Origin of the sequence: Georgenia sp. M64 (assembly GCF_038049925.1) — a bacterium.
Lineage (GTDB): Bacteria > Actinomycetota > Actinomycetes > Actinomycetales > Actinomycetaceae > Georgenia.
Map to the genome: position 1 here is coordinate 3561351 of NZ_CP145809.1, position 115343 is coordinate 3676693.

The 115343-nt window shown below is 70.6% G+C and carries 92 protein-coding genes (2 of these 92 cut by a window edge); 48 read left to right on the forward strand and 44 right to left on the reverse strand.

Features of this window, described 5'->3' with window-relative positions:
* Together AAEM63_RS15850 and AAEM63_RS15855 are read left to right on the forward strand one after the other, a co-directional pair.
* A protein-coding gene (locus AAEM63_RS15850) for a DUF4127 family protein (protein ID WP_341359194.1) crosses the window boundary here: on the forward strand, nucleotides 1–1914 show its 3' portion. The gene continues 510 nt to the left of window position 1, outside the view; 1914 of the gene's 2424 nt are visible here — the last part of the coding sequence; its start codon lies beyond the left edge, outside the window; its stop codon occupies nucleotides 1912–1914.
* A 166-nt stretch (nucleotides 1915–2080) separates the two neighbouring features.
* Nucleotides 2081–3985, forward strand: coding sequence for a S8 family serine peptidase (locus AAEM63_RS15855; protein ID WP_341359195.1), 1905 nt, complete (start codon nucleotides 2081–2083; stop codon nucleotides 3983–3985).
* Nucleotides 3986–4058: 73 nt separating this feature from the next.
* Here AAEM63_RS15855 and AAEM63_RS15860 read toward each other — a convergent pair whose 3' ends face one another.
* The 3 genes from AAEM63_RS15860 to AAEM63_RS15870 are packed head-to-tail and all read right to left on the reverse strand — an operon-like array spanning nucleotide 4059 to nucleotide 7842.
* Nucleotides 4059–5342: an AGE family epimerase/isomerase gene (locus AAEM63_RS15860; protein WP_341361395.1), complete on the reverse strand. Its 1284-nt coding sequence runs from the start codon at nucleotides 5340–5342 to the stop codon at nucleotides 4059–4061.
* The gene (locus tag AAEM63_RS15865; RefSeq protein ID WP_341361396.1) at nucleotides 5339–6175 is read right to left on the reverse strand and encodes an enoyl-CoA hydratase-related protein; all 837 of its coding nucleotides are present in this window, start codon (nucleotides 6173–6175) and stop codon (nucleotides 5339–5341) included. The genes AAEM63_RS15860 and AAEM63_RS15865 overlap by 4 nt, the downstream gene beginning before the upstream one ends.
* Nucleotides 6176–6222: 47 nt before the next feature.
* The gene (locus tag AAEM63_RS15870) at nucleotides 6223–7842 is read right to left on the reverse strand and encodes a CoA-transferase (RefSeq protein WP_341359196.1); all 1620 of its coding nucleotides are present in this window, start codon (nucleotides 7840–7842) and stop codon (nucleotides 6223–6225) included.
* A 347-nt stretch (nucleotides 7843–8189) separates the two neighbouring features.
* Here AAEM63_RS15870 and AAEM63_RS15875 point away from each other — a divergent pair, with 347 nt between their 5' ends.
* The 3 genes from AAEM63_RS15875 to AAEM63_RS15885 are packed head-to-tail and all read left to right on the forward strand — an operon-like array spanning nucleotide 8190 to nucleotide 11070.
* A complete protein-coding gene (locus tag AAEM63_RS15875) occupies nucleotides 8190–9248 on the forward strand; it encodes a TRAP transporter substrate-binding protein (RefSeq protein WP_341359197.1) in 1059 nt (352 codons plus the stop codon).
* Nucleotides 9245–9793: a TRAP transporter small permease gene (locus tag AAEM63_RS15880; protein ID WP_341359198.1), complete on the forward strand. Its 549-nt coding sequence runs from the start codon at nucleotides 9245–9247 to the stop codon at nucleotides 9791–9793. The genes AAEM63_RS15875 and AAEM63_RS15880 overlap by 4 nt, the downstream gene beginning before the upstream one ends.
* Nucleotides 9793–11070: a TRAP transporter large permease gene (locus tag AAEM63_RS15885; protein ID WP_341359199.1), complete on the forward strand. Its 1278-nt coding sequence runs from the start codon at nucleotides 9793–9795 to the stop codon at nucleotides 11068–11070. The genes AAEM63_RS15880 and AAEM63_RS15885 overlap by 1 nt, the downstream gene beginning before the upstream one ends.
* A 67-nt stretch (nucleotides 11071–11137) precedes the next feature.
* On the opposite strand, the gene AAEM63_RS15890 is transcribed toward AAEM63_RS15885, so the two are convergent.
* Nucleotides 11138–12154 (reverse strand): LacI family DNA-binding transcriptional regulator, encoded by a 1017-nt coding sequence (locus tag AAEM63_RS15890; RefSeq protein ID WP_341359200.1) that lies wholly within the window; start codon nucleotides 12152–12154, stop codon nucleotides 11138–11140.
* 98 nt (nucleotides 12155–12252) lie between these two features.
* On the opposite strand from AAEM63_RS15890, the gene AAEM63_RS15895 reads away from it, so the two are divergent.
* Genes AAEM63_RS15895 through AAEM63_RS15915 form a run of 5 tightly spaced genes read left to right on the forward strand, consistent with a single transcriptional unit; the run spans nucleotide 12253 to nucleotide 16825 of the window.
* Nucleotides 12253–13461 (forward strand): CoA transferase, encoded by a 1209-nt coding sequence (locus AAEM63_RS15895; protein WP_341359201.1) that lies wholly within the window; start codon nucleotides 12253–12255, stop codon nucleotides 13459–13461.
* Entirely contained in the window at nucleotides 13458–13958 is a 501-nt protein-coding gene (locus AAEM63_RS15900) for a MaoC/PaaZ C-terminal domain-containing protein (protein WP_341359202.1), read from the forward strand. The genes AAEM63_RS15895 and AAEM63_RS15900 overlap by 4 nt, the downstream gene beginning before the upstream one ends.
* Nucleotides 13959–13971: 13 nt before the next feature.
* Nucleotides 13972–15120: an acyl-CoA dehydrogenase family protein gene (locus AAEM63_RS15905; RefSeq protein ID WP_341359203.1), complete on the forward strand. Its 1149-nt coding sequence runs from the start codon at nucleotides 13972–13974 to the stop codon at nucleotides 15118–15120.
* Nucleotides 15117–15884, forward strand: coding sequence for an SDR family oxidoreductase (locus tag AAEM63_RS15910; RefSeq protein WP_341359204.1), 768 nt, complete (start codon nucleotides 15117–15119; stop codon nucleotides 15882–15884). Before AAEM63_RS15905 ends, AAEM63_RS15910 begins: the two co-directional genes overlap by 4 nt.
* Complete coding sequence (locus AAEM63_RS15915) at nucleotides 15881–16825, forward strand: phosphoglycerate dehydrogenase (protein ID WP_341359205.1); 945 nt, start codon at nucleotides 15881–15883, stop codon at nucleotides 16823–16825. The genes AAEM63_RS15910 and AAEM63_RS15915 overlap by 4 nt, the downstream gene beginning before the upstream one ends.
* 207 nt (nucleotides 16826–17032) lie before the next feature.
* On the opposite strand, the gene AAEM63_RS15920 is transcribed toward AAEM63_RS15915, so the two are convergent.
* From AAEM63_RS15920 to AAEM63_RS15940, 5 genes are all read right to left on the reverse strand, one after another.
* Nucleotides 17033–17569: a hypothetical protein gene (locus AAEM63_RS15920; protein ID WP_341359206.1), complete on the reverse strand. Its 537-nt coding sequence runs from the start codon at nucleotides 17567–17569 to the stop codon at nucleotides 17033–17035.
* Between the two features lie 426 nt (nucleotides 17570–17995).
* The gene (locus AAEM63_RS15925; RefSeq protein WP_341359207.1) at nucleotides 17996–19396 is read right to left on the reverse strand and encodes an MFS transporter; all 1401 of its coding nucleotides are present in this window, start codon (nucleotides 19394–19396) and stop codon (nucleotides 17996–17998) included.
* The gene (locus tag AAEM63_RS15930; protein ID WP_341359208.1) at nucleotides 19393–19815 is read right to left on the reverse strand and encodes a MarR family transcriptional regulator; all 423 of its coding nucleotides are present in this window, start codon (nucleotides 19813–19815) and stop codon (nucleotides 19393–19395) included. The genes AAEM63_RS15925 and AAEM63_RS15930 overlap by 4 nt, the downstream gene beginning before the upstream one ends.
* Nucleotides 19816–19874: 59 nt before the next feature.
* Nucleotides 19875–20033, reverse strand: coding sequence for a hypothetical protein (locus AAEM63_RS15935; RefSeq protein ID WP_341359209.1), 159 nt, complete (start codon nucleotides 20031–20033; stop codon nucleotides 19875–19877).
* A complete protein-coding gene (locus tag AAEM63_RS15940) occupies nucleotides 20033–20719 on the reverse strand; it encodes a class E sortase (protein ID WP_341359210.1) in 687 nt (228 codons plus the stop codon). Before AAEM63_RS15940 ends, AAEM63_RS15935 begins: the two co-directional genes overlap by 1 nt.
* Before the next feature lie 388 nt (nucleotides 20720–21107).
* On the opposite strand from AAEM63_RS15940, the gene manA reads away from it, so the two are divergent.
* From manA to AAEM63_RS15955, 3 genes are all read left to right on the forward strand, one after another.
* Nucleotides 21108–22319 carry a mannose-6-phosphate isomerase, class I gene (manA, locus tag AAEM63_RS15945; RefSeq protein WP_341359211.1) on the forward strand — a complete coding sequence of 404 codons (1212 nt, stop codon included), beginning with the start codon at nucleotides 21108–21110 and terminating at the stop codon, nucleotides 22317–22319.
* Between the two features lie 286 nt (nucleotides 22320–22605).
* Nucleotides 22606–24426 (forward strand): nucleoside-diphosphate sugar epimerase/dehydratase, encoded by a 1821-nt coding sequence (locus tag AAEM63_RS15950; RefSeq protein WP_341359212.1) that lies wholly within the window; start codon nucleotides 22606–22608, stop codon nucleotides 24424–24426.
* 59 nt (nucleotides 24427–24485) lie between these two features.
* The gene (locus AAEM63_RS15955; protein ID WP_341359213.1) at nucleotides 24486–25940 is read left to right on the forward strand and encodes a polysaccharide biosynthesis tyrosine autokinase; all 1455 of its coding nucleotides are present in this window, start codon (nucleotides 24486–24488) and stop codon (nucleotides 25938–25940) included.
* Nucleotides 25941–26028: 88 nt separating this feature from the next.
* Here AAEM63_RS15955 and AAEM63_RS15960 read toward each other — a convergent pair whose 3' ends face one another.
* On the reverse strand, nucleotides 26029–26550 hold the full coding sequence (locus AAEM63_RS15960) for an LPXTG cell wall anchor domain-containing protein (protein ID WP_341359214.1): 522 nt from the start codon (nucleotides 26548–26550) through the stop codon (nucleotides 26029–26031).
* A 67-nt stretch (nucleotides 26551–26617) separates the two neighbouring features.
* Entirely contained in the window at nucleotides 26618–28216 is a 1599-nt protein-coding gene (locus tag AAEM63_RS15965) for a DUF4012 domain-containing protein (protein ID WP_341359215.1), read from the reverse strand.
* Nucleotides 28217–28841: 625 nt separating this feature from the next.
* Between AAEM63_RS15965 and AAEM63_RS15970 the strand changes: the two genes are divergently transcribed.
* From AAEM63_RS15970 to AAEM63_RS16010, 9 genes are all read left to right on the forward strand, one after another.
* Complete coding sequence (locus tag AAEM63_RS15970; RefSeq protein ID WP_341359216.1) at nucleotides 28842–29894, forward strand: hypothetical protein; 1053 nt, start codon at nucleotides 28842–28844, stop codon at nucleotides 29892–29894.
* Nucleotides 29895–31986: 2092 nt separating this feature from the next.
* A complete protein-coding gene (locus tag AAEM63_RS15975) occupies nucleotides 31987–33282 on the forward strand; it encodes a nucleotide sugar dehydrogenase (protein ID WP_341359217.1) in 1296 nt (431 codons plus the stop codon).
* A complete protein-coding gene (locus AAEM63_RS15980) occupies nucleotides 33279–33887 on the forward strand; it encodes an acyltransferase (protein WP_341359218.1) in 609 nt (202 codons plus the stop codon). Before AAEM63_RS15975 ends, AAEM63_RS15980 begins: the two co-directional genes overlap by 4 nt.
* Entirely contained in the window at nucleotides 33887–35002 is a 1116-nt protein-coding gene (locus AAEM63_RS15985; protein WP_341359219.1) for a DegT/DnrJ/EryC1/StrS family aminotransferase, read from the forward strand. The genes AAEM63_RS15980 and AAEM63_RS15985 overlap by 1 nt, the downstream gene beginning before the upstream one ends.
* A 1-nt stretch (nucleotide 35003) precedes the next feature.
* Nucleotides 35004–36053 carry a Gfo/Idh/MocA family oxidoreductase gene (locus tag AAEM63_RS15990; RefSeq protein ID WP_341359220.1) on the forward strand — a complete coding sequence of 350 codons (1050 nt, stop codon included), beginning with the start codon at nucleotides 35004–35006 and terminating at the stop codon, nucleotides 36051–36053.
* A 34-nt stretch (nucleotides 36054–36087) separates the two neighbouring features.
* Nucleotides 36088–37266 (forward strand): glycosyltransferase, encoded by a 1179-nt coding sequence (locus AAEM63_RS15995; RefSeq protein WP_341359221.1) that lies wholly within the window; start codon nucleotides 36088–36090, stop codon nucleotides 37264–37266.
* Between the two features lie 37 nt (nucleotides 37267–37303).
* Complete coding sequence (locus tag AAEM63_RS16000) at nucleotides 37304–38596, forward strand: glycosyltransferase (RefSeq protein ID WP_341359222.1); 1293 nt, start codon at nucleotides 37304–37306, stop codon at nucleotides 38594–38596.
* Between the two features lie 1348 nt (nucleotides 38597–39944).
* Nucleotides 39945–41144: an O-antigen ligase family protein gene (locus AAEM63_RS16005; protein ID WP_341359223.1), complete on the forward strand. Its 1200-nt coding sequence runs from the start codon at nucleotides 39945–39947 to the stop codon at nucleotides 41142–41144.
* A gap of 62 nt (nucleotides 41145–41206) precedes the next feature.
* Nucleotides 41207–42289 (forward strand): glycosyltransferase family 4 protein, encoded by a 1083-nt coding sequence (locus AAEM63_RS16010; protein ID WP_341359224.1) that lies wholly within the window; start codon nucleotides 41207–41209, stop codon nucleotides 42287–42289.
* 512 nt (nucleotides 42290–42801) lie between these two features.
* On the opposite strand, the gene AAEM63_RS16015 is transcribed toward AAEM63_RS16010, so the two are convergent.
* A complete protein-coding gene (locus tag AAEM63_RS16015) occupies nucleotides 42802–44205 on the reverse strand; it encodes an IS1380 family transposase (protein WP_123916759.1) in 1404 nt (467 codons plus the stop codon).
* A gap of 123 nt (nucleotides 44206–44328) precedes the next feature.
* Entirely contained in the window at nucleotides 44329–45966 is a 1638-nt protein-coding gene (locus tag AAEM63_RS16020) for an IS1634 family transposase (protein ID WP_341359225.1), read from the reverse strand.
* 660 nt (nucleotides 45967–46626) lie between these two features.
* Here AAEM63_RS16020 and AAEM63_RS16025 point away from each other — a divergent pair.
* Nucleotides 46627–48065, forward strand: a protein-coding gene (locus AAEM63_RS16025) for an IS3 family transposase (protein WP_341361397.1) whose coding sequence is annotated in 2 segments (ribosomal slippage) — nucleotides 46627–46984 and nucleotides 46984–48065 — 1440 coding nt in all. Because the reading frame shifts where the segments join, the coding sequence is not laid out codon by codon here.
* Between the two features lie 515 nt (nucleotides 48066–48580).
* Here the strand turns inward: AAEM63_RS16025 and AAEM63_RS16030 are convergent.
* Entirely contained in the window at nucleotides 48581–48943 is a 363-nt protein-coding gene (locus AAEM63_RS16030; RefSeq protein WP_341359226.1) for a hypothetical protein, read from the reverse strand.
* A 1055-nt stretch (nucleotides 48944–49998) separates the two neighbouring features.
* On the opposite strand from AAEM63_RS16030, the gene AAEM63_RS16035 reads away from it, so the two are divergent.
* Nucleotides 49999–51213 (forward strand): IS110 family transposase, encoded by a 1215-nt coding sequence (locus tag AAEM63_RS16035; RefSeq protein ID WP_341359227.1) that lies wholly within the window; start codon nucleotides 49999–50001, stop codon nucleotides 51211–51213.
* A gap of 227 nt (nucleotides 51214–51440) precedes the next feature.
* On the forward strand, nucleotides 51441–52517 hold the full coding sequence (gene wecB / locus AAEM63_RS16040) for a UDP-N-acetylglucosamine 2-epimerase (non-hydrolyzing) (protein ID WP_341359228.1): 1077 nt from the start codon (nucleotides 51441–51443) through the stop codon (nucleotides 52515–52517).
* 673 nt (nucleotides 52518–53190) lie between these two features.
* Here wecB and AAEM63_RS16045 read toward each other — a convergent pair.
* Nucleotides 53191–54444 (reverse strand): IS110 family transposase, encoded by a 1254-nt coding sequence (locus AAEM63_RS16045; protein WP_341359229.1) that lies wholly within the window; start codon nucleotides 54442–54444, stop codon nucleotides 53191–53193.
* A 328-nt stretch (nucleotides 54445–54772) separates the two neighbouring features.
* A complete protein-coding gene (locus tag AAEM63_RS16050) occupies nucleotides 54773–56239 on the reverse strand; it encodes an NCS2 family permease (protein ID WP_341359230.1) in 1467 nt (488 codons plus the stop codon).
* A gap of 170 nt (nucleotides 56240–56409) precedes the next feature.
* On the opposite strand from AAEM63_RS16050, the gene AAEM63_RS16055 reads away from it, so the two are divergent.
* From AAEM63_RS16055 to AAEM63_RS16065, 3 genes are all read left to right on the forward strand, one after another.
* A complete protein-coding gene (locus AAEM63_RS16055; RefSeq protein WP_341359231.1) occupies nucleotides 56410–57351 on the forward strand; it encodes an NAD(P)-dependent oxidoreductase in 942 nt (313 codons plus the stop codon).
* Nucleotides 57352–57624: 273 nt separating this feature from the next.
* A complete protein-coding gene (locus AAEM63_RS16060) occupies nucleotides 57625–59049 on the forward strand; it encodes a cell wall-binding repeat-containing protein (RefSeq protein WP_341359232.1) in 1425 nt (474 codons plus the stop codon).
* On the forward strand, nucleotides 59049–60503 hold the full coding sequence (locus tag AAEM63_RS16065; RefSeq protein WP_341359233.1) for a cell wall-binding repeat-containing protein: 1455 nt from the start codon (nucleotides 59049–59051) through the stop codon (nucleotides 60501–60503). Before AAEM63_RS16060 ends, AAEM63_RS16065 begins: the two co-directional genes overlap by 1 nt.
* 392 nt (nucleotides 60504–60895) lie before the next feature.
* Here the strand turns inward: AAEM63_RS16065 and AAEM63_RS16070 are convergent, their stop codons facing one another.
* Nucleotides 60896–61900, reverse strand: coding sequence for a LacI family DNA-binding transcriptional regulator (locus AAEM63_RS16070; protein WP_341359234.1), 1005 nt, complete (start codon nucleotides 61898–61900; stop codon nucleotides 60896–60898).
* A gap of 121 nt (nucleotides 61901–62021) precedes the next feature.
* Between AAEM63_RS16070 and AAEM63_RS16075 the strand changes: the two genes are divergently transcribed.
* The 5 genes from AAEM63_RS16075 (at nucleotide 62022) to AAEM63_RS16095 (ending at nucleotide 66685) form a co-directional block, all read left to right on the forward strand.
* Nucleotides 62022–63080 carry a substrate-binding domain-containing protein gene (locus tag AAEM63_RS16075; protein WP_341359235.1) on the forward strand — a complete coding sequence of 353 codons (1059 nt, stop codon included), beginning with the start codon at nucleotides 62022–62024 and terminating at the stop codon, nucleotides 63078–63080.
* 191 nt (nucleotides 63081–63271) lie between these two features.
* Nucleotides 63272–64288, forward strand: a complete 1017-nt coding sequence (locus AAEM63_RS16080) for an ABC transporter permease (RefSeq protein WP_341359236.1) — start codon at nucleotides 63272–63274, stop codon at nucleotides 64286–64288.
* Nucleotides 64285–65175, forward strand: coding sequence for an ATP-binding cassette domain-containing protein (locus tag AAEM63_RS16085; protein WP_341359237.1), 891 nt, complete (start codon nucleotides 64285–64287; stop codon nucleotides 65173–65175). Before AAEM63_RS16080 ends, AAEM63_RS16085 begins: the two co-directional genes overlap by 4 nt.
* Nucleotides 65172–66056 carry a PfkB family carbohydrate kinase gene (locus AAEM63_RS16090; protein WP_341359238.1) on the forward strand — a complete coding sequence of 295 codons (885 nt, stop codon included), beginning with the start codon at nucleotides 65172–65174 and terminating at the stop codon, nucleotides 66054–66056. The genes AAEM63_RS16085 and AAEM63_RS16090 overlap by 4 nt, the downstream gene beginning before the upstream one ends.
* Nucleotides 66053–66685: a nucleoside/nucleotide kinase family protein gene (locus AAEM63_RS16095; RefSeq protein WP_341359239.1), complete on the forward strand. Its 633-nt coding sequence runs from the start codon at nucleotides 66053–66055 to the stop codon at nucleotides 66683–66685. The genes AAEM63_RS16090 and AAEM63_RS16095 overlap by 4 nt, the downstream gene beginning before the upstream one ends.
* Nucleotides 66686–66718: 33 nt before the next feature.
* On the opposite strand, the gene AAEM63_RS16100 is transcribed toward AAEM63_RS16095, so the two are convergent.
* The 7 genes from AAEM63_RS16100 to AAEM63_RS16130 form a co-directional block, all read right to left on the reverse strand.
* A complete protein-coding gene (locus tag AAEM63_RS16100) occupies nucleotides 66719–67225 on the reverse strand; it encodes a hypothetical protein (protein ID WP_341359240.1) in 507 nt (168 codons plus the stop codon).
* 114 nt (nucleotides 67226–67339) lie between these two features.
* Nucleotides 67340–67855: a CAP domain-containing protein gene (locus tag AAEM63_RS16105; protein ID WP_341359241.1), complete on the reverse strand. Its 516-nt coding sequence runs from the start codon at nucleotides 67853–67855 to the stop codon at nucleotides 67340–67342.
* A gap of 26 nt (nucleotides 67856–67881) precedes the next feature.
* Nucleotides 67882–69060 carry a hypothetical protein gene (locus AAEM63_RS16110; RefSeq protein ID WP_341359242.1) on the reverse strand — a complete coding sequence of 393 codons (1179 nt, stop codon included), beginning with the start codon at nucleotides 69058–69060 and terminating at the stop codon, nucleotides 67882–67884.
* Complete coding sequence (locus AAEM63_RS16115) at nucleotides 69057–70541, reverse strand: hypothetical protein (RefSeq protein ID WP_341359243.1); 1485 nt, start codon at nucleotides 70539–70541, stop codon at nucleotides 69057–69059. The genes AAEM63_RS16110 and AAEM63_RS16115 overlap by 4 nt, the downstream gene beginning before the upstream one ends.
* Before the next feature lie 447 nt (nucleotides 70542–70988).
* On the reverse strand, nucleotides 70989–72059 hold the full coding sequence (locus tag AAEM63_RS16120) for an alcohol dehydrogenase catalytic domain-containing protein (RefSeq protein WP_341359244.1): 1071 nt from the start codon (nucleotides 72057–72059) through the stop codon (nucleotides 70989–70991).
* Between the two features lie 125 nt (nucleotides 72060–72184).
* A complete protein-coding gene (locus AAEM63_RS16125) occupies nucleotides 72185–73030 on the reverse strand; it encodes a fumarylacetoacetate hydrolase family protein (protein WP_341359245.1) in 846 nt (281 codons plus the stop codon).
* Between the two features lie 41 nt (nucleotides 73031–73071).
* On the reverse strand, nucleotides 73072–73983 hold the full coding sequence (locus AAEM63_RS16130) for an amidohydrolase family protein (protein ID WP_341359246.1): 912 nt from the start codon (nucleotides 73981–73983) through the stop codon (nucleotides 73072–73074).
* A 64-nt stretch (nucleotides 73984–74047) separates the two neighbouring features.
* On the opposite strand from AAEM63_RS16130, the gene AAEM63_RS16135 reads away from it, so the two are divergent.
* From AAEM63_RS16135 to AAEM63_RS16150, 4 genes are read left to right on the forward strand one after another with little or no spacing between them, the layout of a single operon-like run.
* The gene (locus AAEM63_RS16135) at nucleotides 74048–74833 is read left to right on the forward strand and encodes an IclR family transcriptional regulator (protein ID WP_341359247.1); all 786 of its coding nucleotides are present in this window, start codon (nucleotides 74048–74050) and stop codon (nucleotides 74831–74833) included.
* The gene (locus tag AAEM63_RS16140; RefSeq protein WP_341359248.1) at nucleotides 74830–77352 is read left to right on the forward strand and encodes a hypothetical protein; all 2523 of its coding nucleotides are present in this window, start codon (nucleotides 74830–74832) and stop codon (nucleotides 77350–77352) included. The genes AAEM63_RS16135 and AAEM63_RS16140 overlap by 4 nt, the downstream gene beginning before the upstream one ends.
* Nucleotides 77349–78446: an enolase C-terminal domain-like protein gene (locus AAEM63_RS16145; protein WP_341359249.1), complete on the forward strand. Its 1098-nt coding sequence runs from the start codon at nucleotides 77349–77351 to the stop codon at nucleotides 78444–78446. Before AAEM63_RS16140 ends, AAEM63_RS16145 begins: the two co-directional genes overlap by 4 nt.
* Nucleotides 78443–79489, forward strand: coding sequence for a Gfo/Idh/MocA family oxidoreductase (locus AAEM63_RS16150; protein ID WP_341359250.1), 1047 nt, complete (start codon nucleotides 78443–78445; stop codon nucleotides 79487–79489). The genes AAEM63_RS16145 and AAEM63_RS16150 overlap by 4 nt, the downstream gene beginning before the upstream one ends.
* Before the next feature lie 61 nt (nucleotides 79490–79550).
* Here the strand turns inward: AAEM63_RS16150 and AAEM63_RS16155 are convergent, their stop codons facing one another.
* Nucleotides 79551–82151, reverse strand: coding sequence for a glycoside hydrolase family 2 protein (locus AAEM63_RS16155; RefSeq protein ID WP_341359251.1), 2601 nt, complete (start codon nucleotides 82149–82151; stop codon nucleotides 79551–79553).
* A 165-nt stretch (nucleotides 82152–82316) separates the two neighbouring features.
* Here AAEM63_RS16155 and AAEM63_RS16160 point away from each other — a divergent pair, with 165 nt between their 5' ends.
* From AAEM63_RS16160 to AAEM63_RS16180, 5 genes are all read left to right on the forward strand, one after another.
* On the forward strand, nucleotides 82317–83384 hold the full coding sequence (locus AAEM63_RS16160; protein WP_341359252.1) for a LacI family DNA-binding transcriptional regulator: 1068 nt from the start codon (nucleotides 82317–82319) through the stop codon (nucleotides 83382–83384).
* A 131-nt stretch (nucleotides 83385–83515) separates the two neighbouring features.
* Nucleotides 83516–84832, forward strand: a complete 1317-nt coding sequence (locus AAEM63_RS16165; RefSeq protein ID WP_123914711.1) for an ABC transporter substrate-binding protein — start codon at nucleotides 83516–83518, stop codon at nucleotides 84830–84832.
* Nucleotides 84829–85773, forward strand: coding sequence for a sugar ABC transporter permease (locus tag AAEM63_RS16170; RefSeq protein WP_341359253.1), 945 nt, complete (start codon nucleotides 84829–84831; stop codon nucleotides 85771–85773). Before AAEM63_RS16165 ends, AAEM63_RS16170 begins: the two co-directional genes overlap by 4 nt.
* Nucleotides 85770–86660: a carbohydrate ABC transporter permease gene (locus AAEM63_RS16175; RefSeq protein WP_341359254.1), complete on the forward strand. Its 891-nt coding sequence runs from the start codon at nucleotides 85770–85772 to the stop codon at nucleotides 86658–86660. Before AAEM63_RS16170 ends, AAEM63_RS16175 begins: the two co-directional genes overlap by 4 nt.
* Nucleotides 86660–87769, forward strand: coding sequence for an SGNH/GDSL hydrolase family protein (locus AAEM63_RS16180; RefSeq protein ID WP_341359255.1), 1110 nt, complete (start codon nucleotides 86660–86662; stop codon nucleotides 87767–87769). The genes AAEM63_RS16175 and AAEM63_RS16180 overlap by 1 nt, the downstream gene beginning before the upstream one ends.
* Nucleotides 87770–87877: 108 nt before the next feature.
* On the opposite strand, the gene AAEM63_RS16185 is transcribed toward AAEM63_RS16180, so the two are convergent.
* Nucleotides 87878–90475: a cellulase family glycosylhydrolase gene (locus AAEM63_RS16185; RefSeq protein ID WP_341359256.1), complete on the reverse strand. Its 2598-nt coding sequence runs from the start codon at nucleotides 90473–90475 to the stop codon at nucleotides 87878–87880.
* 619 nt (nucleotides 90476–91094) lie between these two features.
* Here AAEM63_RS16185 and AAEM63_RS16190 point away from each other — a divergent pair.
* On the forward strand, nucleotides 91095–91715 hold the full coding sequence (locus tag AAEM63_RS16190; RefSeq protein WP_341359257.1) for a substrate-binding domain-containing protein: 621 nt from the start codon (nucleotides 91095–91097) through the stop codon (nucleotides 91713–91715).
* Between the two features lie 86 nt (nucleotides 91716–91801).
* Here AAEM63_RS16190 and AAEM63_RS16195 read toward each other — a convergent pair whose 3' ends face one another.
* The 3 genes from AAEM63_RS16195 to AAEM63_RS16205 all read right to left on the reverse strand — a co-directional run bounded on the left by AAEM63_RS16195 (nucleotide 91802) and on the right by AAEM63_RS16205 (nucleotide 94118).
* Nucleotides 91802–92878, reverse strand: coding sequence for a hypothetical protein (locus tag AAEM63_RS16195; protein WP_341359258.1), 1077 nt, complete (start codon nucleotides 92876–92878; stop codon nucleotides 91802–91804).
* 522 nt (nucleotides 92879–93400) lie between these two features.
* On the reverse strand, nucleotides 93401–93808 hold the full coding sequence (locus tag AAEM63_RS16200; RefSeq protein ID WP_341359259.1) for a ClpX C4-type zinc finger protein: 408 nt from the start codon (nucleotides 93806–93808) through the stop codon (nucleotides 93401–93403).
* Nucleotides 93809–93857: 49 nt separating this feature from the next.
* Nucleotides 93858–94118: a hypothetical protein gene (locus AAEM63_RS16205; RefSeq protein ID WP_341359260.1), complete on the reverse strand. Its 261-nt coding sequence runs from the start codon at nucleotides 94116–94118 to the stop codon at nucleotides 93858–93860.
* A 185-nt stretch (nucleotides 94119–94303) separates the two neighbouring features.
* Between AAEM63_RS16205 and AAEM63_RS16210 the strand changes: the two genes are divergently transcribed.
* Complete coding sequence (locus AAEM63_RS16210; protein ID WP_341359261.1) at nucleotides 94304–94918, forward strand: dihydrofolate reductase family protein; 615 nt, start codon at nucleotides 94304–94306, stop codon at nucleotides 94916–94918.
* A gap of 34 nt (nucleotides 94919–94952) precedes the next feature.
* Entirely contained in the window at nucleotides 94953–95723 is a 771-nt protein-coding gene (locus tag AAEM63_RS16215) for an LLM class F420-dependent oxidoreductase (protein ID WP_341359262.1), read from the forward strand.
* A gap of 362 nt (nucleotides 95724–96085) precedes the next feature.
* Here the strand turns inward: AAEM63_RS16215 and AAEM63_RS16220 are convergent, their stop codons facing one another.
* The 6 genes from AAEM63_RS16220 to AAEM63_RS16245 all read right to left on the reverse strand — a co-directional run bounded on the left by AAEM63_RS16220 (nucleotide 96086) and on the right by AAEM63_RS16245 (nucleotide 101785).
* Nucleotides 96086–97093, reverse strand: a complete 1008-nt coding sequence (locus AAEM63_RS16220; protein ID WP_341359263.1) for an EamA family transporter — start codon at nucleotides 97091–97093, stop codon at nucleotides 96086–96088.
* Complete coding sequence (locus AAEM63_RS16225) at nucleotides 97090–97743, reverse strand: NAD(P)H-dependent oxidoreductase subunit E (RefSeq protein ID WP_341359264.1); 654 nt, start codon at nucleotides 97741–97743, stop codon at nucleotides 97090–97092. The genes AAEM63_RS16220 and AAEM63_RS16225 overlap by 4 nt, the downstream gene beginning before the upstream one ends.
* A complete protein-coding gene (locus AAEM63_RS16230; protein ID WP_341359265.1) occupies nucleotides 97737–99659 on the reverse strand; it encodes a [FeFe] hydrogenase, group A in 1923 nt (640 codons plus the stop codon). Before AAEM63_RS16230 ends, AAEM63_RS16225 begins: the two co-directional genes overlap by 7 nt.
* Nucleotides 99660–99669: 10 nt before the next feature.
* Complete coding sequence (locus tag AAEM63_RS16235) at nucleotides 99670–100893, reverse strand: NADH-ubiquinone oxidoreductase-F iron-sulfur binding region domain-containing protein (protein WP_341359266.1); 1224 nt, start codon at nucleotides 100891–100893, stop codon at nucleotides 99670–99672.
* Nucleotides 100894–101051: 158 nt separating this feature from the next.
* Nucleotides 101052–101393 carry a helix-turn-helix domain-containing protein gene (locus tag AAEM63_RS16240; protein ID WP_123920142.1) on the reverse strand — a complete coding sequence of 114 codons (342 nt, stop codon included), beginning with the start codon at nucleotides 101391–101393 and terminating at the stop codon, nucleotides 101052–101054.
* Nucleotides 101394–101398: 5 nt separating this feature from the next.
* A complete protein-coding gene (locus tag AAEM63_RS16245) occupies nucleotides 101399–101785 on the reverse strand; it encodes a hypothetical protein (RefSeq protein ID WP_123914729.1) in 387 nt (128 codons plus the stop codon).
* Nucleotides 101786–102186: 401 nt separating this feature from the next.
* On the opposite strand from AAEM63_RS16245, the gene AAEM63_RS16250 reads away from it, so the two are divergent.
* Nucleotides 102187–103287, forward strand: coding sequence for an IS110 family transposase (locus tag AAEM63_RS16250; RefSeq protein ID WP_246006125.1), 1101 nt, complete (start codon nucleotides 102187–102189; stop codon nucleotides 103285–103287).
* A 305-nt stretch (nucleotides 103288–103592) separates the two neighbouring features.
* Here the strand turns inward: AAEM63_RS16250 and AAEM63_RS16255 are convergent, their stop codons facing one another.
* Nucleotides 103593–104600, reverse strand: coding sequence for a LacI family DNA-binding transcriptional regulator (locus tag AAEM63_RS16255; RefSeq protein WP_123914731.1), 1008 nt, complete (start codon nucleotides 104598–104600; stop codon nucleotides 103593–103595).
* A 100-nt stretch (nucleotides 104601–104700) separates the two neighbouring features.
* Here AAEM63_RS16255 and AAEM63_RS16260 point away from each other — a divergent pair, with 100 nt between their 5' ends.
* Nucleotides 104701–106266, forward strand: coding sequence for an altronate dehydratase family protein (locus AAEM63_RS16260; protein ID WP_341359267.1), 1566 nt, complete (start codon nucleotides 104701–104703; stop codon nucleotides 106264–106266).
* Between the two features lie 70 nt (nucleotides 106267–106336).
* On the opposite strand, the gene AAEM63_RS16265 is transcribed toward AAEM63_RS16260, so the two are convergent.
* From AAEM63_RS16265 to AAEM63_RS16280, 4 genes are all read right to left on the reverse strand, one after another.
* Nucleotides 106337–106762, reverse strand: coding sequence for a protein-tyrosine phosphatase family protein (locus AAEM63_RS16265; RefSeq protein WP_341359268.1), 426 nt, complete (start codon nucleotides 106760–106762; stop codon nucleotides 106337–106339).
* A gap of 37 nt (nucleotides 106763–106799) precedes the next feature.
* Nucleotides 106800–107177: a GNAT family N-acetyltransferase gene (locus tag AAEM63_RS16270; RefSeq protein WP_341359269.1), complete on the reverse strand. Its 378-nt coding sequence runs from the start codon at nucleotides 107175–107177 to the stop codon at nucleotides 106800–106802.
* 155 nt (nucleotides 107178–107332) lie between these two features.
* On the reverse strand, nucleotides 107333–107602 hold the full coding sequence (locus AAEM63_RS16275; RefSeq protein ID WP_341359270.1) for a DUF1778 domain-containing protein: 270 nt from the start codon (nucleotides 107600–107602) through the stop codon (nucleotides 107333–107335).
* Between the two features lie 111 nt (nucleotides 107603–107713).
* On the reverse strand, nucleotides 107714–109306 hold the full coding sequence (locus AAEM63_RS16280; protein WP_341359271.1) for a mannitol dehydrogenase family protein: 1593 nt from the start codon (nucleotides 109304–109306) through the stop codon (nucleotides 107714–107716).
* A gap of 157 nt (nucleotides 109307–109463) precedes the next feature.
* On the opposite strand from AAEM63_RS16280, the gene uxaC reads away from it, so the two are divergent.
* Complete coding sequence (gene uxaC, locus AAEM63_RS16285; protein WP_341359272.1) at nucleotides 109464–110891, forward strand: glucuronate isomerase; 1428 nt, start codon at nucleotides 109464–109466, stop codon at nucleotides 110889–110891.
* An 84-nt stretch (nucleotides 110892–110975) separates the two neighbouring features.
* Here the strand turns inward: uxaC and AAEM63_RS16290 are convergent, their stop codons facing one another.
* The 4 genes from AAEM63_RS16290 to AAEM63_RS16305 form a co-directional block, all read right to left on the reverse strand.
* Complete coding sequence (locus AAEM63_RS16290; protein ID WP_341359273.1) at nucleotides 110976–112178, reverse strand: acetylesterase; 1203 nt, start codon at nucleotides 112176–112178, stop codon at nucleotides 110976–110978.
* A gap of 130 nt (nucleotides 112179–112308) precedes the next feature.
* Nucleotides 112309–113409 carry a pectinesterase family protein gene (locus AAEM63_RS16295; protein ID WP_341359274.1) on the reverse strand — a complete coding sequence of 367 codons (1101 nt, stop codon included), beginning with the start codon at nucleotides 113407–113409 and terminating at the stop codon, nucleotides 112309–112311.
* The gene (locus AAEM63_RS16300; protein ID WP_341359275.1) at nucleotides 113406–114800 is read right to left on the reverse strand and encodes a pectate lyase; all 1395 of its coding nucleotides are present in this window, start codon (nucleotides 114798–114800) and stop codon (nucleotides 113406–113408) included. Before AAEM63_RS16300 ends, AAEM63_RS16295 begins: the two co-directional genes overlap by 4 nt.
* A 260-nt stretch (nucleotides 114801–115060) precedes the next feature.
* Nucleotides 115061–115343 carry the end of an AEC family transporter gene (locus tag AAEM63_RS16305; RefSeq protein ID WP_341359276.1) on the reverse strand. 785 nt of this gene lie beyond the right edge of the window, so the window shows 283 of its 1068 coding nt (coding positions 786–1068); its start codon lies beyond the right edge, outside the window — the gene reads right to left on this strand; it ends in the stop codon at nucleotides 115061–115063.

Here is a 115343-nt window from a genome sequence, read left to right on the forward strand (position 1 = left end):
TGGGCCGAGCTCATGGACCAGGTGGAGAACCTCGGCCGCGAGGACCTCCGCGCCGCCTACGAGGAGGTCGCCGCCGAGATCCCGCAGGAGATCAAGGACGACTACCTCTGCGCCCGGGCCCGCAACCACGAGGTCAACCAGGACATGGTCCGGGCGGCGGCCGCCGGCACGATCGACTTCCTCGTGCTCGGCCAGGACGACGCCAGCGAGTTCGGCCCGCACCGCGCGGAGAAGGAGGCGCTCGCCGCGCTCGTCGCCGAGCTCGGCGTGGGCGACCGCGTGAAGATCTACCCCGGCGCCGACGTCCTCGGCGCGCTCCTCACCGCCAAGCACGTGGTCGAGCGTCTCGGCGTCTCCCCCACCGTCGACGTTCAGTGGTCCCGCACCGCTGGCGACGAATGGGTGGCGCCCTACCAGGACATCCCCTACGGCGAGCTGGTGGACGAGTACATCACCACCCTCGGCGCCCAGCGCTCCGACGCGTCCGACGCCGACGTCCTCCTCATGGCGAACACCTCCGGCGCCGGGTCGCTCGAGCCGTTCGTCGACGGCGTCCACGAGGCCGTGGCCCGGGGCCGGCTCGTCGCCGTCGGGGACGACGCCGTCGCCGGTGTCGTCGACCCCGAGCTGCGAAACCTCCTCGCCCCGCGCATCGACCTGGCCGAGCTCGGCGGCTGGTCGGGCTGGAACGTGGGCATCTCCCTGTCGCAGTCCGTGGTGCGCGCCGCGCTGCTCGAGGCGAGCCGGCAGGCACCGCTGCTCGCCGGCGACGCCGACACCAACGGCGCGCCCGTGCTCGCCGCCCGCGAGGCGCTGCTCACCCGGGCGGCCGCGGCCCACCAGCGCCTGCTGTTCGAGGAGCTCGTCCACACCGACCTCTACCGCAACCACGTGCGCACGGACGTGCGGGACCTCGCCGTCGCCGCGGGCGACGACCCGCAGTACATGACGACGTCGTTCGAGAGTGCCAACGCCCTCGCTGTCGAGCGCACCGAGCCCCTGGCGCGGGAGCTCTTCGCCGAGGAGTTCGCCGGGGTGCCGATGCGCCTGGGCAGCGACGGCCGCACCGAGCACACCGCCGTCGTGGCCTCGCTCGACGCCCTGGGCCTGCACCTGGGCTGGCCGCGCTACCAGGAGCTCGACGTCTTCCCCGAGATCACCCTCGAGGACCGTGCACCGGCCGCACCGGTCTCGGTGGCCCTGCTCCCCTGGTCCACCGAGATCCGCCCGGAGGCGGCGGTCGAGCTCGGCCTCGCCGCGGTGCTGCGCAACGACACCGCCGCCCCCGCGGAGGTGACCGTCGCTGTCAGCGCCCCGCAGGGGTGGACCGCGCCGGCGCCGGCGACGCTCACCCTCGACGCCTTCGAGGTGGCCGACGTCGACCTCGCGGTGACGACGGCGCCGCTCGCCCCCGAGGCACCCGCGACCGTCGAGGTCGTGGTCACCGCCGCCGACGGCACGAGCGTCACCGCCGCGACGACGGTCGTGGCCGTGTGGCGCAACGTCGCCCTCGCGAGCTCGGGCGGCTCGGTCGAGGCGTCGGGGTGGTGGAACCAGTACGCCCCCGAGCGGGTCATCGACGGCAACACCGCCTCCGTCGCCAGCCGGTGGATCACCGACCCCGCCCCCGCGCACTGGCTCGAGGTCACCTTCGCCCGGCCCGAGCCCGTGGACTCGGTGGGCCTGTACCAGTACAACGGATACCTGCTGAACGACTACACGATCTCGGCCCTGGTGGACGGCGAGTGGCAGGTGGTCAGCACCGTCGTCGGCAACACCGAGGTCGCCCCGCTGCACACCTTCGGCGCCGTCGAGACCACCGCCCTGCGCCTGGACATCACCGGGACCCGCGACAGCCGGGTGCGCCTGTACGAGGTGGAGGTGACCTGCCGGACCAGCACGCTCTGCGACTGACGGAGCCGGCCGGCCCCCCTGATCAGGGCCTTCCCCACCCGCGCCCGGTGCGCCGCCTGTGCGGCGCACCGGGCGCTCTCGTACCGACACGCCGCGGCGGCGGTCCAGCACCTACCGAACCGGCGCGTGATCCGCGAGGATGTGGGCGAGCCCTTTGGAGATGCCCATGAGCCTGCGCGCCGCCCGCGGGACCCGAGCCGCCGCCACCACGGCCGCGCTCCTCACCACGATCGCCGTCGCGCCGGCCGGCAGTGCCGCCGCGGCCCCGGTGACGACGGCGTACATCGTCACCCTCGACGAGGGCACGGACGCTCGCGGGATCGCCCGGGCCATGCAGGTCGTTCCCGAGCACGTCTACACCGAGGTGCTCGACGGTTTCGCCGCCGACCTCACCGCCGGGCAGGTGCGGGCGCTGCGGGAGAACTCGCACGTCACCGGCGTCGAGGTCGACCACGTCGCCCGGGCCGTCGAGCCCGAGTCCACGGCACCGGCCGGGACCACCACGACCGCAGCCACCGCAGCCGCCGTGCAGCCGCTGCCCGCCTCGGGCGAGCTGTGGGGCCTGGACCGCATCGACCAGCTCGCCCTGCCTCTGGACAACACCTACGGGTACGACGAGACCGGCGACGGCGTGACCGTCTACGTCATCGACACCGGCATCGACACCGCCCACTGGGACCTCGGCGGCCGGGCCACCAACGTCTACGACGCGTTCGGCGGCACCGGCCAGGACGAGAACGGCCACGGCACCCAGGTGGCCGGCATCATCGGCGGCGAGCTCTTCGGGGTGGCCAAGGAGGTCACGCTCGCCGGCGTGCGGGTGCTCGACGCGAACGGCGACGGCGCCTACTCGGGCGTCATCGCCGCGCTCGACGTCGTCGCGCAGACCTCCGCCCGCCCGGCCGTCGCCAACCTCTCCCTCGTCGGCCCCTACAGCCTCGCCCTCAACCAGGCCGTCAGCCGCCTGTCGGACTCCGGTGTCGCCGTCGTCGTCGCCGCCGGGAACACGAGCGTCGACGTGGCCGGCCTCAGCCCGGCGTCCGCCCCGGCGGCGATCACCGTCGCGGCCACAGACCGCTACGACCGCCGGGCCTCGTACAGCAACTACGGCAGCGCCATCGACCTGTACGCCCCGGGCACCGGCATCGCCTCGGCCACGCTCGACGGCAACGCGGTGATCGCCAGCGGGACCTCGATGGCCGCCCCGCACGTCGCCGGCGTCGCCGCGCTGTACAAGGGCCGCTTCGGCGACGTCCCCTCCGCCGAACTCGCCGCGCAGCTCACGGCCTCGGCGACGGCGGGGGCGGTCCAGGTCAGCGACTCGCTCATCAGCCAGGTCACCCCGAACCGGCTGCTCACCACGTTCGCCGTCACCCCACCGACCGAGCCGACCAGCGGGTTCTTCCTCTCCGACACCCTCGACGGCACCGTCCACACCACCTTCGAGTACGGCACGGCCACGGACATCGACGTCTACACGGGCGACTGGGACGGCGACGACGTCGACACCCCCGCCTACCGGCGCGGCAACACCTTCTACCTGCGCAACGCCAACACCGCGGGCGACCCGGACCAGGCCGTGGCCTACGGCCGCGTCGGCGACATCGTCTACGTCGGCGACTGGGACGGCAACGGCACCGACACCTTCGCCGTGCGCCGCGGCAACACCTTCTACATCTCCAACACCTTCGCGGGCGGGGCCGCCGACGTCGTGGTCCGCTACGGCCGCGTGGCCGACGAGGTCCTCGTCGGGGACTGGGACGGCAACGGCACCGACACCCCGTCGGTGCGCCGCGGGAACACGTTCTACCTCAAGAACGACTTCACCGGCGGGGCCGCGGACGTCGTCCTGCGGTACGGCCGCACCACCGACGTCGTCCACGCCGGCGACTGGGACGGCGACGGCCGGGACACCCTCGCGGTCCAGCGCGACAACGAGTACTTCATCAAGAACGACCTCACCGGCGGCATCGCGGAGGTCACCTTCCGCCTCGGCCTCGCCTCCGACACCACGCTCGTGGGCGACTTCGACGGCGACGGCCGGGACACGGTCGGCTACCACCGCCCCTGACCGGACCCGGCCGCACGGGAGCGGCCCGCTCCCCCTGCGTGCAGGCCACTCCCGTGTGCTCGACGGCCGTGCGTCAGCCCGCGAGCGCCCCGGCCAGTGACGCCCGGAGCGGTAGGCCCGGCAGCAGCATCGCCTGCGTCGCGTGGTAGATGTCGGCCTTGCCCGGGCGGATGGTGGCGGCCGGCTGGTTCGCCGGGTCGAGCTCGTGGTGCCACGACCCGCCGACCCGGTCGACGAACGCAGCCTGGGCGTACTCCCACCACGCACGGTAGTGCTCGGCGTAGCGGTCCTCGCCAGTGGCGTGCCACAGCGCGGCGGCGGCACCGAGCGCCTCGCACACCACCCAGTGCAGCCGCTGCCGAATGACGGGCACCCCGGACCAGTCGGTCGTGTAGACGAAGCCAGGGGCGCCGTCCACCGACCAGCCGTCGGCGACCGCGCGGTCGAACAGCGCCCGGGCGGCGCCCACCAGGTCCGCGCCGGCCGCACCCTCGACAGCGGCCGGGCCGGTCCCGACCGACGCCGCACCGCCGGCCGCACGCACCCCCGCGTCCACCTGCAGCAGGAGCCGGCTCCACTCGAACCCGTGCCCGACCGTGGCCCCGTAGGGCTTGAACGGGTCGGTCAGGTGCTCGCGGTTGTGCTCGAGCAGCGGCCGGAAGCCGGCGTCGAAGTGCTCCGGCAGGCGCCACCCGTGCGCCGCGGCCACGGCCACGACCCGCTCGCTGATCCGCCGCGCCCGCTCGAGCCAGACCGTCTGGCCCGTCGCGTCGTAGGCGGCGAGGAACGCCTCGACCGAGTGCATGTTCGCGTTGGCGCCGCGGTAGTCGCTCAACCGCGAGAAGGAGGCGTCCCACTCCTCGACGACGACGCCGAGCTCCTCGTCCCAGAACCGCTCCTCGACGACGGCGAGCGCCTCGTCCAGGAGCTCGGCCGCCCCGGGCTGGCCGGCCACCAGCGCGCTGGAGGCTGCGAGGACGACGAACGCGTGCGGGTAGGACCACTTCCGGTCGTCGACGACGACACTGCCGGTGGCGGGCCCGCCGGCCTCGACGGCGGTGAACCAGCCGCCGTGCGCGTCGTCATGGAACACCGTTCGCAGCGAGCGCACCCCGTGGTCGACGAGCTCGGCCGCGCCGGGCACCCCGAGCAGGTGCCCGAGGGCGTACGTGTGCGTCATCCGCCCGGTGACGTAGAGGAAGGCGGGCATGCCGGGCGTCGGCCGGCCGGCCACGTCGAGCCAGCCGAACCCCCCGCCGGGCAGGGCGGCGGCCCGCCCGAACTCCAGCAGGCGGCGGGCCTCGGCGGCGAGGTCGTGGAGGGGGAACGCGTCCGCGGAGTCGGTGATCGTCCTCAGCTCCCCGTGAACGTCGGGTCGCGGCGCTCGGTGAACGCGGAGACGCCCTCGGTGAAGTCCGCGGTCCCACCACTGGCCGCGCCGGCGAGCCCCTCGAGCGCCATCGCGGCACCGGCGGAGCCGGCGTCGACGGCCTGCTTGGCCATCTGCACCGCCACCGGGGAGCGCGAGGCGATCTCCTCGGCCAGCTCGCCCGCCGCGGCGAGCACCGACGCCCGCGGCGCGAGCGACGTCGCGATCCCCCAGCTCGCGCAGCGGGCCGCGTCCACCGGCCGCCCGGTGAGGATGAGCTCCTTGGCCCGCGCGGGCCCGACGAGCTCGCGCAGCCGCCACGTCCCGCCCCAGCCGGGCACGGTGCCCAGGCCCACCTCGGTCAGCCCGACCGTGGCGTCGTCGGCCACGACCCGCAGGTCGCAGGCGAGGGCGAGCTCGAGCCCGCCGCCGTAGGCGTTGCCGTCGACGGCGGCGATCGTGGGCTGGCGCAGCGCGGCGAGCCGGTCGAACACCTGGTGGCCGCGCCGGGTCCAGGTCCGCCACATGTCGGTGGCGCCGAGCCTCATGAAGTGCTTGATGTCCGCGCCCGCGCAGAACACGCGGTCCCCGGCGGAGGCGAGGACGACGACGCGCACGGCTGGGTCCGCGTCGATGCGGGCGAGCACCTGCTCGAGGTCGTCGAGCATCGCCATGGTCAGGGCGTTGAGCTTGGCGGGCCGGTCGAGCATGACGGTCGCGACCGGACCGTGGCCGATGACGACGACGCGACCGTCCGCCGCGCCCCGGCCGTGCGCGGCGCCCGTCGCACCCGCGGCGCTCACGTCGCCCGTGGCGCTCACGTCACCCGTGGCGCTCCCGTCACCCGGACCATCCGCACCGGGCCGGCTCACCGGGTCACCTCGACCTCGAGCTCGGGCCGGGGCCGTGCGGCCCGGAGGTCGAAGCCGTGGGCGTCCTCGACGAAGAGGTCGGCGTCCATGAGGCGCAGGTCCTCGGCCACCAGCAGCGGGATGGCCGCCCGGTCGAGGACGTCGCGCTGCAGGTCCACCCCGGGCGCGATCTCGACGACGGTGAGCCCCTCGTCCCGCAGCTCCAGCACCGCCCGTTCGGTCACGTAGACCACCCGCTGGTCACGTGCCCGCCCGGCCCGGCCGGAGAAGGACACCTGCGCCACCTCGGGGACGAACTTCGGCACCGGGCCGTCGGTCACGATCTCCAGCCGCCCGTCCCCGACCCGCAGCTCGCGTCCACGCCCGGCGGTGAAGTAGCCGGAGAAGACGATGACCGGCGCGTGGGCCGTGATGTCGGCGAACCCGCCGATGCCCGCGGTGACGTGCGAGTGCGCCGGCAGGTGGGAGACGTTGACGTCCCCGGCGGCGGAGACCTCGAGGAAGGACAGCAGGGAGACGTCGATCCCGCCGCCCGCGAGGAGGGTGAACTGGTCGGCGCTCTGCATGATCGCGTGCGGGTTCAGCGCGGAGCCGAACGCGAAGTCGGTGAGCGGGAAGCCGCCCACGGGTCCTTGCTCGAGCACCCACGTCATCTCGTCCTGGTGCTGGGCCTCGAGCACGACGCGCGGCACACCGGCGGACAGACCGAAGCCGAGGTTGACGATGTCGTCGCGGTGCAGCTCGCGGGCGGCGCGCCGGGCGATGACCTTCTCCGGCCCCCAGGCGAGCGGCTCGATCTCCTCGAGCGAGCGCATCTCCTCCCCCGACAGTGCGGGGTCGTACTGCGTGTGGGTCGTCTGCATCTGGTCGGGCACCACGACGACGACGTCGACGAGGATGCCGGGCACGTGCACCCGCGCCGGCGGGAGCTTCTCCGCGACCTGCCGCTCGACCTGGGCGATGACGAGGCCGCCGTTGTTGTGGGCGGCGTAGGCCTGGTCGAGGGCACCGAGGCGGCTGGCCTCGTGCTCGTAGCTGAGGTTGCCCAGCGGGTCGGCGGTGGTGGCGCGGATGATCGCCACGTCCACGGGCAGCGCCGGGTAGAACAGCCACTCGGCCCCGGCCACCCGCTCCACCGAGACGAACTCCGGGGTGGCGGCGTTCATGCGCGCCCCGCCCAGCGCCGGGTCGGCGTAGGTGCCCCGGCCGACGTCGGTGAGCACGCCGGGCTGGCGGGCGGCGGCGGCGCGGTGCATCTGGAACATCACGCCCGAGGGGATGTTGTAGGCCTCGACCTCCCCGGACTCGATGAGCCGGCGCACCAGCGGCGGGTCGAACCTCGACGGCCCAGAGGGCAGGCTCCCGGCGAAGAGGCGGCGCAGCATCCCCGGGCGGGCGATGTGGTCCACACCCTTGATGCCGTACATGTCGCCGGCAGCGATCGGGTGCAGCGAGGTGAGCGCCCGCGGCGACCCGGTGGCGGCGAAGCGGTCGCCGAGCGCCTGGAGCACCCGGTCCGGGCAGCCGAGCCCCGAGGACGAGGAGACCGTGACGGTGGCCCCGTCGCGGACGAGGGCGGCGGCCTGGTCCGGGTCGAGGACGAGGGGGGTGCGCATGGGTGCTCCTGAGCTGGACGGCGATGTCTGCGAGGACTGTAGATCGATCCACCAGCGGACGCAAGCCCCCCACCCTTCGTCCGACCCAGGCCCGCCGGACGCGCTGACGTCCGCGCGGTTCCGCCAATTCTGTGCCGCGCGGCGCTCCGACATGGCCCCCAGCGAGCCCACCCGCCCGCGCCACCCGGACGAGACCGAACCGTGACCTCAGCGACAGTTGACGCATCTCAGGTGCCGCATTAGCGTGACCGATCTACCATGAGTGTGGGCCTCTCGGCCCATGCGTCACGAGGCCTCGACCGAGGCCGCACCCGATTCCGTCGACGACGACCGAAGGGCCAGACACCATGCGCAGCACCATCCTCACCACCCGCCGGGCACGAGCCGGAGCCGCCGTGGCCGGCCTCTCCCTCGCCCTGCCGCTGGCCGCCTGCGGCGGCACCTCGGGCGAGGCCGAGGGTGACGGCTCCGCCGCCCCCGCGGGCGACGGCGAGACCTACACCCTCATCGCCGGGCACCAGCTCGCCGCCGACACCCCGTTCGACGAGGGCCTGGACGAGTTCGCCAGCCTGGTCGAGGAGAAGACCGAGGGCCAGGTGACCGTCGAGGTCCACCCCAACGCCGAGCTCGGCACCGAGACCGACATGTTCCAGGCCATGCAGAACGGCACCATGGACGTCGCGATCGTCGCCCCCGGCTCGATCGCCGAGTTCGTCCCGCAGGTCTCGATCCTGTCGATGCCGTTCCTCGTCACCAGCCGCGAGCAGCGCGACGAGATCATCGAGGGCCCCATCGCCGAGGAGCTCGCCGCCACGATCGAGGAGACGTCGGGCATCGTCCCGATGAGCTACTTCGGCGGTGGCGTCCGCCAGATGTTCTTCACCGAGCCGGCCGAGTCCCTCGACGACATCCAGGGCCGCCTCTTCCGCGTCCAGCCCTCCGAGGTGCTCACCGACGCGTTCGGTGCCGTCGGGCTCGAGCCCACGGTGGTGGCCTACAACGAGCTCTACAACGCCCTGCAGACCGGCGTCGTCGAGGGCGCGGAGAACGAGTCCGTCTACATCGACAGCCAGAAGTTCTACGAGCCGGCGCCGCACATCCTCCAGACCAACCACGAGGTCACGATCCGCCCGCTCATCATCGGGTCCCAGACGCTCGAGCGGCTGCCCGAGGACCTGCGCGAGGCGGTCCTCGAGGCCGGCGAGGAGGCCGGCGCCTTCGAGCGTGAGCTCGAGGCGCAGGTCGACGACGAGAAGCTCGCCGCCCTCGGCGAGATGGAGGGCGTGACCATCACCGAGGTCGACACCTCCGGCGTCGAGGAGCAGGTCCGCCCGGTGTGGGAGCAGTACGCCGCCGAGTGGGGCGCCGAGGACATGCTCGAGCAGATCCTCGAGCTGCGGCAGTGACGACCGTCGCCGACCGCCTCTACCGGCTCACCCTGGGGGCGGTCACCCTCCTCCTCGGCGTCCTCACCGTCGTCGTCTCCTACCAGGTGATGGGCCGGTACGTGCCGTTCATCCCCCGGGCGCTGTGGACCGAGGAGATCGCGCGGCTCTGCCTGGAGTGGCTCGTCTTCCTCGGCGCAGCGCTGGCGGTACGGCGCAACGAGCACTTCATCATCGACGTCGTGCCGGCCCGGTACGAGGCGCGGGTCGCGCGGCCGCTGCAGGTCGTCATCCTCGCCTTCCTCACAATCGCGGCCGTGGCGATCTTCCTCGGCGGGCTGGCGTTCGCCGAGACCGGGGCGACCCGGACGTCGACGACGTCGGGGATCCAGCTCGTGTGGGCATTCTCCGCGGTGCCGGTCGCGGCCGCGGTGACGCTCGTCTTCATCGCCGAGCTGGCCCTGCGGACCTTCCGGGGCGAGTCGGTGGCGGCGTTCGGCGACCGGCTCGTGGACGAGACCGCCTCCACCTCGGGCGTCCGCGGCGTGGAAGGGGCTGGTGAGTGATGGCAACCGTCGCGATCTCGCTGCTCGTCCTCTTCGCCGCGATCGCCCTCCTGCGTGTCCCGATCGCCTACGCGCTGATCCTGGCGTGCCTGCCGTTCTTCCTCTCCAACGACCGGCTCAGCAACGAGCTGCTCGTGCAGCGGATGTACGGCGGGGTGGACTCCTTCATCCTGCTGGCGGTGCCGTTCTTCGTCCTGGCCGGGGCGATCATGAACGCGGCCAAGGTCACCGACCGGCTCCTCGCGCTCGCCCACGCCCTCGTCGGCTGGGTGCGCGGCGGCCTCGGCATGGTCAACGTGGCCACGTCGATGGGTTTCGGCGGCGTCTCGGGCTCCTCGACGGCGGATGTGGCCGGCCTCGGCTCGATCCTCATCCCGCAGATGGTGCGGCGCGGCTACAGCTCGGGCTACGCCGTCGGCATCACCGCCGCCTCCGCGGTGATCGGCACGATCATCCCGCCGAGCATCCAGATGGTCGTGTGGGGGTCGCTGACCAACACCTCCATCGGCGCGATGTTCCTCGGCGGCGTCATCCCCGGCATCCTCATCGGCGGCGGGATGATGCTGGTCGCCTACATCGAGGCGCGGCGCAACAACTACCCGGCTGAGCCACGGCTGCCGTTCTCGCAGGTGCTCAAGGCCTTCCGCGACTCGGTGCTCGCCCTGGGCATGATCGTCATCGTCCTGGGCGGGATCGTCGGCGGGTTCGTCACCGCCACCGAGGCCTCCGTGCTGGCGGTCCTCTACGCGCTGTTCCTCGGGCTCGTGGTGTACCGGACGATCTCCCTGCGGGACCTGCCGCGGATCTTCCGGGAGAGCGCGCTGCTCACGGCGCTGCCGCTGTTCGCCCTGGCGGCGGCCGCGGTCTTCGCCTACCTGCTGGCGTTCTACCGGATCCCGTTCCTCTTCGAGGACGTCCTCGCCGGGGTGCCCGGCTGGGCGATCCTGTGGGTGGTCGGGCTGATCTTCCTGGTGCTGGGCACGTTCCTCGACGCGCTGCCCGCGATGGCGATCATGATCCCGGTGCTCGCCCCGGCGGTCACCGCCGCCGGCGTCGACCCGGTGCAGTACGGCGTCGTCGCGGTCATGATGCTGGCCTTCGGGCTCATCACGCCGCCGTACGGGCTGTGCCTGCTGCTGGCGTCGAAGATCGGCCGCATCCCGGTCATGCGCGCCGTGGGGCCGATGCTGCCGTTCGCGGCGGTCATCGTCTTCACGATCGTCCTGGCGATCCTCGTGCCGGGCGTCGTGCTCTGGCTCCCGGGCCTGGCCGGCTGACCTCTCGACGACGAAGCCCCGCTGCCGAACGACGGCGGCGGGGCTTCGTTGCTCCAGGCGGGACCCGTCAGCGGCGCGGGCGCCAGGACAGCGTCGACGCGCGCAGCCGCAGCTCCGGCTCGACGAGGCGCACCTGCGCCGGCCCGGGCGCACCGATCTGCTCCATGAGCAGCGCCGCCGCCTGCGCCCCCACGGCCACCGGGCGGGTGGCCACCGAGGTCAGCGACGGGGTGAGCCAGCCGGACATGACGATGTCGTCGAAGCTGGCCACGGCCACGTCCTTGCCCGGCACGAGCCCGCGCCGGTACATCTCGGCGTACATGCCCATGGTGACGACGTCGGAGAACCCGACGACGGCGTCGGCGAGCCGGCCGTGGTCGAACACCTGCGCCATGGCCCACTCGCCGGCGTCGGAGTAGTTCGTCGCGGTGGCGGTGCGCTCCCCCGCGTCGAGCTCGACCCCCTCACCGAGCCCGCGCCGCAGCCCATCGATGCGCTCGAGGCGGGCGGAGGAGTGGGCGGGCCCGCCCACCAGCTGCACCGAACGCACCCCGATCTCCCGCAGGTGACGCCCCAGGGCGGCGCCCGCGGCGACGTTGTCCGGCCCCACGTAGTGGTGGTCGTCGCCGAAGTGGCGCATGACGAGCACCAGCGGGGTCTCCGACCGTGCGGTATAGCGATCTACCTTTGCGGGGTCGGAGTCCTGGGCGGGGTGGAGGAGGATGCCGTCCACGTGCCGCTCCACCATCGTGGCCAGCAGCTCGGCCTCACGGGTGGCCTCGTCGTGGCTGTGCCCCACGAGGACGGTGTAGCCGCCGTCGTGGAGGTCGGACTCGAGCGCCATGACCAGCTCGGAGACGAAGGGGTTGCGGATCTCGGTGACGATGATGCCCAGGGTCATCGACCGGGTGCCGCGCAGGCCGGCGGCCCGGCGGTCGTAGACGTAGCCGAGCTCCTCCATCGCCTCGCGCACCCGGGCGCTGGTCGCGGCGGAGATCCGCCCGCTGCCGCGCACCACGAGCGAGGCGGTCGCCCGGGAGACCCCGGCGCGCACGGAGACGTCGTTGAGCGTGACCCGCCCCATTGCTGCTCCTTCCGACCGCTCGATGCTACACTCCGTTAGATCGATCTACCAAGGTCGTACGGACCGGACCACCACGCGACGACGCGGCAGGAGCCCCGATGCCACCCACCTTCCTCGAGCAGGACCGCCTGCCCCTCGCGGGCGTGAAGGTCCTCGACCTCGCGCACCTCATGCAGGGCCCGTGGGCCGCGGAGATGCTCGCGGACCTCGGCGCCGACGTCGTCAAGATCGAGCACGTCCACGGCGGCGAGCGCGGCCGCGCCTCCGGCGCCGTCACCGCCGGCGGGCACAGCGCGATGTTCCTGGCGATGAACCGCAACAAGCGCTCCATCGCCCTGGACCTCAAGCGTCCCGAGGGCCTCGACGTCGCGCTCGACCTCGTGGCCCAGGCGGACGTCCTCATCCAGAACTTCCGTCCCGGCACGATGGAGCGCCTCGGCCTCGGCTGGGAGGACGTGCACCGGTTCAACCCGGCGCTGGTGTACTGCTCGGCGTCGGGCTACGGCCCTCGGGCGGGCGCGCGGCCCGGGCAGGACCTCCTGGCCCAGGCCCGCTCGGGCGGGATGTGGCTCGCCGGCACGGCGGACTCCCCGCCCGCCCCGGCAGGGCAGTTCATCGCCGACGTCCACAGTGCCTCCATGCTCGCCCTCGGCGCCCTGGCCGCCCTCCACGAGCGCTCGCGCACCGGCCGCGGCCGCCTGGTGGAGGTCGACCTCGTCGGGGCGATGCTGCACCAGATGACCCAGGAGATCGTCGCCGACGACCTCGCCCCGGGAGCCCGCCGCGGGCCCGTCCCCTCGAGCCCCTACATGGAGGGCCCGTACGGGGTCTACCGCACCGCCGACGGCCACCTCGCCCTGTCCATCTGCCCGGTGCCCGAGCTGGCCCGGGCGCTCGGCCGGCCGGCACTCGCCGAGGCCTTCCCGACGGCGGAGGACGCCGCCGCCCGCCGCGACGACCTCGACGTCGCCGTCGCTGCCGTCCTCGCCGAGCGCACCACCGCCGAGCTCCTCGACCTGTTCGAGAGCCAGGGCATCTGGTGCGCGCCGGTCAACGACCTCGCCGCCATGCGCCGCGACCCGGTGGTCGGCTGGGAGGACCGGCACGTCCGGGTCGCCCACCCCGAGGCCGGCGAGATCCTCCAGGTGCTCAACCCGCTCTCCCTCGACGGCGCCCGGCTGCCCGTGCGCGCCGCCGCCCCGCTGCTGGGCGAGCACACGGACGAGATCCTCACCGGTCTGGACCGCACCCCCGAGGAGGTGGCCCGGCTGCGGGCCGAGCGCGTCGTGGCGGGGGTGGCGCGGTGAGCGAGCAGCCCGAGACCGCGGTGAGCGGGCAGCGCGAGGCCCCGGCGAGCGGGCAGCCTGAGCCCCCGGTGACCGGCACCCCGCAGCCCGGGCGCCTGCCGGCGCTCGGGGCCACCGCCGCGTTCCGCAAGACCGTCACCGAGGCCGACGTCGTCCTCTTCGCCGGGATCACCGGTGACTTCGCCCCGCAGCACGTCGACGCCGACTACATGTCCCGCCACCCGATCGGCGAGCGGGTCGCCCACGGGATCCTCACGCTCGGGATCGCCTCGACGGCGGCGTCGGCGCTGTGCGCGCAGGAGCGGATCGTGGCCGTCTCCGCCGGGTACGACCGGCTGCGGTTCCTGCACCCGGTCCTGCTCGGCGACACGGTCGAGAGCCGCTACGAGGTGGTCGAGGTCGACACCGAGCGGCGTCGGGCCCACGCCCGGGTCGAGGTCCGCAACCAGCGCGGCGAGATGTGCCTGGCCGCCACCCACCTCCTGTACTGCTACTGAAGGAGCTCCACCGATGATCGACCAGCTCGACACGTTCGTCACCGACGTCCTCCGCCCCCGCGCCGCCACGATCGACGAGACCGCCGAGTTCCCGCAGGACGTCATCAGCGCCGCCGCGGAGATCGGCCTGCAGCGGGTGCTCATCGGCGACGACGGCCGGCTCGACCCGTCCCGCGCCCCGCTCGTCCACGAGATCTCCGAGCGTCTGGCGATGTACTCGATGGCCTCGGCGGTGGCGATCGCCAACGCCCACCTCACCACCTACCTGCTGCTCAAGTACGCCCCGGCCGAGCTCATCGAGAGGTGGGTCGAGCCGACCCTCGCCGGGCAGGTGTTCGGTGCGTTCGCCATCACCGAGGCGCACGCCGGGACCGACGTGCGCGGGATGGGCACGGTGGCCCGCCGGGACGGCGACGACTACGTCCTCACCGGGGAGAAGTGCTGGGTGGGGTACGCCCCGAACTGCTCCTACGCGATCGTCCTGGCCAAGGAGGGGACCGGCGAGCGCGACGCCCCCATGGTCGCCCTCGTCGTCGACACCGCCTCGGCCGGCGTCACCCGCGCGGCCGGCCCGGCGTTCGACGGCCTGCGGGGGATGTCCAACGGCTCCCTCGCCTTCGACGGCGTGCGGGTGCCGGCGTGGTCGCGCCTGTCCTCCGACGGCTTCGGCGGGATGATGGACGGGCTCAACCTCGCCCGCATCGACGCCGCCTCCTACGCCTGCGGGCTCCTGCGCGGGGCACTGGTCGCCTCGACCGAGCGGGCCGCGAGCCGCACGGCGTTCGGCCGCCCGCTGGGTGACCTCCAGGCCATCCAGGCCAAGATCGGCCGGATGGCCACCGACTACCAGGCCGCCCGGGCGCTGACCACCCGCGCCGCGGCGTCCTTCGCGGCCGGCGACGGCGGGGACCAGGACGCCATCTCCATGGCCAAACTGTTCGCATCCGAGGCCGCCCGCCGCAACACCGACGAGGCCGTGCAGATCCACGGCGCCGAGGGCGTGGTGCGCTCGTCGTGGGTGAACCGGCTCAACCGCGACGCCAAGGTCACCCAGATCTTCGACGGCACGTCCGAGATCCACGAGACCATGCTCGGCCGGCGCGCGGTGCGGCTCACCGCCGCCGGCGGCGACCTCACCGCGTTCCTGGGACGCGACCAGTGAGCGCCTCGAGCGCGGCCACGGGCGCCGCCCTCGCCGGGAAGGTCGTCCTCGTCACTGGCGCCACCGGGGGCATCGGCTCGGCCACGGCCCACGCGGCCGCCACGGCCGGCGCCCGGGTGGCCGTGCACCACCTGCGCGACGCCGAGCGCGCCGACGCCCTCGCCGCCGCCCTGCCGGGCGCGGGGCACGTCGTCGTCGAGGCCGACGTCACCGACCCCGGCGACGTCGAGGCGATGGTCGGCGCCGTCGTCGACCGGGCGGGGGCCCTGGACGTCCTGGTCAACAACGCCGGGATCATGGAGGACCAGCCGTTCCTCACCATGGACCTGACGGACTGGCGGCGCACGACGTCGGTGGACCTCGACGGGGTCTTCCTGTGCTGCCGCCACGCCGGCGCCCGCATGTGGGAGGGCGACGGCGGCGTCATCGTCAACGTCGCGTCCCAGCTCGCGTTCAAGGGGGCGGCCGGGTACGCCCCCTACGTGGCCGCCAAGGCCGGCGTGGTGGGGCTGACCCGCTCGCTGGCCCGCGAGCTCGGCCCGCGGGTGCGGGTCTGCGCGATCGCGCCGGGGCCGGTCGACTCCCCCATGACCGCGCCGTACCAGGACATGGCGTGGATCGCCGAGCGGACCGCGCCGCTGGTCGCCGGGCGCCTCGCCGACCCCGCGGAGGTGGCGGCCGCGATCGTGTTCCTCGCCTCCGACGCCGCGTCGCTCATGCACGGGCAGACCCTGCACGCCAACGGCGGCGGGGTGCTCGCGTGACAAAGGTGCTCCTGCCGACGGCGATCCCGCTCGATCCGGAGCTGCCCGACGGCGTCGTCGCCGTTCCGTACGACCCGGCCGAGCCGGTGCCCATCGAGCACCGCGATGCCGAGGGCGTGGTCATCTGGGGCAACCCCCGACCGCGCCTGCGGGAGATGGCGACGGACCTGCCGCGGCTGCGGTGGGTGCAGTCCCTCGCCGCCGGGCCGGACGCGGCCCTCTCGGCCGGCTTCGCCGACGACGTCGTCCTGTGCGGCGGGGCCGGCCTGCACGACGCCCCGGTCACCGAGCACGCGCTCGCCCTGGTCCTCGCGCTCGTGCGGCGGCTGCCCGCCGCCGCGCAGGCGCAGCACGAGCACCGCTGGGCCCGCGAGCTCGGCGGTCGCCAGCCGCTCCACCCCGGCCGGCCGGTCACCACGCTCATCGGGGCCCGGGTGGTGCTGTGGGGGTTCGGCAGCATCGCCCAGCGCCTCGCCGGGGTCCTCACGTCCCTCGGCGCCGAGGTCCGCGGGGTCGCGCGCAGCGCGGGCACGCGGGCGGGCTACCCGGTTGCGGACGTCGATGACGTCGAGAACGTGCTCGCCGGCGTGGACATCCTCGTCCTGCTCCTGCCCGGTCTGCCGGAGAACGAGAAGATCCTCGACGCGCGGCTCCTGTGCGCGCTGCCCGCCGGGGCGTACGTCGTCAACGTCGGGCGCGGCAGCACCGTGGACGAGGACGCCCTGCGCGAGTCGCTCGCGTGCGGCTGGCTCGCCGGCGCCGCCCTCGACGTCACAGCCACAGAGCCGCTCCCGGCCGACTCACCGCTCTGGGACGCGCCCAACGTCGTCATCACCCCGCACGCGGCCGGCGGCCGGCCGGTGGGGGCGGACGAGCTCGTCGCCGCGAACCTGCGGGCACTGGTCGACGGCGGGCCCGTGCGTAACGTCATCGACCGCTGATCTGCAGGCGAGTAGCTGGATTTTTCTGCCACCTACTCAATCACTCGGTGAGCCATTGTCGGGGAATGCCGAGTCCGCGTCTCGCGGGCGGACCCGGTCCAGCCTGACTGGCTGAGGTTAGTTCATCCCGGCATCGGACCTCACCCACCTAACTACCAACTTTAAGGCGCTGGTCAAGCTGCCGAACTTGAGTCGAGACTGCGGCTTCTATAGTGGCACAATCTCGAGGCTATCTCCGTATACGAAACTGCCGTCCTTTATGTGGCGACGAAGAGGAAAAATAACCTCATATTCACTCACATACCCGGATGTGCCATCACGCGCGTAGATGCGCACAATGAGGGAGTTTTCTTGGTCGTTTGCCCAAAGGGTGTCGAGGTCGTCATGGAAGCGGATCCGGCGCGCATGTCGAGCCTCCGTGTCTCCCTTGCGCTTTCCCGGGAGAACAGAGCCTGGCGTGGAGTGCAATCGTAAGGGCTTCAGGACACGCACCTGCCCCTCGGGCACCTTTCTGGGGTGGTCTAGGTACGCCAGGGCCTGGAAGTCAACGGCGGCGCGTTTGCTCATATTGACTACCTTGATTCGGAAACTGTTTCCCCCGCTATCTCGTGGCGTACGGGCTATCTCGGTAGAAATAATCAGTTTCGGCCGAATTCTCTTCATGGCACCAAGGAAGACAACTGAGGCAACGAGGCTCGCCATCGACCCCAGACCGAGCGAGAGTAGGACGTCAGAACCGGTCATGTCCGCAACTGTAGGGGCTTGAGCAGCGGAACTTGTGGGTATCGCCATGCGAAGTGGAGCGGAGTGGCGTATGGTGCGTCCACAGGCATCGCGGAGAAGAAGGAGTCTCGATGTTCTACTTCGATGAGGAAGAGGAGTAGCCATTTGGCGGCTGCCTCTATCTAGGACAACGAGTATGGGCCAGGTCGACAGTTGACTGTCGACCTGGCCCATACTCGTCACTCAAGGCGCCCAGATCCCTCCGCGCGGAGCGTAGCTCAACACGTCAACGCTGTAGACCAGTCGACCTCGCACAGTCGGACCGACTGGTGCACTGAACTCTCAGCCCCCTGCTCGTGCCTCAAGCGTGGAAGGTACCGCCGACCAAGTAAGTAGTGACGGAGGTGGCCACTTATCGGCAGTGGGCGGGAAGGCCCGAAGTCGCCTCTACGCCGACGAGCTCCGCTGCTGCGCGTCCGTCGCCCCGAGCGCGTCCCGCACCTCGGCGCGCCCGCGCCGCTCGGCGGCCCGGTCCTGCGCCGCCGCCGCGCGCACGGCGGCGTCCCGCTCGACCTCGAGCACGTGCCGCTCCCCCGGTCCGACCATGGAGAAGTGCGGGTGCTCGCTACGCGAGTAGTGCACCTCCACGTCCCACGTCTTCCGCGCCCACAGCGCCGCAATCACCGCCACGACGAGCGCGGCGATCGCACCCACTCCCACGGACCAGCGCGGCCCCCAGGTGTCGGCGATCCACCCCACCAGCGGCGAGCCGATGGGCGTGGTGCCCATGAAGACCATCATGTACAGGCTCATCACACGCCCGCGCATGGCGGGCTCGGTGGACATCTGCACGGTGGCGTTGGCGGCGGTCATCATCGTCAGTGAGCTCAGGCCCACCAGGGCGCTCGCCGCCGCGTAGAGCTCGAACGTGGGCGCGAGGGCCTGCATGCCTGAGGCCACCCCGAACCCGAACGCCGCGATGATGACCAGCCGCACGCGCGGGCGCTTGCGGCGGGCGGCCAGCAGCGCCCCAGCGAGCGAGCCGATCGCCAGAACCGAGCCGAGCACGCCGTACTCCTCGGCGCCCCGGCCGAAGACCTCGGTGGCCATGACCGCGGAGGTGAGCTGGAAGTTCAGGCCGAGCGAACCCACGATCCCGACCACGAACAGGATGACCATGATGTCGCTGCGCCCGCGCACGTACGCCAGGCCGTCGCGCACCCGGCCCTTGCCGCGGGGCGAGTGCGGCAGCTCGTGCAGCTCACCCACCCGCATGAGCCCGAGCGCCAGGATGGTCGCGGCGAAGGTGACCGCGTTGATGACGAACACCCACCCGGTGCCCACCGCGGCGATGAGGAACCCGGCGACCGCCGGCCCGATGAGCCGGGCGATGTTGAACGAGGTGGAGTTCAGCCCGACGGCGTTGGGCAGGGAGTCGGCCGGGACCATCTCCGAGACGAAGGTCTGCCGCGCGGGTCCGTCGAACGAGGTCACGGTGCCCAGGAGAAATGCGAAGACGTAGACGTGCCACAGCTCGGCGGCGCCGGCGAGCACGAGCGCCCCCAGGGCGCCGGCGAGGACGCCTTGCAGGGCCTGGGTGGTCATGAGCAGCTTGCGCAGCGGCAGCCGGTCGGCCAGCACGCCCGCGTAGGGGCTGAAGATCAGCACCGGCAGGAACTGCAGGCCGGTGACGACACCGACGGCGAACCCGTCGTTGTCCGTCAGGACCGTCAGCACCAGCCAGCTCTGGGCGACGCGCTGCATCCAGGTGCCGACGTTGGCCACGAGCGCCCCGGCGAACCACAGCCGGTAGTTGAAGTACCGCAGCGAGTAGAAGGTGCGCGTCATCCCTCGGTCATCCTCCTCAGGATCTCGGCGGCCCGGCCCACGGTGTCCCGCTCGTCCGTGCTCAGCCCGGCGAGGGCCTGGTTGAGCCAGGCGTTGCGGCGCCGCTTGGTCTCGGCGACCACCTCGCGGCCGGCGTCGGTGATCGTCACGACGACGCCGCGCCCGTCCGTCGGGTGCTTGGTGCGGGCGACGAGCCCGGCCTCCTCGAGCGCGGCGACGGTGCGCGTCATCGACGGCGCCTGGACACGCTCGCGCTCGGCGAGCTCGCCCGGGCTCAGCGGCCCGACGTGGACGAGCGCGGCCAGGACGGCGTACTGGGACTCGGTGCACGAGGAGACGAGCTCGCGGCGCAGGCGGCGGGAGAGTCGCAGGGTGGCGACGCGCAGGTTGGTGGCGAGGTCGGGCGCAGGAGAAGTCATCGGTCCTTAGCCTAGGTCATTACCTCTGCTAAGTAAACCGCAAGACGGCGTGAGGCCGGCTACTCCCCCACCGTCGTGTCGAGCAGGTCGAACGTCTCCGCCGCCCACGGGAAGCCCCACGTGAACAACGCGTAGACGACGGCGGCCGCGAGGACCAGCGCCTCGACCGCTTTGAGCCAGCGCGGCCCGGGCAGGATCCGCCAGATGGTCGCGTACATCAGCTCGTCTCCAGCTCGGCCGGCTTGCCCTCGGACCGCGGGATCCACCCGGTCAGCTCGGCGTGGGTGATCCACCGCTCGCGGGTGCTCCACAGCGGGTGGCAGGTGGTGAAGGTCAGGAGCCGCTGCGTGGGCTCGGCGGCGGGGTCGCCCGGAACGGGGGCGATGACGTCCACCTGCTGCGGCAGCACGATGTAGTCCTCCCGCACCTCGTAGATGAGCCAGGCCTCGGCGGTCTCGACGATCACCGGGTCGCCCTCGACGAGCTGGTCGACGTTGTGGAACGCGGCGCCGTAGCTCTGTCGGTGGGCGGCGAGGGCGAAGTTGCCGACGTCGCCCGGCATGGCGGTGTCGGGGTAGTGGCCGGCGGCGCCGGTGTTGAGGACGTCCATGCCCACGCCCTGGGTGATGGGCACCCGGTAGTCGGCGCCCCACCGCGGCACGTGGAGGGTCGCGAAGCCCTCACCTTCCCCGACCGGCGCCACGGCCGGGGGCGCGTCGGTACGCGGCTCGGCAGGGGCCTCGACAGACGGCGTCTCGAAGCTCCGCTCGATCTGCTCGACGGCGGCGGCCTGGTCGTCGCTGACCGCGACGTCGGTCCACCACACCTGCCAGACGACGAAGAGGCCCAGCAGGAGCCCGGCGGTCAGCAGCAGCTCCCCGACGAAGCCGATCAGGGCGGCCACGGGGCCTCGCCTGCGCGCAGGACGGGCGCGACGCTCCCGGCGAGGCGGCGCCTCAACTGCTGTCATACGAAGAGAAGGTAGATGAGCACCGCGGTCGCAACCACCATCACCCCGAGAGCCACGTACTCCACCCGCCGCCAGAAGCGCATTCTCTCGTTGTACGACCGTCGCCTGTTCGCCATGCCCGTATCCTCCCAGGTTGCGGAGGCAATTCTCCACCTCGCCCGTCCCAAAGGAATTCATCGTGCCCGAACCGTGATTTCGCTTCCCCTATTCGGGGGAGGACCTTAGGTACGACCTCCGGCGATCCGGCGCCGATAGCATGACGGCAGCCGCGTCGGTCCCACGAGGGTCGGCGCGATGCCGGAGACACAGGTGGGCGGGGACCATGCAGCGACTGACCGGGATCGAGCGGAACTACGCGTGGGGGTCCTTCGAGGCGATCCAGCGGCTCCTGGGCAAGTCCCCCACGGACCGCCGGGTGGCCGAGCTGTGGTTCGGCGCCCACCCGGACGCCCCGGCCCTTCTCGCCGACGCCGAGGACGGCAGCGCACCGCGCGACCTCCGCTCGCTCATCGAGGCGGACCCCGAGGGATGCCTCGGCGAGGATGTCGTCTCCCGGTTCGGCCCCCGGCTGCCCTATTTGCTCAAGCTCATCGCCCCAGCCAAGCCGCTCTCCCTCCAGGTGCACCCCAGCCTTGAGCGCGCCCAGGAGAAGTTCGCCGAGGAGAACGCCACGGGGATCGCGATGGACGACCCCCGGCGCAACTACCGGGATCCCAACCACAAGCCCGAGATGGTCTTCGCGCTCAACACGTTCGAGGCCGTGTGCGGGTTCCGGGCGCCGCGCCGCGCCACCGAGCTCCTCGCCGACCTCGACGCCCCGCTCGCCCGCCGCCTCCGCGACCTCCTGCACGCCGAGCCGACGGCTGTCGGCGTGCGGTGGGCGTTCACGTCGTTGCTCGACCCCAACACCCGGCCGACGCCGGGCGAGGTTCAGGAACTGGTCGCCGCCTGCGCCGCCCGCCTCGACCGTGGCTCCCCGTCACCGCGCGCTGACTCCACCGTCGTGCATCTCGCCAAGGACTTTCCCAGCGACCCCGGGGTCGTTGCCACGCTCCTCCTCAACCCGGTCACTCTGCAGCCCGGCGACTCCCTGTTCATCCCTGCCGGCGGGGTCCACGCCTACCTGCACGGGCTGGGCGTGGAGATCATGGCCTCGTCCGACAACGTCCTCCGGGCGGGCCTCACCGAGAAGCACATCGACGTCGACGAGTTGCTCGATTGCGTCGACTATGTGGCCGCTCCCCCGATCCGCCCGGCGCCGGAGATCTTCCACGGGGCGACTCGGGTCTACTACGCACCCGTGGACGACTTCGAGCTCTCGGTGACGGATCTGGCCGACGAGAACGGAGAGCCGCACCACCCCCTGCCGGGGCGCGGACCCCGGATCCTGCTGTGCCTGGACGGCGAGATCGAGATCTCGTCGACCTCGGGCACCATCCCGCTACGCCGCGGCGAGGCAATCTTCGTGCGGGCCGACGAGGGACGACTCACCGGCCATGGTCGCGGACGGATCATCCAGGCGGACGTCCCGTAACTCTGCGCCGCACGAACCGCGTTCGTGGTGATGTCCCGATATTGCCTGCGCGAGTACGTGCGAACAGGTCGCGAAGCGCTGCCGAACAAATAGGCAGGACGCATCCCCACTTCTTGTGATGTGTGGCAAATCCCTCGGACCGAATACTGACCCGCGGTTCCGTAAACGAGCGGGCGGCCCCTAGAATCAGGGCTGGTTCGATCTGGCCGGGGGGCCGCACAACCGCACGGATTCGCGGTACCGAGGGAGCACGTTCGCAATGCCATCCATAGTCGCGCTTCGGCGAATGACGATGATCCTCTGGGACGCGCTGGCATGGATCGGTGCAGTCATCCTGGTTGTCGGCTCGAGGTATGACTTCGCCCTCTCGGATGCCCAGTGGGACAGACTCGCCATCTACACGGCCAGTGCGATCGTCCTCCAGGTCGGCGTTGGCACCCTCCTCAAGCTCTACCGCGGCAGGTACCGCGTGGGCAGCTTCGAGGAGCCGGTCGCTCTCGCGGCATCGACGCTGCTCGTTGCCGGCGCCCTGGGGCTCATTTTCTACCTCTTCGGGTACGGCGACTTCCCGGTTGGGATCGCGATTCTCGTGCCGCCGGTGGCCGCCATGCTCATGGGCGCCGCGCGGTGGCTCTACCGGGCGTGGGGCCTTCGTTCGCGCCCCGTGTCGCCGAACGCGGAACCGGTCCTGGTCTACGGCGCCGGCGACGCCGGCAACCAGCTGCTGCGTCTGCTCAACCGGGACGGGAACTCGCCCTACCGCGCAGTCGGTCTCATCGACGACGATCCGGCCAAGCGCAACCTCACCCTGCACGGCGTGCCGGTGCTCGGGAGCCGGTCAAAGCTGCTGGAGACCGCGAGCAAGACCGACGTCTCCACCGTGATCATGGCCATCTCGGACGCGAGTCCTGAGCTGATCAGTGAGGTGTCGGATCTCGTCGAAGGCTCTGGCCGAAAGTTCCTGCTGCTGCCGCCAGTGGGCGAGATGATCGGCAGGCAGGTCAGTCTGACCGACGTGCGAGAGGTCGAGATCACCGACATTCTCGGCCGCCGCCAGGTCGAGACCGACCTGACGGCTATCGCCGACTACGTCACCAGTAAGCGCGTGCTGATCACCGGCGCCGGCGGGTCGATCGGCTCCGAGCTAGCCCGTCAGGTGCACAAGTTCGGGCCGTCCGAGCTCATCCTCCTCGACCGTGACGAGTCTGCCCTGCACGCCGTCCAGCTCTCGATCTACGGCAAGGGTCTGCTCGACACCCCGGACATGGTGCTCTCCGACATCCGTGACAAGGACGCGCTCCGCGAGATCTTCGAATTCCACAAGCCCGAGGTGATCTTCCACGCCGCCGCACTCAAGCACCTGCCAATGCTCGAGCAGTACCCGCTCGAGGGCTGGAAGACCAACGTCCTCGGCACGCTGAACGTCCTCGACCTCGCCGCCGAGTACGGCGTCGGCCAGTTCGTGAATATCTCCACGGACAAGGCCGCGAACCCCACCAACGTCCTCGGCCGGACCAAGCGCGTCGCCGAGGAGCTCACCTCCTGGTACGGCCTCCACGCCGACGGCACCTACCTCTCGGTCCGCTTCGGCAACGTCCTCGGCTCCCGCGGCTCGATGCTGCACACCTTCCAGCGCCAGATCCACGACGGCGGCCCCCTAACGGTGACTCACCCGGACATCACCCGGTACTTCATGACGATCCCCGAGGCCTGCGAGCTGGTGATCCAGGCGGGAGCCATCGGCGACGACGGTGAGGTCCTGGTGCTCGACATGGGCGAGCCGGTCAAGATTCTCGACGTCGCCAAGCGGCTCATCACCCACGCCGCCAAGGACGTCGAGATCGTCTTCACGGGCCTTCGGCCCAACGAGAAGCTTCACGAGGAGCTCTTCGGCACCGACGAGGTGGGCGAACGTCGCGAGCACGACCTCATCACCCACGTGTCTGTGCCGCCCCTCGCACCGAGCGAGCTCGACCCCACCTCCCTGGGCCGACTGCCTGGCCGCCGTGTCCGGCCGAGCTGGCACAGCATCCGGGTCGCAGCCACCGAGGACGTCGACCCCGACCAGTACGAGAGCGCAACATCCAGGCGGTTCGGCACGCACTGAGCAGCCCAGCGCGCATATGGGAGACTCATCTCCGGCATGAAGCAAATGGGGGACAGGCTGTGGAACTGAACGAGTACATCGCGATTCTTCGCAAGCGATGGCTGAGCGTCGCGCTCATTGCCCTCGCAACGCTATCGGCGACCGCTGCTGTCACGCTCGTCATGACGCCGACGTACAGTGCCTCGAACCGTTTGTTCTTCGCGGTCGAGGCTGGCGACACCGTCTCGGATCTGGCCCAGGGATCGACGTTCACCGAGCGGCAGATGACGTCGTACGCCCAGGTCGCAGAGTCGCCGCTGGTCCTCGGGCCGGTGATCGACGAGCTCGACCTGGATACCAACACCGACGCGCTCCGCGCCGCCCTCAGCGTCACTGTCCCGCCGGAAACGGTCATCCTCGAGATCACCGCCACGGACGAAAACCCAGAGCGTGCCGCTGACGTCGCAAACGCGGTGGCGGAGGAGCTCTCCGTTGCGGTCGGGGGGCTCGCCCCCGACCGCCCGGACGGCAGCGAGGCCGTTCGAGCTACCGTCACCACTCCGGCCACCGCACCGTCGCAGCCTTCCTCTCCCGACGTCACTCGAAATCTCGCCCTGGGGCTGGTGCTCGGACTCATGCTTGGCGTCGGCGCGGCGCTGCTGCGGGAGATGCTCGACACCAAGGTCCGCGATGAAAAAGACATCAACGCCCTGACGGACACGGCGGTGATCGGCACCATCGGCTTCGAGACCGAGGGCGACAAGTACCCCGTCTTCGTCCACGACGATCCGCAGGGTCAGCGTTCGGAGGCGATCCGCCGCCTGCGCACCAACCTCCAGTTCGTCGACCTCACGGACCGTCCCCGGTCGATCGTCGTCACGTCCTCAGTCCCGGGTGAGGGAAAGACGACGACCGCGATCAACCTCGCCCTCGCACTCGCTGACGCCGGTGCACGTGTGATCCTCGTTGACGCAGACCTGCGCCGCCCCTCCATCGGCGAGTACATGGGTCTGGAGAGCCGCGTAGGCCTCACCACCGTGCTCATCGGCCGGGCGGAGCTCGCGGACGTCGCCACGCCGTGGCGCAACACGACGCTCGACGTCGTGCCGTCCGGTCAGGTTCCCCCAAACCCCAGCGAGCTGCTCGGGAGCCGGGCCATGGCCGCCCTGCTCGATCAGCTCACCGGCTCCTACGACACGGTGGTCATCGACAGTCCGCCGCTGCTGCCCGTCACAGACGCAGCCGTGCTGACGAAGCTGGCGGGTGCCGCCCTCGTCGTGGCCGGCGCCGACCGGATCCAGAAGGCGCAGCTCCGCGAGTCCCTGGGCAACCTCGAGACGGTCGACGGTCGTGTGATCGGCATTGTTCTCAACAAGGTGGAGCAGAAGGGCCGGGACCGCTATTACTACACCTACGACTCGTACGCCACTGACGACGCGCCGTCGAACGGCACGCGCCACGCGATCCGGCGCCAGGATGCGGCTCCGCGGGCAACCTGGCCCGGAAAGCCGCTGACCCAGAGCCAGCGGCCCTAGGCATTTCGGCCGCACCAGCCGTAGAGACACGAAGGCCCTTACGAGACATCGTCTCGTAAGGGCCTTCGTTATCGAGGCCGCTGGCCTGTCAGGCGCGAACCTGACGGCGCGCGAAAGCAAGGACGCCGGCACCGGCCGCGAGCAGGATTGCGGAGCCGATCACCAGCGGGGTGCTCGAGCTTCCCGTGTCGGGCAGCGTTCCACCGACGGCGGGCTCGTCGCCGGGTGTGGCGTCGTCGTCGGTCGGGTCGCCGACGACCACCTCAGACTCGAGGACCACGTCACCGGCCGCATTCACGCCAGTCAGTTCGTAGACGGCCTCCTCGCGCAGGGTGACCTCGAAGACGGAGACGCCGTTAACGGTAGCCTTCTCGAGCGACTGCGAACCGGCGATCTCGATGGCGGAGTCGGGAACGTTCGCCGAAGCGATGGTGAGGCCGAACAGGGCGTTCTCGTTAGGTCCCTCGAGCGTGACATCGAAGGGCACGCCCTGGGCCACCGAGCCCGGTACGTCGGCGTCGTAGTCGTCACCGGTGTAGGCCATCGCGGCCGTCGGTGCAAGAAGGATGGCCGCGGTTGCGGCGGTGGTGCTCAGAGCGCGTCGGTACATCGAAGTTCCCCCAGGGTTTGCTGCATGTGGACGGTGGTGTCCCCGAAACAGTATCAACTCAACCGGGCTAAGAAGAAGTCCGCGCAACGAATTGATCGACATCTGGACCTGGGGTGATGCGGGCCATGGGTTCGCCGAACTGCCGAGGACCTGACTCGAGGGTGAATTCGAGGTCAATTGACTCACCAGGCTTCAACGTGACCACGTTGGTCCCAACCATGAGGCCATCGTGGATGTGAGTGCGGAACCGGCTGTCCGGATCTGTTGATGTCGCGGACAGAATTCGCCCGTTGGTCGGGGCGTAGACCGAGATCTCCGAACGAATCGTGCCGACCGGCACCACATCTCCTCCGCCGGTCAGCGACGGTGGCAGTGACTCCACCTCCGCGGGGACCTGGGACGAAACGGTCACCGTCACCGTCAGGATCTGCGAGCCGTCCGCCCGCATCTCAACTGCTGCGACTTCGGCGTGTACCCCCTGGTAGTAGGCGATCTTCGCACCGCTGGTGTCGTGGACGTAGATCCCGACCAAAGGGGAGTTACCGACCTGACCTCGGAGCTCGCCGCTTAGCACTGTCCCCTCGAGCATTTCCTGCTCCTCGTGGACTGAGGACCACACCATCAATCTGCCTTCATCCGCCATCTCATCAAGGGCAGCGATCGCTGCGGTTGGATCGACGGGTCGCAAGACCAGCGCATCGAACACGGACGTAGCCGCCGAGGCGAAGAACGCGTCTTGGGCGGACGGATCGCTGACCTGCTTATAGACCTGGTTCAGCAGCAGTTGGGAGGCGTTGTCTGCCGTGAGTTGCTCCCCGGTTGGTAGCACTACCGAGCCGGTTGCGCGGAGCAGCATGCTAAGCGCCACTGGATCCACGGCAATGACACCGTCGACTTCAAAGCCCGTACTTGCGCGCCAGAACTCGCGTGCCAGCTGCGCCGCACGCGGGAAGTCAGGGGTCGACGTGACGTTGCCAGGAAAACGACCGATCTGCGTGCCGAACAGACCGCGCTCCGCACGGGTCAACTCCAGCACCGGCACAGGAGCGCTACCGACCTCCACCGCCGATCGTGACTCCACGAACGTGATCGCCCCGTCGTCGGCTCGCAGGTGGACATAGGAACCGGGAAGCCCACCCAACGCCCGCGGCTCGGAGTTGTTCTGAACGAGGAGAAGGTAGTCACGTGGCCCCTCGCCGCCCAACATGGGCGGAAGAAGCCGAACGGCACGGGAGCCCGTCGCCGTTAGCGCCGCTAGATCGTTGACCTGGGCCGTCAACCCGTCGACCGCAAGACCCAATTGTGGGAGCAGCGGTTCAGTATCGATGGCTCCGAGGGCAGCCTCCGCGGCCTGAGCGCTGCGATCTGCCGACACGACCCTGGCTGCGGAGTCCGAAATCGGGTCTAGGTCCACGCGCCCGCCAACAGGAGCCAGTCCTGCGGGATCAAGAACCCCTGCAACGTCGACGAGAGCACCCAAGGCGTTGACCGCCAGGTCGTCCACCACCACTGTCAAGATTTGCACCGTCCGCACGTCGTCACCGATCCACGGCAGTTCACCCGCCAGATCCCAGTGTGGGCCTTGCGTTGCGCGCCGCGCCGCCTGCGTGTCGTTCGTCAGCAGACTGACGGTCCGGAGGGCGACTTCGTCGTCCCCTGCAAGCACCTGCTCCTTGAGAGCCTGCACCGCGACCGCGCCATCTCGCAGACCACGATATGCGGCGACCGCATCCCACGCGAGAACGACCGAGAAGATCCCGACGACGACGCTGGCCCCCGTCAGGATGCCGGTGAGTCCAGCACTCCAGGGCGACGGATGACGATCTCGCAGCCGGGCAGGGCGGGCGTAGGCGGTTCGCCGCCCCTCCCTACCCCGAGAGGGCCCCATCAAAGGTGGTCACCGCAGGCGACTAGATGGCGCGGAACCTGCGCTTCGAGGACAGCGGGAGCCTTCATTTGAGACACACGAAGATCCTAAACGGCCCCGCCGGTCACAACCGTCTCCGGGTCGACCATCGGCTCATGTCGCGACCCGCACTCGTGAGGGACCTCCTCCGCGCCGCTTGCGGCCATACATGCTGCACCGGCTATATGTGGCCCGTTCAACAGGCCGCCCCCCTGCCGTGCTAGACCTGCATTTCGTTATGCTGTCGTCAGCAACTCCATCGGCGCCTCACTGTCTGACTGTGCCGAAATCGCCGCACGAAAACCTGGGGGCTCCCTGTGTCAATAGACGTGCCACTGCGTTCGGCGGTGGGCCTGGGCGACCCGGGATACGGGCGGCGGGCGAGGTGACGGTGCTGATCATCGGCGCTGCAAGCCTCCTGGCGACGGCGGCCACGGCGCCCCTCGTGCGCGCTCTCATGCTGAGGCGAGGCATCATCGACGTGCCGAACCAACGATCCTCCCACGACCGACCCACCCCCCGTGGAGGCGGTGTCGCGTGCGCAGCCGGCATATTCTCCGGTTCCAGCCTGGCGGTCTGGTCCGGGATGAGCGTTCCAATCCCTGCCGTTGCCGCGGCGTTGCTTCTTGCAGCTCTGGGGCTCCTTGACGACAGGTTTCAACTCGCGGCCATGCCCCGACTGGCCACACAGGTCATAACCGGCGCACTCTTCGGAGCCACGATCGGAGGCATCGATTGGGTCATCGGCGGCGCGATTTTAATGCCTCTGCTCGTGAACGTCGTCAACTTCATGGACGGCATCAACGGCATCACCGCCCTGACATTGCTTGCCTGGGGAAGCGCAACTGCTATCGGCGGCAGCGTCGTTGGCGTGGAGCCGCTCTCTATCCTTGGTGCAATGACGGCCGGCGCCGCGCTTGGATTCCTCCCCTTCAATGCTCCTCAGGCTCGCATTTTCTTGGGGGACGTCGGCAGCTACCTGTTTGGCGCCCTTGCTGCTACGGGAGTCATGCTCGGCACAGCGGCCGACGTCCCGCTCACATACTTGGTAGCACCGCTTCTGATTTATGTGCTCGATGTGACGGTTACGCTAGGCCGTCGAGCGATTCGCGGCCGCAGATTGCTGGACGCTCACCGAGAGCACACTTATCAACGCCTTGTCGCATTGTATGATTTCCCCCACATTACCGTAGCAATATCCGTCGCACTACTCTCGCTAACCGTGACCGCGGGATGGGCGAGCGGTAGCGCCCCGGTAGCGGTCCTAGCCACTGCAGTCGCGATTTCCATCTATTTCCTCCCTACTATCGGATGCTTCAGGACCGGATTGACGCACTGCGCGCGAAAAGCCCGGCACCTCCACGCGGCGCCAACGCAAAACGGCGAAAATTCAGTCAAGGCGCAAACAAGGGACCGGGGCAAGAATTGTGGAAACTGAGCCAGCTTGGCAGCACTCGGACGTCACGCGGCTGCGGCTGGGAATTCTTGGCGCAAGTGGCTTCTTGGGACAGGCCATCGTAGACTTCGCCCGTAGTCGTGGTGCCGTAGTAACAGAGATCAGCGCTCCGCGGCTCACTTTCCATGGCCCCAGGCGACCGGATCTTCCAGCAATCGACCGCTTCACTCCAATCATCTCCGCGCTGGCAAGTAAGCTTGCGGGCCTCGATGCTGTAATAAACGCGGCCGGCATCTCAGACGCCGGATCAGATGATAGCGACGAACTATATGGCGCCAATAGCCTCCTTCCATTAGCGCTCGCTCACGCGTGCGCGCAGGCGGCAGTTCCTCGTTTCATCCACCTAAGTTCATCGGCAGTGCAAGGACGGGGCATTCTCGACGAGTCGAACTCCAGGTTCTCCTTTTCTCCATACTCGCACAGCAAGGCCCTAGGAGAACTTTGGCTCGAAAAGACTTCGAACATTGAGACGGTCTGTTTGCGCCCCACATCTGTGCACGGCCATGGTCGCGCCGTGACGCGTAGCGTAGTTCGCCTGGCCGCATCTCGTACCTCGTCGATAGCCGGAGGCGATGAACGTGCCACACCGCAGACCCGCGTCGAGACCGTCGCCGCAGCAGCAGTCTTCATCGCGGGCTATCGGGGCACGCCCCCCAAAATCGCACTCACACCCGATGAAGGGCTCACGACGGCCTATTTTCTAGAACTGATCGGCGGAAGGAAACCCACACGAATCCCGCACCTAATCGCGAGCGGCACACTTTCGATTGCCCGGGCACTAGGCGGTCGGAGCCCAAGACTTTCGTCAACCGTACGTCGCCTCGAGATGCTCTGGTTTGGCCAGCGTCGCGTGCCAGGGTGGCTTAGCCAATTCAGTGGGCTGGTTGGACCGATTGAAGGTTGGCAGCAACTGCGAGTCAACAGAACCTCGCGGGACCGCCCTCGTGTTCTATTCGGAGTCACGACCGGCCTATCTGTGCGGGGATTTTTTACTGGCCAGCACGCATTCCTATCGGAATGTGGCTGGGACGTGTTCCTTACATGTTCACGTGACGGAGATCCAGGCGAGTTTAGCCGTCAGGAAGGTGCGGAGTACCTCGAACTAACCGCTTCACGTAATCCCAATCCAGTTGGTGACGCACGGACTCTTGTCCAACTGATCAAACACATCCGGCGCGTCAAGCCAGACGTTGCGGTCTGGGGGACGCCAAAGGTAGGCATGCTCGGTGCCATCGCATCCACGGTCACACGTACACCCTCGATATACGTTGTACATGGTCTCCGACTTGAAACAGCCCGCAAAGGCCTACCCCAAGCGACACTCCGATTCGCAGAACGTCTCGCGTGCAGCCGTGCAACTACCGTGGTGGCAGTTGGAAACCAACTTCGAGAGCGACTGATTGACCTCGAGATAGCCCCAGCACAAAAGATCTCCGTACTTCAAAATGGCTCAGCCAACGGAATCCAGACAGACGCGGCGAAGGTCTTGCGGCACACAGACAAGGGTTTCGGCGTCGTGGGTTACGTTGGCCGCGTTACGCCGGACAAGGGCCTTTGGGATCTCCTCCATGCGTGGCCGCAGGTCAGGTGTCGACATCCATTGGCACAACTCTGGGTCATTGGTGCGACGGAGAGTGACGCCGAGTCAATTCGCCTTGCCGTAGCCCTAGAGTCGGAAGACGGCATCTCGCTGCTAGGTCACAACACTTCAATGAACGAGCTGTACGGGGAGCTTGACATTCTAGTACTACCGAGTCATCGCGAAGGGTTGCCAAATGTTGTCCTTGAGGCTGCGGTTGCTGGTGTTCCCGCAATCGCGACAGATGCGACTGGAGCGGGCGAGTCGATTATTTCAGGGCGAACGGGGTTGATCGTGGGCATGCGCAGACCGCGCGAGTTGGCTAACGCGATTGACTCACTACTTTCCGATACGGAGTTGCGCCTCAGAATGGGAACAAAGGCCCGAGAATACGTGCTTAACACATACGCCCAGAAACCCCTGTGGTCCTCTTGGGAACGGCTAATTCGATCGACCGGCGAGGTCGGAAATCTTAGTAGTAAGGGGATTTGACCGATGCGTGTGGCTGTGGTTGCTCTCGGAAAGATTGGTCTTCCACTGGCGGTGCAGTTTGCCGAGGCCGGGCACGAGGTGATCGGGGTGGACGTGCAGGAGGCGGTGGTGGACCTGGTTAACGCGGGCGTCGAGCCGTTCCCGGGGGAGAAACACCTGCAGGAAAAGCTTTCGGTGCTCGTCGACGCGGGGCGGCTGCGCGCGACCGCGAAGTACGGTGATGCCATCCCAAGCGCGGACGCAGTGGTTGTTGTGGTGCCGCTCTTCGTGAACGACGAGACGTGGGTGCCGGACTTTACGTGGATGGACGCCGCGACGCGGTCGCTGGCCGAGCACCTCACCGCAGGGACTTTGGTCTCGTACGAAACGACCCTGCCGGTTGGGACCACCCGGACCAGGTGGAAGCCACTGATCGAGGAGATCTCCGGCCTGAATGAGGGAGAAGACTTCCACCTGGTCTTCTCCCCGGAGCGGGTGCTTACCGGGCGCGTGTTCGCTGACCTGCGCCGCTATCCCAAGCTTGTGGGTGGACTGTCCGAGGAGGGCACCGCGCGGGCGGTGGAGTTCTACGAGGCCGTCCTGTCCTTCGATCAGCGTGCAGACCTGGCCCGGCCGAACGGGGTGTGGGACATGGGCACCGCGGAGGCGGCAGAGATGGCGAAGCTCGCCGAGACTACTTACCGGGACGTCAACATCGGGCTGGCGAACCAGTTCGCGCTATTCGCTGACAAGGTCGGAATCGACGTGTATAGAGTAATCGAGGCGTGCAACTCCCAGCCATATTCCCACATCCACCGTCCCGGGATCGCGGTGGGCGGGCACTGCATCCCGGTCTACCCGCGCCTGTACCTGTCCACCGACCCTGACGCGTCGATCGTGCGCACGGCCCGCCAGTCCAACGCGGGCATGCCCGCCCACGTGGTCGCCCGGGCAGCGGAGGTCCTGGGGGACCTCACCGGGCTGCGAGCCCTTGTTCTCGGCGCCTCCTACCGCGGCAGGGTCAAGGAGACGGCGTTCTCCGGTGTCTTCGCCACCGTCGACGCTCTGCGGTCACGCGGGGCAGTCGTGACGGTGCACGACCCGATGTACTCCGACGACGAGCTCGCCGCCCACGGATGGGAGCCTTACCACCTCGGCGAGAACGTCGACCTGGCCATCGTCCAGGCCGACCACCCCGAGTACGCCGCCCTGACCCCCGCCGACCTGCCCGGTGTCCGGCTGCTCTTCGACGGCCGCGGCGTCACCGATGCCGCCCGGTGGATCGGGACCCCGCGCCTAGTCATCGGCGGCGGGCAATGAGTGACGCTGAAGCGACTCGGATCGTGGAGAGCGCGGACGTCTCGTCCAAAGCAGTGATCGGAGCGGGGTCGTCGGTGTGGCACCTGGCTCAGGTGCGTGAGGACGCCGTGCTCGGGGAAGGCTGCGTCGTCGGGCGCGGCGCCTACATCGGAACTGGCGTACGGATGGGCAAGAACTGCAAGGTCCAGAATTACGCACTCGTATACGAGCCGGCCGAGCTCGCCGACGGGGTCTTCATCGGTCCAGCGGTGATTCTGACGAATGACACCTTTCCTCGGGCCGTGAACCCGGACGGGTCGTTGAAGTCGGCCCATGACTGGGAGCCAGTCGGGGTAGCGGTGGGCGAAGGGGCGTCGGTCGGCGCACGGGCGGTGTGCGTCGCTCCGGTACGGATCGGCGCCTGGGCGATGGTCGCGGCCGGCGCGGTGGTGACGAGGGATGTCCCGGCGCACGCCCTGGTGGCCGGCGTGCCAGCACGGCGGATTGGCTGGGTCGGGAAGTCCGGGATCAGGCTTGAACCGGTAGGGGAGAATCGCTGGCGGTGCCCGCAGACGAGGCAGCTGTACGAGACGTTCGAGGACACAATCAGAGAGGTACGGGGCTGATGAAGCTAGAGATGATTCCCGCGGCGAGGCCAATCATCGGGGAGGACGAGCGGGTCGCGGTCGACCGGGTGCTCGCCTCGGGGATGGTGGCCCAGGGTCCGGAGGTGGCGGCCTTCGAGACCGAGTTCGCCGAGTACATTGTGCAGGGGCGGGAGTGTGTGGCGGTGAACTCCGGCACCTCGGGTCTGCACCTGGGGCTCCTCGCGGCCGGAATCGGGCAGGGGGACGAGGTCATCGTGCCCTCGTTCACTTTCGCCGCGACCGCAAACTCCGTTGCACTGACCGGCGCCACGCCGGTGTTCGCGGACATCGAGCCGCACCACTTTTGCTTGTCCCCGGCCGCGGTGCGCGCGGCGGTAACGGAGCGGACAAAGGCGATCATGCCGGTGCACTTGTACGGGCACCCGGCGAACATGCCCGAACTCCTCGCAATCGCCGAGGAGTTCGGGCTGATGGTGTTTGAGGACGCCGCCCAGGCCCACGGCGCCTCCCTGTACGAGCGACGGGTCGGCACATTCGGCGACTTCGGGATGTTCTCGCTGTACCCGACGAAGAACATGACCTCCGGGGAGGGTGGGATGGTCTCCTGCGCCACGCCCGAATTTGCCCGGCGGGTTCGGCTACTGCGCAACCAGGGCATGGACCGCCAGTACGCCAATGAGATAGTCGGGTTGAACAACCGGATGACAGACATCCACGCCGCGATCGGCCGGGTTCAGCTAACTAAGCTCGACGCCTGGACTAAACAGCGTCAGGACAACGCCGCGTTCCTGGACGGCCACCTCCAAGGTGTTACCACCCCGTCGGTCGCGGCGGGTGCTATGCACGTCTACCACCAGTACACGATCCGCATCCCCGGTGCCGCTGGGGCAGAGCGCGACCGAATCGTGACCGCGCTGCGCCAAGAGCACCAGGTCGGATCCGGGGTGTACTATCCAATCCCAAATCACCGCCTTCAGTCCCTGGCCGAGTATGCGCTGGGTCTAGAGCTTCCGGAGACAGAGCGCGCGGCAGCAGAGGTCATCTCGTTGCCGGTCCACCCCTCCCTTAGTACCGGGGACCTCGAGCGGATCGTCTCCGCCGTAAACATCGTCGTGGCGAAGGCAGGTGCCTGACGTGGGCGAAAGCAACGGCGCGCAGCACCCTACGATCCGGGTGGGCCTGATTGGGCTGGGCTCAATGGGCCGCCACCACGCCCGCGTCATACGGGAGACGCCAGGGATGGAGTTAGTCGCGGTCGCCGACCCGGCCGGAGACCGGTTCGGCGTCGCCCGGGAGCTGGCGGTCCTACCCGACGTCCACGCCCTCATCGACGCCGGAATCGACGCAGCGATGGTCGCGGTCCCGACGATCTACCACGAGGACGTCGCGTTATCCCTCGCGGCCGCAGGGGTGCACACAATGGTGGAGAAACCCATCGCGCACACCGCCAAGGCCGGCCAGCGCGTCGCGGACGCCTTCGAGGCCGCGGGTCTAGTTGGCGCGGTCGGCTACGTCGAGCGGTGCAATCCCGCCCTGCTTGAGATGCGCCGCCGGATCGCGGATGGGGAACTGGGCGAGGTTTATCAGATCGCCACCTCCCGACAGGGCCCCTTCCCGGGCCGCATCTCCGACGTTGGGGTGGTCAAGGACCTCGCCACCCACGACGTAGACCTCACTGCGTGGCTAGCCCAGTCCCCGTACCACAGCGTCTCGGCGCAGGTCACCCACCGCTCTGGGCGCGACCACGAAGACATGGTCGTCGCCGTCGGCCGCCTAACCAACGGGGTGATCGTGAACCACCTGGTGAACTGGCTCTCCCCCCGCAAGGAGCGCCAGACCGTTGTCACCGGCGAGCGCGGTGCCCTTGTGGCGAACACTGCGAGCGGCGATTTGACATTCTACGCCAATGGCACCACCGCCACACAATGGGACGCCGTCGCCGCCTTCCGTGGCGTCTCCGAGGGTGACGCCATCCGCTATGCAATCAACAAGCGCGAACCTCTCCGCGTCGAGCAAGAGAACTTCCGGGACACAATTAACGGCAATACCGCCACCACCGTGAGCATGTTCGAGGGCGTCCACACCCTCACCGTCGTCGAAGCCCTTCTCGAGTCGAGCCAGAACCGCGCAATGCCCATCGAACCCGCGACCTACTCTTCGAGGAACCAAGAGGTCTCGCCCTAGCAGGACACTCCCGGGTCAACGCGAGAGACAGAGCATGCCACCCACAACCAACCACAGGACGAGAGTGCACGTACTTCTACTTTCGAACATATTCCCCACGAGCGTTTCCCCTAATGGCGGAACCTTTATCACCGCCCGAATTCGCGCCCTGCGAAACGAGGGTGTTAGGACTACTTCGGTAGCAATTCGTCCCACCCATGTCGGGTCAGCGCGTTTGCTCAGAACGGTCCTTCGTCGGGACAGTACATCGCATCCTCTCGGTGACTTTACTGACTTGCCAGTCCCAGTTGGCCTGCGAGACCTCCTCTCGCTTCGAACGTTCCCGTCGAACCAGATCCTAGAGTCAGCAGCCGACGCGCTCGAAGCCCTCACCAAGGATGGCGATTTTGACCTCGTCCACGCCCACGGAATGTATAGCATTCCCGCAGGCGCCATAGCGCAACGCTTCGCCCGTAGGCGCAATCTACCTTTCGTCATCACGGCCCATGGGAGCGACATCAACCGGCGAATGCCTAAAGCGAGCTCGGCCTACTCTCGCATATTGACGTCCGCCGACAAGACCATTTTCGTCAGCTCCGCCCTCCGCAAGCGCGCCATTCAATTGGGGGCAGATTCGACTAATTCGATTGTCATAAACAATGGCGTAAACCTCGACGTATTCAGCATTAACGATACCCCTCGGGAACGCCATCTGAAACAACCGCTGATCCTATTCGTCGGCAATCTGATCGTCGTAAAGGGTGCAGACCGTCTGCCGCCTATTTTTCGTGCCATCAGGGCAGATATACCAAATGCCAGTTTCGCCGTCGTTGGCGACGGACCGTTGAGAAGCCGGCTCGAAACAGAAATGGCCGACCTCCCCGTAGAATTTGCAGGAGCCGTACCACAAGCGGAGGTGGCACGACACTTGGCGAGCGCCGACCTTCTGGTGATGCCCAGTCGCAGCGAGGGATACCCTTGCACCATCCTTGAGAGCTATGCCTGCGGAACCCCCGTGATAGCCACTAGTGTCGGCGGGGTGCCAGAAGCGATACACAACACAAATTATTTGGTGAACGACTCTGGGTCACTTCCAGCGCAGTTCGCGTCGCTCGCCCGCGACGTGTTGCACAGCCCTTCGCCGTACGAAGACCTGCAAAGTTACGCCCGCGCGCGTAGTTGGACCGCAATCGCGCGCCAAGAACTCTCAGTGTATCAAGATCTCGTCGAGTAATGCCCCCTCTCATCCAACCGACCGCCAGGACCTTTCAGTGCGCATACTTATTATTTCGTACCACTACCCTCCTGCTAAAGCGATTGGCGGCGCCCGCGTAGAGGGGTTCGCAAGATCACTGCTAGATGCGGGCCACGATGTCCGAGTTGTCACTGCCGGGCCGTCCGAACCTTCCGACGAGCGTGCCACCGCAATTCCACCTGAGAAAGTGTTCCGAGCTGCCCACTTGCGAAGAAGTAGCCGAGCGCAGACCGTTGCCGATGACCCCGGCGGGAACCCCTCCAAACGTACATCTTCGGCCCCTTTTCGGAAGGCACTGAAGCGCTGGCTTTATCGACTCTATCAACGCGCAATTGCCGTCCCCGACACAGCGGTAGATTGGGCACTCTCAGCTCGAGCGCTCGGTCGCAACATCACCCGCAACTGGAAGCCCGACATAATATTGGTCTCAGGCCCCCCCTTCTCGGCAATAGCCGCCGCAGTCTCGCTCAAGCGACTCACGCGAGCGGCATTGGTGGTCGACTATAGAGATCCCTGGACCCTTGGTGCGTACTATCCATTTGGCGCAGTGAGACGTACTTTCGATCGACAAATAGAACTCTTCCTGGGCGCACATTTTGACGCCATAACGACAGTTTCGTCACCGATAGCTGAACTACTTCACGACCTTCACGGCTTACGGGCGTCTGTTATTTTGAACGGGTACGATGAAGGTGCTGATTCGTTCCCGAGAGAATCCGAAGCGCAGGGACCACTGAGCTCAGCTCGGCTGAACATCCTGTACGTTGGCAACGCCCTATACGCAGGTAGGCGCGACCCTTCACCACTGTTCCTTGCAGCCCGAGAACTTCAACTATCGCCTGACGATGTCAGGATTCATTTCCTCGGCACCGATAGCGATACAGTTCTGCGTTTCCCGGGAGCCCGAGACATAGAGGATCTTCTCGTCTTCCACCCGCCAGTAAGCCATCAAGACTCTCTGGCATTCCAACGACGTGCCGATTTGCTATTGCTGCTCCTATGGAACAATCCGGCCGAGCGCGGCGTCTACAGTGGAAAACTTTTCGAGTATATTGGCTCTGGGAGGCCGGTGCTGCTTATTGGCTATCAAAGGGGTGTCGCGGCAGCTCTGGTTGAACAGGAGCGCTTTGGCTTCGTGACGACCGACAAAGACAGCGTCATAAGAGTGCTCCGCCGCGTCCTCGACGGACCCCAACTTCATTTCCCCGATTCTACAAATGAGCGGAGGAAGAAATACTCCCGCGACAAGCAGAACAAGGCCCTTATCCAACTCGTGACCTCTCTGCACTCAAATAGGCATGCGCAGTAGTCATGAATAGACTTTGGCGGTTCCTGACACATAACACCACTATTCGGAACCTTGGACACGTTTCGGCAGGGAATCTGCTAGCGCAAATACTCGCACTATTGACGGTACCCTTACTGACGCGACTTTACGCACCAGTAGATTACGGCGCCGCTACGCTATACACGGCCATCGTTACCATAGGCGCCGTGGCAGCCACCGCCCGGTATGAGCGCGCAATACCCCTCATCGAGAGCGGGGTACCCGGGGACGAAGAAGTCAACGCGGTGGCACAGTTGGCCGCTCGCGTACTTTTCATCTCATCTGGGTTACTCTTCGTGCTCCTAACATCATTGGTACTGACCGGACACAACCCGTGGGACGATTCACTAGGACAACTTGCGCTTCTCCTACCTCTAGGTGTCACGTTCGCAGGCGGGTTCCAGATCCTGAACTTTCTGGCTATTCGCGATAATGCCTTTCGCGAGATGGGCCAAGCGACGGGTATACGTGCCGTGGTGGCATACGCGGTTCAGTTAGCTCTTGGCCTCATCGCTCCAACACGCTTCAGCCTTGTGGCTGGATCGACCTTAGGGGACGTGGCCTCCACGGTTCGCCTCCTTCGAATGCGACCACGGCTCACAACGCGACTTAACCTGCGGCAACTTGCACCCCACGCGCGTAAACATGCTCGCTTTCCAAAGTTTGAGATGCCGTTTGCACTTGCTAACGCCATCTCGTGGTCGGGCGTTGTCATACTGTTGGAGATCTTCTATTCTACTTCGGAGGTGGGGGCATACGGCGTGGCGTACCGCGTGCTCGCCTTACCCGCCGCTGTCTTCGGAGCGGCCGTCGGGCACGTTTATCTCCGAAAGGCCGCGCTCTTGCGACCACAAGGTGAAGCAGCTTGGGCGCTATACCTGAGAACGCTCCGTTGGATGCTGGTAAGCTCAGTGCCGCTTTTTGTTCTTCTGGCAGTTATTGCCCCCCGAGCCCTTCCTGCCCTCCTCGGTCCAGCCTGGTCGGACGTAGGCGCCTATGTATTAGCGCTCGCCCCGGTAATCTGGGCACGCTTCATCGGGAGTCCGCTGACCGGCGTGTACTCCGTGTATGGGCACCAGCGAATGCTGTTCTTATGGCAATTGGTAAGCCTTGGTGTCACATTGGGTACACTCCTTACCGCAAGCCAGCTCGGTATGGCAGCGCCTACGGCCTTGACGCTCTTTGCCGTCGCGGGAGTCGGTACATACGCACTAATGGGGGTCGGCTCCGCATGGATCGTAAAGAGCAACACGCCTTGACTTCGTTGACGTCATCGGCTAAGTATTGGGGCGGGATTCCAGCCACGGCGCTGCCGCGGGATGTGAGCGAAATGCTTGCACTCGCTTATATTGGCGCAATTCCCTTCGCCATCTATCCGTCCGCCCTTGGTCGTTCTCTTGTAGCCATTTTCTCCGCGCCATTCATGATCGTATGGACGTTAGAGAAACTTCGATCACAGGAACTCGTTCGCGTACGACCATTTCCGATGGCTCTCATCGGACTCTTTTGTGGCTGGGCAGCATTGACGGGCTTTTGGGCTTCCACTGAAGCTCCCGTCTTGTCGGCGGTGCTTTCATTGATGTGGAGTGCAGCGACGACGGTGGCTATAGCTGATGTTCTATCTCGGCTCTGGCTATCTGCACTGGTCAGCTTGAGTGCGGGCGCTATGCTACTTTCCACGATTGTGTTGATTTCCCCTCAAACGATTAGCGGGAGAGCCAACCTCGGCGGAATTGACGAGAACCTGACCTCGTTCGTCCTCAGTGTCGGGGCTGGCGCCGGACTCTTCTTGTTTCAAGCCGTCAAGAGTCGACTAGGTCGCTGGATTGCGGGCGCGGGGCTGCTTCTCATAGGGCTCGCCGTCTTGTACACAGGGTCGCGGACCGGAGTGGTCGCAACAGGATTAATGGCCGTTGCAACCGCGCTGTTTGCCGTATCGAGCGGTTCCGGACGTGGCATTCGAGCAGCGCTGGCGCTTTTCGCGGCCCTGACACTTATCGGCTCACTCGCCAGTTCTTACGACTTGATGCCGCGCCGTATACAGCAGTTCCTAGGTGGCGAAGCGGACGGCATAAACGATTCTGGACGCGGCGAGATTTCAGATCTATTTCTTCGAACCGTAGACAGGTGGTTCATCGCGGGCGTCGGATACAGTTCTGACGCGCACTATTTGGCAGGTACCGAAGGAATATACCGTAACGCGCATGGCATTTTCTGGAAGACTTGGGTGGAGCTGGGCATCATCGGTGTCCTCATACTCAGTGCCATAGTGGGCGCCGCTGTGATTTCTAGCTTTCAGTTGCCGAGTCGCCGGGCGGTCTGGCTGATGATGATAACATTGACTTGTTTTGGCCTAACTCTAGGCGGACTGTCGGTTGACGCTTTCTGGCTCGTCGTGTCTTTTGCCATTGCATGTCCGAGCGGGCACTCAGCATCTGTTTATGCTAGCGACCGGACCAACTTTCCCTCAACCAGCAGACGACATTTTGGATCCACGCGCGAGCAGATGCCGTCCGATTCATGTCTTTAGGCATCGGCAGTGTGTGTGCCGAGTAATTGAGACTCGTACCCGACTTAAGCGGAGGCATCATTATGGCTCAGAGAAGCATTGCTTCCATCAGCCTGGAGCCGGTTCGGGCCGGATCTGCGGCGGAAATCCATCTCGCAGAAGTCGCACGCGGACTCGAGGAAAGCGGCTGGCGGGTCGTTCGCTCGTGGCAGAAGTCAACTCGCTCGAATAAGCTCCGAGCGTTCGAGCTGATAGCATTCCAGTTTCGTTCTGTGCGCATTTTTCGGCATGTAGATATCTTGTATTTTCGGTGGCACGTTCTTGGATTGATCATGTACGCGTGCGCTATTGCGATGCGAAAGCCCTACGTTCTGGAAGTCAACGGAACTGCGGACGACATCGTGCTCAATCATCCGAGTCTCAACATTTTCTCACCGTGGTTGCGGCGCGCTACCCGTTGGCAGATTCGGCATGCGGCGCACGTTGTGGCCGTAGCGCCCGGCTTGGCCGACTGGGTCGACCTTAATAGCGGCGGCCGGGTTCCAGTAACGTTCTTGCCCAACGGAGCGCCGGACGCCATCGTCGGCTTACGTAGCGCCCCAGAATCTCCGCCTTACGTTGTCTTTGTCGGTGAACTGGCGGAATGGCAGGGGGTGGATACTCTCATCGAGGCACGGCGGAGCACGCTCTGGCCAAGTGAGCTCGAACTCGTCATTGTTGGCTCCGGACGGCTCTCTCCGCTCGTGGAGAAGGCTGGCGGCGACGGGATAATCAGTTATTGTGGTCGCCTGGACCGAGATGCCGCCAATAGTGCGATGGCACGCGCCACCGTAAGTGTTAGCCCACAGACGCGCCGAGTAGCGCGTAATCTCTTGGGCGTAACCCCGCTAAAGGTTGCCGAGAGTCTCATGCTCGGCGTCCCGACGGTAGTCTCCGACCTCCCGGGCCAGGCAGAGATCGTCAGAGACGCACCCCATTGCAGAGTCTTCGAAGCTGACGACCCATCATCTCTTGCGCGTGAGATCAAGGCCGCGTCACATGCGTCGCTTCAGGAGAGGGACGAGATCGCCCAGTACGGCATGGAGCGCTTGTCTTGGCGCGGGATTTCTCGGTCCATTTCGGAACTATGCGAGACCGTTCACCTCTCGCGGAGGATTGTGCCGTAGCGCGCACGATAGTATCGCGGTGACTGAATGCCATATGTGATCGCGGCCCGTGGCGGTGTGTGATTTGGTCAACGGGCTGTAGGTCCGAACCTGGGGTCGCTTAGGGCTGAATTCTCCGAATATGTTGCCCTACGTCGCCATTGTGTATATTTTGCGGGCGCGCTGGCGAGGCAGCGGCTGCGCCCGACGAGCCCGACCGCGAGGCGGGCCCTCGATGGCTTCGCGTTGGTGGTGGAAGACCGGCCGGGCGCGCAGGGCTTGGTCATCCGGAACGATTGGGCGACCTGCCGCAGGTCGTGGCAAGTCGCGATGACCGCAGCACCGGTCATCGTCTCGACGGGCGGGTTGACCACCTGAGTTGGCTCATTCGCTTAGCCTCGATCCACCGATGGTCCGCGGCTCGCTCGTTGATGCGGTCGGGACGGCGGTGGTGGTTCTCGGGCGTGGGGTGGTTGCCGGTCTGCCCGGCTTTTCCACTGATGGTCCTCGGTCGTGGGGCGATGGGTCGGGGTTCAGGTGACCCGGGCGCTGCGCGGGAGGACGGCGTCGTAGAGCGTTGTCCAGGCGCTCTGCCAGGGCCAGGCGGTGGGCAGGTGCAGCCGTAGCCGCCGGGCGGAGGTCGCGATCCGGGCGGGGACGTTGATCAGCTTGCGGCGGATCGTCTCGGTCGTTGCCCGGACCAGCGACGGTGCCCTGGTCACCGTGGCGGCGGCGCGGGTGAGGTTGAAGGCCATGACGGCACAGACGAGCCAGGCGGCGTTGGCGGCGAAGACACCGGAGGGCAGGTGTGCCAGGGCGGAGGCCTTGAGGTCGGCGTGGACGTTCTCGATGATCGCGTGGGCCCGGTGGGTCTGGTCAGCGGCGACCGCGCCGAGCGCCTCGGGTGCCGTGGTGGTGAAGAAGGCGTGGAAGCGCCAGGTCTCGAACAGCGTCTCCTGGCCCTGACCCTGCTTGGGGTTCAGGTCGGGGATGCGCCGGACCACGAGCCGGCCGGGGACCTGCTCGGCCTTCTTCTTCGAGGAGAACGCGGTGAACGGGACCTCAGCGACCTCGGCGCGTGAGTTCCATACCCCGGTGGTCTCGTCGTAGATGGCATCGGTGTACCGGATCGCGGTCCACGCATCGGCGTCGATCGTGGCGATGGCGCGTTTGACGGCCGGGTCCATCCGCGCGGTGATCGAGACCTGCGCGCCGGCCTTGAGCGCCGCGGTGACCAGAGTGTGGGAGTAGAACGCCGAGTCGGCCCGCACCAGCACACCACGGCCGGCCAGCCGGCTGCGGCGGATCAGCGCCAAGGTGTCGGTCGCCAGCCGGGCCGCCCCGCGCGGGGAACCCACCGACCCTTTGCGGAGCCGCTGGGCGGCGATCACCGGTGCGACCTGATCGGTGGAGACGGTGGCAAGCAGGGCGTTGAGCCCTCGCACGCCGGAGTACCCGAACGCCGCCCCCTGCTTGGCGTAGCCGTGGACCTCAACGATGGTGTCGTCGATGTCGACCATCACCATCCCCGCGTCCGCCGCGCCGCCGAGCAGGGTGGTGTGCTCGGCCAGGGCGAGGAAGAACCGTGAGGCGACCGCGTCGACCTGGCGGACGTGGCCGAAGGTGAACGAGCGCAGGAACGAGCCCAGCGTCGAGGGGGCGTAGGCACCGGAGAAGACCTTGCCCATGCCGCCGTGGCGCAGCAGGGCCATGTCGTCGATGCTGTCCGCGCCGGCGGCCATGCCCGCGACCAGCGAGGACAGCTTCAGGCCGGCGTTGGCGCCCTTGTCCGTGGGCACGCTCAGCCGCTCGTCGGCCAACTCCCGCAGTCCCGCCCGACGGGCCAGGGCCATCACCGGGACCAGGCCGGCGGCCGACACGAGGTTGGGCTCATCGAACGTCGCGGACACGACCGGACGGGTGTGAGAAAGTTGCATCTACGAGATGCCCTTCTTGAACTGGCGATACGGACCTTCGACAAGTCGTATCTTCCCAGCTCAGAGGGGCATTCTCGCGTTCCCGCGCCTACCCGTAACAGTCAGCCCTCGGTGGATCGAGGCTTAGTGCGTGAGTTGCCCGCTGTGGATCGCGTCGAGGATGGCTTGCTGCTCGGTGGGGATGGCGGGGGCGAAGGTCTGGGTGGCGCCGTTGATCGCGATCGTGGCGGAGCGCAGCGGCCGGAGCTGGCGGATGACGTTGCGGATGGCCAGGCTGGTGCGGGCTTGGACCTCGCGGGAGACCGCCAGTGCGGTGAACACGATGGTCAGGTGGGCCTCGATCGCGTCGCGGGTGCGGTGGAACATGGGGCGGGCGCGTAGGTCGGTCTTGCTCATCCGGAAGGACTGCTCCACGTGCCACAGGTCGTGGTAGGAGCCGATGACCTCACCCGCCGGCATCACTGGCGCGGGGATGTTGGTGACGTAGCCCTTGAGCCCGACCAGTCGCCGGGCCCGTGCCAGGGCGGTCTCGTCCAGGCGGTGCCCGTCGCCGCTGGTCTTGACGAATCGCGGGGTGCGGGCGGCCTTCTCCCCGGCGATGACCGCGCGGGCCCGGTTCTCCTGGAGGGTGAGCGTCTTGTTGTCCCTCGCCGCGCGTTTGGCGGAGTAGGCCCAGACCGCCCGCCACGAGCCAGGGTGAAGGTCGCGGTCCCAGACCGGCTCGGCCCGATGAGCCGGGTCGTTCTCGTTGCGCCGCCCGGTCCTGGGGGTGAGGGTGTCGATGACCTGCCCGTCGGCGAAGGCGTCACCGTGCCAGCGGAAGTGCGAGGCCAGGTCCAGCGGTGCCTTGGTCACCCGGGAGCCGACGATGAACCGCAGGTTCGCCTCGTCTAGCTCGCGCAGGTTGGTCGCGGAGAGCATGCCGGCGTCGGCGACGACGACCATGTCCTCGATGTCGTGACGGGTCTGGAACTGCTTGACGATCGGGATGATCGTGGCGGTCTCTGCCTTGTTGCCCTCGTAGCAGCCGATCTCGAGGGGGAAGCCGTGCCGGTCGACCAGGAGCCCGACGACGATCTGGGGGTCGACGCGGCGTTCCTTGGAGTAGCCGACCTTGCGCAGGTCGTCCTCCTTCTCGGCCTCGAAGTACAACGTGGTCACGTCGTAGAGCACCAGGGAGACGTCACCGCTGCTCACGGCGTGCTCGAAGCACAAGGTGGCGATCTGGTCGCGATACGACCCGCCGACCGCGGCGCGGGCGAGGGTGCGTTTCATCGTGGCGTAGCTGGCCGGGACCCGGCCCAGGTCCGTCAGCACTCGCCCGGTGTCCAGCAGCGAGGTCGGCTCCACGATCCGGGCGATGACCAGGTCGCGGAACACCGCATCGCCGACCGTGTCGAACCCCAGCGCGGTGAACACCTCGGCAAGGGCGTCGAACAGCAGCCGCGAGTCCGTCGAGATGACCCGGCCCGGGCCGTCCCGGCCCCGGTCCGGCGCCGCCTGCGGCGCGTGGAACAGCTCGGCCTCGCGAACTGGTGGGGCCAGCGGTGTCACCGGCGGCGTCGGCTCGATCCCGAGATCGAGCACCCCCTGGGCGGGGTTCGCCAGCAGCTCACGGGCCTGCTCCAGCAGGACACCGAGCTCGGCCTCGGTGTGTGCTGAACCGACATGCCTCACGATGCGCTGACGCCCGTCGGCGTACTCCGCGATCTGCACCGCCGTCGCACCCGACGCCGTGCGCACCCGCCTGATAAACGCCACCCCGCGAGGCTAGAGCGCACCCGCTTAGTGCGTGAAACCGCACTAAACCAACAACATCGCAGCAGGTCAGGGCCCTACTGCCCCTCGGGACGCCCACCCGTGAGCCAAGTCAGGTCGATGGCTTCGCGTTGGTGGTGGAAGACCGGCCGGGCGCGCAGGGCTTGGTCATCCGGAACGATTGGGCGACCTGCCGCAGGTCGTGGCAAGTCGCGATGACCGCAGCACCGGTCATCGTCTCGACGGGCGGGTTGACCACGTAGCCTGCAGCCCGGCGAGTAGACGGGGCCCGGGTCGATGATGGCTTCCGACCTCCACAGGCGATGGTGGGCTGTCCGGTGATTACGCTCATCAGGGCCGCTGGTCTGGTCCGAACTGGAGCACTTAGTCAATGGGAATCCTCAGGCTGCGTCGCGAAGACCGCATCGGGGCGACGGCGGTGTAGATCGGGGACAAGCGCCCTGGGGTGCGCCGGGTCGTAGAGGATCTGGCGTCCGCGCATGACGAACTCGAGCTGGCCGTGCTGGGCGAGGCGCATCTCCTCGTGAGTGCCAACATCCGCGCGCCTCGGGAGCCCTCTGTGCCAACCTGGAGTAAGACACCCGGACAGTCCGGATCGGTGTCGTAGAGGGCGGGGAGGAGTTCCCCAGGATGAGTACGACCATGACGGCGCCGCCGGTTGCGGGGCAGTCTGTGACGATGGACGAGATCCCGGACCCGCAGGTGCCGGAGAAGGCACAGCGGCGGACCTACACGGCGAAGTACAAGGCCGAGGTCCTGGCTGAGTACGAGGCCTGCGACCGGGAGGGCAAGGGAGCGCTGTTGCGCCGGGAAGGTCTATACACCTCCCTGATCAGCGCCTGGCGCGACCAGCGCGACCGCGGCGCCCTCGAAGCTCTCGGGCGCTCCTCGGGTGCTCCGCCGGCCACTGCCGCGGAGAGGGAGGCGGCCCGGCTGCGCAAGGAGAACGAGAAACTCGCCGGCGAGCTCGAGACGGCCCGGAAGGTCATCGAGATCCAGGGAAAACTCTCGGCTCTGTTGGACCAGCTCTCGACCGACAGCAGCAAGAACAACGACGAGCGATGATCGACGAGACGATCACCGAGCTCACGCCCCTGGTGGGAGTCCGGGCCGCCTGCCAGGCGGTAGGACGCTCCCGGGCGACCCACTACCGCCACCACCGCACCACCGCGGTACCGCCGCGCCCGCGGCGCGAGCCGGCCCGCCAGCCCCGCGCCCTGACCGTGGCGGAGGAGCAGGAAGTGCTCAGCGTGCTGCGCTCGGAAAGGTTCGTGGACATGGCCCCGGCCGAGATCCACGCGGTCCTGCTGGACGAGGGCACCTACCTGTGCTCGGTCTCGACGATGTACCGCCTGCTCCGCCGCCACGGCGAGGTACGGGAACGGCGCCGGCAGGCCACCCACCCGGCCCGGGTCAAACCCGAGCTCGTGGCCGACGCCCCGAACCGGGTGTGGTCGTGGGACATCACCAAGCTGCACGGCCCAGCGAAGTGGACCTATTACTACCTGTACTCCATCATCGACATCTTCTCCCGGTACACCGTGGGCTGGATGGTCGCCACGAGAGAGTCCGCACCGCTGGCCGAGCGGCTGCTGATGGAGACCATCAACAAGCAGGGCGTCGACCGCGGCCGGCTCAGCATCCACGCCGACAACGGCTCCTCGATGGCCTCCAAACCGGTCGCGTTCCTCCTGGCCGACCTGGGCGTGACGAAGTCGCACAGCCGCCCGCACGTCTCCAACGACAACCCCTACTCCGAGGCCCAGTTCAAGACCCTGAAGTACCGCCCGGAGTTTCCCCGCCAGTTCGGCTCGATCGAGGACGCCCGCGCGTTCTGCGCCGAGTTCTACAACTGGTACAACACCGAGCACCGCCACTCCGGGATCGGCATGCATCGGCCCATCGACGTCCACCACGGCCGGGCCGCCACCGTCCAGGACCACCGCACCCAGGTCCTGACCGGCGCCTACGCCGCCCACCCCGAACGCTTCGTCCGCCACCCGCCCGCCCCACTGGCCCTGCCCGAGACAGCATGGATCAACCGGCCCGCCCCGACAGAGACGGCAAACTCAACGAATTAAGACCGCTACTGGCTCAAACAGGTTGACAGGTTCCGGAGCGGCCTAACCCGAAAATTCAGGTGAGCCGGCCGGTTGAGGTGCTTGGGCGGGGCCGTCAGGCGGCCATTTCGAGGATGACCTTGTAGCCGAGGTTCTCCAGGTCGTGGACGTGGTTTCTGATGCGTCGGTTGTGGCTGACGTGGATGTCGTAGAAATCCGGACCGAGGTCGGTGAACCGGGCTTGCGGGTCGCTGAGCAGGTGCCAGATGATGGTCAGGAAGGGCCGACCGCGACGATCGCCCGTTTCTTCCCGCGTCGGCGGGCGATGCGCCGGTACCGCTTGCGAGGAAGGTGTTCGTCTTCCCGGCGTCGACGGCGGCCTGGCCCAGGACGCGGGCGAGGTAGTGGTTGCCGTGCCCGGTGGCCCCGTTGCCCTTCTTCTTCCCGGCCGACTCGCTGATCCCCGGGGCGAGTGGGCCCAGGAGGCTAGGTGCGCCGGGGGGAAGCGGGTCATGTCCAGGCCGAGATCGGCGATGCTAGCCTCGGCGGCGACGAGCCGGAGACCCGGGGATCTCATCGATGTGCTGGACCGCCCGGGCGAAAGGGACGAGCTGCTCACCGAGCTGGGCCTCCATGGCGGCGATGTCGGCATTGATCGCGTCGATACGCCCGAGCATGGTCCGCAGCAGGAAGGCGTGGTGGTCGTTGAACCGGCCCTCGAAGGCCTGACGCAACTTCGCGGACTTCTTGCACATGCGCCCCCACGCCAAGTCGGCCAGCATCTCCGGGTCACACTCGCCGGCGACCAGCGCGGCCATCCTCTTGCGCCCTGAGACTCCGAAGATGTCCGAGATGACGCTCGAAAGCTTGATCTGGGCGTCCTCCAGCAACGTCTCCACCCGCTGCGCCTCCGCCGTGCGGGCCTGGACTAGGTCGACCCGGTACTTGGTCAGGTCACGCAGCTACCGCACCGGGGCAGGCGGCACGAAGCTCGGGCCGAGCATCTGCCGTTCGGCAACCTTGCACAGCCACACCGCGTCCAGCCGGTCGGTGTTCGGGTGTCCGGGCAGGTGCTTGACGTCCTTGGCGTTGACCAGCCAGGTCTCGAACCCGGCCGCCTCCAGGACGTAGAACGGGGGTTTCCAGTAGTCGCTGGGTCGCCTCCATCACCATCCGCGTCACCCCCAGACCGGTCCGCCAGTCCGCCAGGGTCAGCAGGTCCGCCGTCCTCGTGGCGACCGTGCGGACCTCCTGCAATCCGCCGCCGGTGCGGGCCCAGCAACCGCGCGCAGCACACCACCTCGCCGTTGCCGATGTCCAGCGCCGCGACGCGCTCGACGATCTGCTCCTCGTCCGTTGCGACCTCCATGACCGTCTACACCTCCCCGTGTCAGGTTCCCGACAGGAGTGGCCATCCGTAGGAGCTGAAAGGGCAAAGAGGAATCTAACCCTCGTGCTCGAAGCAACAGTGACGGCCCCACAACCCAGCTCCCGGCGCCCGACTAACACACGGCCTCGATCGGACCACGGAGCAACGGCGTCGACGGGCGACCACCGCCCCATATCAGCCCGTGACGGGCCGCCACGCCAGGGACGAAGAATGACTAATACCCCACGAAGGAAACACGCCGCCTTCGTCGGCTTCGTCTCGTCCGAGTTCTCCTCTGGGCAGTCCGTGTCCAAGGCTCGATCACCAAGACCGGCAACACCCACGAGGCCGCCTGGCACCACCGCGCCCGCTAAGCCTCGATCCGTAAGTTCGTAGGTGGCCCGGGAGGGCTGGGTGTGGCTGAGCCTTGATCGCCCTTGATGGCTCCGATGGATTGGCCGCCCGGTTCCTCCTGGGGCGCCTTGACTTGCTGATTGAGATGCGCGTCCTGGTCGCTGTTTACGGATCTGTCGGCGGGGTGTTCCTTCGGGCCATGGCATTGCTCGTGTCTCGGAGGAGGAGTTGATGAAGCAACGGATCGCGCTCGGGTGGGCTGGTATCGACGTCGGCAAGGGGCATCACTGGATCTGCCTGATCGACGAGGCCGGCACCACAGTCTGGTCGACGAAGGTGGTCAACGACGAGGCCGCCATCCTCGACGCGATCGCCGGCGTCCTTGGCCACGCCGACGAGGTCGTCTGGGGAGTAGACGTCACGGGAACCATGTCGGGACTGCTGCTGGCACTGCTGGCAGCCCACGGTCAACGGGTGAGATACGTCCCCGGCCGCACGGTGAACCAGATGGCCAGCGCCTACCGCGGTGAGGCCAAGACCGACGCCCGCGACGCCTACGTCATCGCCGAGACCCTTCGACACCGCGGCGATCTACAGGACGTCGAGGTCGCCACCTCGCTGGTGACCGAGCTGCGGCTGCTGGTGACCCATCGCACCGACCTGGTCGGTGACCGGGTCCGCATGGTCAACCGGCTCCGCGACGTGCTCAGCGGCTACTTCCCTGCGCTGGAGCGGTCCTTCGACTATGCCCATAGCCGGGGTGCGCTGGTCCTGCTGACGGGCTACCAGACGCCGCATGCGATCCGCCGGACGGGTCAGTCGCGGTTGCGGGCATGGCTGGTCAAGCGGAAGGTCCGCAGCGCCGACCAGATCGCTGCAGCTGCGCTGGGTGCGGCCAAGGCCCAGCAGACCGTCGTGCCCGGGCAGGATGTCGCGGCCAGCATCGTGGCCGACCTCGCCGCTCAACTCCTGGCGATCGGCGCGCGGATCTCCGACCTCGAGGCCCGGATCACCACCACCTTCCGCACGCACCCCCAGGCCGAGATCATCGAGTCGCTGCCCGGCATGGGACCGATCCTCGGTGCCGAGCTGGTAGCCGCCGCAGGGGACCTTGCCGCCTATGCGAACGCCGGCAGGCTCGCCTCGGCTGCCGGGCTTGTCCCGGTCCCGCGGGACTCCGGCAGGCGCACCGGGAACCTGCACCGGCCAATGCGCTACTCGCGCAAGCTGCGCAGGGTGTTCTACCTCTCCGCCTCAGCCGCCATGATGCGCCAGGGCCCCAACCGCGACTACTACCTCAAGAAACGCGGACAAGGCCACGGGCACGTCCAAGCGCTCATCGCCCTGGTGCGCCGACGCGTCGACGTCCTATGGGCCCTGCTCCGCGACAACCGACCCTTCGAACTCGCCCCACCCTCGCGAGAACCGATGGCCCAAACGGCTTGACAAAGTCATTGAGAATCCACCGACGGGCGGTGGCACGCTCGTTGGTCTCGGTCGGTGCGGGGGCGGTGGTTCTCACGCGTGAGGTGAGGGGCAGCCCCCCGAGCTCGGCTCGCGACCTCACCACCGACCGTGTGGCACCCCATATCGTCTAGCGGACCCCCGGCGGGCTTACAGTTGTGGCATCAGCGCGTCCCGAGCTAAGTGTAAGGAGCAGATACGCTCGTCCTATGAAGATCTTGAGCGTGGTCGGCGCCCGACCTCAATTCGTAAAACTCGCCCCGATTTGCCTCGAGGCCGCGCGGCGCGGCCTCGACCACATTATTGTACACACAGGGCAGCACTATGACCCTAAATTGTCCGAAGTATTCTTTCGGGATCTCGAAATCCCTGCCCCGGACGTTCACTTGGGCGTCGGCTCTGGGTCTCACGGCAAACAGACTGGTGCGATGCTAGCCGCACTAGACGATGTTCTTTTAGAACATCGTCCCGACTGGACCATAGTCTACGGGGACACCAATTCTACCCTTGCAGCTGCAATAGCGGCGTCGAAAATGCATCTCCCTGTCGCGCACCTTGAGGCGGGCCTTCGCTCCTTCAACCGACGAATGCCCGAAGAGCACAACCGGGTCCTCACTGATCACGCAGCGGACCTACTTCTTGCTCCGACTCAAATTGCAGCGGACCACTTGTCGGCTGAAGGTCTGAAGCATCGAACTGTAGTTGTTGGAGACGTCATGACCGACGTATTGCTAAAGGTCAAAGAAGAGGTGGCTGTTCGCAGCGATGCAATCCTCGCTCGTCTTGGGGTAGAGCGTTCGGCCTATTATGTGGCCACGATTCACAGGGCCGAAAACACTGACCATGCAGAACGTCTAAGATCCATAATTGCGGCCCTTGGTGAACTTGACCTTCCGGTCCTACTCTTCGCACATCCCCGCCTGCTCGCAAAAGCACGCGAACATAGCGTGGACCTGACACAGGGAAAATTAGCACTCCATTCAGCTGTAGCTTACCCGACGCTCGTGGCCGCAGTCATGGCATCACGTGGTGTGGTCACCGATTCTGGTGGGCTGCAGAAGGAAGCGTTCCTTCTACGCGTGCCGTGCACAACGGTACGGACGGAGACAGAATGGATCGAGACGGTGGAATTGCGTTGGAATAAGTTGGCGAAGCCCGGTGCCGCACTCATCGCAGCGGCTCAACGCCCACGCCCCTCTGAGACCGACGCAACGCCGTATGGCGACGGCAACGCCGCTGTGCACGTATTAGATGCGCTTGAAACGCGATTGTTCGAGCCCATCTAAGTTCCAGAAAGGCACCCGGAACTGCCGGGGCCGAGGGTGCCGACGTGCTGCTGCCTCGGCGCTGGCCACATAGGAGCGGTACGTTTGGGACGAGTCGGAGCGGGCGGTGGGCGGCGGACGGCGCGGAGGGCTTCGTCTTCACGACCACTGTTCGGGCCGGCGGGTGGTGCGCGCCCGGATCCACTGGATGGTGGCCGAGTATTCAGCACCGCCGCCACGCTCAGCCCGGGTGACCGGCGAGCAGCGCTGGGCCGGCACGAGCGAAGCTTGTGGTCGACGAGCTCGACGCGGCCAACGTCCCGGCAGCCGAGACACGGCCCGGGAAGCCCGACGTCTCTCACGCGTTCAAGGCGGCGCTGATGGCTGGCCTCGCCCTCAGTCCGAGCTCCGCCCCCGCGCTTGCCCCCCGGACGGGCAGCGCGGGTCTACGTAGGCACTCGGCGCCTTCATGTCCGAACGTGGACGCACGTGCGGATCGATGGCGGATTCCTTGCGGAGGCGTCCGGCTTCGCGACTGAGTAGCCCTGTGTCAACCCCCGTTTGCTCGGCTGTCGAGTGTGCGTCGGCGCTTGTTGGGGTCAAGGTTGTTCGTCCTCGCTGCGCTGCGGGCGCTCCACCTCGCCCTCTGGCGCGTGGACGCCTCTGAGCGGTTACGGAGCATGGGAGGGCGGTCTTAGGCGGCTCGGGCGGCCTCGGGAAGGGTGAGAAGTGCCTGGAGTGCGCGGTGGCGCGTGGGGTCGTAGGGCACGCCGTCCTGCCAGCAGTGCCAGATCACGAAGAGCCAGGCCCGGGCCAGGATCCGTACGGTGTGCGGGTGGTCGTGGCCGCGGGCTATCGCGGTGTCGCAGAGGTGCGCGGCCCAGGGGTTGGCGCGGCGTGAGTCGGCGGCGAAGTCGGTGACCGCGTCGCGCAACTGCTTGTCGGCGCCCCAGCGGAAGGTGACCGCCCGGATCTTGCCGGACTGGCGGGTCGAGGGCGCGACGCCGGCGAGGCAGGCGAGCGACTCGGGGGTGGGGAAGCGCGCCCGGCAGTCTCCGATCTCGGTGAGCAGTCGTGCGGCACGCACGGTGCCCGAGCGGGGCAGCGAGGTGAAGATCGGCGCGTCGGGGTGCAGGGCGAGCTGTTCGCTGATCTGCGCCTCCAGGGCGGTGATCTGGGTGCGCAGCACGCGCAGCGCCTCGAGCAGGGCGTGGGTGATCTGGGCGTTGGCCCCGCCCTGGTCGCCGCCCAGGCCGCGGGGGGCGGCACGCAGGCGGGCATGGAGCACCGCGGGGTCGGCCCGTCCGCAGTAGCCCACCGAGCGCAGCCAGGCGCTCAGACGTTTGACGGTGAGCCAGTCCGCGCGGTCCTGGCAGTCGAACCGGTCCAGGAAGGCCAGACTGATCGGGGAGTCCAGGTCGGCGAAGAGCCCGACCGCGCCGGGGAAGACGATGGCCAGGTGGGCACGCAGCTGGTTGGTCAGCCCGATGCGGTGCTTGACCAGGTCCTTACGGGTGCGGCAGGTCTGGCGCAGGGTCACCGTGGCGGCAGCGTCCGGGATCAGCGGACGGAGCCGGGCACGGTCGGTCCGCAGGGTGTCCGCCAGGACGAACGCGTCGAACCGGTCGTCCTTGTTCCCGGCGGAGCCGTACCGTCCCCGCAGGTTCTTGAGCTGGTTCGGGCTGATCACCACGATGGTCAGGCCCGCGGCGAGCAGGACGGCGACGACGGGGCCGTCGGGACGTTCGATCGCGACCTCACCCACGCCGGCCCGGGTCAGCTGCGTGAGCAGGCTGCGCAGGCCGGCGTCGGAGTGCTCGACGGTGAACCGGCGGACCTGGTGCCCGGCGGCGTCGACCACGCTCACCGCGTGGTCATCGCGCGCCCAGTCGATCCCGCCGGTCACGGCGTTGACAGGTTCGGGTGGAAGTACTGGGGCAGACTGCATCACAGCCTCCTCGCTGCTAGCCCAGTGGGGAGGCGCCCTCAACGGTGCCCGGTCGTGCCTGCCGCGTAGCTCACTGATCGGCGCTCACAGGCGCACAGCCCTGTCGACGGTCTGCACGACCCGGGTAACCACCGGATCCCGCAGAACTCAGTCTGGACGTCGAAGCGTCAAGCGAGCAGGGCGGTGAACCGGCGGCACCTCGGACGCATCGGCAGCCCATCGAGAACCACCGACCAGACCAGCGTCCCACCGACGACCCTCTCAACAACTACCGACAGAAAGAGGGTCCACCAGTGAGCGGCCAGCGTATGGCTGCCCCGCCGGTGGGTCAGATCCCGAGCATCTGCTCGATGGGACCGAGCGCGAAGTAGATGACGAACGCGGCGGCCACCAGCCACATGAGCCAGTGGACGCTCTTCACGCCGCCCTTCTTGGCCGCCGCGAAGACGACATAGGCGATGAACCCGGCGCCGATGCCCACGGTGATCGAGTAGGAGAACGGCATGAGGATGATGGTGAGGAACGCCGGGATCGCGATGGCGGCGTCGCGCCAGGAGATCTCGGTGACCTGCATCATCATGAGGAAGCCGACGATCACCAGGGCCGGCGTGGCGGCCTCGTAGGGCACGAACGCCGCGAGCGGGGAGAGGAACGTCGCGAGCAGGAACGCGATGCCGGTGACCACCGAGGACAGGCCGGTGCGGGCGCCATCGCCCACGCCGGTGGCGGACTCGATGTAGCTGGTGTTGGACGAGACGGACGCGGCGCCGCCGGCGGCGGCGGCGATGGAGTCCACCACGAGGATGCGGCGGGTGTGCGGGGGGTTGCCGTCCTTGTCGAGCAGGCCGCCCTCGGCGCCGATGGCGACCATCGTGCCCATGGTGTCGAAGAAGTCGGCGAGCATGATCGAGAAGATCAGCAGCAGCGCGGCGAGCCAGCCGATCTTCTCGAACGCCCCGAAGAGCGAGAACTGGCCCAGCGTGGCGAAGTCCGGCGCCTGGACCGGGGAGCCGTCCAGCGCCGGGACGGTCAGCCCCCACCCGCCGGGGTTGTCCTCGCCGAGCGGCCCGAGGTGGGCGACGGCCTCGATGATCGCGGCGAGCACCGCGGCGGTGACGACGCCAATGAGGATGGCGCCGCGGACCTTGCGGACCATGAGGATCGCGATGACGAACAGGCCGACCACGAACACCAGCGACGGCCACCCGGTGAGGGAGCCGTTGACGCCGAGCTGGAGCGGGGTGCCGCCGGGGCGCACGATGCCGGAGTTCACCAGGCCGATGAGGGCGATGAACAGGCCGATGCCCACCGAGATGGCCACCTTGAGCTGGTGCGGCACGGCCTTGAAGATCGCCTCGCGCAGCCCGGTGAGCACCAGGACAAGGATGATGAGGCCCTCGAGGACGATGAGGCCCATCGCGTCGGGCCACGTCATGCCGGGCATCTGGACGATCGTGAAGGCCAGGAGGGCGTTGATGCCCAGGCCCGCAGCGATCGCGAGAGGGAAGTTCGCCGCCGTCCCCATGAGGATCGACATCAGGCCCGCGACCAGGGCGGTTCCGGCCGAGACCGCCGCGAGGTTCGCCCCGTCCGTGCCGCCGCCGAGGAAGGTGCCGGTGGAGTCCGGGGTGGACAGGATGAGCGGGTTCAGCACGAGGATGTAGGCCATCGCGAAGAACGTGACGATGCCGCCGCGCACCTCCCGGCCCACGGTCGAGCCGCGCTCGGAGATGTGGAAGAACCGGTCGATCGGGTTACGTGCTCTCGGGGGCGCGCTCGGCGCAGCGGTGCTCACGTCCACGGATGCTCCCACACCGCGGGAGCCGCGTGACCGCGCCGTTCACGATGTTCACAGGGTTGTTACGTGGCGGTCGTCGACGGGGCCCGATGACCGGTCGGCGGCGCCTGGCGCGCGGTCCACGGCGGTGAACGGCAGGATCGCGCCGCTGCGCGAGGATGGGGCCCATGAAGATCCTCCTCCCCACCTCCACGCCCCTGGCCCCCGCGCTGCCCGTCGGGGTGGTCGCGGCCACCTACGACGTGACCGACGCCATCCCCGCCGAGCACCGTGACGCCGAGGTCCTCGTGGTGTGGGGCAACCCCGGCGACGCCCTTGCTGCCGCCGCGCGGGACCTCCCCCGGCTGCGCTGGGTGCAGACCCTCGCCGCCGGCCCCGACGCCGTCCTCGCCGCCGGGTTCGCCGACGACGTCGTCGTCACCTCCGGCGTCGGGCTGCACAACGCCACCGTCACCGAGCACGCCCTGGCCCTGACCCTGGCGCTGGTGCGCCGGGTGCCGGCGGCCCTTACGGCCCAGGCCGAGCACCGGTGGGCCGACGAGCTCGGCGGCCTGCAGCCGCTGCGGCCCGAGGGCGCGGTCACCTCGCTCATCGGGGCGCGGGTGCTGCTGTGGGGGTTCGGCGGGATCGCACAGACCCTCGCGCCCGTCCTCACGGCGCTCGGGGCCACCGTGCGCGGGGCGGCCCGCAGCGCCGGCACCCGGGCCGGGTTCGACGTCGTCGCCGAGGACGACCTCCACGCCGAGCTCGCCGCCACCGACGTCCTGGTGATGATCCTGCCCGCGACGCCGGCCACCGAAAAGGCGCTCGACGCCGCCCGGCTCGCAGCCCTGCCCGCGCACGCGTACGTCGTCAACGTCGGGCGCGGGGCCACCGTGGACGAGGACGCCCTCCTCGCGGCGCTCACCGAGGGCCGGATCGCCGGGGCCGCGATCGACGTCACCGCGGTCGAGCCGCTGCCCGCGGAGTCCCCGCTGTGGGACGCGCCGAACCTCCTCATCACCCCGCACGGCGCGGGTGGGCGCCCGGTGAACGCCGACGCGCTCATCGAGGCCAACGTGGCCGCGTTCCTCGCCGGGCGCGAGCTGGTCAACGTCGTCGAGCGCTGAGAGCGCGCTCCGAACCGCGTCGCCGCGGAGGTCGTCAAGACCCCGGGCGGATGAATTTTTCGTGAAGCGCTTCCCCACGCCTGGGCGCTGACGTGCTGAAACACAACAATGGAATTCCTCGCGGGCTTTCCGTGCGCCGAAAGTCACACCAGTCACACGAGCCACACCGGTAGCATCGCGCCCGGTGCAAACTTGCGGACTTCGCAAATGTGCCTTACCGGCTCATGTGCGGGCCGGGCACCTTGTTACCCGGCCGTTCCTGGGGGGACCGTCATGGCTCAGTCCGCTGCCCGACCTTCGCTCGCGCTCCCGCGCCGAGCCCCGCTCGCCGCCCTCACACTGCTCCTCGCCCTCGCCCTCGCGCTGGCCTCGGTGACCGTGGCCGCGCCGGCCCGGGCCTCGACCGCCGACGTCGCGGACCGGATCTTCGCGCTCATCAACGCCGAGCGGGTCAAGCGGAGCCTGCCGCAGCTGCAGCGCATCACCGAGCTCGACAAGGTCGCGCAGCCGTGGAGCAGCCACCAGGCCGCCACCCGCACCATGGCGCACAACCCCTCCTACTCCAGCCAGTACCCCGCCGGCTGGCAGCGGGCGTCGGAGAACGTGGCGTACGCGTCGTCGTCGATCGCCACGGGCGACAAGTTCATGGAGATGTGGATGGCCTCGGAGGGCCACCGGAACAACATCCTCAACCCCTACATCACCCACGCCGGGATCGGGGTGGCCGCGACGTCCTCGGGTGACCGGCTCTACGCCACGCAGAACTTCGCCCAGTACCCCTCGACCGTGAAGTTCGCGGCCGCCACCCCGGTCCAGCGCATCTCCGGGTCGCACCGGTACGCCACCTCGGTAGCGATCTCCAAGGCCACCTACGCGCCGGGTGTGCCGGTGGTCTACCTCGCCAACGGCGTCAGCTCGATCGACGCCCTCTCCGCCGCCTCCGCCGCCGGGCGCGACGACTCCCCCGTCCTCCTCACCCCCGCCGACCAGCTCCTCTCCATCACGGCCGCCGAGCTCGACCGGCTCAACCCCGGCCGCATCGTCGTCCTGGGCACCGGCTCCTCGGTGAGCTCGCAGGTGGAGCAGGCGGCGCGCGCCTACGGGCCGGTCAGCCGCATCTCCGGGCCCGACCGGTACGCCACCTCCGCCGCCGTCTCGGCCGCGTCCTTCGCCCCCGGCGCCCGGGTGGTCTACATCGCCAACGGCGCCACCTACGTCGACGCCCTCTCCGCCGCGCCCGTGGCCGGCCGCGACGGCGCCCCGGTCCTGCTCACCAAGTCCGGGGAGCTGCCCGCGCCGATCGCCGACGAGCTGAGCCGCCTGCGCCCGGGCAAGATCGTCGTCCTGGGCGACACCACCGCGGTGAGCTCCGCCGTCGAGACGAAGCTGCGCACCTACGCCGCGGTCGAGCGTCGCTCCGGGGACAACCGCTACGCCACCTCTGCCGCACTGTCCAAGGCGTCCTTCCCCGCCGGGCTGCCGGTGGTCTACGTCGCCAACGGGCAGACCTACGTCGACGCGCTCTCCGCCGCCCCCGTGGCCGGGATGAAGAACGCGCCCGTGCTGCTCACCACATCCGGCTCGGTCCCGCCGTGGATCCTCACCGAGCTCCAGCGCCTCAACCCCGGGAAGATCGTCATCCTCGGCGACTCCACCTCGATCAGCTCCGCCGTCGCGGACACCCTCGGGAGAATCTGATGACCGCCCGCACCGCCCGACCGCTGCCGCTCCTCCTCGTCGTCGTCCTGACCGCCCTGCTGGGCCTGGTCGCGACCCCGGCCGGCGCCGAGCCCGCCACGATCGTGCGGTACGCGGGCGCCGACCGCTACGCCACCGCCGCCGCCGTCTCGAAGGCGAACTTCTCCCCCGGGGTCGGCGCGGTCTACGTGGCCAGCGGGCTCAGCTTCCCCGACGCCCTGGCCGCCGCCCCCCGCGCGGCGGCCGACGGCGCCCCGGTCCTGCTCGTCAAGCCGCACGAGGTCCCGGCCGTGGTGGCGACCGAGCTCGGCCGGCTCGCGCCGAAGAAGGTCGTCGTCCTCGGCGGGCCGGAGACGGTCTCCGACGCCGTCGCCGCCTCGCTCGGCGCGTACGCGCCGGTGACCCGGGTGGCCGGGCCGGACCGGTACTCCACCGCCGCCCAGCTCGCCTCGACGTTCCCCGCCGGGGTCGACGTCGCCTACATCGCGGCCGGGAAGACTTTCCCCGACGCCCTGGCCGGCGCCGCCGTCGCCGGGCTCGGCGACGACCCGCTGCTCCTCGTGCGCGGCACCACCCTCGACGCCTCGGTGGTGAGCGCGCTGACCAAGCTGCGCCCGGGCCGGCTGGTCATCCTCGGCGACACCAACTCGGTCAGTGCGGAGATCGCGGCCCAGCTCGCCTCGTATGCCCCGGTGAGCCGGGTGGGCGGCAAGGACCGCTTCGCCACCTCGGCGCTGCTGTCCGCCGCGGCGTTCCCCGACGGCGCCTCCACCGTGTACCTGGCCACCGGGACGAACTTCCCTGACGCCCTGGCCGGCGCCCCCGTCGCGGGTCGCGACGGCGGACCGGTGCTGCTGGTGACGCCCACGTCCATCCCCGGGACGGTGGCCACCGAGCTCGCCCGGCTCGGCGCGACGAAGGTGGTCGTGCTCGGCTCCGAGGTCTCCGTCTCGGCGTCGGTGGCTGCGCAGGCCGCGGGACAGGTCGAGGACCCGATCCTCGAGGACAACCCGGTCGTCACCCCGCCGCCGTCGTGGGACGAGATCGGCCGGATCGCCGCCACGTACACCACGCCGGCCGCGAGCAAGGGCGCGGGCAAGATCGCGCTCGACTGGGCCAAGACCCAGCTCGGCAAGCCCTACGGGTGGGGCGAGGAGGGCCCGGACGCGTACGACTGCTCGGGCCTGACGATGCGCGCCTACGAGCGGGCCGGGATCCAGCTGCGCCGGCTCACCCGCGACCAGTGGTACGACACCCGGCGGGTGGCCCTGGACGACATGGTGCCCGGTGACCTGATGTTCTGGTCGAACAACGGCCAGCCGTCCGGGATCTACCACGTGGCCATCTATGCCGGGAACGGGATGCGCCTGCACGCGCCGTCGCCGGGCAAGTTCGTCGAGCTCGTGCCGGTGTGGTCGGGGAACCTGCTGCCGTACGGCGGCCGGATCGGCTGAGGCTGCCCGCGCGGTCCCCGAGCCGGGCGCGCCGAGCGCTCGCCGGCGCCCTCCCCCTGCCGTGAGCGGGGAAGAGGTGGCGGCTCCGAGCGGAGACCGGGGACGTTTCGGCGGCTCCGAGCGGAGACCGGGGACGTTTCGGCGGCTCCGAGCGCCGGCGGGGAGTTGCGGCTGCACTGGGGCGGGGATCGGGTCACTTTCGACGGCCCTGGGCCGTCGAAAGTGACCCACACCGCCGGATCTTCCCGGATCAGCGCTGCGGAGCCGCGAGGACAGCTCCGGTGAGGATTCGACCGACATCGGCGGACGAATCCTCACCGGTCAGCGCCGCCGATCCGGTGCCCGCGCCACCGGTCAGCCCGCATCCTCGGGATGACCGCGCCGTCGGACACTCAGTCCGCGGACGTGCACCCGCACGAGTCCCGGTGCCGCACTTGCGCCGGCACCCGGACGGCCATCGGCGCCGACTCCGTCCCGGCGATCCGCCGCAGCAGCAGCTTGACGGCGACCGCGCCGATCGAGGTGGCGTCCTGCGCCACCGTGGTCAGCCGGGGCGAGAAGGCGTCGGCCCACTCGAAGTCGTCGAAGCCGACGACCGCGACGTCGCCGGGGACGGACAGCCCCCGCCCGCGCAGCGCCCGCATCGTCGCGATGACCATCGTGTTCTGCGCCGCCACAATGGCCGTCGGTGGCTCCGCCAGATCGAGCAGGCCGTCCACGGCGGCATGGGTGTGCACGGCGTCGGAGTCGCCCCGCACGAGCAGCTCGTCGATCTCGGGCAGCCCCGCGGCCGCGAGGCCCATCCGGTAGCCGGCCACGCGCTCCTCGCTCGTCGTCAGCCCGGGCATGCCCGCCACCATGGCGATCCGGCGGTGGCCGAGCTCGGCGAGGTGCTTGACCAGCTGCGCCATGGGCTTGACGTTCTCGCTGCACACGGAGTCGAACCGCGGGTCCGGTGAGCGGTCCACGAGCACCGTGGGCGGCCCGCTGCGGGCCAGGCGGTCCAGCACCTTCCCCGCCCCGACGGACGGCGCGAGGATGAGTCCGTCGAGCCGCCGCTCTCGCAGCGCGGCGACGACCTTCTCCTCGGTGTCCGGGTCCTCGTGCGTGTCGGCCAGGACGATGGTGTAGCCGGCGGCGCTCGCCGCCTCCTCGATCGCGTGGACGACCTCGCCGAAGTACAGGTTCGTCAGCGCCGACATCGCGACCCCGATCTGCTGGGTCTTCGAGCGCACCAGGGCTCGCGCCTGGTGGTTCGGCACGTAGTCGAGCGCCTCGATCGCCTCGAGGACCCGGTCGCGGGCGTCCTGGCTGACGAACCGGGTGCTGTTGAGCACGTGCGAGACGGTCGACGTCGACACCCCGGCCCGCCGGGCCACGTCCGTGATGGTGACCATGCCCCGATGATGCGCCCGGGACAAGCGTTTGCGCAAACGCTTGCGGCGGTGGCCTGTGACCTGCTTCACTCGGTCTACCACGAACGGTGCGGAGGCACCGGCCAACGCAAAGGAGCGCTACGTGACTATCAACCGGCGGAACATCGGACGATCAGGGCGTCTGCCCAGGCGGGTGGCCGCGGCAGTGGCCGTCACCGGGCTCGCACTCGGCGTGAGCGCCTGCGGCTCGGACGGCGAGAACGACCCGGCCGCCACGGGCGGCGGCGCGGAGACCGGCGGCGACGGCGTCAGCATCGGTCTCATCACCAAGACCGAGACCAACCCGTTCTTCGTGACCATGCGTGAGGTGGCCTCGGAGTACGCCGAGGAGCAGGGCGTCGAACTCACCGCGCTCGCCGGCGAGTTCGACGGCGACAACGAGGGCCAGGTCCAGGCCATGGAGAACCTCATCGCCCAGGGCGTCGACGGCATCATGGTCACCCCGAACAACTCCAGCGGCGTGCTCGGCGCGATCGAGCAGGCGCGGTCGCAGGGCATCGTCGTCATCGCCCTCGACACGGCCACCGACCCCGAGGACGCGGTCGACGCCACCTTCGCCACCGACAACTTCGAGGCCGGGCGCCTCCAGGGCGCCTACGTCAAGGCCGTCCTCGGCGACGAGGAGCCCAAGCTCATCATGCTCGACGGCACGGCGGGCGGCACCGTCGACACCTTCCGCCACGACGGCTTCCTCGAGGGCTTCGGCCTGGAGGAGGGCGACCCGGCGATCCTGGGCATGGAGAACACCCAGGGCGACCAGAACACCGCCCAGACGGCGATGGAGAACCTCCTCCAGCGCAGCCAGGACGCCAATGCGGTCTACACGATCAACGAGCCCGCGGCGCGCGGGGCGTACGCGGCCATCGAGGCCCGCGGCCTCACCGACCAGATCACGATCGGCTCGATCGACGGCGGCTGCGAGGGCGTCCAGGACGTCGCCGACGGCAGGTACGCCGCCACCGTCATGCAGTTCCCCGCCGAGATGGTGCGCCAGGGCATCGACGCCATCATCCAGGCCGCCGAGGGCGGCGAGGCGCCGTCCGGCTTCGTGGACACCGGCAGCGTCGTCATCACCGACAACCCGGTCGAGGGCATCGAGTCCGAGGACACCACGTGGGGCCTGGAGAACTGCTGGGGCTGACCTGACCCGCACGCAGGTGACCGCACGCAGGTGACCGCACCCAGGTGACCGCACTGCGCTGACAGCACCGCGCTGACCGCACCACGCCGACCGCGCGACCGGCCGCGGTGGGAGGCACGCACGTCCGCCGACCACCGCGGCGGTCGCCGACGGCCGGGGTGCGCACCCCGACACGAGACAAGGACGGAACCATGACCGACGCCACCACCGCCGGCACTCCGCCAGGGGCCCCGGCACCCGAATCCGAACGCCGGGAAGCACTCGGCCGAGCGTTGCGCAACCCTCTGGTCGGCCCGCTCGCCGCGCTGATCTTCGCCGTCGTGATCTTCACGCTCACGACCGACACCTTCGCGACGCCGGGCAACGCGTCGCTGATCCTCCAGCAGTCGATCGTCATCGGCACCCTCGCGCTGGGCCAGACGCTCATCATCCTCACCGCCGGCATCGACCTGGCGAACGGCGCCATCGCCGTGCTCGGCACGATCGTCATGGCCAAGCACGTCGTCGACGGCGGGAACCCGCTCGTCGCTCTCCTGCTGGGCCTGACGATCACGGTCGTGCTCGGCACGATCAGCGGTCTGCTCGTCACGCGACTCGGGCTGCCGCCCTTTATCGTCACCCTGGGCATGCTCACGGTCGTGTTCGCCCTCGCCCGGCTCTACTCCGAGTCGCGCAGCTACCCCGTGACCGACTCCCTGCTCCGGGTCTGGGGCCAGGGCACCAACATCGGCGGGGTCCGCATCACCTGGGGCACCCTGCTGCTGATCGTCATCTTCGCCGTCTTCTGGTTCGCCCTCACCCGCACCCCGTGGGGGCGGCACGTCTACGCCGTCGGCAACGCTCCGGAGGCGGCCCGGCTGGTCGGCATCAAGGTCAACCGCACGATCCTGTCGGTGTACGTGGCGGCGGGCGCCCTCTACGGGCTGGCCGCGTGGCAGGCCCTGGGCCGGATCCCCAACGCCGACCCCAACGCCTACCAGACCGCCAACCTCGACAGCATCACCGCCGTCGTCATCGGCGGCACGAGCCTCTTCGGTGGCCGCGGCAGCGTCGTCGGCACCCTCATCGGGGCGCTCATCGTGGGCGTCCTCCGCTCGGGCCTGACCCAGGCGGGCATCGACAACCTGTACCAGGACCTCGCCACCGGGGTCCTCGTCATCGTCGCGGTCTCCCTGGACCAGGCGTCGCGAAGGAGGGCAGCACGATGAGCAGCACCACCGACACCAACCACGACGCCGCGGCACCGCGGACCGACGCCACGACGCCGGTCCTCGAGGCCCGCAAGCTGAGCAAGTCCTACGGCCACGTCCGCGCGATGGTCGACGCCGACTTCGAGCTCATGCCGGGCGAGATCCTTGCCGTCATCGGCGACAACGGCGCCGGCAAGTCGACCCTCATCAAGGCGCTCTCCGGCGCCGTGGTGCCGGACAGCGGCGAGGTCCTCCTCGACGGCAAGCCGGTGACCTTCCGCTCCCCCATCGAGGCACGCTCCCTCGGCATCGAGACGGTCTACCAGGACCTCGCCGTCGCGCCCGCCCTGGACATCGCCTCCAACCTGTTCCTGGGGCGCGAGATCCGCCGGTCGGGCCCGATCGGGAAGCTGCTGCGCGTCGTCGACGCGCGGGCGATGCGCACCGAGGCCCAGGCCCAGCTCGACGCGCTGGGCGTGCGGATCCCCGACGTGCGCCAGCCCGTCGAGAGCCTGTCCGGCGGGCAGCGGCAGAGCGTCGCGGTGGCACGGGCGGCCGCCTTCGGGACCAAGCTCGTCATCATGGACGAGCCGACCGCCGCCCTCGGCGTGCGCGAGTCCGGGATGGTGCTCGACCTCATCCGCAGGATCAGCGCGCGAGGGCTGCCGGTCGTGCTCATCTCGCACAACATGCCGCACGTGTTCGACATCGCCGACCGCATCCACATCCACCGGCTCGGCAGCCGGGTCGCGGTCGTCAGCCCGCGGACCCACACCATGGCCGACGCCGTGGCGATCATGACCGGTGCGGCCAGGCCGGAGGAGGTCGGCGGGCGGAGCCACTACGACGAGCGGGCGAGCCAGCGCCGGCGTGCCCAGGACGGCGACGGCGAGACGCCGTCGTGAGCTCCGGGCTGTTCGTCGGGCTCGCCACGGTCGACGTCGTCCAGCGGGTCGAGCGGGCGCCGGGGCCGAACGAGAAGGTCGTCTCCCTGCGCGCGGACGTCTCGGCGGGTGGCCCGGCGACCAACGCGGCGGTGACCTTCGCGGCGCTCGGCGGCCGGGCGACGCTCCTCAGCGTCGTCGGCGGCGGCCCGCTGGCGGCGCTGGTCCGCGGCGACCTCGCCGAACATTGCGTCGAGGTGGTCGACGCGGACACCGCGGGCAGCAGCCGGCCGGCCCTGTCGGCCGTGACGGTGGTGGACGCCACCGGCGAGCGCTCGGTCGTCTCCCGCAACGCCGAGGGCGTGGAGGTGGACACCCCGCCCGAGCTGGCCGAGCTGGCGGCGAGCGCCGACGTCGTCCTGGTGGACGGGCACCACCCCCGGCTCACGCTCGCCGCGGTCACCGCGGCGCACCGGGCCGGCACGCCGGTCGTCGTCGACGCCGGCAGCTGGAAGCCGGTCCTCGCGGAGGTGCTCCCCCTGGCGACGGCGGTCATCTGCTCGTCGGACTTCCGGCTGCCGGACGGGCAGCCGCCCGGTCCCGCGCTGCTCGACGACGGCCCCGCGCTCGTTGCCGTCTCGGCCGGGGCCGAGCCGCTGCGGTGGTGGAGCCGCGGCGGCAGCGGCACGGTCCCGGCTCCCGCCGTCGCCGCCCGGGACACCCTGGGGGCCGGCGACGTGCTCCACGGCGCGTACGCGTTCGGCGTCGCGGAGGGACGCTCACCCGTCGAGGCGCTCGAGCTCGCCGTCCGCGTCGCCTCGCTCAAGGTCGGCCACATCGGACCGCGGTCCTGGCTGACCGACCCCGAACTGCTCACCGTCGCCCGAGGAGGCACCCCATGACCCGCACGGACCACGGCATGGTCCTCGACCCGGCCCTGCTCGACCGGGCGCGATCCCTCGCGGAGCGTGGGGGCCGGCGGATCCTCGGGATCACCGGCCCGCCCGGCGCCGGGAAGTCGACGCTGGCCGAGGCCCTCGCCGAGGCGCTCGGCGAGCGTGCCCGGCTCGTCGGGATGGACGGCTTCCACCTCGCCGAGGCCGAGCTTCGCAGGCTGGGCTCACGGGAGCGGAAGGGCGCCCCGGACACGTTCGACGCGCTGGGCTACGTCGCGCTCCTGCGGCGGCTGCGCGCGGCGGACGAGCCCGTGGTCTACGCACCGTTCTTCGACCGGTCGCTCGAGGAGGCGATCGCGGGCTCGGTGCCCGTCCCCAGGGAGGTGCCGCTCGTCATCACCGAGGGGAACTACCTCCTCGTGGAGGAGGGCGGTTGGGCGGCTGTCCGCCCGCTCCTGGACGAGTGCTGGTACGTGGAGCCGGACGACGACGAACGCCTCGCCCGGCTCATCGCCCGGCACGAGCGGTTCGGCCGGTCGCGCGCCGAGGCGCACGAGCGGTCGACGGGCTCGGACCAGCGCAACGCCGAGGTCATCGCCGCGACGCGGGACCTGGCTGACCTCGTGGTGCGTTAGGCGCCGAGCAGCGCGGCGGGGCGCCGTGACGGCCTACTCGGAGGCGCCCTCGGCGAGGTCGAGGACGAGCGCCTCGAGGTAGGGGCCGCCGTCCCAGTCGGCGAGCTGCTCGTCGTCGAGGTCGGTGGCGAACTCCTCCTCGATTACCTCGAGGTCGAAGGCCTCGTGGACGACACCGGCCACGGTGACCTCGGAGCCCGGGTCGGCCGCGGTGACGGCGCCGACGTCGACCACGAGCAGGGGCCCGACCTCGCTGTCCTCCGGTCCCACGATGGTGAACGCCGTCGGCGAGACCACCTCATCCACCACGCCGACGACCGTGACCTCCTCGCCGTCGTAGTCGGAGAGTCGGTCGTAGAAGGCGGAGTCGTAGTCGCCGTCGTAGGCGGGCTCCCCCGACGGCGTCTCCGCCGGCGAGGCGGGCGCGGTCTCCTCGTCACCGAGCGCGGGCTCGTCACCGGCCGGCTCGTCGGCGCAGCCGACGAGGGCAAGAAGCACGGCCGCCGTCGCGGGGACCGTCCAGGCACGAGATGTCCTCATGGATCTTCCTCTCCGGGTGCTGGAGTCTGGATCGAGGTCGTGCTGTCGAACGTAACCGTCCTGGGCGCCGGTCGCGCGGTGGGCCGCGGTGCCGGGACGGTCGTCGCCCGAACGTCAGCCGCCGAGGCGCAGGTAGATCTGGCTGCAGAGCAGCTCGGCGCCGTCGGGGACGCACCCGATGCCGAGGGCCGTCATGTCGGGGTCCACGATGTTGTTGCGGTGGCCGGGCGAGTCCATCCAGGCGGCGACGACCTCCTCGGCCGTGGCGTCGGACCGGACGAGGTTCTCCGCCGCCCGGTCCACGCCGCACTCCTCGAGCAGGGACTGCATGGGCGCGTGGACGAGCTCATCGCCGCCGACGAGCGCCTCGGCCCGCTGGGTGGCGGCCTGCTGGGCGCACTCCGACGGTTCGAGCGGCTCCAGGTCCAGGCCGGCGCGCTCGTCGTTGGTGCGGGCGAAGAGATCCTCGGCGTAGGCCGCCGGGTCCGCCGTCGCCGAGGCGGGCGAGTCCGCCGTCGCCGAGGCGGGCGAGTCCGCCGTCGCCGAGGCGGCCGGTGCGGGCGATGACGTGACGCCCGAGCAACCCGCGAGAAGGGCTCCCAGGGCCGCGGCGAGGACGCCCGTCCTCACCGCGGCCCGTCGACCCGACGCAGGGCTCACGCGCGGGTCTTGCCCCGCACGTCGTCCTGCGAGCCCGCCGGCTCGCCGTCCACGACGTCGGCGTCCGCGTCGTCACCCTCGACAGCTGTCTCCGCGGTGACCTGCTCCTGCTCGACGGCGATCTCGTCGGTCGTGGGCTCGGCGTCGACCTGGTCCGCGACGGCGGGCTCGGCGTCGGACTCCTCGGCGGTGTGCTCCACCTGCTGCTCCGTGGCGGCGTCGTCCGCGGGCGGGGCGGGCGGCGCGTCGATCACCTCGTCGAGGCGGACCGTGCCGCCGCTGAGGGTGGCGAGCATCTGGCGGACGTTCGCGAGCTGGGCGTTGATGCTGTCGCGGCGGTTCATCGCCGCGGCGAGCTCGCGCTCGGACTCGGCGCGGATCCGCTCGGCGCGTGCCTTCGCCTCGGCGACGAGCTGCTGCGCGTGCTGCTGCGCGTCCTCGAGCGCGCGCCGCGCATTGAGGTCGGCCTCCGACCGGGCCCGCTCGGCGTCGTTGTGGACAGCGGTCGCCCGCTCCTCGAGGATCCTGACCTGCTGCTCCACCGCCGCGGCGCGCTCGGCGAAGTCCTCCTCGGCACGCTGGCGCCGCTGGGCGAGCGTGGTCTCGAAGTCGGCGGCGGCCTGCGCGGAGTTCGCCCGCTGCCGCTCGTAGAGCGCCTCGGCCTCCTCGCGCCGGGCGGTGGCGTCCTGTGCGGCCTCGTCGAGGATCTCGTCCGCATGACGCCGGGCCTCCTCCAGGGCGAGGGCCGCGTCCGTCTCGGCGGCGCTGCGGGTCTGGGCGGCGTACCGGTCGGCCTCGGCCCGCAGGATCGCGGCTGCCTCCTCGGCGTCACCGCGGAACGCGTCGGCGTCGAGCTTGGCGCCGGCGCGCAGGGCGTTGGCCTCGTCGTCGGCGAGCTGGAGGATCTGGCCGACCCGCTTGCCGAGCGACGTGAACACCGGCTCCTCGGCGGGCTGGGCCGCACGCTCCGCCGCTGCCTGCTCCACGGCGACGAGGCGGCGCTCGAGGTCCGCCGCCCGGCGAGCCATCTGGTCGCTGCGCTGCTGCGCCTCGTCGGCGCGCTGCTGCTCGGCGCGGAGCTGCTCGTGCAGCTCGCCCAGGTGGCGGTCCACCTCGCCGGCTTCGTAGCCACGCAGCACGGTGCGGAAGGCGGGGGTGGAAGAGGTGCTGCTCATGCGTCTGGCTCTCTCTCGTGGTGGGCAGGATCGTGCGGCTGGGTGGGGACGGCTCGGTCGGGGACGGCCCGGTCGGGGACGGCCCGGTCGGGGACGGCGAGGGCGTCGATGACGCCGGAGAGCTGGCCGAGCTCGGCGGTGATGCGGTCGCGGCGGCGCGCGAGGAGATCCACCTCGGCGCGGGCGTCCGCGAGCAGGCGCGCGGCCCTGGTCCGCGCGTCGTCCGCCTCCGCGCGGGCGTCGGCGAGGAGCCGGGCGGCCTCAGCTCGGGCCTCCTGGCGTCGCTCCTGCACCTCGCGCTGCGCGGCGCCGGTCTGCTCGGCGGCCTGCTCGCGCAGCACCCGGGCGCCGGCCTCGGCCTGGGTGAGCCGGCGCTCGGCGCGGTCGAGCATCGCCATGGCGCGCCCCTCGGCCTCGGCGCGGACCTGCTCCGCCTGCCGCTGCGCCTCGGCCAGCTCCCCGGCCGCCTGCTCGCGGGCGACGCGCAGGACCTCCTCTGCCTCCGCCCGGCCAGCCGCCGTGTCGGCGTCGGCCGCGGCCAGACGCTCCTGCACGGTGACGGCGCTGCGGGCGAGGACCTCCTCGAGACGCTCGCGGACCTCGCGGACCGCGGCGGCGCCGTCGGCGTGCGCACGGGAACGGGTGCGGTCGGCCTCGGCCTCGGCCGCGGCGAGGAGGCCGTCGACCGTGCGGCGGGCCCACGCCGTCTGCTCCTGCGCCTCGGCGATCTCTCGTTGGGCGTCCGCGGTGGCGTCCTCGCGGGTGCGCCGGGCGTCGTCGCGCGCGTTCTCCCGCTCGGTCTGTGCCTCACCCCGAGCCCGCTCCAGCTCAGCGGCCGCCTCGGCGCCGAGCTCGGCGGCCGTCGTCCGCGCGGCGGCGAGGACCCGCTCGGCCTCGTCGCGGGCCTCGCCGAGGATCCGCGCCGCCTCGTGCGACGCGGCGGCGAGGACCTGCTCCTCCTTCGCCTCGAGGGCCGCGGTCCGGGACGCGACGGCGGCCTCCGCGTCGTCGAGCACGCGCCGGCTCCGGGCGGCGGCGTCGTCGACGAGCCGTTCCGCGCGTTCCTGGCTCCCCGCTACCACCCGCCCGGCCGCCGCACGGATCTCGGTCGCGGCCACCTCGGCCTGGGCGAGGATCTCGTCGCGGGATCGCGAGGCGGTCGCCAGCACGAGGGCGGCCTGCTCCCCGGCGTCCCGGATGACGTCGGCCGACTCCTCCTGCGCCGCTTCGAGCCGCTGCTCGGCCCTGCGGTGGAGGCGCTCGGCCTCCTCGCGAAGCCTGGCGGCCTCGTCGCGGACGGCCTCGGCGCTGCGCTCGGCGAGCGTGAGGAGGTTGACCGCCTCGTCGGCCGGCGTGGGCGGTGGGGGCAGGAGAACCGGCTCCGGCTGAACCGACGTGGCTGGCGTAGCCGGCTCCTCGACGTGCTCAGGCGACGCCGCGGCCTCCTCGACCGGCGCAGGCGCAGCGTTCCGCCCGCGCACGAGATTCCTCCACACGGGCCGGACGGGTGGCGGTGACTCGGCGGGCATCCACGGAGGACGAGCCGGCACCGGACGGGGTGCCTGGCTCGGGGTCATGAGTTCAACCGGTCCTGTCGGGTCCCCGCGACCGGCCGAAACGGCGGCGCCGGGCGTCTGCTGCGTCTGGTCGCGGAGGTTCTCCACGCTCATCCCGAACGGTACACGGAGGCAACCGACGCTTCCGCCCGGGCCGGGACGCCCACACCTGCCGGGGCGACGCGGCAGGTGGGATGTCAATTCGGAAGCTGTCCGTGAATCGAACACCTTGTCCGCGACGTCGAGCGGGAGGTTCGATTCCGTCGCAGGTGTTCGAGACGACTACTCCTCCGCCGCCTCCATCGCGGCCATAGCCGTGCCGTCGGCACGCCCGCGACCGGGTGGTGGCGAGGGACGACGGCCAACGCGAGATCAGGCGAAGGTGACCAGCACCTTGCCGGCCGGGTTGTCGCCCGCCGCCATCGCGGCGAAGGCGGCCGGGCCGTCCTCCGCGCGGACGGTCCGGGACACGAGCGCCCGGAGGAGCTCGGGGTGGTCCTGGGCCCACCGCGCCGTCTCGGCGAACTCGGCCGCCGAGTAGCAGAACGTCCCGACGATCGTGCGCTCGAAGGTGGAGACGGCGAACGCGTCGAGCTCCACCCGGGGGGCCGCCATCCCCACGAGGACGCAGACCCCACCCGCCGTGGTCGCGGCGAGCGCCGTGCCGAGCGTGGCGGAGCTGCCGACGGCGTCGATGACGACGCTCGCGCCCAGGCCGCCGGTGCGCTCGATGACCTCGACGGCAACGTCCACCGCGCCAGGGTCGAGCACGTCCACGCCGAGCCGGCCCAGCAGCTCACGCCGCTCAGGAGCCGGCTCGCTGACCGTCACGGAGGCAGCCCCGAGTCGCGCGCACGCCAGCGCCGCGGCCTGCCCGATGGGCCCGCCGCCGAGGACGAGGACGTCGTCACCGGCCCCGACTCCCCCGCGCACCGCCGCGTGGTAGCCCACGGCGAGCGGCTCGACGAGCGCGCCGTGCAGCGTCTCCCCACCGAACGGCACGAGGTTGGCCACCGGGACGACGAAGTAGTCGGCGAACGCCGCGGAGATGGCCGGGTCCACCCCGACGACGCGGCGGTCGGCGCAGATGTGCGACATCCCGCGGGCGCACCGTTCGCACCCTCCGCAGGAGAGGGTCGGGTTGAGGACCACCACGTCTCCCTCGGCCAGGGGCACGGGGGACTGCTCGATCCCCGCACCGGGCCGTCCGGCGTCACCGAGCGTCACAACCGTGCCGACCGTCTCGTGGCCCATGACCTGCCCCGGCACCCGCCGACCGTTCTCGCCGGTGTACCCGTGGAGGTCGGAGCCGCAGATGCCGGTGGCGAGGACCCGTACGAGAGCCTCGCCGGGGGCTGGTGCGGGACGTGGCCGCTCCACGAGGACGAGGTCGCCGAAGTCCTCCAGGACCAGGGCGCGCATGGTGGTGTCCGTCGTCGTCATCGACGTTCCGTTCTATCCATGGAACACGTATTTCTCACTTGGAACGAGAGTAGGCGAGGGAGGCAGACCGAGCAAGGACGGGACGCGACAATCACGTGCAAGGGCCGCTCCGGTGCGCACCCGCGTCAGGCCTGCGCGAGCACCTGACGCTGCGTACCGATGCCCTCGATGGCGAGCTCGACGACGTCGCCGGCGCGCAGGTAGGGGAACCGCCCCGAGATCGCGACCCCCTGCGGGGTCCCGGTGTTGATGACGTCACCCGGCTCCAGCACCGCTACCTGACTGAGGTGCCACACGAGGTAGGGCACCGAGAAGACGAGGTCCGCCGTCGTCGAGTCCTGACGGGGCTCGCCGTTGACGGACGAGGTCAGCCGGACGTCGGAGACGTCGAGCTCGTCGGCCGGGACGAGCGCCGGCCCGAGGGGGTTGAAGGTCTCGGCGCACTTGCCCTTGGACCACTGACCCCCGGAGATCTCCAGCTGGAAGGCACGTTCGGAGACGTCGTTGGAGATGGTGTAGCCGGCGATGTGGGCGGCAGCCTCCTCCGGCGAGTGGAGGTAGCGCGCGCGGCGGCCGATGACGACGGCGAGCTCGACCTCCCAGTCGGTCTTCTCCGACCCGCGCGGCACGAGCACCTCGTCGTAGGGGCCCACCACCGTGTTGGGGGTCTTGAAGAACAGCACCGGGACCTCCGGGGGCGTCGCCCCGGACTCGGCGGCGTGCGCGGCGTAGTTCATGCCGATGCACCACACCGCCTGCGGGCGCGCCACCGGGGCACCCACGCGCTCGCCGGCGACGTCGGTGCGTGGGAGCGACCCGGCGGCCAGCGCCGTACGGGTACGAGCGATGCCGTCGGCGGCCAGGAAGGCGCCGTCGACGTCGTCCGTCAGGGGCCGGAGGTCGTAGGTGACGCCGTCGTGCTCGACGACCGGTCGCTCGGCGCCGAACGCGCCGACTCGCATGAGCTTCATGGTTCTCCAGGGTCGGGGGCGCCGGTGGGCGCCCGGTGTGCTCAGCCGTTGTCGGGCCGGGCAGGGATGATCGGACGGCGGGCCGGCTCGACGAGCCGCAGAGCGGTGCCACCGAGGACGTCGGCGTCGCCGCCGGTGAGCTCGCGGACGAGCTCGAGCGACTGCCGGTAGGTCACGTGCGGACGCGAGACGGGAAAGTCCGAGCCCCAGAGCAGGCGGTGCGTCCCGAACGCCGCGAGCAGCGCATGCAGCACCGCATGGGTCTCGGGGTAGGGGTAGGCCCAGGGCCGGTCGGCGAGGTAGTGGAACCCCGAGACCTTGACCGCCACGCCCGGAACGGCCGCGAGATCGGTGAGAGCGACGAGGTCACGCTCGAACGTCGGTGAGCCCGGGACGACGTGACCCTGGTGGTGGAGCAGGACGACGAGGCCGGGAACGGCCCGCAGCGCCCGGCCCAGCGCCGCGAACCACGCCGGCCGGGCGTGCAGGCTCAGCGGCACGCCGGCGGCCGCGGCCCGGGCGAGGAAGGCCCGGCCCTCCGGCTCCTCGAACCAGCCGTCGACCTCGTCGGCGAGGTAGTGGCTCACACCCGAGGCACCCGTCTCGGCGAGGACGCGCTCGAGCCGGTCGGCCGCCCCGGGGCGGTGGTAGGTGCCGGACCAGCGCGAGTCGACGTCGACCAGGGCCGTGAGCCGGTCCGGGTGGGCGGCGACGGCACGGGCGACGTCGGCGTTGTTCGCCGGGTTGGCCGTGCGCGGGTCCTCCCCGCCGATCGCGGCGCAGACGACGAGGGCACGCTCGACCCCGGCGGCGTCCATCTCGTGCAGCAGCGCCGCGGCGCTGCCGCGGGTGGCGGGGTCGGGGACCGCGGCGTCGTAGGGCCAGCGGTCCCACGCGTGGACGTGGGCATCGACGATCACGGGGGCCTCCTCCCGGCCGGGCACGGTGGACATCTCCCGGGGGACGCTAGTAGGTTCCGTTCAAAACCCGCAACCTCCGTTCTGCGTTTGGAACAGCATGTCCGACGAGTCGTCCCCGCGCTTCGCCGCGCCCGCGGCGGTGCGCGCGCTGCGCGTCCTCGAGCTCCTCGCCGACGCGGGCGAGTCGCTCACCCTGACCGAGGTGGCCGCCCGGCTCGGCCTGCCCAAGTCGAGCGTGCACCACGTCATCTCGGCGCTCGTCGAGCTGGGCTGGGTCGAGCGCGACCCGCAGACCCTGCGCCTGACGCTCGGGCTGCGCGCCTGGGAGGTGGGCCAGGCGTACGACCTCGCCCAGACCCTGAGCCAGCGGGCTCGGCCCTTCATGGACCGGGTGCGCGACGAGATCGGTGAGACCGTGCGCCTGGCCGTGCGCTCGGGCAGCGACCAGGTGTGCATCGCCAAGGCCCTCGGCCCGCACACGCTCGTCTTCGACCAGCGGGTCGGCGCGCGACTGCCCTGCCACGCCACGGGCCTGGGCAAGGCGCTGCTGACCGGCCTGCCCGACGACGCCGTCGAGGCCCTCTACCCCGACGGCCTCGAGCGGTTCACCGAGACGACCCTGCCCGACGTCCCGACCCTCGAGCAGCACCTGTCCGAGGCCCGCGAGCGCGGCTACGCCGAGGACGACGGGGAGTACATCCTCGGGATCCGGTGCGTGGCGGTGCCGGTGCGCTCACGTCTCGGCGAGGTGGTGGCGGCCCTGTCGGTCTCGGGACCCTCCCGGCGCTTCGACGACGCCCACATCGCCGAGTGCCGCGCAGCCCTGCAGAGCGCCGCCGCGGCGCTCGGCGCCCGACTCGGTGAGGAGACCGAGCTGTCGTGACCACCTCTTCCGCGCGCCCCGCCATCGCCCGGCCCCTGCGCCGCGCCAACCTCGAGGTCTCCCTCAAGCCCTTCCCCTCCTTCGACGACGCCGCGGTCACCGACACGGTGCGCACCCTGTTCGACCAGTGGCGCACCCTGCTCGCCACGGCGCAGGAGTGCTCCGTGCTGCTGTGGGTCTCCGACGGCAGCGAGATCCTCGACTGGGCAGGCGACCTCACCGACGAGCTCGAATGGGCCCGCTTCATCGGGTTCAACAACACCGCCGCGAGCGCCTACGGCGAGGAGAAGGAGCCCGAGCGGGTGGCCATCCCCTACCGCGCCGGCACCGGACCGATCACCTACGCCGACGTCGCGCGCGTCGTCGCCGCCATCAAGGCAGCCGGCGCCGAGGCGGGCATCCCCACCCGGGTGGGCGCCACGTTCGACCCCGGCCCCGAGTTCGCGCCGTCGGACTTCAAGTTCACCCGCCACCCCGAGGTGGTGGCGCGCGGGGAGGACGTGGGGATCGGGCCGATCATCGCGATGGTCCGGCACTTCTCCGTCCTCGAGGGTGACGACCGGCCCTACGCCGCGTTCCCCGCGGGGATCCCCGCCGGGACGAGCTTCGGGGAGCTCCTCGGCAGGCAGTCCGAGGACTACCTCCGGGCGCTGGGGTTCGACTACCTGTGGCTGTCCAACGGCTTCGGGTTCAGCTCCTACGCGTGGTCCGAGCTGGGCGAGTCCTTCGACGGCGCCCGGTTCCGGCCCGAGCGCACTGGCGAGCTCCGCGAGTGGGCGCTGGGGTTCTGGGCCGACCTCACCGCGCACCTGACCTACCCCGTCCAGGTGCGCGGGACGAACCACACCGCGGGCATCGACATCGGCGCCGACTCCGTGCCGGCGCTGGAGGTCTACGAGCGCGGCTACCTCGAGTCCCCGCCGCCGAACTCGCCGTGGGGTCCACTCAACGAGGACTTCGGCATCGAGCTGTCCGGGCTGATGTCGCGGGTGGCCGTGCTCCCGGCCGGCGCGCAGGGCTTCCGGTTCCGGTTCTACGCCAACGACCCGTGGTTCTGGCAGCAGCCGTGGTGGGACTTCTACCACCGCGAGCCGTTCGACATCTACCTCCCCCTCGCGGTGGCCCGGCTCCGGGCGGACGGCTCCGTGGAGCCGGCGTCGGAGGTCAACGTCCTGACGGTGGACACCGCGCACGGCGTCCTGGACGAACGGTGTGGCCGGGAGGTCGGCACGCACGTCGCCACCGCGCTCGAGGCGCTGCCTGACGAGGCCGGGCCGGTGGTGTGGGTCTACCCGTTCCGGGAGTACCACGAGGCGATGGCCGCGGACCCGACGACGATCGGCCGCCCGCACTTCGAGGACTGGTACCTCACCGCGGCGATCAACGCCGGGCTGCCCCTGAACACGGTCGTCTCCACCGACGACCTCGCCGGGGCGATGGCCGCGGGGGCGCTCGCCGGGCGCACACTCGTGGTCCCGGTCGGCGCACTGAGCGAGCCGGTGGCGCGGGTGCTGGCCGGGCACGTCCGCGGCGGCGGCACCCTGATCGCCTACGGCGCGCTCGACGGTGCCTCGTCGGCGGCCCGGGGGCTGCTCGGCGTCGCGGTCGACGACAACGGTCTCGACGGCCTCGATGGCGACCTCACCCTGGTCTCGACGCTCGGCTCCGACGTCGTGCCCGGCGGTGCGCTGCCGACGACCGTCCGCCACGTGCCCCACCTCTCCGGCGGCCCGGTCCGGGAGGTCGCGGCGCCCGGCACGCAGGTCCTCGCCTCGGTGACGGACCGCAGGCCCGCCCGCCCGGCCCGCATGGCCCCCGGGCCCGCCGGCCAGGCCCGCGCCTACGCCACGGCGCGTCCTCTCGGGGCCGGTGAGGTCCGGTGGGTGCGCGGCTCTTCGCCGTTCCGGTACGCCGACCCGGACGCCCAGGGCCGCCGTGCGCACGTCCCCCACGACCGTGCCGCCCTCGCCGACCCCGCCGCCCTCCTGCGCGACCTGCTCCGCCGAGGTGGGCTGCACGTCGCTCACGAGCTGCGCACGCCGGCCGCCGGGCGCGCCGTGCACGCCGTGCACCGTTCGGCCGGCGCCTACTGGTTCACCGGCTACCTGCCGGACACCACCACGCGGCTGAGCCTGGCCCTGCCGGCCGGGGCGCCGCTGCTCAACCACCAGGAGTGCTGGTACGACGGCGCGACGGCCACCTACCAGCTGCCCAAGTCCTTCCGCGCCGAGTGCCGGGTGCTCGTCGACCAGGCCACGGCCGGGGTGCTGCGCTGCCGGGAGATCGCGCCGTACCCCGCGCACATGACCCGGGCGATGCGGGTGACCGGGCTGGTGGACGCCACCGTCACCCTCCTGCTTCCGCCGTCGGCGGCCGAGGTGCGGGTCGACGTCGACGACGTCCCGTTCGATCTCGACGAGCTCGCCACCGCCGACGACGTGCGACGGGCGTCCGGCGCGGCGGCACGGCACCTGACCGGTGTGACCGGCACCCTGACCCTGGCCTGGGAGGAACGATGAGCCTGCGCATCACCGACGTCATGGTGCGCACCGCACCGTTCTCGGCGGGCACGTGGCTGGACGAGAGCCGGATCTCCACCCCGATGTCCCCCTACCCCGCGTTCGCCGAGCGCCGCTCCAGCTGGCGCGGGCCGGGCAGCGACCTCGTCTGGCTCTACCTCGGCACCGACGACCCGGAGGTGTTCGGCATCGGGCAGACCCGCGGCGGCACGGCCGTCGAGGCCGTCGTGGACCACCTGGTCACCCTCCTGCCCCGCACCGGCACGGGCCCCGCCGCGGCGGCCGAGCAGCTGCGCCGCGCGGCCGAGCCCTACGCCGCCGGCGGAGGCGCGGCCATGGCCGTCTCCGCCGTCGAGCTCGCCCTGTGGGACCTCCAGGCGCGGTCGCTGGGAGCGCCCCTCCACCGCCTCCTCGGCGGCCGGTCCGGCCCGTTGCCGTACTACGTCACCGCCCCGCATCCCGACACCCTCGCCGAGGTCGACGCCGACCTGCTCGCCGGCGCCCGGTACGTCAAGGTGCCCATGGCGTACGGTCCCGCCGACGGCCCCGCGCACCTGCGGGACAACCTCGATCGGCTCGCCGAGGTGCGCCGCCTCGTCCCCGGGCACATCCCGCTGGCGGTCGACTGCTTCATGTCGTGGGACGTGCCCTACGTCCTGCGGTTCGCCGCGGAGGCCGCCGGGCTGGGGCTCGGCTGGGTCGAGGAGCCGCTCGCCCGGGACGACCTCGCCGGGCACGCGGAGCTGCGCGCCCGCCTCGGCCCGGTGGGCGTGGCCGCCGGGGAGCACGCCTTCGGTCTGACGGAGGGGCTGGCCCTCCTCGAGGGCCGCTGCGTGGACGTGCTGCAGAGCGACGTCACCTGGTGCGGCGGCCTCGGCGTCGCACGGACGCTCGGGGAGGTGGCCGTGCGCCGCGGGGTGACGTTCGCCCCGCACAACGCCGCGATGCACCCGTGGGCGCTGCACCTGCTCTCCGCCCTGGGGCCGAACGTCCTCGCCGAGGTGCTCGTGGGAGCCGGCGCGCCGGCGGTCGTGCCGACCGTGACCGACGTCCCCGGCGCCGGGACCGACAAGCGTGCGGCGGGCTTCGGATGACCGCGCCGGTGCGGCTGGCCGTCGTCGGCGCGGGCTGGTGGGCCGGAACCCACCACCTCCCCGCCCTCCTCGCGCACCCGGACGCGCGCGTCGTCGCCGTGTGCGACCCGGTGCCGGAACGGGCCGCGGCGCTCGCCGGCCCCGCCGGCGCCCGGACGTTCACCACGGTCGCCGAGGCCGTGGAGGCGGGCGGGCTCGACGCCGTCGTCGTCGCCACCCCGAGCGCCGCGCACCACGCGGCCGCGGCCACCGCCCTCGACGCCGGCCTGCACACGTTCGTCGAGAAGCCGATGACCCTCACCCGGGCCGATGCCGTGGACCTGCTGCGGCGCGCCGAGGCCGCGGCGGTCCACCTGAGCGTGGGCTACACCCACCAGTTCGAGCCCGGCGCGTTCTTCGCCCGGGAGGCGGTCCGCACGCAGATCGGGCGGCTGGTCCAGGTGACCGTGGAGTTCGCCTCCCGGGCGGGCGCGCTCTACGCCGCGGCCGAGGCGGAGCACCCTGCCCGGACCGTCGCCGGCCAGCACCCGGAGGCCTACTCCGCGGCGAACGGCGGGGGGCAGGCACACACCCAGCTCACCCACGCGCTCGGCATGCTGTGCTGGGTGACGGGCGACGAGGTGGCCCAGGTGTGCGCGTTCACCGAGCACCATGGGCTCTCGGTCGACGTCGACGACGTCGCCGCCTTCCGGCTGCGGGGCGGCGCCACCGGCGTCGCCGTCTCCTCCGGGGCGACGGGTGCGCACCTGCCCGCCCGCCAGCACGTGCGCTACCTCGGCACCGACGGCGTGGTGGAGCAGGACCTCCACCGCGCGAGGGTCATCCTGCACCGGGCTGACGGCAGCCAGGTGGTGCGCGAGCCGGGCCAGCACGAGCCCGCCTACCGCGCGGGTGAGCCGGTCCGGGCGTTCGTCGACCTGGTCCTGGGCCGCGGGGAGAACCTCGGTCCGGGCGGTGACGCGGCGGCCGCGGTCGCCGCCACCGAGGCCCTGCTCGTCGCCGCGCGTACCGGCACGATGACCGAGGTCGCCTCGGTCCGCTGACGCCTCCGGCGGCCACCGTGCCTGAGCACGAGGGACGTCGGATGGCCGTGCCGGCCTTCCGTCACAGACCTCCGCCGACGGACACCTCGGCCGTCTCGCGCACGGAAGCTGCTGCCACGACCTCCGGGGCCACCTCGGTCGCCGACGGAGCGGCGACGAGGTCGTTCGCCGTCCGCAGCACCGGACGCGTGGTCAGGGCCGCCGGGTCGAGCCGCGCGCTGCTGCGGACGCGCAGCTCGGCGCTCTCGCCCGGCAGCAGGGTGACGAGGGCACGGTCGACGGTGGCGCCGGGGTCCGCATGGTCGACGAGCAGGGTGAGGTCCTTGACCAGGGCGCGCGCACGGACCCGCACGACGTACCCGCCCTCAGCCGGTTCCGCGGAGACCTCGGCGGCGTCGGCGGACAGGGCCAGACAGGTGTCCTCGGCGAAGTACCACAGGCCCCGCTCCCCGGTGGCCGCGTCGGCCACGAGGACCTCGGCGGTGGGGTCGGCGGCGACCGTGAGGGCGGGCGGTAGCGGGAGTGTGGCACTGCCCCGGGGACCCACCTCGGCCGGCATCTCGGCGACGGCGAGGGTCGCGCCGTCGAGACGCAGCCGCCGTACGGTCACCGCGGCGCGCCACGGCTCGTCGGTCTCGTTGTGCAGGACGACGGCGGGCGAGCCGTCACGCGACTGGACGGTGACCAGCCGGTCGGCGAAGACCTCCCGCAGGGCGAACCACAGGGGCTTGCGGATCCTGTGGGAGTCGACCGCCGCCCAGGAGACCACCGGCCAGCAGTCGTTGAGCTGCCACATCACCGCACCGGTGTTGTACGGCGCGAGCGAGCGGAAGTGCTCGATGCCGTACCGCACGGCCCGCGCCTGGTTGAGCTGGGTGGCCCAGTGCCAGTCGACGTAGTCGGCCGGCAGCGGCAGGTGATCCCCCAGCCCGCGCTCGAGCTTGCCGTTGCCGTCCTCGGCCTTCTGGTGGACGAGCATCTGCGGGCCGTGGGGCGAGCGGGGCTCGTCCCGCACGACCGACTCCAGCGTCGAGAACGCCGGAGGGCCCTGGAAGCCGAACTCCGAGACGAACCGGGGGCGGTAGTCGCGGTAGGCGGTGTAGTCGCGACGGTTCCAGACGTCCCAGATGTGCATGGTGCCGTTGACGTCGTCGTTGGGGTGGAGGTACCGGTCGAACGAGTAGGGGCTGCCCTCGCAGTACGGGACACCGGGGGCGAGCTCGGCCACGACATCGGGGAGGAGCCGCGTGTAGTAGCCCTCGCCCCAGGTCGCGCCGCGCAGGGCGGCGCGCCAGCCCCAGTCGGCCCAGCCCCAGATGTTCTCGTTGCCGCCGTTGAGCAGGGCGAGGGACGGGTGGGCGCACAACCGCGTCACGGCCTCCCGTGCCTCGGCCTCCAGCTCCTCCGCCAGGGACGCGTCCTCGGAGTAGGCGGCGCAGGCCAGGGTGAAGTCCTGCCAGACCAGGAGGCCGAGCTCGTCGCACAGGCCGTAGAAGTCGTCGGACTCGTAGATGCCCCCGCCCCAGACCCGCAACAGGTTCATGTTCGCCTCGACGGCGTCGGCCAGGGAGGCGGCGAGGGACGCGCGGTCGACCCGCGGCAGGTAGGTGTCGTCGGGGATCCAGTTCGCGCCACGGACGTAGACATCCGTGCCGTTGACCCGGATCACGAAGCCGTTCCCGACGTCGTCGGGGCTGGTGTCGATGGTGACGGTGCGGAAGCCCACACGTCCGGTCCACACGTCCACGACAGCGCCGTCGGGACCGGCGAGGGTGACGGTGACGGGGTAGAGGGGCTGCCCGCCGTGGCTGCGCGGCCACCACGGTGCGGCGCCCGGCACAGCCAGCTCGACCTGGGTCTCCCCCACACCGGCGCCCGTCGTCGCGGAGACGAGGACCGCGCTGGTGGCGTCACCCGCCTCGCCGGTCCCGCGGACCTCGACGGTGATGGTGTGGCCCGGAGCGGGCTGGTCGATCTCTGCCCGGAGGTCCAGCCGGGCGCCGTCGGCGCCGTAGGACGTCAGCGGGCGGACGGCGGAGAGGCGAGCGGTGGAGCGGCCCTCGAGGCGGATCGTGCGCCAGATCCCGGCGGTGACGAGCTCCGGCCCCCAGTCCCAGCCGAAGGCGTAGGCCGGCTTGCGCAGCGCGTTGAAGGGGTGCGGGTTGGAGTGCGGCCGCGCGCCCAGCTCCGCCTCGCGCCGCTCCGCCTCCTCCAGGGCGGAGGTGATGACGACGCGCACGTGGTTGGTCCCGGGCCGGAGCAGGTGAGCGACGTCGAACCGGTAGCCACGGTGGTGGTTCTGCGTCCGGCCCACCTCGGCGTCGTTGAGCCAGATCGTCGCGACGGTGTCCAGGCCCGCGGCGACCAGCTCGTGGCGGTCGTGCCCGTCGGGGACGTGCTCGAAGCTGCGGGAGTACTCCCAGTCGGTGCGCCCGACCCAGGTGAGCCGAGCCTCGTTCTCACCGACGTACGGGTCCGGGATGAGACCGGCCGCGAGGAGGTCGAGGTGGACGACGCCGGGCACCGTGCCAGGGATTCCCGCCCGCAGGCGGTCCGCCAGCTCGGCGGGGACCGGACCGGCGAGGGCGCGGCACGTCCACCGTCCGCCGAGGTCGGTGGAGGTGGGCTCGGGCGCGCGGGGCGCCGGGGCTGGGGTGTTCACGGGTGTGCTCCGCTGGTGTGGGGAGGAAGTGTCGATGAGCCGGCCAGCCCCGCGAACGGCACCCACCGGACGAGCGTAGCCCGGGCGACCACAGGATGTAAAGCGGTTTAGTGACGTCAGGCCGTCGCGGCCCGTCCACAGACGGCGCGTCGTTACGCTGCGTCCATGGAGACCACTGCGAGCCCGCCCACCACGGACGGTCCGGCCGGCCGGCCGCGACGGCTGACGATCGCCGACATCGCAGCGCGGGCGCAGGTCTCCCCGTCGGCGGTCTCCTTCGCCCTCAACGGCCGGCCCGGGATCTCGCCGGAGACGCGCGAGCGCATCCTCGCCGTCGCCAAGGAGGCGAACTGGCGGCCGAACTATGCCGCCCACGCCCTCTCGACCGCGCGGTCGGGCGCGATCGGCGTGGTCACCATCCGCGAGCCGGAGCAGCCACTGTGGTCGGCGAGCTTCGGCGGGCACTTCCTCGCCGGCGTCCAGGCCGAGCTCGCCGAGCGCGACGTCCTCCTCATCCTCCACACGGTCGCGGACCTGGAGGCCGAGTCGGCGCTGTACGACCGCTGGCTCGGCGAACGCCGCGTGGACGGCGTGCTCGTCATCAATCCCGAGACCGACGACCCGCGGCTCGCCGCACTGGAGTCCCTGGACCTGCCCGCCGTCGTCGTCGGCGACGTGCGCGACCGCTCGGCGCTGGGCTGCGTCTGGACCGACGACGCCGCCGCCACCACACTCGCCGTCGAGCACCTCGCCGGGCTGGGCCACCGCAACGTCGGCCGCATGAGCGGCGACTCGCACCTCCTGCACTACGCGATCCGCGAGCGGGCCTACCGCGACGCGCTCGCCGCGCACGCCATGCGGACCGAGCAGCGCACCCTCACCCACGACCAGCACGGGGCGGAGGAGATCCGGGACCTCGCCCGGCGCGGCACCGACCCCCTCACCGCCGTCATCGTCGAGGACCTCGAGGTGGCGGTGCAGCTCACCGCCAACCTCGCCCAGCTGGGCATGTCCGTCCCGGGCGACATCTCGGTCCTCGCCTGGGACGACGGCGCGGCCGCCACCCTCCTGCGCCCCTCGCTCACGGCCCTGCACCGCGACATCGCGGGGTACGGGCGGCTCGCCGCGCAGGAGCTCGTGCGCACGATCGACGGGGGCGCCCCGCGCAGCCTGCAGGGGACCACGACGACGCTCGTCGCCCGCCAGAGCACCGGTCCGGCACCGGTCCGCTGAGCGTGGAACCTGCACGGCGAACGGCGAGCCCCTTGACAACTAAAGCCCTTTAGTCGTTGACTGCGCGTACCGGCCAACCCCGCACGCCCCCCAGACAGTCACTCAACGACGAGAAGGATCCGAGGACCATCATGCGTGTACTGAACAGGCGTCGCGGCATCGCGACGGCGAGCGCCGCCCTGACCGTGACACTGCTCGCGGCCTGCGCGGGCAGCAGCGGCAACGAGCCGGGCGCGGCGGGCACCACCGCGGGCGGTGGGTCCGAGACCGCCGAGCTCGGCGGCACCCTCGCCCTGGCCACGACGAGCGAGCGTGGCCTCGAGCTGTTCATGGACGACTTCGAGGCCGAGACGGGCGTGTCCATCGACGGCACGTTCGCCGAGGCGGGCGCCCTGGGCGAGCAGCTGCGGATCCAGATCACCTCCGGCACCGCGCCGGACCTCTTCCGCTCCGCCCCGGGCTACGCCGCGCCGTCGTCCGTGCTCAACCTCGCCACGGAGGGCGCACTGCGGGACCTCTCCGACCAGGAGTGGGCGCAGTACGTGCCCGAGTCGTTCGCGCCGCTGCAGGTGCTCGACGGCGCCACCTACGCGTTCCCCACCTACGGCCAGGCGATCCTCGCGTTCTACAACAAGGACGTCTTCGAGGAGGTCGGGGTGGAGCCGCCCACCACGTGGTCGGAGTTCATCGAGGTCGCCGACCAGCTCAAGGCGGCCGGCAAGGTCCCGCTGGCGCTGGGCCTGGCGGACAACTACATCATCCAGTTCCTGCCGTACGCGCTGTCCGCGACGCTCGTCAACGGCCAGGAGCCCGACTTCTACGAGCAGCTCGAGGCCGGCGAGACCTCCTTCGCCGAGTCCGAGGGGTGGCGCGAAACGTTCGAGCTGTTCTTCGGGCTCATCGAGGACGGCTACACCACCCCCGACCCGCTCGGGATGCCGGGCGACCCGGCCATGCAGTCCGTGGGCAACGGCGAGGCCGCGATCGTGGTCATGCCCTCCGCCGCCTCCCCGGTCCTCGCCGGCTTCATGTCCGGCGGGGAGGACCGCATGGGTTCCTTCGCGATCCCGGCGACCGACGACGCCGCCGAGACGCACATCCCCTTCACCCCGGACTACCTCGTCGTCAACGGCGACGCGGAGAACGAGGCCGCGGCGCTGGCCTTCCTCGACTACATCGCCGAGCCCGAGCGCACCGCCGCCTGGGCCGCCGACACCGGCGCCATCCCGGCGCTGACCAACGCCGAGCCCGTGGACAACGCGCTCAACGAGACGGTCCAGCCCTTCCTCTCCGAGGGCCGCACCACGCCGTTCGCCAACCACGTGTGGCCCGGCGGGCAGGTCGCGGTGGCGCTGATGGAGACCGGCCAGCAGGTGGTCGACGGCTCCAAGAGCATCGACGACCTCCTCGCCGCCCTCGACGCCGCCTACGAGGAGAGCATGTCGTGAGCACGACGCTCGCCGTGAGGGGGGCCGCCGCCGTGCGGTCCCCCTCCGGGGCACCCGGCCGGCCGCGGCGGGCCGGCCACCTGCGCCTGGTGCCCCAGTGGTTCCTCCTGCCGGCACTGGCCTTCTACCTCGTGGTGGTGCTCTACCCCTCGGTCGCCGGTGGCCTGTACGCGTTCACCGACTGGCGCGGCGGCGCCGACGCCGGCTGGACCGGGCTGGAGAACTTCCGCCGGCTGCTCGCCGACGAGGCGGCGATCGCCTCCCTGCGCAACACCCTCCTCATCGCGGTGAGCCTCACCGTGGCCCAGACGGGCCTCGGTCTCCTGCTCGCCCTCGCGCTGAGCTCGGCGATCCGCGGCCGCAACCTCCTGCGCACCCTGTTCTTCGCGCCCATGATGCTGCCGCCGGTCATCACCGGTCTCCTCTGGCAGTACATCTACACCCCGAACGGCCCGCTCGACACGGTCCTGGACGGGCTGGGCCTGGAGGCCCTGCGCCAGAGCTGGCTGGGCAACGCCGACATCGCCCTGTGGGCGATCATCGCCAGCGTCATCTGGCACCACGTCGGGATGTCGATGGTCATCTTCCTCGCCGGCCTGCAGGGGATCCCCGAGGAGCTGTACGAGGCGGCCGCGCTCGACGGCGCCGGCCCGGTGCGCCGGTTCTGGTCCGTGACCCGCCCGCTCCTCGGGCAGGCGACCACGATCGTGACCGCTCTGACCATGACGTCGTCGCTCAAGCTCTTCGACCAGGTCTTCGTCATGACCGGTGGCGGCCCCGGGGTCTCCACCCAGACCTTGTCGCTGATCATGTACCGCGAGGCGTTCGTCTACGGCGAGTACGGCTACGGCTCGGCGATCGCCCTGGTCCTGACGATGATCGTGGCCTTCATCGTCTTCCTCCAGATCTCCGTCACCCGCAGAGGGGAGGTCGAGGCATGACCGCGACCCTGAGCCAGGCCCCGATCCCGGCCCCGTCCACGACCGAGCACCGGCCGGCCCGGCGCCGTCGGTACGGCTACGGCCGGCCGCTGCTCGAGATCGTCATGGTGCCGATCACCATCGCCTACCTCTTCCCGCTCTACATCATGGTCTCGATGTCGTTCAAGACGACGTCGGAGATCGCGGCGTCGACGGTGACCCCGCCGGCGTCGGTGTTCCTGGGCAACTACGCGACGGCGTGGACCGAGGCGGCCATCGGCCGCGCCATGATCAACAGCCTCCTCATCACGACCGTGAGCATCACCGTCGCCATCCTCGTCGGCTCCATGGCGGCCTACGCCATCGTCCGCGGCAGCCGCCGGACGTCCGGGCCCAAGCTCATGCTGTTCCTCCTGGGGATGATGATCCCCGGCCAGCTGGGCATGGTGCCGCTGTACATGCTCATGCGCGACGCGGGGCTGCTGCAGTCCCACGCCTCCCTGATGATCTTCTACGTCGGCTCACTCATGCCGATGACGGTCTTCCTCTACACCGGGTTCCTCAAGACGCAGTCCCCCACCTTCGAGGAGGCCGCGAAGATCGACGGCGCGAGCTGGTGGCAGACCTACTCCCGGGTGGTCTTCCCGCTGCTGCGGCCGGTCACCGGCACGGTGATCATCGTCAACACCATCAACACCTGGAACGACTTCCTCACCCCGCTGCTCTACCTGGCCGGCACCGACAACCGGACGCTGCCGGTGGCGGTGTTCTCCTTCCAGGGCGAGTTCGCCAGCGAGTGGGGCCTCATCTTCGCGGGCATGGTGGTGGCGGCCCTGCCGGTGCTCATCGTGTACTTCTTCCTCCAGAGGCACATCATCCAGGGCTTCGCCGGCGGCCTGAAGGGCTGATGACGCTGCGCCCGGTGGGCACGAACGTCCACCTCCTCGTGCGGGTCGCCGAGCCGGACAACCTCACCGACGGCCGGGCGACGTCGATCACGACGACCCTCCACCACGAGGTGCTCGAGGACGCCGCCGGGCTGCGTCTGGTCTTCGCCAACCGTCACAACCGACTCGGCCACGACGAGCCCGGCCCGGACCCCATCGAGGTCCGGGCCGGGCTCGCCCGTCCTGGGGGCCGATCCGTGCCGGTCCGGTTCGACGGTGGGGAGTCGGCGCTGCTGGCGCCGGGGGCGGTCGTCCTGTCCGACCCCGTGCGCGTCGTCGTCACCGCCGGTGAGGTGCTGACGTCGCGGACGACGGCGACCGTCCAGGCCGGTGGTCGCATCCCGCTCGGCCCAGAGCCGGACGTCCTTGCCGGCGAGCAGGTCGAGGCGTCCGGCCCCGGCGCGCCGCCCCGGCACGGATATGGGCCGTGGCAGGTCCTCGGCGAGGGTGCGGCGACGGCACCCGTTGTCGTCGTGGCCGGCGACTCCAACGCGGTCGGCTTCGGCGACGTCCGCGGCTCCGCCCGGCACCGCGGCTGGGTGCGGCGTGCCCTGGAGCCGTCCCGGATCCCCCACGTCAACCTCTCGGTCAGCGGCGCCACGGCGCTGGGCGCGTCCACACCCGACGGTCTCGCCGACCGGCTCACGTTGCTGCGCTGGACCGACCCGACCCTCGCCGTCGCCGCCCTGGGCACCAACGACCTGCAGGGCGGCGGACCGGACCTGCCCGAGATGCAGCGGCGCCTCACGGCGCTCTGGCGCCTCCTCAGCGGTGCCGGGCGCCCGGTGGTCGCCTGCACGCTGCCGCCGGTGACGCTGTCCTCGGACGGGTGGCGGACCACCGCGGGGCAGCGGCCCGACGCCGGGCTCGCGGTGCGCGAGCGGGTCAACGACTGGGTGCGCACCCTGCCGGAGCCCCTCACCGGGGTCGTCGACCTCGCGGCCGCTGTCGGCGCCGACGGACGATGGCTACCCGGCTGCACCGACGACGGGGTCCACCTCAGCGCCGCCGGGCACGCCGCAGCGGCCGCCGGCGCCGCGCGCGCTCTCTGGGACCTCGCCCTCCCGTAGCAGCGGTCTCCGGCGGTGCTGGGCCGAACAGACCGCGACCCCCGGTTCGGGGCCGGGGGTCGCGGGGTTCGGGCGGAACCGGTCGCGGGGTTCGGGCGGGACCGAGCCTCAGCTTTCGATGCGCAGGATCACGCTGTGCCACTGCTCGAGCTCGAGATCGAGACCGCGGGCCAGGAGCGTCCCCGCGTTGCCCTCGTAGGCGACGCCGCCGTCCTCGGCGACGAGGCGGAAGCTGCCGTCGCGCCGCACCCTGGGGAAGATCCGGGTCCGCGCGGGGTTCTTGGCCGCGCGCCGGTAGACGACGAGGTGCTCAGGTCCCTCGATGAGCTGGAAGTCCGTCCCGGTCTTCTGGTCCACCGGCACACCCGCGCCGGTGAGGAAGCGCGCGAGGTCCTCGCGTGTGAGGGTGGCGACGTCGTCGAGCCACAGCACCGGGACACCGAGGTCCTCGCGGTCGAGGACCGAGCGGACGCGCTCGTCGAGGTTGCGGCGGTCGACGACCACGGCCTTGTAGGCGAACTCGGCGCTGAGGCCGTCCACCTGCTCCAAGCCGGTCGGGACCTGGGTGAGCATCGTGTCGATGATCTCGTCGTCGGTGAGCAGGTGGAACGTGGGGAGGTGGAGGTCGAGGGCCAGCCGTACGAACGGCACCACCGACCAGTTGTGGCCGTTGGAGACCGGCACCGCGGCCGGGTTCTGCACGAGGGCGACCGGCGCCGCACGCCAGTCCACCGGTCCGGCGGCGTACACGGGGGCATAGCGACGGTAGAGCCGGTCGAAGATCTCCTCGAACGGCACGAAGTCCTTGGCGTTGTGCCACAGCGCCCAGTGCAGCTGACCGACGGCGCCGGCCGCGTAGTACTGCGCGAGTCCGGCCTCGATCATGAGCTCGGCCGCCTCGACGTTGGTGAGGTCGGGGAGGAAGGAGTCCCACCCGTAGCTGCCGCCCTCGCCGTTGTACACCGGCGCCCGGGAGGTCGAGTACGGGGCGAAGAGCGAGGCGATCGCGTGGGAGAACACCTCGTCGACGTCGCGGGCGAGCCAGGGCGAGTGCCGGTCGGGGGCGTCCGGGCGCGGCTCGATGGGCGCGTTGGGCATGTAGTGGTGCGGCGCGTTGCCGTCGACGACGCCGGGCAGCTGCCAGGTCGGGGCAGCCGTCGAGACGTCGTGCCCGTACGCCGGCGCCATGGCGAAGGTCAGCCGGTCCGGATCGCCCGCCTTCACCGCGAGGGCGGCGCGCTCGGTGACGCGGCGCCAGTTGGCCTGGACGGACATGTAGGCGTCGTGGGGCTCGTTGTGCGGCACCTCGATGCCGAGCAGTCCCGGGCTGCCACGGAAGTGCGCGGCCAGCCACCGGTGCGCGTCCAGCAGCGCGTCGAGATGGGCGGGGTCGGACATGTTCAGGGTTCCGCGCTCGGTGAGCGAGGGCGCGAGGTAGGCGAAGGCGGTTCCGTCCTTGCCGGTACCGGCGTCCTGGGTGCGGCCCCCGCTCCAGTAGTCGTAGGGGTCGACCGGGAACCGGTGCCAGTCGAGGATGAGGCGGACGCCGTGACGCCCGGCCCGCTCGACGAAGTGGTCCAGCATGTCCATCCACTCGGGATTCATCCCGCGGGAGGTCATCTCGCCCGCCCAGGCGTCGTCGTCGGGGAAGACCCCCCGCGCGGGCTGGACCATGCCGAGGTTGAGCGGGACCCGCACAGCCCCGAGGCCCCAGTAGGCCATGAGCGCGATGTCTGCGTCGAGCCCGGTCCAGTCGGCCCGCCGTGGGAAGCCGAGCATCATGAGGTCGTAGTTGAAGCCGGTGAAGCCCAGCGGGCGGTCACCCTCGAGCAGGCGCCCGTCGACGACGGTGGGCATGACCAGCTCGCGCGGGACCCGCACCTCGATCGGGAAGCTCTGGACGACACCGAGGTGGTCGATCCCGATCTCCGCGGTGCCCGCCGCGACAGGCGTGAGGTACCCGTAGGGGTCGATCCGCAGGACGGCCGGGTCGGAGCTCGTCAGGGTGGAGTGCTGGGTGACGTCCATGGCGGACCCGCCGTCGTACTGCGCCCGGACGACGAGCGGGACGAGGTCGACGTCGTCGGTGAGAACCACGGGCAGCCCGCTGGTCTCGAGCGACGCGGGGACCACGGGGCTGACGGTGTGCTCGACACGGACGTCGTCGAACCACACGGTGGCGGCCGTGCGGCCACCGAGGTGGTCCTTCCACACCTGCAGCTCCAGCCGGACGACGTCCTCCATCCCGGCGATGTTGTTGAAGTGGGTGACCTCGACGGGCGTCCAGGACCCCGGCGAGGCGGGGATGTTGACCTGGGTGTTGCGCAGGACGTTCGAGCCGCTCACGAGCCGGACCTGCACCCGGCTGGCTCCCTGGCTCATCACGGCGAAGGTGACCTTCGTGATGTCGAGGTGGTCCAGAGTCTTGCGCAGGGCGACATAGCGTCCGGCGGCGGAGAAGTCGGCGGTGAGCTTCCCGGACCGCTCCCCCACGGCAGACACGGTGGCGTCACGCTCGAAGGTGGCGGTGGCCGCTCCGTACTCGTTGCCGAGATGCACCGCCCACGGCTCGTGGCGGGACTCGAAGTGCCCGACGACGTCGATCCACGTCGTCGGCGCAGCGGCGGCCGGCGCCGCCGTGGCGGAGGCGATCGCCGACGTCGCAACCACGACCCCCGCCCCCTTGAGCATCGTTCGCCTCGTCATGCCGGCGTTCTCCATCGGTCTCCCTCTCCATCGAGTTCGGCCGTGTCGGAGAGCACGACCGGGCACGTCCGCGTCAGAGAAATGGCGCGCAGGAATGTTCCTGATCTGGAACAGACCGACCATTCTCCTAAAGCGGTTTAGCGCAGTTTAGGGAGATGATTGCGCGGGGGTCAACACCTTCCGTCCCGGCGGGCCGACGCTCCTCCTCCGCGGCGGTCCGGTGCTCCACTTCGGGCGTCTCGGTACCGGGCGGTGAGCGCCGGTCGGTCATCGCTGGGCAGGACGAAGCGGCGGGGTGGACGCCTCGCCCACCCCGCCGCTCCGTTCTCCTGCGCGCCGGCCGCTGTGTCGGCTTCCCCGATCCGCCGGCGTGAGCCCTACCCGCGGGAGGACCGGGGATCGCGCTCGCGCGGCGCCCGGCCCTTGTCCTAGCCCGCCAGCTGGACCGTGCAGGTCCGCTCCTGGGCGCCGTCCCGCTGGTCACGGTCACCGTGGCCGTGGGGTCCGACCGCGTCGGCTGGGTCACGACGACCTCGGCGTAGGGGTCGGCACCCAGGGTCTGGTCCGGGGAGCCTTCACCCGGCTGGGCGAGCTCGCCGTCGACGCCGTGATCGTGGTCATGGAGGTCCACCTCCTCGACGCCGTCCGGATCACGCTGCCGCCGGACGCGAACGTCGTGGTGGTCGACTCCGACGCGGACGAGCAGTACACGGTCGTCGACACCGACCAGGCGGACGGCTCGCGTCAGGCGGTCGAGCACCTGCTCGGGCTGGGGCACGAGACGGTCTGGCACGTGGCCGGGCCGGACGGTTCCTTCGCCGCCCAGCGCCGGGCGGCTGCGTGGGCCGAGACCCTGCGGTCGCACGGCCGGCCGGTGCCCCGCATGTTGCACGGCGACTGGTCGTCCGCGTCCGGCTACCAGGCCGGCCTCGCCCTGCCGGACGAGTGCACGGCCGTGTTCGCGGCGAACGACCAGATGGCCCTGGGCATCCTCCGCGCGCTGCGCGAACGGAGGATTGCGGCGCGGCAGCACGTGAGCGTGGTCGGGTTCGACGACGTCCCGGGGGCTGCGTCCTACTGCCCGCCGCTGACGACGATCCACCAGGACTTCGCCCAGGTCGGCCGGCGCTGCGTGGACAAGGCGCTGCGCCAGATCGAGGGACACGGGCCCGAGGCGGGCCGGACCCTCGTCCCGACGTCGCTGGTGGTCCGGGACTCCACGGCGCCGCCCGCCGGGTGACGGAACCCACGGCGCCACCTGCCCGGTGACGAAAGACCGGCCCTCCCCCGGTGCGGGGAAGGGCCGGTCTCGGCCGTGCGCGGTGGTCAGACGCGGGCGCTGCGGCGGATCATCGCAGCACCCAGGGCCACGGCGGCGAGGGCCGCGATGGCGAGGGGGCCCGTGGTGCCGCCGGTGTTGGGCAGCGTCTTCACGGTCACGGTCCTGGCGGCGACGGCGGACTCGGTCACGACGGGCGTGGTGACCGGGGCTCGGCCGACGAGTCCGTCGAGCGAGCGGGAGGCGGGCTCATCCATGCGGCCCTCCTCGACGTCGGACGTGCCGGTGTCGACCGGCGTCGAGGGTGTCGTCGGGTCGGGCGTCTCGTCGACCGGGGTCGTCGGGTCGGGCGTCTCGTCGACCGGCGTCTCGGGGTCCGGCGTCTGGTCGTCCGGCGAGGTGCCGCCGTCCGGGATGTCGACCGGGGGCTCGGCCGGCGGCTCCTCCTCGACGGGCGGCTCCCCGTCGGCGACGGCGCAGCCGGCGGCGAGGATGTCCTGGTCACCGAAGGGGCCGTAGGTCTCACCGAGGTAGGTGAAGACCGGGACGATGTCGTCGCCACCGAGGTGCCCGTTGTAGGCGGCGGCAGCGTCGACCGTGATCGTCACGTAGGGGTTCTGCTCCGAGGCGGTGGCCTGGCAGATCGTGACCTTGGGGTCTGCCGGCTCGACGGCGGGGGGCTCCGGCGTCTGCTCGTCGGGCAGTGCGCCTCCGTCGCCGGGCTCCTCGACCGGGGGCACCTCAGCCGGCGGCTCCTCGGCCGGGGGCTCCTCGGCGGGCGGCTCCTCAGCCGGGGGCTCCTCGGCGGGCGGCTCCTCAGCCGGCGGCTCCTCGGCCGGGGGCTCCTCAGCCGGCGGCTCCTCGGCCGGGGGCACCTCAGCGGGCGGCTCCTCGGCCGGAGGCTCCTCAGCAGGCGGCTCCTCGGCCGGAGGCTCCTCAGCAGGCGGCTCCTCAACCGGGGGCTCCTCGGCCGGCGGCTCCTCGACGGCAACCGCGCAGCCGGCGGCCAGGATGCTCTGGTCGCCGAAGGGGCCGTAGGTCTGGCCGAGGTACGTGAAGACGGGCACGACGTCGCCGCTGCCGAGGTGACCGTTGTAGGCCGACGCAGCGTCGACCGTGATCATGACGTAAGGGTTCTTCGCCGAGGCGGTTGCCTGGCACAGCGTGACCCTGGGGTCCGGGACCTCATCCTGTCCGCGACCGTTGTTGGCGTAGGCAGGGACGGAAAGAGCTCCGGCGATCAGGATCGCCGTCGCAACCGAGGCGCCCCTCAAGGTGTTCTTCACAGCTTCTGTCTCCCCAATTCTTGTCCCCCACAAATGACGCAAGAAGGGCCACTGATTCTTGCTGAGCGGCTGTCACTTCCCACGTCAATGACGTTATGGGGCAAGGCGCTGCATCGCGCAGCGAGGGGGTCCGGATTACCTGAAGATTCCCTCAGTGCGCGGACGTCACATTTGGGAAAAATTGAGGAAACGGGCAATGGAGCGCCGGTAGCGGCTCAATGGCGGGAATTCCCACCTCAAGATTGGCTCAAGATGGACCGGCGTCAGCGTCCACGATCTCGGACTCAGCCAGGGCGTCCGGGTGGCCGGCTGTCAGCTCGCCGCTGGGACGTCCTTTTGACCTGCAACGAGACGTCCAGCTCACTCCTCGCCGGAGAAGCGCTCCCAGGCGGACTGCCTCGTCATGCCGAGGGCCGCACCGATCCGCGCCCACGTGACGCCGTGGTCACGCAGCCTGCCCACACACTCGCGCAGCCCGGAGGCGACCTGGTCCGAGGCCGCGACGATGCGGGGCAGGTACTCGAGCAGCTGCTCGTCGGTCATGTCGTCCCAGACGGCCAGCCGGGTGTCGGGCACCTCGACGCCCGCGCCGTCGACCTCCTCCCTGCCGGTGGCTGCCGCGTCGGCCGCGAGGATGTCCCGGCAGAGGTCCACACAGATGTTGCAGATGTAGACGCCGGGCCCCGCGATCACCTTGGCGACCTCGTGCGCCGCCTTGCCGCAGAACGAGCAGCGCATCGATACCGCGACTTCCTCCGAACGCGCCATCAGTGATCCCCTCAGCCGTCAGGGACCTCCTGACGTGTCAGGTTCGACCTTACGGCATGGTGTCGCCAGGATGTGCCGGCACGCGGTCGCCTGCTGCGCCGACCGGACCCCGCGGCTCCGGCTCGGGCTCTAGCTCGGGCTCGGGAACGGGCTCGGGCTCGGGCTCGGGAACGGGCTCGGGCTCGGGCTCGGGAACGGGCTCGGGCTCGGGCTCGGGAACGGGCTCGGGCTCGGGCTCGGGCTCGGGCTCGGGCTCGGGCTCGGGAACGATGGCCACCGCAGTGCGTCCGGAGACCGCGAGCACCGCCACGACCTCATGGCCCGCGGCCCACGGCCCTTGGCCCTTGGCCCTTGGCCCACGGCACGAGATTGCTCAAATGGTCGTGATCTACGACCATTTGAGCAATCTCGTTGCGTCCATTTGAGCAATCTCGTTGCGTCCCGGGGTCCACTGATGGCTGCCCGTCGCCGGGCCCCCGCTCTACGCTCAGGTCCATGGGCCGCATCGTGTTCGACACCGCCACGAGCATCAACGGCTGGATCGCCGACGAGGACAACTCGCTCGCCTGGTTGTTCGCCGTCGAGAACGGCGAGACGCCCGACGACGAGCTGTTCCCCTCCGGCGCCGCGGTGCTCGTCGAGGGCTCGACGACGTACGAGTGGATCCTCGCCGAGCAGGACATCCTCGCCCACCCCGAGAAGTGGCGGGAGTTCCACGGCGAGAAGCCGACTTTCGTCTTCACCACCCGCGACCTGCCGGTGCCGGACGGCGCGGACGTGCGCTTCGTCTCCGGTGCGGTGGCGGACGTGCTCCCGGAGATCCGCCGTGCCGCCGGCGACGGCGACATCTGGGTGGTGGGCGGGGGCGACCTCGCCGGTCAGTTCCTCGACGCCGGTGCGCTCGACGAGATCGCGCTGTCCGTGGCGCCGGTCGCGCTGACGGGCGGGGCCCCGCTCCTCCCCCGTCGGGTGGAGTCGGACCGGCTCCGGCTGGTCTCGGCGACCGCCGTCGGACAGTTCGCCCGCCTGGTCTACGCGGTGAGAGCTGCCGGCTCCGAGGCGATCGGCGAGCGCGACGGTGGCGCCGGTCCGGCTGGGCAGGCTCCGTAGCGCCGGCCACGACCACGGGTGGCAGGATCCCTGCATGGAACGACCCGTGCGCATCGCCGTCCAGCTCCAGCCGCAGCACGCGGACTACCCGCAGATCCGGGACGCCGTCGCGCGTGCCGAGGACGCGGGCGTCGACGTCGTCTTCAACTGGGACCACTTCTTCCCGCTCGACGGCGACCCGGACGGCAAGCACTTCGAGTGCTGGACCATGCTCGGCGCGTGGGCCGAGGCCACGAGCCGGGTCGAGATCGGCGCGCTCGTCACGTGCAACAGCTACCGCAACCCCGAGCTCCTGGCCGACATGGCGCGCACGGTCGACCACATCAGCGGCGGCCGCCTCATCCTCGGTATCGGCGCGGGATGGTTCGAGCGGGACTACCGCGAGTACGGCTACGACTTCGGCACGCCCGGCACCCGTCTCGCCGACCTGCGGCAGGCTCTGCCGAGGATCCGGTCGCGCTGGGAGCGGCTCAACCCTGCGCCCACGCGGGAGATCCCGGTGCTCGTCGGCGGTGGCGGGGAGCGCAAGACGCTGCGCTACACCGCGGAGCACGCCGACATCTGGCACGCCTTCGGCTCCCTCGAGACGATCCGGCACAAGAGCGCGGTGCTCGACCGGCACTGCGCCGACGTCGGGCGCGACCCGGCCCGGATCGAACGGTCCACCGCGGTGCGCCGTCGTCCCGAGGACGTGGCCGGGGGCCTCCTCGATGCCGGCGTCACCCTGTTCACCATCGGCAGCAGCGGACCTGACTACGACCTCGACCTCGTGCGCCGGTGGGTGGCGTGGCGGGACGCTCGCTGAGCACGAGTCTGCTCGATCGGGCGCGATTGACGACCATCTCAGCAGTCTCGTCAGCCGGGGCGGACCCCGTCGGCCGACACGGTTGCTGAATTGGTCGCGATTGACAGCCACCTCAGCACCCCGTGCGCCGGTGGGCCGGGTGGCGGGACGAGCGGCGGGCACGAGGTTGCTCAAATGGTCGTTATCGACAGCCATCTGAGCAACCTGGTGAACCGGCTGGGGCCATCGACGCCCGGCTCGAACGCCGTCGCCCGGCTCGAACGCCGTCCGTCGGCTCGGGCCACTGGCCGGCTTCGACCGCCATGTCTCAGGACATCGGTGACAGTGGGCGCGCGCAGGTAGGGCGCTGAGCGTCTCCTGCCTCAGGCGCTCAGCGCCAGCCCTGCGAGCCCGACCACCGCGATGACGGCGCCGGGGTAGTACCCGGTGGGCGGCCGGTACCCCTCGAGCCACCGCGCGAACGGGATCGCGATGAGCGGTGCCATCGCGGCCACCGCCTGGACGACGCCCGGCTGCATGGTCTGCAGCGCCCACACCATGGCGGTGACGCCGAGGATGGGTCCGAAGAGGGCGTTGGCGCCCACCCAGAACCAGGCCCGGTCGGGCAGGCGGTTGCCGAGCGGGCCGAGCTCCGTGCGCGGTCCGCGGCCGCCGACCACGCCGGGGGCGGGGGCCAGTGCGGCCTTCGCCCAGGCCCGGCGGCCGGCGAGCAGCCGCACCAGGACCAGCGCCACGAGCGCCACGGCGACCCCGCCGGTGAGCCGGTCGAACGCCGCGGTGCTCACCTGCTCGATGCTGCGGCCGACCGGGGGCGTCTGCCCGCCCGCGGCGGCGTTCTCGGCCTGCTGGATCGCCAGGAGCGCCCGGCGGCTGATGACGGCGCTGCCCGCCTGGGCGAGCGCGGCAAGGACAGCCAGCGCGGCACCGAGTGCCACCCGCGGCCGTTGGGTGCCCCTGACGTACGGCAGCAGCCCGAGGACCACCCCGGTGAGGATGACGAGGCTGAAGGTGATCTCCCGGGCGGTGATGGCGTCGGCGAACCAGACGAGCGCCAGGATCGCCGCGGCGAAGGCCGCCGTGGTCTCGACGACGAGCGAGGCGAGCGGGGCGCCGAGCAGCGGCAGGGCGCGGAACATCGCCAGCCCGCCCACGCCGAAGCCCAGGGCGCCGGCGGCGGCGAACATCGCGTAGTGGTCCCCCACCCCGCGGCCCACCGTGAACGCGAGCACGCCCATGACGACGGCGGCGACCGTGAGTCGGGCGAGGTTGGCCTTGACGTAGCCGAGCAGGCGGATGGCGCGCCGGGCGCAGACGGGGGTGATGCCGTAGAAGAAGGCCGTCAGCCCCGCCGCGGCCAGGCCGGGGGTCACGGCGCCTCGCCGGGGGCATCCGTCGCGCCGACGGCGGCCGGCTCGCCCTCGGCAGCCGGCTCGCCCCCGACAGCCGGCTCACCCTCGGCAGCGTGCTCGCCGACGGGATCCAGGTCCCGCGCGACCGCGACACTCACCGCAGCGGCCGCGGACTGCGGCGTGAGGTGGCCGTACGCGGCGTCGTCGAGCAGCATCGCGGGCGCCTGGTCGCACAGGCCGATGCAGTGGACCTCCTCGACCGCGACGCTCCCGCCGGAGGCGGCAGCCCGGGCCGCGGTCCCCGCCAGACGCTCGGCCACCGCGGCGGCGCCGGCCAGCTCGCAGCTGATCGTGCGGCACAGCCGCACCCGGTGGCGCGCGGGCGGGGCGGAAAGGAAGGCGTAGAACGTCACGACGCCCTGGATCTCGACCGGCGGCAGAGCGAACCGTGCGGCGAGGAGCTGCATCGCGCCGTCGTCGATCGCACCTGCGGCGGCGAGCTCCTGCAGGACCGGCAGGAGTGCGGACCGCTCGGTCCCGTGCCGGGCCATCGCGGCCTCCGCCAGCGCGAGGTGCGCGGCGCTCCCCCCGCCGGGCGCACGGTCGGGCCGCACGGCGGAGGCGCCGGCCGTCGTCGCGTCGCGGCCAGAGGTCTCGGGCAGGGTCAGCACGGCTCCTCCCTTCCGGCGGCGACGAACTCGCCGCGCTCGGTGTACCTGGTGTGCAGGAGGTGGTGGGCGGTGCGCCCGCCGGGGCCCTCGGTGAGGAGCTCGCGGTACAGGCGCAGGACCGCGGGGTTCTCGTGGCTCTTGCGCGGCCGGCCCTGGAGGCCGTAGGCGGCGTCCTCGGCGTAGATGGCTCGCGCGCGGGCGGCGCGGATCTCCGCGCTGGTGGGGATGGGCTGGCCGCCGCCGCCCAGGCACCCGCCGGGGCAGGCCATGAACTCGATGAAGTGGCAGCGGGAGAACTCCCCGCCGGCGCGGATGTCGTCGAGGATGCGGTGGGCGTTGGCGGTGCCGTGCGCGACGGCCAGGCGCAGGGTCGCGCCGCGCAGCCACTCGAGGTCGGGGACGAGGTGGGCGATGAGGTCCGGGACCGGCCCGACCTGGTCGATGGTCACCTCGACCAGCCGGACGCCGTCGAACCCGCGCACGGGCAGGACGTCGGCGTGGGTGAAGTACTCCTCGGCGGGCCGGCCGGTGACGAGCTCGATGACGGTGCGCAGCGCGGCCTCCATGACCCCGCCGGTGGCGCCGAAGATGACGCCGGAGCCGGTGGCGGTGCCGAAGGGGTTGTCGAAGTCCGAGGCCTCCTCGTTCGGCAGGTCGATGCCGCGCTGGCGGATCATCTTCGCGGCCTCGCGCGTGGTGAGTGCGATGTCGACGTCGGGCCGGCCGTCGCGGGAGAGCTCGGGGCGGGCGGCCTCGAACTTCTTGGCGGTGCAGGGCATGAGGGAGACCGAGACGACGTCGGCGGGGTCGAGGTGGTTGGCGTCGGCGTACCAGGTCTTGATGAGCGCCCCGAACATCTGCTGCGGGGAGCGGCAGGTCGACATGTGCGGCAGCAGGTCGGGGTAGCGGTGCTCGATGTCCTTGACCCAGCCGGGGCTGCAGGAGGTGAACATGGGCACGGGGCGGGTGGTGTCGCCGCGGACGAGGTTGTCGTACAGGCGCGAGAGGAGCTCGGCGCCCTCCTCGATGATGGTGAGGTCGGCGGCGAAGTTGGTGTCGAAGACCCGGTCGAAGCCCAGCTCGCGCAGGGCGGTGTTGAGCGGCCAGGTCAGGGCCGTGCCGGGCTCGAGGCCGAACTCCTCGCCGATCGCGGCGCGCGGGGCGGGCGCGGTCTGGACGACGACGTGCTTGGTGGGGTCCGCGAGCGCCGACCACACCGCGGCGGTGTCGTCGACCGCCTGCAGGGCGCCGGTGGGGCAGCGGTTGATGCACTGCCCGCAGCCGATGCAGCTGAGCTGGTTGAGCGGCAGGTCGAGGTAGGTGCCGATGGTGGTGGCGTCCCCGCGGCCGAGGACGCCGAGGATCCCGATGCCCTGGAGCTCGGCGCACGTGCGCACGCAGCGCAGGCAGTGGACGCACTTGTCGAGGTCGATGGTCACCGACGGGCCGAGGAGGTCCTGACGACCGGTGGGCTCGGTTCGCCGGCCGAGGCGCCAGGAGTCGACGCCGTGCTCGGCGGCGAGGTCCTGCAGCTCGCAGCTGCCGTTCCGCGCGCACGTGGGGCACTCCCCCACGTGCTCGGAGAGCATGAGGTCGACGACGTCGCGGCGGGCCTGCGCCACGCGTGGGCTGTGCGTGCGGATCTCGACCGGGACGGTGAGCGGGTACGCGCACGCGGCCTGCAGGGCACGCTGCCCCTCGATCTCGACGACGCAGACCCGGCACACGCCGGCGTCGGGCAGGTCGGGGTGGTGGCACAGCGTCGGGATGCGGATGCCGGCCTGCTTGGCGGCGTCGAGGACGGACGTGCCGGCGGGGACCTCGACGGGACGGCCGTCGATGGTGACGGCGACCGGCACGGTGGTGGGGGCCGCGGTGGGCGGGGCCCACGGGGCGGGGGTGGCCTGGGCGACCATGGCGGGCTCCTCAGATGGCCGGCGCAGGTGCGGCGGCCCGGGTGAGCTCGTCCCCGAAGTGCTCGAGGATCGAGAGGAAGACGTTCGGGCTGGACTGGCCGAGGCCGCACTTCGACGCCACCTGCATGGTCGCGCCGAGGCGCTCGAGGTCCGCCAGGTGCTCGGCGGTGCAGGTGCCGGCCCGCAGCATCGCGATGCCCTCGAGGATCTTGACGTTGCCGACGCGGCAGGGGGTGCACTGCCCGCACGACTCGTCGGCGAAGAAGCTCATGATGTTCTCGGCCGCCTCGAGGAGGTCACGGTCGGGGCCGAGGACGATGACGGCGCCGCCGGTGGCGACGTCCTCGTAGCTGATCGCCCGGCCGAACTCCGTGGCCGGCACGCACCGGCCGGCTGCCCCGCCGACGATGACGGCGCGGGCGTCCAGCCCGCCCGCCGCGGTGAGGACCTCCCCGATGGGCACCCCGAGGGGGAACTCGTAGACGCCCGGCCGCTCGACGTCGCCGGAGACGCTGAGGAGCTTGGGCCCGGTGGACCGGTCGGTGCCGATCGCGGCGAACCACTCCGGCCCGCGGGCGAGGATCGCCGTCACCCAGGCGAAGGTCTCGACGTTGTTGACCACGGTCGGCGCGCCGTGCAGCCCGCTGATGACGGGGAAGGGCGGGCGGTTGCGCGGCTCGCCGCGGCGGCCCTCGAGGCTCTCGAGCAGCGCGGTCTCCTCGCCGCACACGTAGGCGCCGGAGCCGAGGTGGAGCCGGATGTCGAAGGGGGCGCCGGGGCCGAGGGCGTCCGGGCCGAGCAGGCCGTCCGCGCGGCGGGCGGCCAGGCGGGCGAGGAGGTGCTCGCGCAGGTACACGTACTCGCCACGCAGGTAGAGGATCCCCTCGGCCGCGCCGATCGCGTGCCCGGCGATGGTCATGCCCTCGAGGACGAGGTCGGCGAGCTCGGCGAGGAGGACGCGGTCCTTGAACGTCCCGGGCTCGCCCTCGTCGGCGTTGCAGACGACGTAGCGCCGCCCGTCCGGCGCGGGCGCCCCGGCGGCCAGGGCCCACTTCAGCCCGGTGGGGAATCCTGCTCCGCCGCGGCCCTTGAGGCCCGAGCCGGTCACGGCGTCGACGACGTCGGAGGGGGCCAGGGCGAGCGCGGCGCTCAGGCCGGCTCCGACCTCGACGTCGGACAGGGTCAACGGGGTACGCACGGTCGAGCCGGGTGTGGACGGGGTACGCACGGTCATCGGGCGCTCCTTGCGCCCGGGCGCCGGGCGCTCCTCGCGCCGCCCACGGAACCGGGGCGGCGTCTTCACGCTACGACGGGGAACCGCGCCGGACCCGGGCCGTCCGTCCTTTCGGACGAATCACCCTCGAATGCAGGCGACCGAGCCCTCCGTTCCACTCACGGTGCGTCGATGTCGAGCTCGACGCGTCGCCCGCCGACGGTCATCGTGATGGCCACATCGACGGCCCCCGCGGCATGTAGGTAGTTGCGGAGCGTCGAGAGCAACATGTCCTCGCGGTGTTCGGTGCGAGAGACGGCGTCCTGGCCCACACCAAGCCGTTTCGCCAGCTCCTCCTGAGTGAGCTGGCCCGCCTTGCGGACGGTGGCGAGGTTCATCGCGTAGATGCGGTCCTCCTCTGCCATGCCCGCACGGATCTTGGCGACCTCAGTCGCGCGCTCCGGGTCAGACAGACGCTCCTTGAGCCAATCGTTCCCGCGCGTGGAGCGTGACCTCTCCATGGGGCTCACTTCCCGTCCTCCTGCATGAACTTCTCGATGATCTGATCGGCCCGGGTGCCTACGCTGTCGTAGAACACATCACCCATCCCCGCTTTGTCGCCGCTGAAGAGCACCACCACCGCGGTCTCTGTGTCCATGAACCACACGATCGTCCTCACGGCGATTCCAGGTTCGAACGGATGCGACAAGCGCCAGACCGGGTACCTCTTCGACTGCCTGACCCGCCTGAGAGTCGGACTCTCGTCGCGTGGCTCGTCGTCGAGCTCCTCGATGTACTGGATCTGGGCTGCGATGAGGTCCAGCTTCCGTTGCGCCGACCAGTCACCGCCGGTGGCCTTGCGCTCAAGATCGTCAAGCATCCGCTGGAAGTCGTCGTTCCAGTCGACCAGCATCCACTCAGTATGACGCGAAAATCATATGACCCGCAACGCATCTTGGTGGTGACGACAGCCCCAGTTGCCGATTTGGCCTCAGACGGTATGTAGTGCGGCTGGTGTTGGGTCTCGGGGTCGCGCCGCTGGTTGGTGATTGTGGTGGTTGTCGGTGGGGCGTCAAGGCACTTCGTCCCCTGCGGGGCGGGCCTGCGGCCCGGTCTTGACTCCCCACCGACAACCACACCTTCGCCTGGAGGCGGCGCGATCTGTGAGCCTGCGCGGTAAAGGGCCCCCTGTGACGGCGTGTCTGTGGGACTGACCGGGGGCTGGTCAGCAGGAGCCCCCGCGGCGCATCGTCGTGAGTTACCACCGGTGACCAATCCGGGGCGCCGGTGGATCACAGTCGTCGGGAGGCTCCTGTGTTCACCAACATAATCCCTGCCGCTCGTGAGCGGTGGGTCGTGGGTCTAGACGTCCACGCCCGTTCCATCAGCGCGTCCGCGCTCGACCTGACCACCGGCGAGCTCATCAATGCCCACCTGGCCGCAGAGACCACCGCGGTGCTGCGGTTCCTCACCGGTCTGAACGGCCCGGCAGCGGTGGCCTACGAGGCCGGCCCGACCGGGTTCGGCCTCGCTAGGGCGTTGGACCAGGCCGGGCTGCGGTGCGTGGTCGCCGCCCCCTCCAAGATCGCCCGCGCATCGGGCGACCGGGTCAAGACCGACAAACGTGACGCGACTCTGCTGGCCCGGCGCCTGGCAGCCGCGGACCTGACCGCGGTACGGGTCCCGACCCCGACCGAGGAAGCCGCTCGAGACCTGACCCGCGCCCACGAGGACGCCCGCACCGACCTGATGAGCGCCCGGCACCGCGCCTCCAAGCTCCTCCTGCGCCACGGCATCGTCTACTCCGGCGGGAGAGCATGGACTCTGGAGCACCACGCCTGGCTGGCGCGGATCCGTCTCCCGCAGCCGGCTTCCCAGACCGCCTTCGACGACGCCCACCAACACGTCCTGCTGCTGGAGGCCCGCAAGAAGAACCTCGCCCACCAGGTCGCCCTCCTGGCAGCCGAGAGTGAGTTCACCGGCGTGTTCCACGCCCTGGGCTGCCTACGCGGTATCGCCGGCATCACCGCGATGTCGTTGGCCGTAGAGATCGGTGACTGGGACCGGTTCACCGGCGCCTCGATCGGCGCCTACCTCGGCCTGACCCCGACCGAGCACTCCTCCGGAGGCACCCGGCGCCTGGGGCCGATCACCAAGGCCGGCAACCCCCACGCCCGCCGACTGCTCGTCGAAGCGGCCTGGCACCACCGCCCCGGCTACCGGGTCGGGACCATCTTGCAAGCTCGTTTCGATGCCGCCACCCCCACCCAGGCCGCCCGCGGCCACGAGGGCAACCTGCGCCTGCACCGCCGCTGGGAACACTTCGACACCGAGCACAAACGCACCACGGTCGCGAACATCGCGATCGCCCGAGAACTCGCCGGATGGTGCTGGTCCCTGGCCACCACCCGGTGAACAAGCCCTGACCCGCCGGCCCTGCGGCGAGGAAGCAGCGTGAGGGGACGACCCACGAATCGGCTGTGAGCCCCCGGACCCTGACCAGGCCGGGCACGCCCGACCTCAGACCGTGCCGACCGTCCCCGCCGAAACCACCGTCATGCGGCAACGAACCCGCGCATATCAGACTCGACACCGCGTCGAACAGACACGCACCCCACCCAGGACTCACAGGCCAGGAAAAGGGAAAGCCGCCCGATCCGGAGCAACCCAGCCCCGGACCGGCGGCCAACCCCTGCCCACTTGACAAACCGCCCTACATATCAGCCGATGGCGCGGGCCGCCTCGCGCGTGCTCTCCACCGGCCCGGTCGACCCGCGGACGACGAGGGTGGAGCGGAGGAGCTCCGACGCCGGCGGCAGGGTGACGTCAGCGAGGCGCCGCTCGAGCATCTCGGCGGCGATGGTGCCCATCGACCCACTGCGGGCCGCGATCGTCGTCAGGCCCGGGGTGACCATGCCCTCGTCGAGGGAGTCGTCGAAGCCGGCGATGCTCAGCCGGCCCGGGACGTCGACGCCCATCTCGCGCACCCGGGTGAGCAGGCCCCACGCGATGAGGTCGTCGAAGCCGATGACGGCGGTGCGACCGGAGTCGACGACCTTCTGTGCGGCGGCGCGGCCACCGGCGAAGGTGGGCGCGTGCGGGCCGGCGATGCGCAGGTCCACCCCGAGCCGGTCGGCGGCCGCCGTGAGGCCGGCGCGCTTCGCCCGGCCCGACCGCGAGGCGGCCGGGCCGTCGAGGTAGAGCACGGAGGTGTGACCCATGCGCGCGAGGTGGGTGAGCAGGTCGTCCATGCCCTGGGCGGCGTCGATCGCCACGCCGTCGACGCCGTCGACGAGGCGGTTGACCAGGACGGTGGGGCGGCGCTGCGCGAAGACGCGGACGTCGTCGTCCTCCAGGCGCGAGGCGATGAGGATGAGGCCGTCGACCTGCTGGCTCAGCCGCGCGACGAGCTCGGGCTCGACGGAGGGGTCCTCGCGCGAGTCGGCGAGGAACATCCCGAAGCGGCGCTCCTGCGCGACCTGGGCGATGCCGGCGACGATCGGGCCGAAGAACGGGTTGGACACGTCGGGCAGCAGCACGCCGACGTTGCCGAGCTTGCCGGTGGCCAGACCCCGGGCGGCGAGGTTGGGGCGGAAGTTGAGCGCCTCGGCCGTCTCGATGACGCGGCGCCGGGTCTCGGGGTTGACGCGCGCGGCGCCGTTGAGCGAGCGGGAGACGGTCGCGATCGACACCCCCGCCTCGCGTGCGACGTCGTGGATGGTCGCCATGGGGGTGGTCCTCCTCTCGCGGGGACGGTACGATGAAAGCGCTTACGCCTAGCGTACCGGGCCATTTGCCTCTTGGGGAGAGGTCCACGGAAAGGTTCTCATGTCAGACACGCTCCGGACCACGACACCGCTTCCGCTCGCGGAGGCGACGATCCTCCTGCGCCCCGACGACGACGTCGCGATCGCCACCCGCGACCTGCTCGCCGGCACGGTGCTCGAGCGCGAGGGCGCCGAGCCGCTCGTCGTCGCCGCGACCGTCCCGCGCGCCCACAAGCTCGCCGTGCGCGCCGCGGCCGCGGGTGGTCAGGTGCGCAAGTACGGCCAGTCGATCGGCCGCGCCACGCGGGAGATCCTCCCCGGCGAGCACGTCCACGGCCACAACCTCGCCATGGACGACGGCGAGCACGACTACGAGTTCGGCACCGCCCGGGTGACGGTGCCGCCGACGATGCGGGGGCGGACGTTCCGCGGCTACCGCCGGGCCGACGGGCGCGTGGGCACGCGCAACTTCATCGGCGTCATCACCTCGGTCAACTGCTCGGCCAGCACCGCGAAGATGATCGCCGACCAGTTCCGCGGCATCGGGGTCCTCGACGAGTTCGAGCACGTCGACGGCGTCATGGCCATCACCCACGGCTCGGGCTGCGGCCTCGTGCCCGACTCCAACGGCGGGCAGACCCTCCTGCGCACGCTGCGCGGGTACGCCCACCACCCGAACTTCGGCGGCCTGCTCGTCCTCGGGCTGGGCTGCGAGATGATCCCGGTGCAGTCCCTCACCGCGGGCCTCGACCTGCCCGAGGGCCTCCACGTGGAGACGATGACGATCCAGGACAGCGGCGGCGTGCGGGCCACCGTGCGCGAGGCCGTGGCGAAGATCCGCGCCATGCTGCCCGAGGTGAACCAGGCGCGCCGCGAGGACGCCGACATCTCCGAGCTCGTCCTCGGCCTGAACTGCGGCGGCTCCGACGGGTACTCCGGTATCACCGCGAACCCCGCGCTCGGCCACGCCTCGGACCTCCTCGTCGGGGCCGGCGGCACCTCGGTGCTCGCCGAGACACCGGAGGTCTACGGCGCCGAGCACCTGCTCACCCGGCGCGCGGTGAGCGAGGAGGTCGGTCGGAAGCTGCTCGACCGTATCGCGTGGTGGAAGGACTACGCCGCGGCGGGCGGTGGGACGCTGGACAACAACCCCTCCCCCGGCAACAAGGCCGGCGGGCTGACGACGATCCTCGAGAAGTCCCTCGGCGCCGTCGCCAAGGGCGGGACCGCCGAGCTCTCCGCCGTCTACGAGTACGCCGAGCCGATCGAGCGCGGCGTGGGCTTCGCGTTCATGGACACCCCCGGGTACGACCCGGTCTCGGTCACCGGGCTGGTGGCGGGTGGCGCGACGGTCGTCTGCTTCACCACCGGGCGCGGCTCGGTGCTGGGCTCCAAGCCGGCGCCGACGATCAAGCTCGCCACCAACACCGAGATGTACGAGCGCATGCACGAGGACATGGACCTCAACTGCGGGCGCATCGTCGACGGGACCGCGACGCTGACCGAGGTCGGCGAGGAGATCTTCGAGAAGATCATCGCGGTGGCGTCCGGGGAGGCGTCGGTGAGCGAGGAGCTCGACCTCGGCCAGGAGGAGTTCGTGCCGTGGCAGCTGGGGGCCGTGACCTGACCGGCACCGCGAGCGATCACCCCGTCGCCGAGCGAGAGCGGTGTCGCCGAGTGAGAGTGGTGTGCGGGGATCATTCGGCAACAGAGGGATCGTTCGTGGCGAGACCGCCGAAGCGGCGCACGAACCGCCGCTGCCCGGCTGTCTCGACGGCGCGGCGGGCGTAGCGCTCCCGCACGAAGGCGACGGCCTCGCCCGGCGGGACGCCGTCGAGGACTGCCAGGCAGGCCAGGGCGGTACCGGTGCGCCCGAGGCCGCCGGCGCACGCGATCTCCACGCGCTCCGTGGCTGCCCGCTGCCACGCCTCGCGCAGGGCGTCCGCCACCGCTCCGGGATCGGCGGGAAGCCGGAAGTCGGGCCAGCGCAGCCACCGGCTCTCCCACTGCGCGGGCGCGACCGGTCGCGCGGCGAGGTAGAGCGCGAACTGAGGCGGCGGGCCGGGCGGCAGCGCGCGCAACGACCGGCCCCGGACGAGCCTGCCCGACGGCAGGGCAAGCACCCCTGCCCCACCGGGTTCCCACGCTGCGCCCACGTCCTCACAACCTCTTCGAGCGCCGGAGCACGTCGGCAACCGTCGCCACCTTGATGACGAGCCGATCACTTCCGCCGATTCGCGTGAAGCCGTGGTGCTCGTAGAAGGCACGCGCCATCTCGTCGATCGCGTCCACGACGACCAGCCTGCCGCCGCCGAGCTCGGCGGCCTCGACGACCAGCTCGAGAGCGTCGAGGAGGAGCTCGGCACCAAGGCCTCGACCCTGGAGCTCCAGGTCGACGGCCAGCCTGGCAACCAGGTACGCCGGCACAGAGGTGTACCCCGCCGACATCGACCGCGAGAGTCCGTCCGCCCGGTTCAGCTGCGTGGGAGCGACGGCGTAGTAGGCCCTGACCGACAGGCTTCCCCGCACGGTCCACACGTGGGTCCGGGCGGTGCCCGCCCGCTGTGCCCGGAGTGCCTGCTCCCGGAGCCACAGGTCGAGCGAGGTGCGACCGCATGTGAAGTCGTCGAGTCGGTGCTCCGGCGACAGTGGTTCTGACAGGAAGTGCTGCTCGTCAGACCGACGCGGCCGGTTCATGCACGGTCGAACCGACGACGCCGTGCTGCCGCCCGTGCCAGGGCGGGTGCCTGATCAGCGCGCTCCAGAGTCTCCATCAAGGCGTCGAACTGCTCGGCCGGCATGAGCGTGACGTCCGCCCGGGCAAGCACCCGGCCCGCCTCCGCACGGGCGGCCCGCGTCACGAAGGTCGACACCGGCTCGCGCGACAGCGAGGCGGCGCGACTGAGCAGCGCGCTCGTCTCCTCGTCGACGCGCATCTCCAGCCGCTTGCTCTTCGTCGCCATCTCCACGCCTCCGGCACCAACTGTACGGGAGTTGTACGGCACCTCTCCAGAGGGTGTGGATCACGAGGTCGCGGGCGCTTCTGAATGGCGGCCCCTGAGGTGGCGACGGGGTCAGGGCCGGCGTGCGCTGCCCACCCGCTCCGCCTGGAGATCGGCCACCTGCTCGCGCACGGCGGCGCGGAAGGCGTCGTCGCCGGCGAGGTCGGCCGGGAAGATCTCGCCCAGGTCGAGCAACCGGTCCGCGAGGCCACTGCTCGCAGCGCCACCGGCCGAGCCACCTGCCCCACCAGCAGAGCCACTCGCGGTCCCGTCGGCACGGCCACCACTTGCGCCGGAGTCACCCGACGCCGCAGCCTGCAGCCGGCCGGCGAGCGGGTCGTCGAGCACGAGGTCGCCGTCGGCGGTCCGACTCACGAACACCATCCACGACGCCACCGCCCTGGCCACCTGGTGCGGCACGGCGCCGCCGGCGAGCCGGTCGGTCGCGGTGCCGAGGAGGCGCACGGGGAGCTTCTGCGAGCCGTCCATCGCCACCTGGATAGTCGTGTGCCCCGTGGCCGGGTTGGCGAAGCGCTCGAGCACCGAGTCGCGGTAGGCGGACAGGTCGAGCCCGGGCGGCGCGGCGAGCGTGGGGATGACGTCGTCGTCGATGAACGCGGTGACGTCGGCGAGGAGCCGCGGGTCGCCGACCGCCTCGGCGATGGTCCGGTGGCCGAGCACGGCGCCGCGGTAGGCGAGGTAGGAGTGCGAGCCGTTGAGGATGCGCAGCTTCGCGTCCTCGTAGGGGGCGACGTCGTCGGTGAGCGTCGCCCCGGCCCGCTCCCACGCCGGCCGGGGGCCGGCGAAGCGGTCCTCGATCACCCACTGGGTGAACGGCTCGGCCACGACCAGGCCGTGGTCCTCGACCCCGGAGATCGCCTGCGCCTCGGCGCGGTGCTCGGCGGTGGTGGCCGGCACGATCCGGTCGACCATCGTGGAGGGAAAAGTGACGTGGGTCCGCACCCAGGCGGCGACCTCCTCGGCGCGCGGGGCGTCGGCGGCCGTGTGGAAGTCGGCCACGAGGCCCTCGAGCATGGCGCCGTTGTGGACGATGTTGTCGCAGATGACCACGGTCATCGGCCCGGCGTCGTGCAGCGCCCGGCGGGCCAGACCCCGGGCGAGCATCCCGATGGCCGAGCGAGCGGCGGCGTCCTCGGCCCGCCCGGTGCGCAGCTCGGCGGACAGGGCGGCGAGGTCGGCGCGGACGTCGTCGTCGGCCAGGTCGAGCCGGCCCCCGGCACGCCGGTAGCCCTTCTCGGTGACGGTCAGGGTGACGACGTGCGTCGTCGGGGCGGCGAGCCGGTCGAGGACGGCGCCGGTCTGCTCCCCCGGGAAGGAGACGTCGCGCAGCGCACCGATGACCCGCATGGACGCCGTCGGGGCGCCGCCGTGGTCGAGGCCCTTGGTGAGCACCCCGTAGAGCCCGTCCTGGGGGGCGAGCTGCTCCGCCACCCGGGGCGAGCGCTGGGTGACGGCGTGGATGCCCCAGGTGGTCTCACCCGCGGCAGCCATGGCGTCCTCGGTGTAGACGGCCTGGTGGGCACGGTGGAAGGCACCGACCCCGAGGTGGACGGCACCGACGCTGACCTCCCGCGGGTCGACGGCGGGGCGGGCGACCGCCGCGGGCAGCCGGTCGAGGGTGGTGAGGTTCAGTCGCGCGGTCATGGCGGAGAGCTCCGTCTGGTCGTCGGGTGCGGACCCGGCCCGGGGTACCCCTTCGGTGGGGCCGCCCGTTGCTGGTACGTTGGGCAAGTCACGCGTGCAAGCGCTTACATGCTAGCGCCGGCGCCGCTGTTGCCGCCAGACCCGAGGAGCACTTCGCATGACCGAGCACTGGACCCTGCACCCCGACCGAGCCCTGCCCGCCGGCGAGCTGAGGCCGATCGCGCGGGAGATCTACAGCCACACGGCGCCCCTGCCGCTCGTGTCCATGCACGGGCACGTCGACGCCGCCGTCTTCGCCGAGGACCAGGCGTTCCCCGACCCCGCACAGCTTCTCGTCGTCCCGGACCACTACCTCGTGCGCATGCTCGTCTCGCAGGGCATGACGGTGGCCGACATGGGCGTCCGGCCGGTGACGGCGGACCCGGGAGTCACGGTCGAGACGGACGCCCGCACGATCTGGAAGCGCTTCTGCGATCACTGGCACCTCTTCCGCGGCACGCCGACGCGGTACTGGCTCGAGCACGAGCTCGTCGAGGTCTTCGGGGTGACGCAGCGCCCCTCCGCCGAGACCGCCGACGCGCTCTTCGACGAGCTGAGCGAGCGCATCGCCAGCCCGGCGTTCCGGCCGCGCGCGCTGTTCGAGCGGTTCAACCTCGAGATCCTCGCGACGACGGACCCGGCCACCTCCGAGCTGCCGCACCACGCGGCGCTCGCCGACGAGGGCTGGGGCGACCGGATCGTCCCCACGTTCCGGCCCGACCCGCTGCTGCACGTGACCCGGCCGGACTGGACCGGGCTCGTCGACGAGCTCAGCGCCGTCTCCGGCGTCGACGCCTCGGACTACGCCGGCTACCTCGCCGCCCTGCGCCAGCGCCGGCGGGCGTTCGTCGCCGCCGGTGCCCGCGCCACCGACCACGGCCACCTCTCGGCCGACACCACCGAGCTGTCGGCGGAGGAGGCTGCGCGGATGTTCGCCGCGGCACGCCGCGGGGACGCCACCGACGCCGAGGCCCAGGCCTTCAGCGGGCACATGCTCTTCGAGATGGCGCGGATGTCCACCGAGGACGGCCTGGTCATGCAGCTCCACCCCGGCTCGCTGCGCGACCACGACGCCGCCGTCGCCGCCACGTTCGGCCCCGACAAGGGCTATGACATCCCGGTTTCGACCGAGTACACGCGGTCGCTGCGGCCGGTGCTCGAGGCGTTCGGGCACCACCCGAGCTTCGGGCTCATCGTCTTCACCCTCGACGAGACGACGTTCTCGCGCGAGCTCGCCCCGCTGGCCGGGGTCTACCCGGCGATGCGGCTCGGGGCGCCGTGGTGGTTCCTCGACTCCCCCGACGGCATGCGCCGCTACCGCGAGGCCGTGACCGAGACGGCCGGGTTCTACAACACGACAGGGTTCGTCGACGACACCCGCGCCTACGCCTCCATCCCCGCCAGGCACGACCTCGCCCGGCGCATCGACGCCGGCTACCTCGCCCGGCTCGTCGCCGAGCACCGGATCGACCTCGACGAGGCCGTCGAGACTGCCGTCGACCTCGCGTACCACCTGCCGAAGGCGGCGTACCCGGCGCTGCGGTGACGCCGGGCTCCCGTGCTGCCGCGGGCTGGCGCCCGGTCTGCCGCTAGGTCGGCCGGGTCGCCGGGGTCAGCCAGCTCGCCGGCGTCAGCCGGCGAGGGAGCGCTCGAGGAACGCGCCGACGCGCTCCTGCGCACCCACGCTGAACACGTGACCGCCGGGGAGGATCGCCTCCTCGAGTGAGCCGGCCGCCCCCGGGAACCGCTCCCGCAGCTCGGCGTGGGCGGCGCGGACGCCGTCGGGCGGGAAGAGCTCGTCGCCGTCGAAGGACAGCACGAGCAGGTCGTGCGCGCCCCGCGCGGCAGCGATCTCCGGCAGCCCCGTGCGGTGCAGCAGGCCAGGCGTGGCCAGCAGCCACGAGTGGGCGTCCGCGAAGGCCGGGAACAGGGCCGCCGTCGTCGTCATCATGGCGACGACGGCGCTCGCGCGGACCTGCGGGTCAAGCGCCGCAAGCGTGGCGGCGCGGCCCCCGCCGCCGGAGAAGCCGGCCGCGCCCGTGCGCGCCGGGTCGACGCCCGGCAGGGCGCGCAGGACTGATGCGGCGACGAGGTCGTCGTGGGCCACCATGCCCGCGAACGAGGTCCCGAGGAGGCCCGCGGCCTTGGCGACGACGTGCTCGTGGAGGCCCGCGGCGACGTCGTAGGCCGCGTCGTCGGGCTGACCAGCCTCGGCCACCGCGGTCGCGGCACCGGCGCGGTCGGGGTCGGTCGGGGCGTCCGCCCCGGCGAGGGCCGCCACAGCCAGGGAGCCCTGCGCGGCGATGCTGGCCGGCGGCGGGTCGAGGACGAAGCGCCGCGAGCCCCACCCGAAGGTGTCGTGGGCGAGCACGACGAACCCGCGCCGGGCGAGGTCCTCGGCGAACGCCCGGCCCTCGTAGAGGTCGCGGCGGAGCTGCTCGGCGACGGCGGTGGGTTCGGGCGTCCGGACCAGCCGTTCCGCGCCGACCGACTTCACGCCCGCGTGGCAGTGGAGGAGCAGGACGCCGGGCAGGGGCCCGTCCGCGCGGGCCGGCCGGACGGTCCAGGCGCGGGTGGGTGGGCCGACGCCGGTGGACCACTCGAGCTCGGCGACCGTCACGCCGTCGCGGTCCCACTCCCGCACGGTGCGCACCACCGGAGCGGGACCGGGCGCGGGGACACCGAGAGCGGCGGCGAGGCGGGTGGTGAGGGCGTCGCCGTCGAGCAGCCGCCGGCCGGTGAGCCAGGCCGGCCAGTCCTCGTAGCCGCCGATCGCGCTCGGCCTGGCCGTCATCGTCACGAGCACTCCTCGGTGGTGGGCGTCGGGCGTCACGATGTCACGATCCCGGGACAGCGCGGCGCCCGACCCAGACTGCCCGCCGCGAACGTGTCGCGGCGGGCAGCGGGTCGGCCTGCGTTCGACGTGACCGGGCTCGCGGGCGGGCGCCGGCACGTCACACCCCTCAGCGGCCGGTCGTCGGGTCCCACCCGTCGTCGCCGGCGAGGTAGTCCGCCACCTCGTACGAGGCGGCCGCCTCGTCGTCGAGCTGCGGCCGGTCGGCGTTGATCTCGGCCCCGGGACCCCAGTTCCGGTACTCCAGGGCACGCCCGTCGGCCCAGTCCTTGCCCGACATCGACGTCCACGGGTCGTCCTTGATGTGGTTGCCGAGGAACGAGTCGCGCACGACCACCTGCGGCTCCGCCGTCGGGTAGCTGCTCGGGCGCCACGGGCGGCCGAGGAAGTAGCTGTCGGGCCCGGCGTTCGAGATCAGCCTGCTGTCGGTGATGAGGAAGCCGAGCCAGTCCGCCGAGGAGGTGCTGGGCGCGACGATGTAGCCGCTCGGGTCGCTGTCGCGCCGGAGCGCCTTGATCGTCGAGTCCTCGATGACGGCGGTCGCGCGGCCGAAGATGAAGTCCACGTCGCCCTCGATCCAGGAGTCGTGGACGTACACCCGCGCCGGTGTGGTCGCGTTCGGCGAGTCCAGGTAGAGCGTGTCCTGGTTGCCGAGGAACCGGACGTCGTCGAAGACCATCCGGTCGGCCGTCGTCTTGACGGCGACGGACTGCCGGTTGGTGATCTCCGGGTGGGCCTGCTCGTCGAAGGCGTTCTCGAAGGTCACGGACTCGGCGGTGAAGCCGGCGCCGGCGAGCGTCACGGTGGCGCTGCCGGTGGTCCCGTAGGTGCCGGAGCCGTCCGGCTTGGGCGTGCCCGCGGCGTTGTCGTAGGTGATGACGACATCCGCGGGGTCGCCGGTGGCGCCGACGAACGACAGGTTCGGCTTGTCGCGGCCGACCTTGACGACCTCGCGGTAGACGCCCGGCTGGATGACGATCTCGACGCCCTCGGTGGAGCCGGCAGGTGCGGCGTCGACCGCGGCCTGCACCGTGGTGACGTCACCGCTGCCGTCCTGGGCGACGACGATGGTCGTCCCTGCTGCGGCGGCGTCGAGGGCCGGCGTGGCGTCGAGGACCGGCCTCGCGTCGTGGGCCGGCGTGGCGGCCGATGCGGGCGCGGCCAGGAGGCCGGCGCTCACCGCGGCGGCGGTGACGAGGAGGCGCCTCATCGCAGCACGCCCGCGCCGGCCTGGAGCTCGACCTTGGCCTGGACGGCCGGCGTCGGCTCGATCCGGCCGTGGAGCGTGGGGTCCCAGCTCGCCGGGGAGGGGATCCGGTCCTCGGCCTCGGCGTCGGCGTTGTACAGCTCGAGCGCGGAGACCCAGCTGCCGTCGATCATGGTGCCGGTCTCCGTCATCGCCTCGCCGCGGGACAGGTCGGTCCACAGCGCGATGATGTCCGCGGGGTCGGAGCCCTCGGCGAGCTCGACGTAGTTGTTCTCGGCGACGATCTGCGACTCGCGCCCGACGCCCCAGTAGTAGCTGAAGCCCTCCGACGTGGTCTGCGTGTAGAGGTTGTTGTAGACGTGCACCTGCCCGTAGCGCACGCGCGGGGCGCGCTGGCCGATGTCGGTCCAGTGGTTGTGGTGCAGGGTCACGCGCAGGGTGCCGCGGTCCTGGGTGCGTCCGTCGGAGGAGCCGATGAGCATGGTCTTGTCGTGCTCGCCGAACTCGTTGTACGAGACCGTGACCAGGTCCGAGCTGTGGGTGAGGTCGAGCAGGCCGTCGTGCACCTCGTAGGGCCGGCCGTAGACCGTGTCCAGCTGCGACGGCGGGATCGCGCCCGAGTCGAGGGTGTTGTGGTCGATCCACACGTGCGTGGACGTCCAGACCGAGATGTTGTCGTAGCGCGAGTTCCAGTTGCCGGCGCCGGTGTCGCTCGGGTCCCACTCGGGGAAGCAGTCGGTCGAGTCCGAGACCGTGAGGTTGCGGACGATGACGTTGTCGGCGTCGCGGATCCGCAGGTTCGCCCCGACGATCCGGGCGTCGTCGCCGACCCCCACGAGGGTGGTGTTCGAGCCGATGTGCTGCTGGGTCTGGGCCGCCTGGGCGCTCGCGGCCTCGTCCTGGTGGTCCTGGAGCGCCTCGCGCTCCCCCTCGCTGACGGTGTAGGCCCAGGTCTGCGGGTCGAACGCGGCGATGTACGCGTCCTGGCTGAAGCCGGTCGCCTCCTCGAACGTCTCGCAGGTGGTGAGCGTGCCGTCCGCGCGCTCGAAGGCGTTGAGCTCGCCCTCGACGTAGATGATCTTCGCGGTGTCGTTGTCCCGAGCACCGGAGCCACCGAGGGCCGCCTGGAGCTCGGCCCAGGTGTCGACGTGGAAGACGTTCTCCTCGGTGGCGGCCGCGCCGCCCGTGGTGCCGCCCTCCGCGGCCGCCCAGCCGTCGTTCTCGCCGAGGACCGCCCGACCGAGGTCCCCGCGCGGTTGACCGACCCCGAAGGTGCCGTTGTCGCCCCGCTCGTCGGGCTTCTCGGCCGACGCCGGGGCGCCGAGGCCCAGGACGATGGCCGACGTCGCCGCCACGAGGGGCAGCAGCGTTCTGGTGGTGCGTCGTACCTGCATGTGACGAACTCCCTTGTCCGTGCTCACGCCACCGTTGGCGTAAGCGCTTACGCGTTAACCCTGACACAGGGGGCAGAGCGACGGCAAGAGGTGGAGGTCGGCGGGCTCACGATGTGGATGGTGAGCCACGCGCGGCTGCCTGGGTGCGGGGTGCCGGGTGCCGCGTGCCGCGTGCGGGGTGCCGGGTGCCGGGTGCCGCGCGCCGGGTGGCCATCTGCGGGCGGCGCGGCACGTCGTCCGGACCTGCCGCCGCCCGGCCTTCAGCCGAGGAGGACCGAGACGACGACGATCGCCGGCAAGGCGAGGACCGTCGTGAGCAGCACGGTGCTGCGGGCCAGGCCGCGCGACTCGTCGTAGTTGACGGCGTAGACGTAGATGTTCTGGGCGGCGGGCAGCGCCGCGATGACGGTGAGGGCGAGGAGCTCACGACCGGAGAGACCGAGCAGGCTCCCGACGCCGAAGGCCACGGCCGGGTGGACGGCGACCTTGAGCGCGGTCGCGAGCAGGACGTCGCGGGAGAAGTCCGCCACGCCCAGGCGCATG

Excerpts from the sequence above, each read along its gene's own strand:
- AAEM63_RS16165 (WP_123914711.1), top strand. The coding sequence starts at position 83,516 with ATGCGTGTACTGAACAGGCGTCGCGGCATCGCGACGGCGAGCGCCGCC.
- AAEM63_RS15895 (WP_341359201.1), top strand. The coding sequence starts at position 12,253 with ATGCCACCCACCTTCCTCGAGCAGGACCGCCTGCCCCTCGCGGGCGTG.
- uxaC (WP_341359272.1), top strand. The coding sequence starts at position 109,464 with ATGACCGAGCACTGGACCCTGCACCCCGACCGAGCCCTGCCCGCCGGC.
- AAEM63_RS16035 (WP_341359227.1), top strand. The coding sequence starts at position 49,999 with ATGAAGCAACGGATCGCGCTCGGGTGGGCTGGTATCGACGTCGGCAAG.
- AAEM63_RS16070 (WP_341359234.1), bottom strand. The coding sequence starts at position 61,900 with ATGGTCACCATCACGGACGTGGCCCGGCGGGCCGGGGTGTCGACGTCG.
- AAEM63_RS15875 (WP_341359197.1), top strand. The coding sequence starts at position 8,190 with ATGCGCAGCACCATCCTCACCACCCGCCGGGCACGAGCCGGAGCCGCC.
- AAEM63_RS16230 (WP_341359265.1), bottom strand. The coding sequence starts at position 99,659 with ATGGTCGCCCAGGCCACCCCCGCCCCGTGGGCCCCGCCCACCGCGGCC.
- AAEM63_RS16235 (WP_341359266.1), bottom strand. The coding sequence starts at position 100,893 with ATGACCGTGCGTACCCCGTCCACACCCGGCTCGACCGTGCGTACCCCG.
- AAEM63_RS16060 (WP_341359232.1), top strand. The coding sequence starts at position 57,625 with ATGGCTCAGTCCGCTGCCCGACCTTCGCTCGCGCTCCCGCGCCGAGCC.
- AAEM63_RS15980 (WP_341359218.1), top strand. The coding sequence starts at position 33,279 with ATGAGTGACGCTGAAGCGACTCGGATCGTGGAGAGCGCGGACGTCTCG.
- AAEM63_RS16210 (WP_341359261.1), top strand. The coding sequence starts at position 94,304 with ATGGGCCGCATCGTGTTCGACACCGCCACGAGCATCAACGGCTGGATC.
- AAEM63_RS16295 (WP_341359274.1), bottom strand. The coding sequence starts at position 113,409 with ATGAGGCGCCTCCTCGTCACCGCCGCCGCGGTGAGCGCCGGCCTCCTG.
- AAEM63_RS15985 (WP_341359219.1), top strand. The coding sequence starts at position 33,887 with ATGAAGCTAGAGATGATTCCCGCGGCGAGGCCAATCATCGGGGAGGAC.
- AAEM63_RS15925 (WP_341359207.1), bottom strand. The coding sequence starts at position 19,396 with ATGACGCGCACCTTCTACTCGCTGCGGTACTTCAACTACCGGCTGTGG.
- AAEM63_RS16180 (WP_341359255.1), top strand. The coding sequence starts at position 86,660 with ATGACGCTGCGCCCGGTGGGCACGAACGTCCACCTCCTCGTGCGGGTC.
- AAEM63_RS16065 (WP_341359233.1), top strand. The coding sequence starts at position 59,049 with ATGACCGCCCGCACCGCCCGACCGCTGCCGCTCCTCCTCGTCGTCGTC.
- AAEM63_RS16085 (WP_341359237.1), top strand. The coding sequence starts at position 64,285 with ATGAGCAGCACCACCGACACCAACCACGACGCCGCGGCACCGCGGACC.
- AAEM63_RS16095 (WP_341359239.1), top strand. The coding sequence starts at position 66,053 with ATGACCCGCACGGACCACGGCATGGTCCTCGACCCGGCCCTGCTCGAC.
- AAEM63_RS16275 (WP_341359270.1), bottom strand. The coding sequence starts at position 107,602 with ATGGCGACGAAGAGCAAGCGGCTGGAGATGCGCGTCGACGAGGAGACG.
- AAEM63_RS16300 (WP_341359275.1), bottom strand. The coding sequence starts at position 114,800 with ATGCAGGTACGACGCACCACCAGAACGCTGCTGCCCCTCGTGGCGGCG.
- AAEM63_RS16005 (WP_341359223.1), top strand. The coding sequence starts at position 39,945 with ATGCTTGCACTCGCTTATATTGGCGCAATTCCCTTCGCCATCTATCCG.
- AAEM63_RS16125 (WP_341359245.1), bottom strand. The coding sequence starts at position 73,030 with ATGAAGCTCATGCGAGTCGGCGCGTTCGGCGCCGAGCGACCGGTCGTC.
- AAEM63_RS15905 (WP_341359203.1), top strand. The coding sequence starts at position 13,972 with ATGATCGACCAGCTCGACACGTTCGTCACCGACGTCCTCCGCCCCCGC.
- AAEM63_RS16260 (WP_341359267.1), top strand. The coding sequence starts at position 104,701 with ATGTCAGACACGCTCCGGACCACGACACCGCTTCCGCTCGCGGAGGCG.
- AAEM63_RS15950 (WP_341359212.1), top strand. The coding sequence starts at position 22,606 with ATGACGATGATCCTCTGGGACGCGCTGGCATGGATCGGTGCAGTCATC.
- AAEM63_RS16100 (WP_341359240.1), bottom strand. The coding sequence starts at position 67,225 with ATGAGGACATCTCGTGCCTGGACGGTCCCCGCGACGGCGGCCGTGCTT.
- AAEM63_RS15870 (WP_341359196.1), bottom strand. The coding sequence starts at position 7,842 with ATGCGCACCCCCCTCGTCCTCGACCCGGACCAGGCCGCCGCCCTCGTC.
- AAEM63_RS16110 (WP_341359242.1), bottom strand. The coding sequence starts at position 69,060 with ATGAGCAGCACCTCTTCCACCCCCGCCTTCCGCACCGTGCTGCGTGGC.
- AAEM63_RS16255 (WP_123914731.1), bottom strand. The coding sequence starts at position 104,600 with ATGGCGACCATCCACGACGTCGCACGCGAGGCGGGGGTGTCGATCGCG.
- AAEM63_RS15975 (WP_341359217.1), top strand. The coding sequence starts at position 31,987 with ATGCGTGTGGCTGTGGTTGCTCTCGGAAAGATTGGTCTTCCACTGGCG.
- wecB (WP_341359228.1), top strand. The coding sequence starts at position 51,441 with ATGAAGATCTTGAGCGTGGTCGGCGCCCGACCTCAATTCGTAAAACTC.
- AAEM63_RS16160 (WP_341359252.1), top strand. The coding sequence starts at position 82,317 with ATGGAGACCACTGCGAGCCCGCCCACCACGGACGGTCCGGCCGGCCGG.
- AAEM63_RS15930 (WP_341359208.1), bottom strand. The coding sequence starts at position 19,815 with ATGACTTCTCCTGCGCCCGACCTCGCCACCAACCTGCGCGTCGCCACC.
- AAEM63_RS16280 (WP_341359271.1), bottom strand. The coding sequence starts at position 109,306 with ATGACCGCGCGACTGAACCTCACCACCCTCGACCGGCTGCCCGCGGCG.
- AAEM63_RS16245 (WP_123914729.1), bottom strand. The coding sequence starts at position 101,785 with ATGCTGGTCGACTGGAACGACGACTTCCAGCGGATGCTTGACGATCTT.
- AAEM63_RS16010 (WP_341359224.1), top strand. The coding sequence starts at position 41,207 with ATGGCTCAGAGAAGCATTGCTTCCATCAGCCTGGAGCCGGTTCGGGCC.
- AAEM63_RS16080 (WP_341359236.1), top strand. The coding sequence starts at position 63,272 with ATGACCGACGCCACCACCGCCGGCACTCCGCCAGGGGCCCCGGCACCC.
- manA (WP_341359211.1), top strand. The coding sequence starts at position 21,108 with ATGCAGCGACTGACCGGGATCGAGCGGAACTACGCGTGGGGGTCCTTC.
- AAEM63_RS15960 (WP_341359214.1), bottom strand. The coding sequence starts at position 26,550 with ATGTACCGACGCGCTCTGAGCACCACCGCCGCAACCGCGGCCATCCTT.
- AAEM63_RS16045 (WP_341359229.1), bottom strand. The coding sequence starts at position 54,444 with ATGCAGTCTGCCCCAGTACTTCCACCCGAACCTGTCAACGCCGTGACC.
- AAEM63_RS16185 (WP_341359256.1), bottom strand. The coding sequence starts at position 90,475 with ATGACGAGGCGAACGATGCTCAAGGGGGCGGGGGTCGTGGTTGCGACG.
- AAEM63_RS16175 (WP_341359254.1), top strand. The coding sequence starts at position 85,770 with ATGACCGCGACCCTGAGCCAGGCCCCGATCCCGGCCCCGTCCACGACC.
- AAEM63_RS15995 (WP_341359221.1), top strand. The coding sequence starts at position 36,088 with ATGCCACCCACAACCAACCACAGGACGAGAGTGCACGTACTTCTACTT.
- AAEM63_RS15885 (WP_341359199.1), top strand. The coding sequence starts at position 9,793 with ATGGCAACCGTCGCGATCTCGCTGCTCGTCCTCTTCGCCGCGATCGCC.
- AAEM63_RS16215 (WP_341359262.1), top strand. The coding sequence starts at position 94,953 with ATGGAACGACCCGTGCGCATCGCCGTCCAGCTCCAGCCGCAGCACGCG.
- AAEM63_RS15920 (WP_341359206.1), bottom strand. The coding sequence starts at position 17,569 with ATGACCGGTTCTGACGTCCTACTCTCGCTCGGTCTGGGGTCGATGGCG.
- AAEM63_RS15935 (WP_341359209.1), bottom strand. The coding sequence starts at position 20,033 with ATGTACGCGACCATCTGGCGGATCCTGCCCGGGCCGCGCTGGCTCAAA.
- AAEM63_RS16015 (WP_123916759.1), bottom strand. The coding sequence starts at position 44,205 with ATGCAACTTTCTCACACCCGTCCGGTCGTGTCCGCGACGTTCGATGAG.
- AAEM63_RS16055 (WP_341359231.1), top strand. The coding sequence starts at position 56,410 with ATGAAGATCCTCCTCCCCACCTCCACGCCCCTGGCCCCCGCGCTGCCC.
- AAEM63_RS16200 (WP_341359259.1), bottom strand. The coding sequence starts at position 93,808 with ATGGCGCGTTCGGAGGAAGTCGCGGTATCGATGCGCTGCTCGTTCTGC.
- AAEM63_RS15890 (WP_341359200.1), bottom strand. The coding sequence starts at position 12,154 with ATGGGGCGGGTCACGCTCAACGACGTCTCCGTGCGCGCCGGGGTCTCC.
- AAEM63_RS15855 (WP_341359195.1), top strand. The coding sequence starts at position 2,081 with ATGAGCCTGCGCGCCGCCCGCGGGACCCGAGCCGCCGCCACCACGGCC.
- AAEM63_RS16240 (WP_123920142.1), bottom strand. The coding sequence starts at position 101,393 with ATGGAGAGGTCACGCTCCACGCGCGGGAACGATTGGCTCAAGGAGCGT.
- AAEM63_RS16195 (WP_341359258.1), bottom strand. The coding sequence starts at position 92,878 with ATGATCACGGTCGACGCTGCGTCGGCCTACAACGGTCACCTCGGCAGC.
- AAEM63_RS16130 (WP_341359246.1), bottom strand. The coding sequence starts at position 73,983 with ATGTCCACCGTGCCCGGCCGGGAGGAGGCCCCCGTGATCGTCGATGCC.
- AAEM63_RS16150 (WP_341359250.1), top strand. The coding sequence starts at position 78,443 with ATGACCGCGCCGGTGCGGCTGGCCGTCGTCGGCGCGGGCTGGTGGGCC.
- AAEM63_RS16120 (WP_341359244.1), bottom strand. The coding sequence starts at position 72,059 with ATGACGACGACGGACACCACCATGCGCGCCCTGGTCCTGGAGGACTTC.
- AAEM63_RS16135 (WP_341359247.1), top strand. The coding sequence starts at position 74,048 with ATGTCCGACGAGTCGTCCCCGCGCTTCGCCGCGCCCGCGGCGGTGCGC.
- AAEM63_RS16145 (WP_341359249.1), top strand. The coding sequence starts at position 77,349 with ATGAGCCTGCGCATCACCGACGTCATGGTGCGCACCGCACCGTTCTCG.
- AAEM63_RS16190 (WP_341359257.1), top strand. The coding sequence starts at position 91,095 with ATGGAGGTCCACCTCCTCGACGCCGTCCGGATCACGCTGCCGCCGGAC.